The 97,392-nt window shown below is 72.9% G+C and carries 98 protein-coding genes and 1 riboswitch (1 of these 99 running past the window's edge); of the genes, 40 read left to right on the plus strand and 58 right to left on the minus strand.

The window, feature by feature from the left end:
• The 4 genes in view from CELGI_RS15670 to CELGI_RS15685 are tightly spaced (each overlapping or abutting the next) and all read right to left on the minus strand, a layout consistent with a single transcriptional unit that may run on beyond the window.
• Window positions 1-562 carry the 5' portion of a sulfate/molybdate ABC transporter ATP-binding protein gene (locus tag CELGI_RS15670; protein ID WP_013885119.1) on the minus strand. It extends 458 nt beyond the left edge of the window, so 562 of the gene's 1,020 nt are visible here — the first part of the coding sequence; the start codon lies at window positions 560-562; its stop codon lies off the left edge, out of view.
• Window positions 559-1,467 carry a sulfate ABC transporter permease gene (locus tag CELGI_RS15675; RefSeq protein ID WP_013885120.1) on the minus strand — a complete coding sequence of 303 codons (909 nt, stop codon included), beginning with the start codon at window positions 1,465-1,467 and terminating at the stop codon, window positions 559-561. Before CELGI_RS15675 ends, CELGI_RS15670 begins: the two co-directional genes overlap by 4 nt.
• Complete coding sequence (cysT, locus tag CELGI_RS15680) at window positions 1,460-2,308, minus strand: sulfate ABC transporter permease subunit CysT (RefSeq protein WP_013885121.1); 849 nt, start codon at window positions 2,306-2,308, stop codon at window positions 1,460-1,462. Before cysT ends, CELGI_RS15675 begins: the two co-directional genes overlap by 8 nt.
• Entirely contained in the window at window positions 2,308-3,363 is a 1,056-nt protein-coding gene (locus CELGI_RS15685) for a sulfate ABC transporter substrate-binding protein (RefSeq protein WP_013885122.1), read from the minus strand. Before CELGI_RS15685 ends, cysT begins: the two co-directional genes overlap by 1 nt.
• A 255-nt stretch (window positions 3,364-3,618) precedes the next feature.
• On the opposite strand from CELGI_RS15685, the gene CELGI_RS15695 reads away from it, so the two are divergent.
• Genes CELGI_RS15695 through CELGI_RS15710 form a run of 4 tightly spaced genes read left to right on the plus strand, consistent with a single transcriptional unit; the run spans window position 3,619 to window position 8,754 of the window.
• Window positions 3,619-5,622, plus strand: coding sequence for an acyltransferase family protein (locus CELGI_RS15695; protein WP_041574238.1), 2,004 nt, complete (start codon window positions 3,619-3,621; stop codon window positions 5,620-5,622).
• 44 nt (window positions 5,623-5,666) lie between these two features.
• Window positions 5,667-5,984: a metal-sensitive transcriptional regulator gene (locus CELGI_RS15700; protein ID WP_081465402.1), complete on the plus strand. Its 318-nt coding sequence runs from the start codon at window positions 5,667-5,669 to the stop codon at window positions 5,982-5,984.
• A gap of 26 nt (window positions 5,985-6,010) precedes the next feature.
• Window positions 6,011-6,244 (plus strand): heavy-metal-associated domain-containing protein, encoded by a 234-nt coding sequence (locus tag CELGI_RS15705; protein ID WP_013885125.1) that lies wholly within the window; start codon window positions 6,011-6,013, stop codon window positions 6,242-6,244.
• Between the two features lie 56 nt (window positions 6,245-6,300).
• Window positions 6,301-8,754, plus strand: coding sequence for a heavy metal translocating P-type ATPase (locus CELGI_RS15710; protein ID WP_013885126.1), 2,454 nt, complete (start codon window positions 6,301-6,303; stop codon window positions 8,752-8,754).
• Between the two features lie 33 nt (window positions 8,755-8,787).
• Here CELGI_RS15710 and CELGI_RS15715 read toward each other — a convergent pair whose 3' ends face one another.
• Both CELGI_RS15715 and CELGI_RS15720 read right to left on the minus strand, forming a co-directional pair.
• The gene (locus CELGI_RS15715; RefSeq protein WP_013885127.1) at window positions 8,788-9,591 is read right to left on the minus strand and encodes an ABC transporter permease; all 804 of its coding nucleotides are present in this window, start codon (window positions 9,589-9,591) and stop codon (window positions 8,788-8,790) included.
• Window positions 9,588-10,550 carry an ABC transporter ATP-binding protein gene (locus tag CELGI_RS15720; RefSeq protein ID WP_013885128.1) on the minus strand — a complete coding sequence of 321 codons (963 nt, stop codon included), beginning with the start codon at window positions 10,548-10,550 and terminating at the stop codon, window positions 9,588-9,590. The genes CELGI_RS15715 and CELGI_RS15720 overlap by 4 nt, the downstream gene beginning before the upstream one ends.
• Window positions 10,551-10,668: 118 nt before the next feature.
• Here CELGI_RS15720 and CELGI_RS15725 point away from each other — a divergent pair, with 118 nt between their 5' ends.
• Window positions 10,669-11,475: a CPBP family intramembrane glutamic endopeptidase gene (locus CELGI_RS15725; protein WP_013885129.1), complete on the plus strand. Its 807-nt coding sequence runs from the start codon at window positions 10,669-10,671 to the stop codon at window positions 11,473-11,475.
• 48 nt (window positions 11,476-11,523) lie between these two features.
• On the plus strand, window positions 11,524-14,112 hold the full coding sequence (locus CELGI_RS15730; RefSeq protein ID WP_013885130.1) for a lysylphosphatidylglycerol synthase transmembrane domain-containing protein: 2,589 nt from the start codon (window positions 11,524-11,526) through the stop codon (window positions 14,110-14,112).
• 149 nt (window positions 14,113-14,261) lie between these two features.
• On the opposite strand, the gene CELGI_RS17425 is transcribed toward CELGI_RS15730, so the two are convergent.
• The 4 genes from CELGI_RS17425 to CELGI_RS15745 form a co-directional block, all read right to left on the minus strand.
• Window positions 14,262-14,417 carry a hypothetical protein gene (locus CELGI_RS17425; protein WP_013885131.1) on the minus strand — a complete coding sequence of 52 codons (156 nt, stop codon included), beginning with the start codon at window positions 14,415-14,417 and terminating at the stop codon, window positions 14,262-14,264.
• Window positions 14,418-14,432: 15 nt separating this feature from the next.
• A riboswitch (cyclic di-GMP riboswitch) is annotated at window positions 14,433-14,508 on the minus strand.
• Between the two features lie 191 nt (window positions 14,509-14,699).
• A complete protein-coding gene (locus CELGI_RS15735; protein ID WP_013885132.1) occupies window positions 14,700-15,557 on the minus strand; it encodes an NAD-dependent epimerase/dehydratase family protein in 858 nt (285 codons plus the stop codon).
• 45 nt (window positions 15,558-15,602) lie between these two features.
• On the minus strand, window positions 15,603-16,574 hold the full coding sequence (locus tag CELGI_RS15740) for an aldo/keto reductase (RefSeq protein ID WP_013885133.1): 972 nt from the start codon (window positions 16,572-16,574) through the stop codon (window positions 15,603-15,605).
• A gap of 41 nt (window positions 16,575-16,615) precedes the next feature.
• Entirely contained in the window at window positions 16,616-18,580 is a 1,965-nt protein-coding gene (locus tag CELGI_RS15745) for a penicillin-binding transpeptidase domain-containing protein (protein ID WP_041574239.1), read from the minus strand.
• Between the two features lie 324 nt (window positions 18,581-18,904).
• Between CELGI_RS15745 and CELGI_RS15750 the strand changes: the two genes are divergently transcribed.
• Both CELGI_RS15750 and CELGI_RS15755 read left to right on the plus strand, forming a co-directional pair.
• On the plus strand, window positions 18,905-19,345 hold the full coding sequence (locus tag CELGI_RS15750) for a YciI family protein (protein WP_013885135.1): 441 nt from the start codon (window positions 18,905-18,907) through the stop codon (window positions 19,343-19,345).
• A 54-nt stretch (window positions 19,346-19,399) separates the two neighbouring features.
• A complete protein-coding gene (locus CELGI_RS15755) occupies window positions 19,400-20,071 on the plus strand; it encodes a DUF5701 family protein (RefSeq protein ID WP_013885136.1) in 672 nt (223 codons plus the stop codon).
• On the opposite strand, the gene CELGI_RS15760 is transcribed toward CELGI_RS15755, so the two are convergent.
• Genes CELGI_RS15760 through CELGI_RS15770 form a run of 3 tightly spaced genes read right to left on the minus strand, consistent with a single transcriptional unit; the run spans window position 20,051 to window position 22,110 of the window.
• Complete coding sequence (locus tag CELGI_RS15760; protein WP_013885137.1) at window positions 20,051-20,830, minus strand: VOC family protein; 780 nt, start codon at window positions 20,828-20,830, stop codon at window positions 20,051-20,053. The genes CELGI_RS15755 and CELGI_RS15760 overlap by 21 nt on opposite strands.
• Before the next feature lie 10 nt (window positions 20,831-20,840).
• The gene (locus CELGI_RS15765; protein ID WP_041574859.1) at window positions 20,841-21,143 is read right to left on the minus strand and encodes a DUF1905 domain-containing protein; all 303 of its coding nucleotides are present in this window, start codon (window positions 21,141-21,143) and stop codon (window positions 20,841-20,843) included.
• A gap of 43 nt (window positions 21,144-21,186) precedes the next feature.
• Entirely contained in the window at window positions 21,187-22,110 is a 924-nt protein-coding gene (locus CELGI_RS15770) for an NADP-dependent oxidoreductase (RefSeq protein WP_013885139.1), read from the minus strand.
• A 107-nt stretch (window positions 22,111-22,217) separates the two neighbouring features.
• Between CELGI_RS15770 and CELGI_RS15775 the strand changes: the two genes are divergently transcribed.
• The 7 genes from CELGI_RS15775 (at window position 22,218) to CELGI_RS15805 (ending at window position 29,564) form a co-directional block, all read left to right on the plus strand.
• A complete protein-coding gene (locus tag CELGI_RS15775) occupies window positions 22,218-22,943 on the plus strand; it encodes a M50 family metallopeptidase (protein ID WP_013885140.1) in 726 nt (241 codons plus the stop codon).
• A gap of 46 nt (window positions 22,944-22,989) precedes the next feature.
• A complete protein-coding gene (locus CELGI_RS15780) occupies window positions 22,990-23,535 on the plus strand; it encodes a YqgE/AlgH family protein (protein WP_013885141.1) in 546 nt (181 codons plus the stop codon).
• Between the two features lie 147 nt (window positions 23,536-23,682).
• Window positions 23,683-26,445, plus strand: a complete 2,763-nt coding sequence (locus CELGI_RS15785; RefSeq protein WP_013885142.1) for a cellulose binding domain-containing protein — start codon at window positions 23,683-23,685, stop codon at window positions 26,443-26,445.
• Window positions 26,446-26,690: 245 nt separating this feature from the next.
• Window positions 26,691-27,524: a DUF4397 domain-containing protein gene (locus CELGI_RS15790; protein ID WP_013885143.1), complete on the plus strand. Its 834-nt coding sequence runs from the start codon at window positions 26,691-26,693 to the stop codon at window positions 27,522-27,524.
• A gap of 39 nt (window positions 27,525-27,563) precedes the next feature.
• Window positions 27,564-28,211 carry a class F sortase gene (locus CELGI_RS15795; RefSeq protein ID WP_013885144.1) on the plus strand — a complete coding sequence of 216 codons (648 nt, stop codon included), beginning with the start codon at window positions 27,564-27,566 and terminating at the stop codon, window positions 28,209-28,211.
• Window positions 28,208-28,834 carry an RNA polymerase sigma factor gene (locus tag CELGI_RS15800; RefSeq protein WP_013885145.1) on the plus strand — a complete coding sequence of 209 codons (627 nt, stop codon included), beginning with the start codon at window positions 28,208-28,210 and terminating at the stop codon, window positions 28,832-28,834. The genes CELGI_RS15795 and CELGI_RS15800 overlap by 4 nt, the downstream gene beginning before the upstream one ends.
• The gene (locus CELGI_RS15805) at window positions 28,821-29,564 is read left to right on the plus strand and encodes an anti-sigma factor (protein WP_013885146.1); all 744 of its coding nucleotides are present in this window, start codon (window positions 28,821-28,823) and stop codon (window positions 29,562-29,564) included. The genes CELGI_RS15800 and CELGI_RS15805 overlap by 14 nt, the downstream gene beginning before the upstream one ends.
• Window positions 29,565-29,583: 19 nt before the next feature.
• Here the strand turns inward: CELGI_RS15805 and CELGI_RS15810 are convergent, their stop codons facing one another.
• Window positions 29,584-30,258, minus strand: a complete 675-nt coding sequence (locus CELGI_RS15810) for a DUF4386 domain-containing protein (RefSeq protein WP_013885147.1) — start codon at window positions 30,256-30,258, stop codon at window positions 29,584-29,586.
• An 85-nt stretch (window positions 30,259-30,343) separates the two neighbouring features.
• On the opposite strand from CELGI_RS15810, the gene CELGI_RS15815 reads away from it, so the two are divergent.
• Window positions 30,344-31,009: a TetR/AcrR family transcriptional regulator gene (locus CELGI_RS15815; protein ID WP_013885148.1), complete on the plus strand. Its 666-nt coding sequence runs from the start codon at window positions 30,344-30,346 to the stop codon at window positions 31,007-31,009.
• Window positions 31,010-31,046: 37 nt separating this feature from the next.
• Window positions 31,047-31,358 carry a hypothetical protein gene (locus CELGI_RS15820; protein WP_013885149.1) on the plus strand — a complete coding sequence of 104 codons (312 nt, stop codon included), beginning with the start codon at window positions 31,047-31,049 and terminating at the stop codon, window positions 31,356-31,358.
• Here CELGI_RS15820 and CELGI_RS15825 read toward each other — a convergent pair.
• From CELGI_RS15825 to CELGI_RS17800, 6 genes are all read right to left on the minus strand, one after another.
• Complete coding sequence (locus CELGI_RS15825; RefSeq protein WP_013885150.1) at window positions 31,355-31,699, minus strand: hypothetical protein; 345 nt, start codon at window positions 31,697-31,699, stop codon at window positions 31,355-31,357. The genes CELGI_RS15820 and CELGI_RS15825 overlap by 4 nt on opposite strands.
• Window positions 31,696-32,415 carry a WXG100 family type VII secretion target gene (locus CELGI_RS15830; RefSeq protein WP_013885151.1) on the minus strand — a complete coding sequence of 240 codons (720 nt, stop codon included), beginning with the start codon at window positions 32,413-32,415 and terminating at the stop codon, window positions 31,696-31,698. Before CELGI_RS15830 ends, CELGI_RS15825 begins: the two co-directional genes overlap by 4 nt.
• Complete coding sequence (locus CELGI_RS15835; RefSeq protein WP_013885152.1) at window positions 32,412-32,753, minus strand: hypothetical protein; 342 nt, start codon at window positions 32,751-32,753, stop codon at window positions 32,412-32,414. The genes CELGI_RS15830 and CELGI_RS15835 overlap by 4 nt, the downstream gene beginning before the upstream one ends.
• Window positions 32,754-32,818: 65 nt before the next feature.
• On the minus strand, window positions 32,819-33,991 hold the full coding sequence (locus CELGI_RS15840; RefSeq protein WP_013885153.1) for a hypothetical protein: 1,173 nt from the start codon (window positions 33,989-33,991) through the stop codon (window positions 32,819-32,821).
• 5 nt (window positions 33,992-33,996) lie between these two features.
• The gene (locus CELGI_RS15845) at window positions 33,997-35,130 is read right to left on the minus strand and encodes an SPFH domain-containing protein (RefSeq protein ID WP_013885154.1); all 1,134 of its coding nucleotides are present in this window, start codon (window positions 35,128-35,130) and stop codon (window positions 33,997-33,999) included.
• Window positions 35,131-35,214: 84 nt separating this feature from the next.
• Window positions 35,215-36,381 carry a nucleoside/nucleotide kinase family protein gene (locus CELGI_RS17800; RefSeq protein ID WP_013885155.1) on the minus strand — a complete coding sequence of 389 codons (1,167 nt, stop codon included), beginning with the start codon at window positions 36,379-36,381 and terminating at the stop codon, window positions 35,215-35,217.
• A gap of 96 nt (window positions 36,382-36,477) precedes the next feature.
• Here CELGI_RS17800 and CELGI_RS15860 point away from each other — a divergent pair, with 96 nt between their 5' ends.
• Window positions 36,478-36,960, plus strand: a complete 483-nt coding sequence (locus CELGI_RS15860) for a heme-degrading domain-containing protein (RefSeq protein WP_013885156.1) — start codon at window positions 36,478-36,480, stop codon at window positions 36,958-36,960.
• An 80-nt stretch (window positions 36,961-37,040) separates the two neighbouring features.
• On the opposite strand, the gene CELGI_RS15865 is transcribed toward CELGI_RS15860, so the two are convergent.
• Window positions 37,041-38,450 carry an endo-1,4-beta-xylanase gene (locus CELGI_RS15865; protein ID WP_013885157.1) on the minus strand — a complete coding sequence of 470 codons (1,410 nt, stop codon included), beginning with the start codon at window positions 38,448-38,450 and terminating at the stop codon, window positions 37,041-37,043.
• A 224-nt stretch (window positions 38,451-38,674) separates the two neighbouring features.
• Entirely contained in the window at window positions 38,675-39,127 is a 453-nt protein-coding gene (locus CELGI_RS15870) for a DUF3237 domain-containing protein (RefSeq protein WP_013885158.1), read from the minus strand.
• Window positions 39,128-39,253: 126 nt separating this feature from the next.
• Here CELGI_RS15870 and CELGI_RS15875 point away from each other — a divergent pair, with 126 nt between their 5' ends.
• Window positions 39,254-40,453: a cytochrome P450 gene (locus CELGI_RS15875; protein ID WP_013885159.1), complete on the plus strand. Its 1,200-nt coding sequence runs from the start codon at window positions 39,254-39,256 to the stop codon at window positions 40,451-40,453.
• 16 nt (window positions 40,454-40,469) lie between these two features.
• Here the strand turns inward: CELGI_RS15875 and CELGI_RS15880 are convergent, their stop codons facing one another.
• From CELGI_RS15880 to CELGI_RS15890, 3 genes are all read right to left on the minus strand, one after another.
• Window positions 40,470-41,078 carry a DUF305 domain-containing protein gene (locus CELGI_RS15880; protein WP_013885160.1) on the minus strand — a complete coding sequence of 203 codons (609 nt, stop codon included), beginning with the start codon at window positions 41,076-41,078 and terminating at the stop codon, window positions 40,470-40,472.
• Between the two features lie 72 nt (window positions 41,079-41,150).
• Window positions 41,151-41,732, minus strand: coding sequence for a M15 family metallopeptidase (locus tag CELGI_RS15885; RefSeq protein WP_169315197.1), 582 nt, complete (start codon window positions 41,730-41,732; stop codon window positions 41,151-41,153).
• Between the two features lie 121 nt (window positions 41,733-41,853).
• Complete coding sequence (locus tag CELGI_RS15890) at window positions 41,854-42,258, minus strand: SRPBCC family protein (RefSeq protein WP_013885162.1); 405 nt, start codon at window positions 42,256-42,258, stop codon at window positions 41,854-41,856.
• A 123-nt stretch (window positions 42,259-42,381) separates the two neighbouring features.
• Between CELGI_RS15890 and CELGI_RS15895 the strand changes: the two genes are divergently transcribed.
• Together CELGI_RS15895 and CELGI_RS15900 are read left to right on the plus strand one after the other, a co-directional pair.
• The gene (locus CELGI_RS15895; protein WP_013885163.1) at window positions 42,382-42,801 is read left to right on the plus strand and encodes an OsmC family protein; all 420 of its coding nucleotides are present in this window, start codon (window positions 42,382-42,384) and stop codon (window positions 42,799-42,801) included.
• A gap of 53 nt (window positions 42,802-42,854) precedes the next feature.
• Window positions 42,855-43,838, plus strand: a complete 984-nt coding sequence (locus CELGI_RS15900; RefSeq protein ID WP_013885164.1) for a phosphotransferase family protein — start codon at window positions 42,855-42,857, stop codon at window positions 43,836-43,838.
• 18 nt (window positions 43,839-43,856) lie between these two features.
• On the opposite strand, the gene CELGI_RS15905 is transcribed toward CELGI_RS15900, so the two are convergent.
• The 3 genes from CELGI_RS15905 to CELGI_RS15915 all read right to left on the minus strand — a co-directional run bounded on the left by CELGI_RS15905 (window position 43,857) and on the right by CELGI_RS15915 (window position 45,810).
• Window positions 43,857-44,150, minus strand: coding sequence for a putative quinol monooxygenase (locus CELGI_RS15905; protein ID WP_013885165.1), 294 nt, complete (start codon window positions 44,148-44,150; stop codon window positions 43,857-43,859).
• A 20-nt stretch (window positions 44,151-44,170) separates the two neighbouring features.
• Complete coding sequence (locus CELGI_RS17430; protein WP_169315166.1) at window positions 44,171-44,719, minus strand: septum formation family protein; 549 nt, start codon at window positions 44,717-44,719, stop codon at window positions 44,171-44,173.
• 593 nt (window positions 44,720-45,312) lie between these two features.
• The gene (locus tag CELGI_RS15915; protein ID WP_013885167.1) at window positions 45,313-45,810 is read right to left on the minus strand and encodes a DUF427 domain-containing protein; all 498 of its coding nucleotides are present in this window, start codon (window positions 45,808-45,810) and stop codon (window positions 45,313-45,315) included.
• Between the two features lie 85 nt (window positions 45,811-45,895).
• Here CELGI_RS15915 and CELGI_RS15920 point away from each other — a divergent pair, with 85 nt between their 5' ends.
• Window positions 45,896-46,348, plus strand: coding sequence for a hypothetical protein (locus CELGI_RS15920; protein WP_013885168.1), 453 nt, complete (start codon window positions 45,896-45,898; stop codon window positions 46,346-46,348).
• Window positions 46,349-46,566: 218 nt separating this feature from the next.
• Here CELGI_RS15920 and CELGI_RS15925 read toward each other — a convergent pair whose 3' ends face one another.
• A complete protein-coding gene (locus CELGI_RS15925; protein ID WP_013885169.1) occupies window positions 46,567-46,947 on the minus strand; it encodes a hypothetical protein in 381 nt (126 codons plus the stop codon).
• A 34-nt stretch (window positions 46,948-46,981) separates the two neighbouring features.
• On the minus strand, window positions 46,982-47,905 hold the full coding sequence (locus tag CELGI_RS17845; RefSeq protein ID WP_407636807.1) for a DUF427 domain-containing protein: 924 nt from the start codon (window positions 47,903-47,905) through the stop codon (window positions 46,982-46,984).
• An 85-nt stretch (window positions 47,906-47,990) separates the two neighbouring features.
• On the opposite strand from CELGI_RS17845, the gene CELGI_RS15935 reads away from it, so the two are divergent.
• Complete coding sequence (locus CELGI_RS15935; RefSeq protein WP_013885171.1) at window positions 47,991-48,443, plus strand: GatB/YqeY domain-containing protein; 453 nt, start codon at window positions 47,991-47,993, stop codon at window positions 48,441-48,443.
• Between the two features lie 18 nt (window positions 48,444-48,461).
• Here CELGI_RS15935 and CELGI_RS15940 read toward each other — a convergent pair whose 3' ends face one another.
• On the minus strand, window positions 48,462-48,677 hold the full coding sequence (locus tag CELGI_RS15940) for a hypothetical protein (RefSeq protein ID WP_013885172.1): 216 nt from the start codon (window positions 48,675-48,677) through the stop codon (window positions 48,462-48,464).
• Between the two features lie 64 nt (window positions 48,678-48,741).
• Here CELGI_RS15940 and CELGI_RS15945 point away from each other — a divergent pair, with 64 nt between their 5' ends.
• Window positions 48,742-49,380: a hypothetical protein gene (locus CELGI_RS15945; RefSeq protein WP_041574241.1), complete on the plus strand. Its 639-nt coding sequence runs from the start codon at window positions 48,742-48,744 to the stop codon at window positions 49,378-49,380.
• A 331-nt stretch (window positions 49,381-49,711) separates the two neighbouring features.
• On the opposite strand, the gene CELGI_RS15955 is transcribed toward CELGI_RS15945, so the two are convergent.
• The 8 genes from CELGI_RS15955 to CELGI_RS17725 all read right to left on the minus strand — a co-directional run bounded on the left by CELGI_RS15955 (window position 49,712) and on the right by CELGI_RS17725 (window position 55,280).
• Window positions 49,712-50,200, minus strand: a complete 489-nt coding sequence (locus tag CELGI_RS15955; protein ID WP_169315167.1) for a hypothetical protein — start codon at window positions 50,198-50,200, stop codon at window positions 49,712-49,714.
• Window positions 50,201-50,832: 632 nt separating this feature from the next.
• Entirely contained in the window at window positions 50,833-51,708 is an 876-nt protein-coding gene (locus CELGI_RS15960; protein WP_013882309.1) for an IS3 family transposase, read from the minus strand.
• Window positions 51,705-51,992: an IS3 family transposase gene (locus CELGI_RS15965; RefSeq protein ID WP_013882308.1), complete on the minus strand. Its 288-nt coding sequence runs from the start codon at window positions 51,990-51,992 to the stop codon at window positions 51,705-51,707. Before CELGI_RS15965 ends, CELGI_RS15960 begins: the two co-directional genes overlap by 4 nt.
• Before the next feature lie 129 nt (window positions 51,993-52,121).
• Window positions 52,122-52,721, minus strand: coding sequence for a hypothetical protein (locus tag CELGI_RS15970; RefSeq protein WP_013885175.1), 600 nt, complete (start codon window positions 52,719-52,721; stop codon window positions 52,122-52,124).
• On the minus strand, window positions 52,718-53,134 hold the full coding sequence (locus tag CELGI_RS15975; protein WP_041574244.1) for a hypothetical protein: 417 nt from the start codon (window positions 53,132-53,134) through the stop codon (window positions 52,718-52,720). Before CELGI_RS15975 ends, CELGI_RS15970 begins: the two co-directional genes overlap by 4 nt.
• A gap of 601 nt (window positions 53,135-53,735) precedes the next feature.
• Window positions 53,736-54,338, minus strand: coding sequence for a hypothetical protein (locus CELGI_RS15980; protein ID WP_041574245.1), 603 nt, complete (start codon window positions 54,336-54,338; stop codon window positions 53,736-53,738).
• Window positions 54,339-54,488: 150 nt separating this feature from the next.
• Window positions 54,489-55,037: a hypothetical protein gene (locus CELGI_RS15985; RefSeq protein ID WP_041574246.1), complete on the minus strand. Its 549-nt coding sequence runs from the start codon at window positions 55,035-55,037 to the stop codon at window positions 54,489-54,491.
• A 3-nt stretch (window positions 55,038-55,040) separates the two neighbouring features.
• Complete coding sequence (locus CELGI_RS17725; protein WP_265338693.1) at window positions 55,041-55,280, minus strand: hypothetical protein; 240 nt, start codon at window positions 55,278-55,280, stop codon at window positions 55,041-55,043.
• Window positions 55,281-55,306: 26 nt separating this feature from the next.
• Here CELGI_RS17725 and CELGI_RS15990 point away from each other — a divergent pair, with 26 nt between their 5' ends.
• Entirely contained in the window at window positions 55,307-56,314 is a 1,008-nt protein-coding gene (locus tag CELGI_RS15990) for an IS481 family transposase (protein WP_013882223.1), read from the plus strand.
• On the opposite strand, the gene CELGI_RS15995 is transcribed toward CELGI_RS15990, so the two are convergent.
• From CELGI_RS15995 to CELGI_RS16015, 5 genes are all read right to left on the minus strand, one after another.
• Window positions 56,267-56,800, minus strand: coding sequence for a calcium-binding protein (locus CELGI_RS15995; RefSeq protein WP_013885179.1), 534 nt, complete (start codon window positions 56,798-56,800; stop codon window positions 56,267-56,269). The two genes, CELGI_RS15990 and CELGI_RS15995, sit on opposite strands and share 48 nt — an antisense overlap.
• Window positions 56,801-56,852: 52 nt before the next feature.
• Complete coding sequence (locus CELGI_RS16000) at window positions 56,853-58,868, minus strand: hypothetical protein (RefSeq protein ID WP_150104774.1); 2,016 nt, start codon at window positions 58,866-58,868, stop codon at window positions 56,853-56,855.
• A 65-nt stretch (window positions 58,869-58,933) separates the two neighbouring features.
• Window positions 58,934-59,617, minus strand: a complete 684-nt coding sequence (locus tag CELGI_RS16005) for an ABC transporter ATP-binding protein (protein ID WP_013885181.1) — start codon at window positions 59,615-59,617, stop codon at window positions 58,934-58,936.
• 3 nt (window positions 59,618-59,620) lie between these two features.
• Window positions 59,621-60,058: a hypothetical protein gene (locus tag CELGI_RS17210; protein WP_013885182.1), complete on the minus strand. Its 438-nt coding sequence runs from the start codon at window positions 60,056-60,058 to the stop codon at window positions 59,621-59,623.
• A gap of 257 nt (window positions 60,059-60,315) precedes the next feature.
• On the minus strand, window positions 60,316-62,964 hold the full coding sequence (locus tag CELGI_RS16015; protein ID WP_013885183.1) for a replicative DNA helicase: 2,649 nt from the start codon (window positions 62,962-62,964) through the stop codon (window positions 60,316-60,318).
• A 289-nt stretch (window positions 62,965-63,253) separates the two neighbouring features.
• Between CELGI_RS16015 and CELGI_RS16020 the strand changes: the two genes are divergently transcribed.
• Complete coding sequence (locus CELGI_RS16020; RefSeq protein ID WP_013885184.1) at window positions 63,254-64,612, plus strand: MATE family efflux transporter; 1,359 nt, start codon at window positions 63,254-63,256, stop codon at window positions 64,610-64,612.
• A 60-nt stretch (window positions 64,613-64,672) separates the two neighbouring features.
• Here the strand turns inward: CELGI_RS16020 and rplI are convergent, their stop codons facing one another.
• The 5 genes from rplI to CELGI_RS16045 form a co-directional block, all read right to left on the minus strand.
• Window positions 64,673-65,122 carry a 50S ribosomal protein L9 gene (rplI, locus tag CELGI_RS16025; RefSeq protein ID WP_013885185.1) on the minus strand — a complete coding sequence of 150 codons (450 nt, stop codon included), beginning with the start codon at window positions 65,120-65,122 and terminating at the stop codon, window positions 64,673-64,675.
• 15 nt (window positions 65,123-65,137) lie between these two features.
• Entirely contained in the window at window positions 65,138-65,374 is a 237-nt protein-coding gene (gene rpsR / locus CELGI_RS16030; RefSeq protein WP_013885186.1) for a 30S ribosomal protein S18, read from the minus strand.
• A 73-nt stretch (window positions 65,375-65,447) separates the two neighbouring features.
• Window positions 65,448-65,966, minus strand: a complete 519-nt coding sequence (locus CELGI_RS16035) for a single-stranded DNA-binding protein (RefSeq protein ID WP_013885187.1) — start codon at window positions 65,964-65,966, stop codon at window positions 65,448-65,450.
• Window positions 65,967-66,038: 72 nt separating this feature from the next.
• Window positions 66,039-66,332 (minus strand): 30S ribosomal protein S6, encoded by a 294-nt coding sequence (gene rpsF, locus CELGI_RS16040; protein ID WP_013885188.1) that lies wholly within the window; start codon window positions 66,330-66,332, stop codon window positions 66,039-66,041.
• Window positions 66,333-66,569: 237 nt separating this feature from the next.
• Complete coding sequence (locus CELGI_RS16045) at window positions 66,570-69,008, minus strand: transglycosylase domain-containing protein (protein ID WP_013885189.1); 2,439 nt, start codon at window positions 69,006-69,008, stop codon at window positions 66,570-66,572.
• 315 nt (window positions 69,009-69,323) lie between these two features.
• Between CELGI_RS16045 and CELGI_RS16050 the strand changes: the two genes are divergently transcribed.
• From CELGI_RS16050 to CELGI_RS16065, 4 genes are all read left to right on the plus strand, one after another.
• Window positions 69,324-69,974, plus strand: a complete 651-nt coding sequence (locus tag CELGI_RS16050; RefSeq protein WP_013885190.1) for a PadR family transcriptional regulator — start codon at window positions 69,324-69,326, stop codon at window positions 69,972-69,974.
• Entirely contained in the window at window positions 69,971-71,065 is a 1,095-nt protein-coding gene (locus CELGI_RS16055; RefSeq protein WP_013885191.1) for an inositol-3-phosphate synthase, read from the plus strand. Before CELGI_RS16050 ends, CELGI_RS16055 begins: the two co-directional genes overlap by 4 nt.
• Before the next feature lie 175 nt (window positions 71,066-71,240).
• On the plus strand, window positions 71,241-72,329 hold the full coding sequence (locus CELGI_RS16060) for a type IV toxin-antitoxin system AbiEi family antitoxin domain-containing protein (RefSeq protein WP_150104775.1): 1,089 nt from the start codon (window positions 71,241-71,243) through the stop codon (window positions 72,327-72,329).
• A 628-nt stretch (window positions 72,330-72,957) separates the two neighbouring features.
• The gene (locus CELGI_RS16065) at window positions 72,958-74,253 is read left to right on the plus strand and encodes an MFS transporter (RefSeq protein ID WP_013885193.1); all 1,296 of its coding nucleotides are present in this window, start codon (window positions 72,958-72,960) and stop codon (window positions 74,251-74,253) included.
• Window positions 74,254-74,256: 3 nt separating this feature from the next.
• Here CELGI_RS16065 and CELGI_RS16070 read toward each other — a convergent pair whose 3' ends face one another.
• Entirely contained in the window at window positions 74,257-75,729 is a 1,473-nt protein-coding gene (locus CELGI_RS16070; RefSeq protein ID WP_041574249.1) for a CCA tRNA nucleotidyltransferase, read from the minus strand.
• Between the two features lie 114 nt (window positions 75,730-75,843).
• Between CELGI_RS16070 and CELGI_RS16075 the strand changes: the two genes are divergently transcribed.
• The 8 genes from CELGI_RS16075 to CELGI_RS16110 all read left to right on the plus strand — a co-directional run bounded on the left by CELGI_RS16075 (window position 75,844) and on the right by CELGI_RS16110 (window position 86,669).
• The gene (locus CELGI_RS16075; RefSeq protein WP_013885195.1) at window positions 75,844-76,395 is read left to right on the plus strand and encodes an NUDIX hydrolase; all 552 of its coding nucleotides are present in this window, start codon (window positions 75,844-75,846) and stop codon (window positions 76,393-76,395) included.
• Complete coding sequence (locus tag CELGI_RS16080; RefSeq protein ID WP_013885196.1) at window positions 76,392-78,686, plus strand: DUF6049 family protein; 2,295 nt, start codon at window positions 76,392-76,394, stop codon at window positions 78,684-78,686. Before CELGI_RS16075 ends, CELGI_RS16080 begins: the two co-directional genes overlap by 4 nt.
• Complete coding sequence (gene murJ / locus CELGI_RS16085) at window positions 78,683-80,803, plus strand: murein biosynthesis integral membrane protein MurJ (RefSeq protein WP_013885197.1); 2,121 nt, start codon at window positions 78,683-78,685, stop codon at window positions 80,801-80,803. Before CELGI_RS16080 ends, murJ begins: the two co-directional genes overlap by 4 nt.
• A 51-nt stretch (window positions 80,804-80,854) precedes the next feature.
• Entirely contained in the window at window positions 80,855-82,753 is a 1,899-nt protein-coding gene (locus tag CELGI_RS16655) for a protein kinase family protein (protein ID WP_013885198.1), read from the plus strand.
• A gap of 162 nt (window positions 82,754-82,915) precedes the next feature.
• Window positions 82,916-83,923 carry a thioredoxin-disulfide reductase gene (trxB, locus tag CELGI_RS16095; protein WP_013885199.1) on the plus strand — a complete coding sequence of 336 codons (1,008 nt, stop codon included), beginning with the start codon at window positions 82,916-82,918 and terminating at the stop codon, window positions 83,921-83,923.
• On the plus strand, window positions 83,920-84,240 hold the full coding sequence (trxA, locus tag CELGI_RS16100) for a thioredoxin (RefSeq protein ID WP_013885200.1): 321 nt from the start codon (window positions 83,920-83,922) through the stop codon (window positions 84,238-84,240). Before trxB ends, trxA begins: the two co-directional genes overlap by 4 nt.
• Window positions 84,241-84,280: 40 nt before the next feature.
• Window positions 84,281-85,621 (plus strand): aminotransferase-like domain-containing protein, encoded by a 1,341-nt coding sequence (locus CELGI_RS16105; RefSeq protein WP_013885201.1) that lies wholly within the window; start codon window positions 84,281-84,283, stop codon window positions 85,619-85,621.
• 37 nt (window positions 85,622-85,658) lie between these two features.
• Window positions 85,659-86,669, plus strand: coding sequence for a D-alanine--D-alanine ligase family protein (locus CELGI_RS16110; RefSeq protein ID WP_169315169.1), 1,011 nt, complete (start codon window positions 85,659-85,661; stop codon window positions 86,667-86,669).
• A 73-nt stretch (window positions 86,670-86,742) separates the two neighbouring features.
• Here CELGI_RS16110 and CELGI_RS16115 read toward each other — a convergent pair whose 3' ends face one another.
• The 3 genes from CELGI_RS16115 to rsmG all read right to left on the minus strand — a co-directional run bounded on the left by CELGI_RS16115 (window position 86,743) and on the right by rsmG (window position 90,771).
• The gene (locus CELGI_RS16115) at window positions 86,743-87,879 is read right to left on the minus strand and encodes a ParB/RepB/Spo0J family partition protein (RefSeq protein ID WP_013885203.1); all 1,137 of its coding nucleotides are present in this window, start codon (window positions 87,877-87,879) and stop codon (window positions 86,743-86,745) included.
• Window positions 87,876-88,871: a ParA family protein gene (locus tag CELGI_RS17215; protein ID WP_081465404.1), complete on the minus strand. Its 996-nt coding sequence runs from the start codon at window positions 88,869-88,871 to the stop codon at window positions 87,876-87,878. The genes CELGI_RS16115 and CELGI_RS17215 overlap by 4 nt, the downstream gene beginning before the upstream one ends.
• A 1,231-nt stretch (window positions 88,872-90,102) precedes the next feature.
• Window positions 90,103-90,771, minus strand: coding sequence for a 16S rRNA (guanine(527)-N(7))-methyltransferase RsmG (gene rsmG, locus CELGI_RS16125; RefSeq protein WP_013885205.1), 669 nt, complete (start codon window positions 90,769-90,771; stop codon window positions 90,103-90,105).
• 1,513 nt (window positions 90,772-92,284) lie between these two features.
• Here rsmG and CELGI_RS16130 point away from each other — a divergent pair.
• Window positions 92,285-92,764 carry a 2'-5' RNA ligase family protein gene (locus CELGI_RS16130; protein WP_013885206.1) on the plus strand — a complete coding sequence of 160 codons (480 nt, stop codon included), beginning with the start codon at window positions 92,285-92,287 and terminating at the stop codon, window positions 92,762-92,764.
• Between the two features lie 568 nt (window positions 92,765-93,332).
• Window positions 93,333-93,641 (plus strand): hypothetical protein, encoded by a 309-nt coding sequence (locus tag CELGI_RS16135; protein ID WP_013885207.1) that lies wholly within the window; start codon window positions 93,333-93,335, stop codon window positions 93,639-93,641.
• A gap of 747 nt (window positions 93,642-94,388) precedes the next feature.
• On the opposite strand, the gene CELGI_RS16140 is transcribed toward CELGI_RS16135, so the two are convergent.
• From CELGI_RS16140 to rpmH, 5 genes are read right to left on the minus strand one after another with little or no spacing between them, the layout of a single operon-like run.
• Entirely contained in the window at window positions 94,389-94,895 is a 507-nt protein-coding gene (locus CELGI_RS16140; RefSeq protein WP_013885208.1) for a Jag family protein, read from the minus strand.
• A gap of 45 nt (window positions 94,896-94,940) precedes the next feature.
• Entirely contained in the window at window positions 94,941-96,041 is a 1,101-nt protein-coding gene (gene yidC / locus CELGI_RS16145; protein ID WP_013885209.1) for a membrane protein insertase YidC, read from the minus strand.
• 24 nt (window positions 96,042-96,065) lie between these two features.
• Window positions 96,066-96,362 carry a membrane protein insertion efficiency factor YidD gene (gene yidD, locus CELGI_RS16150; RefSeq protein WP_013885210.1) on the minus strand — a complete coding sequence of 99 codons (297 nt, stop codon included), beginning with the start codon at window positions 96,360-96,362 and terminating at the stop codon, window positions 96,066-96,068.
• On the minus strand, window positions 96,359-96,718 hold the full coding sequence (gene rnpA / locus CELGI_RS16155; RefSeq protein WP_041574250.1) for a ribonuclease P protein component: 360 nt from the start codon (window positions 96,716-96,718) through the stop codon (window positions 96,359-96,361). The genes yidD and rnpA overlap by 4 nt, the downstream gene beginning before the upstream one ends.
• A 12-nt stretch (window positions 96,719-96,730) precedes the next feature.
• Window positions 96,731-96,868 carry a 50S ribosomal protein L34 gene (gene rpmH / locus CELGI_RS16160; RefSeq protein WP_013885212.1) on the minus strand — a complete coding sequence of 46 codons (138 nt, stop codon included), beginning with the start codon at window positions 96,866-96,868 and terminating at the stop codon, window positions 96,731-96,733.
• Between the last annotated feature and the right edge of the window lie 524 nt (window positions 96,869-97,392).

Raw genomic sequence — 97,392 nt, forward strand, 5'->3', positions numbered from 1 at the left:
GGCGCAACCAGTCCCGCAGCTCCTTGCGGACCTTGGCGTCGAGCGCGCCGAACGGCTCGTCGAGCAGCAGCACCTCGGGCTGGACCGCGAGCGCACGCGCCAGGGCCATGCGCTGGCGCTGCCCGCCGGACAGCTGGGACGGCAGGCGGTCCGCGAACTGCTCGAGGTGCACCAGCTCGAGCAGCTCACGCACGCGGTCGCGGATCTCGGCCTTCGGCCGCTTGCGGATCTCGAGGCCGAACGCGACGTTGCGCGCCGTGGTCAGGTGCTTGAACGCCGCGTAGTGCTGGAACACGAAGCCGACCGAGCGCCGCTGCGGGGGCAGGTACGTGGCGTCGCGGCCCGCGATCCGCACCGTGCCGCGGTCCGGGTAGTCCAGCCCGGCGATGATCCGCAGCAGCGTGGACTTCCCGCCGCCGGACGGCCCGAGCAGCGCGGTCAGCCCCCCGGGCTTCACGTCGAGGTCGATGTCCTGCAGCGCGACGAAGTCGCCGAACGCCCGGTGCACGCCCCGCACGACGATGCCGGACGCGTCCGCCCCATGGGCAGCCGTGTGGCTCATGACCTGTCCTCCTTCGGCCGCAGCGCGGCGATGACGACGATCAGCGCGACGGCGATCGCCATGAGCACGAACGCGGCGGCGAACGCCTGCCGCTGCGCGTCCGCACCGAACTCCTGGTACGAGTCGTTGACGTAGAGGGTGAGCGTCTGGGACTCCCCGGCGACCGAGCCGGAGACCACACGCACGGCGCCGAACTCGCCGAGCGACCGCGCGAGGCTGAGCGCGACGCCGTACGCCAGCGCCCACTTGATGGTCGGGAGCGTGATGCGCCAGAACCGCTGCCACGCGTTGGCGCCGAGCGACTGCGCGGCCTGCTCCTGCTCGATGCCGGCCTCCTCGAGCGTCGGCACCACCTCGCGCAGCACCAGCGGCAACGAGACCAGCACGGTGGCCAGCACCATGCCCGGGACCGCGAAGATCACGCGGAACCCGGCGCTCTCCAGCTGCTCGCCGAACCACCCGTAGGTCCCGAAGACCAGGATCAGCGCGACGCCGACGACGATCGGCGAGATCGAGACCGGCAGGTCGATCACGGCCGACAGGAACCGGCGCCCCCAGAACCGGTACCGCACCAGCAGGTAGCCCATACCGACGCCGAACACGGTGTTGAGCACCACCGCGATGCCGGCGACCAGCGCGGTCAGCCGCAGCGCCGCCAGGAAGTCCTCGGACCGCAGCACGTCCCACACCGGGCCGAGGCCGTCGGCGAACGTGTGCTGCACCACCGAGACGACGGGCAGCGCCACGAGCGCGAGCACGTAGCCGATGGCGATCAGGCGCAGCACCCACGCGGTGCGGGTGGTGCGCCGGCGCAGGCGGCGGACGTGCGGCGACGGCGGGAGCGCCCCACCCGGACGCGTCCCGGCACGCGCAGGCTGGTCCGCGACCAGCGTCACGTCAGCCACGGCGCGCCGTCCGGCGCTGGAGCACGTCGAGCAGCACCAGCACGACCACCGCGACGCCCAGCAGCAGCGTCGCGACGGCCGCGGCCTGCTCGACCTCCTGCGACTCGATCATCTTGAGGATGTACGACGAGGACACCTGCGTCTTCCCGATCAGGTTGGCGGAGATGAGGATCACGGAGCCGAACTCGCCGAGCGCACGCGCGAAGCTCAGCGCGGCGCCGGACACCACGGCGGGCGTGACGGTCGGCAGGATGACGCGGCGGAAGATGGTGGGGCCGGACGCCCCGAGCGAGGCGGCGGCCTGCTCGACCTCGCGGTCGGCGTCGATGAGCACGGGCTGCACCGAACGCACCACGAACGGGAGCGTGACGAACAGCAGCGCGAGCACCACGCCCGCCTGGGTCCCGACCAGGTTGATCCCGAACGGCCCGCTGGGCCCGTAGAGCGTGATGAGCACCAGGCCCGCGACGATGGTCGGCAGTGCGAACGGGATGTCGATGACGACCTCGAGCACGCGCTTGCCCGGGAACGAGTCCCGCACCAGGACCCACGCGATGAGCGTGCCGACCACGGCGTTGACCACCGTGACGAACGCCGCGGCGCCCACCGTGAACCGGATGGCGGCCAGCGCCTCGTCGTCGGTGACCGCGGCCCAGAAGCCCGCGATCCCGTCGTCGAACGCGGTCGAGACGATCGCCGCGATCGGCAGCAGCACCAGCAGGCTCAGCCACAGCACGCCCACGCCCAGGCCGAGGCCCGCGCCACCGGTCAGCTCGCCGGGGCGACGCCCCCGCCCGGAGGCGGGGGGCGTCGCCCGGTCGACGTGGGTGAGCAGGGACATCAGCCGCGCAGCTTCGTGACGAGGCCGTTCTCCTTGTCGAACAGCTCGTCGTTGACCGCGCTCCAGCCGCCCAGGTCCTCGACCGTGATGATGTCGACGTCCGGGAACGGGTTGGCCGGGTCGTTGGCGCCCTCGACGTCGCCCGTGGGCGCCACGCCGCTCACCGAGCGGAAGCCGTGCGCCACCAGGATCTGCTGACCCTCGTCGCTGCGCACGTACTCCAGGAAGTCCTTGGCCGCCTGCGACGCGGTCGTCGTGACGGCCGCGGGGTTCTCGATGAGGAACGTCGTCTCGGGGACGACGTAGTCGAGCTCGACGCCCGCCGCGCGCGCCGCGATCGCCTCGTTCTCGTAGGAGATCAGCACGTCACCCGTGCCCTTGACGAACGCGTCCGTCGCGGTGCGGCCCGAGTCGTTCCAGCTCACGACGTTCTCGACGAACTTGCCCAGGTAGGCCTCGGCCGCCGCGGTGTCGTCGTTCTCCCCCAGCGCCTGCGAGTACGCGCCGAGCAGGTTCCACTTGGCCGAGCCGGACGTGCCCGGGTCCGCGGTCACGATGCCCACGCCCGGCTTCACGATGTCGTCCCAGCCCTGGATGCCCTTCGGGTTGCCCTTGCGGACCGCGAGGACCACCACCGAGTCGGAGACGATGCCGTGGTGCTCGTCGTCCGCCCAGGTCGGGTCGACCAGGCCCGCCTCGACGATGTTGGTCACGTCGGGCGTCAACGACAGCGCGACGAGGTCGGCGTCCTGTCCGGCGATCACGGCGCGGCTCTGGGCGCCCGAGGCCCCGAACGAGCCCTTGACGGACGTGCCCTTGCCCGCGTCGGTCGCGGCGAACCCGGTCGCGAGGTCGTCGTAGGCGGCCTGGATCACGGCGAACCCGACGAGGTCGATCGCCTTGTCACCGCCGCCGGCGCCGGCGGTCCCGTCGGCGGTCGTCTCGGGCTCGTCGGACGAGCCGCACCCGGCCACGGCCAGGAGCGACGCGGCGACGAGCACCGCGGCGAGGCGTGACGACGTGCGGGCGCGCGGCCCGCGGAGGGTGGACATCATGTCGGTGAGCTCCCTGAGAGGACGGCGGGGCTCGGGCCAATCCCGAGTTACCCGATCAGAACGATCGGCATACTAGGGGAAACCGACCCGCCCGTGTCCAGCCCTGCCCACGAAATCCACCCGACGACGCCGAACCGTGGCAATCCGTCCTGCTGATCCGGCAAGATGCCCCGGGTGACCACCGCGCCGGCCCTGACGACCGTCGCCCCGCCGTCGAGACCGGCGGCACCCGCCCGCCGTGGTGACATCCAGGGGATGCGGGCGCTCGCCATCATCGCCGTGGTGCTCTACCACGCCGGGGTCCCCGGGCTGACGGGTGGGTTCGTCGGCGTCGACCTGTTCTTCGTCGTCTCCGGGTTCCTCATCACCGGCCTGCTGCTGCGTGAGGTCGCCGGTCGCGGCCAGGTTGACCTGTCGCGGTTCTGGGCCCGCCGGGTGCGCCGTCTGCTGCCCGCGTCCACGCTCGCCCTGCTGGCCACCGGCATCGGGATCGTGACGCTCCTCCCGCTGCTCGAGCGCAGCGCTGCGCTGGTGGACCTGCAGTGGGCGACGCTGTTCTCGGCGAACTGGCGGTTCGCGCTGCAGGAGACCGACTACCTCGCCGGCGGACGCGCCACGAGCCCCGTCCTGCACTTCTGGTCGCTGGGCGTCGAGGAGCAGTTCTACGTCGTCTGGCCCTTGCTGATCGCCCTCGTCGTGGTCGCGGTCCGTGCCCTGCACCGTCGCACCGGGGCCACCCCGTCCGGCGTGCCGACGCGCACCCTGACCGTCGTCATCGCGGCCGTGGCGGTCGCGTCGTTCGTCGAGTGCGTGCGCCTGACCACCACCAACCAGCCGTTCGCGTTCTTCGGCACCCCTGCGCGAGCGTGGCAGCTCGCCGCGGGCGCGCTGCTCGCGCTAGGTGCGCGGCAGGTGGGCAAGCTGCCCGCGGCGGTACGTCAGGCACTGGCCGTGGCAGGGCTCATCGGCCTGGGAGTCGCGGTGGCGGCGCTCTCCGAGGGCGGACGCGGCGGCCTCGCCTACCCCGGCTGGGCCTCGCTGCTGCCGACCCTCTCGGCGGTCGCGCTGCTGGCCGCGGGGACCGGGGGCGACACGCTCGTCGGCCGAGCCCTGTCGGTCCAACCGCTGCAGTGGATCGGCGACGTCTCGTACTCCTGGTACCTCTGGCACTGGCCGTTCCTGGTGATCGGCGGAGCCGCGCTCGGCGGCGCGGGCCCGCGGGGCCGGATCGCGCTCGCGCTCGCGTCGCTCGTCGTCGCCGCTGTCGCCTACCGGTTCGTCGAGAATCCTCTGCGCAGCGCACCCCGGCTGGCTCGCTCGAACCGTCTGTCGATGGCGTTCGGTGCCGTCATGGTCCTCGTCACCCTCGGGGCCACCCAGCTGCTGGCGGCCCGCACGCAGGACACGGTCGAGAAGGGCATCCCGATCACCGTGCCCGGCCCCGACGGCGAGCTGGTGGAGCGCGTGCTGCGGCCCGACCCCGCCGTCGCCGCCCAGGACTACCGGGCGATGACACCTCTCGGATGCGCGCTCTCGTACGAGGACACGGTCCCCAACGAGTGCCTGTTCGGCGACCCGGAGGGCGGCCGCTCCGCCGTCCTCCTGGGCGACTCGCACTCCTCGGTGATGCTCCCCGGCCTCGACCTGGCGGGGCAGGCCCAGGGCTGGCGCGTCAACCTCTGGGGGAAGAACGCGTGCCCGATCGCGGACGTGACCAAGTGGGACGACCAGCGCAAGGCGGTCTTCACGGAGTGCGACGAGTACCGCACCGCGGTGCTGGAGCGCACGATCGCGGCTCAGCCGGACGTCGTCTTCCTTGTCTCGGCGTACAACTCGACCACCACGCTCATCGACCGCACCGGCGGTGCGGAGATCACCGGTGCGGCGATGCACGCCGAGATGACCGCGGGGCTGCGCTCGGTCGCGCAGCGGCTGACGGCCGCGGGGATCCACGTCGTCCTGATCGACGAACCGCCCCAGGCACCCTTCGACCCGCCGGACTGCCTCGTGGAGCAGGGCTCCGCGGAGGCCTGCGCCTTCCCTGCACCCGAGGGCTGGCGGATGTCCCCCGAGTCCGACGCGGCTGACGGGCTCGCCGACGTCGAGGTGCTCGACCTCTCGACCGCCACGTGCCCCGGCGAGACGTGCCACGTGGTCGCGGAGGACATGGTCGTGTACCGCGACCAGTCGCACCTGACCAAGACGTACGTCGAGTCGCTGACCCCTTCCTTCGAGGCGCTGCTCGCGCGTCTGGGCTGAGCCCAGCGCGGCGCCAGGCGGGGTCGGGAATACCCACCGGGGGTATGTTGCTGAGGTCGGCGACACCACCGGGAGGACCCGTGCACGGCTACACGAGCGACAAGGACGACTACCTCAAGCGCCTGCGCCGCATCGAGGGGCAGGTGCGGGGCATCGCCCGCATGGTCGACGAGGACACCTACTGCATCGACGTCCTCACCCAGATCGCGGCGGTCACGAAGGCGCTGCAGGCCGTGAGCATCGGCCTGGTCGAGGACCACCTGGGCCACTGCGTCGTCGACGCGGCCCGCCGCTCGCCCGAGGAGGGCGACGCCAAGGTCCGCGAGGCAGCCGACGCGATCGCCCGCCTGGTCCGCAGCTGATCCACCCACCCACCGAGGAGACACCCATGAGCCAGACCACAACCTTCGGCGTCGACGGCATGACGTGCGGCAACTGCGTCAAGCACGTCACCAGCGAGCTCGAGGCGCTGCCGGGCGTCACCGACGTGCAGGTCGACCTCGTCGTCGGCGGCTCGTCACGCGTGACCGTCACGTCGCAGGACCCGCTGTCCGACGAGGCCGTCGCCGGCGCCGTCGACGAGGCGGGCTACGCGGTCACGCCGCGCCGCTCGCTCCTGTAACCGCTCCTCCCACCCGCTCCCCCACCCGCGCCGCACCGGCCAAGGAGGCCCGCAGCATGAGCACCGACCAGCGCACCCCGCTCGTCGTCGACCTCGCGGTCGAGGGCATGACGTGCGCGTCATGCGTCGCCCGCGTGGAGAAGCGCCTGCAGCGCCTGCCCGGGGTGACAGCCACCGTCAACCTGCCGCTCGAGTCCGCGCACGTCGAGTCGACCGACCCGTCGGTGACGCCCGCGGACCTCGTCGCCGCGATCGAGGCCGCGGGCTACTCGGCCCGCCTCCCACAGGTCGCACCCGCGGCCGCGCACGACGAGCACGCGACGGCGCACCACGACGGGCACCCGGCGGCCGACGACGTCGAGCACGCGCTGAGCGGGCACTCGATGGCCGAGGGGCACCACATGGACCCCGACGAGGACACGTCGGCGCCCGTCGACGCGCGCGGGTCGGACCTGCGCCGCCGCCTGCGGGTCGCCGCGGTCCTCACCGTTCCGGTGGTGGTCCTCTCGATGGTCCCGGCGACGCAGTTCCGCGGCTGGCAGTGGCTGGTCACGGCGCTCGCGCTGCCGGTCGCGACGTGGGCGGCGTGGCCGTTCCACCGCGCGGCCGTGCGGGCCGCCCGGCACGGCGCGTCCACCATGGACACGCTCGTGAGCATCGGGATCGTCGCCGCGACCGGGTGGTCGCTGTGGGCCCTGCTGCTGGGCGGTGCGGGCGAGCCGGGCATGACGATGACCCCCACCCTGTGGCCGCGTGACGCGCACATGGGCGCGATGCCGGAGCTCTACTTCGAGGTCGCCGCCGTCGTGACCACGTTCCTGCTGGCCGGGCGCTACGCCGAGCACCGCTCGCGCCGACGCGCGGGCGACGCGCTGCGCGCCCTGCTCGACCTCGGCGCCAAGGACGTCGCGCTGCTGGTCACGGGCCCGGGCGGGGTGCGGACCGAGGAGCGCGTCCCGGTGGACCGGCTGCGCGTCGACGACGAGTTCGTGGTGCGCCCCGGGGAGAAGGTCGCGACCGACGGCGTGGTCGTCTCCGGCACGTCGGCGCTCGACACGTCGCTGCTCACGGGTGAGCCCGTGCCGGTCGAGGTGGGTCCGGGCGACGAGGTCACCGGCGCCACCATCAACGCCTCGGGCTCGCTCGTGGTCCGCGCGACGCGCGTGGGCGCGGACACCCGCCTGGCGCAGATCGGCCGGCTCGTGGCGCGCGCGCAGACCGGCAAGGCGCCCGTGCAGCGCCTCGCCGACCGGATCTCCGCGGTGTTCGTGCCGGTGGTGCTCGTGCTCGCGGTCGGCACGCTCGCGGTGTGGCTCGCGACCGGCGCAGGCGCGCAGGCGGCGTTCACCGCCGCGGTCGCGGTGCTGATCATCGCGTGCCCGTGCGCGCTCGGGCTGGCCACGCCCACCGCGCTGCTGGTCGGCACGGGCCGCGGCGCGCAGCTCGGCATCCTCATCAAGGGACCGGAGATCCTCGAGCGCACGCGCGTGGTGGACACCGTGGTGCTCGACAAGACGGGCACCGTCACGCAGGGCCGCATGGCCCTGACCGACGTGCTGCTGCCCGCCGGCACACCGGACAGCGCGGCCGCCCGCGCCGAGGCGCTGCGGCTGGCCGCAGCCGTCGAGGCACGCTCCGAGCACCCGATCGCCCAGGCCGTCGTCGCCGCGTGGGCGCAGGAGGCGGGCCCCGGGCCCGAGGAGCCCGCGGCCGGGCAGGACGGCGTGCAGATCGGCTGGGACGAGGTCTACGACTTCGCGGCGACCCCCGGCCGCGGCGTGCTCGGCGTGGTGCGCACCGCGCACGCGGGAGTCGGGATGGGCCACCGCGTGCTCGTCGGACGCCCGTCGTGGCTCGCGGAGCACGGCGTCCAGACCGTCGCGCTGCACACCGCGTTCACCGAGGCCGAGCAGGCGGGTGCCACGGCCGTCATGGTCGCGTGGGGCGGCACCGCACGCGCGGTGCTCGTGGTCCGTGACCCCCTGAAGCCGACGTCGCGCGCGGCCGTCGACGAGCTGCGCGCCCTGGGCCTGCGCCCGCTGCTCCTCACGGGCGACAACGAGGGCGCCGCACGGGCGGTCGCCCGCGAGGTCGGCATCGAGGAGGTCGTCGCGCAGGTCCTGCCCGAGGACAAGCTCGCGTGGGTGGAGCGGCTGCAGCGCGACGGCCGGCGCGTGGCGATGGTCGGCGACGGCGTCAACGACGCGGCCGCGCTCGCAGCGGCCGACCTGGGCCTGGCCATGGGCACGGGCACCGACGTCGCGATCGAGGCGGCCGACATCACGCTGGTGCGCGGAGACCTGCGTGCCGCCGCACAGGCCATCGCGCTGTCCCGCCGGACGCTGCGGATCATCCGGCAGAACCTGTTCTGGGCGTTCGCGTACAACGTGGCGGCCATCCCGCTCGCGGCGCTCGGACTGCTCAACCCGATGATCGCCGGCGCGGCCATGGCGCTGTCGTCCGTGCTCGTCGTGAGCAACTCGTTGCGCCTGCGCCGGTTCGCCCGCTGACCGCGCCGACGACGGGCCGCCGCGCCGCCGGGATCACCGGAAGCGGCGGCCCTCGTCGGCCCGGTACGCCAGCACCGCGAGCGTCGCGAACAGCGCGGTCCATCCCAGCAGCACGGGCAGCGCGAGCGCGTACGCCTCGGTGCCCGTGGTCATCTGCACCACCAGGTCGCGCACCGCGCGCGACGGCAGGCCCTGCGACAGCACGTCCAGCCAGCGCGGGAACGCCTCGGGCGGCATGAACAGGCCACCCGCGAACGCGAGCGGGAACAGCACGGCCTGCACCACGGGGATGGCCGCCTTGGACGTGAGCCGGTACCCGATCGCCAGGCCCAGCAGCAGGAACGGCACCGCGGCGGCCACCACGAGCACCAGCGACCACAGCGCCTGCGCGGGCGTGAGGCGCGCCGCGGTGAGGAGCCAGCCGACCAGCACCACGGGCACGAGGGCCAGGTAGCACCACAGCAGCCCGTTGAGCACACGGCCGGTCAGCCGCGGGCCCGGACCCGCGGGCAGCGTGCGCAGGTACGGGTCGAACGGCCGCTGCCGGTCCTCGGACACGCCCGCACCGAACGAGAACAGGCACGTGGACATGACCGCGAACGTGCCGAGCTGGGCCACCGCGGCCGTCGCCGCCACGGGGTCGGAGGCGACCTGCGGCAACGGGACGACGAAGAACAGCAGCGCGAGCGCCGGGAACAGCAGGTTGCCGATCACCGCGATGGGGATGCGCACCGTCTCGACGAAGCCCAGCCGTCCGTGCAGCCACGCGAGCCGCCAGAACGGCTGCGGGCGGGCCGCGCCGTCATCCTGCACGACGGCGTCGCCGGTCGCGGTCATCGTCCCGCCCCCGCCGGGGATCCGGCATGGTCGTCGGCGAGCTCGTCGGCGCCCGCGGTCAGCGTCAGGAACGCCTCCTCGAGCGAGGCGCCGCGCACCTCCAGGTCCCGGAAGGGCACCTGCTGCGCGACGAGCGTGCGCACCACCTGGTCCGCGTCGGCCGCGAGCAGCGTGAGCCGCTCGTCGTCGCCGTGCGGCTGCGACTGCACGCCCTCGACGCCCGGGACCGCCTCGACCACGCCGCGCGCCGAGGGCGGGACCGTGAGCAGGATCCGTCGCCGGGAGACGAGGGCGAGCACCGCCCCGAGGTCCCCGTCGGCGAGCACGCGGCCCTGCCCGACGACCACGACGCGCTGCGCGAGCTCCTCGATCTCCTGCAGGTAGTGGCTGGTCAGCAGCACGGTCGCACCGTCGGCGTGGTAGTCGCGCAGCGCCTGCCAGAGCACGTGCCGCGCCTCGACGTCCAGCCCCGTGGTCGGCTCGTCGAGCAGCACCAGGCGCGGCCGCCCGACGAGCGCGAGCGCGACCGCGAGCCGACGCTTCTGGCCGCCCGACAGGCCGCCCGTCTGCCGGCGCGCCAGGTCGGTGAGCCCGAACCGCGTCAGCACCTCCTCGAGCGGCATGGGGTCGCGGTAGTGCCCCGCGACCAGCTGGACCACCTCGGCGACGCGCAGCGTGTCCGGCAGGCCCGTCTCCTGCGGGGTCGTGCCCAGGCCCAGCCGCGAGGACGCCGAGCGCGGGTCGCCGCCGAACAGCCGGACCGTGCCCGCGTCGGGCTTGCGGAGCCCGCTGACCAGGCTGAGCAACGTCGTCTTGCCCGCGCCGTTGGGCCCGAGCAGGCCCACCAGCTCGCCGGGTCGCACCGTGAGCGACACGTCGTCGAGCGCGACCACCGCTCCGAACCGGCGCGTGACACCGGTCAGCTCGACCACCGGCTCGTCCGTCGTCCTGCTCACCATGCGCGGCCCCCTCGGCACCGGCGTCCGGGCTGCTCCGCCCGACCGTCCACGGTGGAGTCTGCCCAGGCCCGCGGTCCGGGGCAACGACCGCACGGCATACGGACCTACAGTTCGTCGCATGACCGGCGAGGCCATCGCGCAGACCACGGCTCCCCCGCCGTCGGAGCGCGCCGTGCGCCGCCGGCTCACGGTCGAGATCTGGATCGTGCTAGGCCTGTCGCTCGGGCGCTCGGGCGTGTACGCGATCGTGAACATGCTGGACCGGCTCACCGCGGGCCCGGCGCTCGCGGACCAGTCGACCACCATCAACCAGACGCTCAACGCGCGGCCGTGGCTCGACGTGATCTACCAGGTCCTCGCGATCGGCTTCGCGCTGGTCCCCGTGGCGCTCGCGCTGTACCTGCTGTCCGCGGACGGCCGCTCGGCGGTCCGCCGGATCGGGCTGACGTTCGCGCGCCCGTGGCGTGACCTGGGCATCGGGGTGGGTCTGGCCGCGGCGATCGGCGTGCCGGGGCTGGGCCTGTACGCGATCGGCCGGGTGCTGGGCATCACCGTCCAGGTGCAGCCGACGACGATCGACGACCACTGGTGGACCATCCCGCTCCTGATCGTCCTGGCGCTCAAGAACGCGCTGCTCGAGGAGGTCGTCGCGGTCGGCTACCTGATGGAGCGCCTGCGCACGCTGCGCTGGTCGACGCCCGCGATCATCGCCGCGAGCGCGCTGCTGCGCGGCTCCTACCACCTGTACCAGGGCTGGGGCGCGTTCGTCGGCAACGTCGTGATGGGCGTCGTGTTCGCCTGGTACTACCGCCGCACGCGGCGCGTGATGCCGCTCGTGGTGGCGCACACCGTCATGGACATCACCGTGTTCGTCGGCTACGCCCTGATCCCCCCGGGGTGGCTGGCCGCCGTCGGCCTCGACTGACAGCCGGACGGGGCACCCCGGCGCGTCGCGCTGCCTAGACTCGCCCCTATGTCTGTGCGCCGGCCGAAGGTTGCCGCGTCGGCCGACCCCACCACCGCGGGTGCCGACGTGCCGCGCGCCGACCTCGAGACCGCACAGAGCATGCTGGCCGGCGTCCTGACGGGCGGTCCGGCCCCCGAGCAGACCCGGCCGGACGCCGAGGCGGAGGCCGCGCGCATCGTGGTCGACGACGCGCCCGCGGTCCGCGTGCACCACCCGAGCGACGTGATCGCCGCGAGCATCGCCGGTCTCGGCATCGCGCTCGTCATGGTCCTCGCCACGTACGCGCAGCACACCACCACGGGCGTCGCGGAGGACGTGCAGGGCTTCGCCACGCTGCTGCGCCGCATCCTGTTCGTGCCCGTGCAGGTCCTCGAGGGGTTCGTGACCCTCGTCGTCCCCATCGCGGTGGGCATGGAGCTCGCGTTCCGCCGGCTCGGGCGCCAGCTCATCGAGGCGCTCGCCGCCGCGGTGCTCGCCGTCGGGCTGACGGCCACCACGGTGCTGCTGGTCGAGCGGCTCGGGTCCGACGAGCTGGTCCGCGGGCTCTCGGTCCTCGAGCGCGGGGCCTGGACCCTCACCGTGCCGGGCTACGTCGCGATGCTCGCGGGCCTCCTCACGGTCAGCGGGCCGCGGTCCCGGCGACGCACGGTCGCGTGGGGCTGGAACCTGCTGTGGGTCGCGATCGCGGTCCTGCTGGTCACCGCGCAGGTCTCGCTGCCCGGCCTCGCGGTCGCGCTGCTGCTGGGTCGGGTGGCCGGCCTGGTGGTGCGGTACGGCTCGGGTGTGCGCAGCGAGCGCGCGTACGGCGAGAGCCTCGTCGCGGGGGTCCGCCGTGCGGGGTTCGAACCGGTGCGGCTGCGCCGCATCGACGCGTCCGACGACCCGCTGGGCGACGAGACCGCGCACGACGCGGCCGCGCGCGCGCTGGTCCGCTCCACCGGCTACCGCACCTACGAGCTGACCACCGACGCCGACGAGCGCCTCGACCTGGTCGTCGTCGACGGCGACCGGCAGGTGGCCGGAATGGTCTCGCGCGTGTGGCGCTCGTTGCGCCTGCGCGGGCTCGAGGGGCGCTCGGTCCAGTCGCTGCGCCAGACCACGGAGCGCACCGCGCTGCTGTCCTACGCCGCGCGCGCGGCGGGCGTGCGCACCCCCGAGCTGCTGCGCGTCGCTGAGGCGCGCGACTCGATGCTCCTGGTCCAGGCGCAGCCGGGGCGCGCCGTGCCGCTCACCGACCTGCCGGACGACCTCCTGACCGACGAGCTGCTCACGGAGGTCTGGGCGCAGCTGCGCACCGCGCACGACGCGGGCATGGCGCACCGCGCCATCACGTCGGACGTCGTGCTGGTCGACGACGTCGTCGGACGGCCCATGGTGTGGCTCGTCGGCTGGGAGACCGGCTACGTGGCCGCCGCCGACCTGGCGCGGCGCATGGACCTCACGCAGCTGCTGGCGATGCTCGCGCTGCGCGTGGGCGTCGACCGCGCCATGCAGTCGGCCATCCGCGCACTGACCGACGACGACATCGCGGCGATCGGCCCGCTCCTGCAGGGCATCACGCTGCCCGAGCTGACCCGCAGCCAGCTGCGCGGTCAGCGCGGCGTGCTCGACGCGCTGCGCGCCGCGATCGTCGCGCGCCTGCCCGAGGCGGACGTCGAGCCCCAGCAGCTGGTGCGGTTCGGTGCGCGCACGGTGCTGACGATCATCGTGCCGATCGTCGCGATCCTGTTCGTCGTCACGCGCGTCAACATCGACGAGATCACCGACGCGCTGCGCGCGTCCGACTGGCGCTGGACCGCGCTCGCGTTCGTGCTCGGCCTGCTGCCCGTGGTCGGCGCGAGCATGACGCTCATCGCGTTCTCGCCCGCACGCCTGCCCGTGTGGCGCACGCACGTGGTGCAGGCCGCCGCGAGCTTCGTCGCGCTCGCCGCTCCCGCGGGGATCGGTCCGGCCGCGCTGAACCTGCGCATGCTCACGCGCCGCGGGGTCAGCACGTCGCTCGCGGCCGCGACGGTCGCGATGGTCCAGGTCAGCCAGCTCGTCGTGACGCTCGCGCTGCTCGTGGTGCTGTCCGTGACGTCAGGCGGCAGCGAGTCGCAGCTGCCCATCTCCCCGACCGTGCTGATCGCGGTCGCGATCATGGCCGCGCTGGTCGGCGCCGCGCTGCTGGTGCCGTGGGTGCGGCAGTGGGCGCTGGCCAAGATCGTCCCCACGCTGCGCCAGATCTGGCCCCGCCTGATCGACGTGCTCGGCCGCCCGTGGCGCCTGGCCGTCGCGGTGACCGGCAACCTGGTGATGACGCTCGGCTTCGTGCTCGCGTTCGACGCGTGCCTCGCGGCGTTCGGCCAGGAGGCCAGCCTGATCCAGGTGGCGATCGTCTACCTCGCCGGGAACACCGCCGGTGCGCTCGTGCCGACCCCCGGCGGCATGGGTGCGATCGAGGTCGCGCTGGCCGCGTCGCTCGCCACCGTCACGGGCATCAACCCCGGTATCGCGACCTCGGTCGCGGTGCTGTTCCGGCTGGTCACGTTCTGGATCCGGATCCCCCTGGGCTGGGTGGCCATGCGGTACCTGCAGCGCACGGGCGAGCTCTGAGGCCGCTGACGTCCGCACGCGTCGCCTGCGCACCCGGTCGGACCCGTCCGCTCGAGGTCGGGTCCGGATCCTGGTCTGCGAACGACGAACGCCGATGCGGTGTCCGCATCGGCGTTCGGGTGGCACCGGGGTGCCGGGTCGTGTGGCCGTCAGGCCGCCGCGGGCTCGCGCTGCGAGGGGATGCGGTCCAGGACGCTCCGGCTCGCGGCCAGCACGGCCCACGCCTGAGCGCGGGCGAGCGGCGACGATGCGGGGCTGAGGGAGGGGGACTGAGACGGCTCGAGGGGGAACCCGGTCTGGTCCATGAAACTTCCTGTCTCTTCGGTAGCCCGGCTGACCGTCGTGGGTCCCGTGGCTTTGCGTCCCCTCCTCGCGGAGGGTTTGCCGTTTCGCTGACAGGTCTGACAGTAGACCACCGCACTTTCCTGGGCCAAGGGCGCGAAACCCCCCAAATACTCCAGGACAGCGTTTTCACCCGTTCGGCCCAGTGTCCGTTACGTCCGGGCGGGACGAACGTCCTACGGTCGGTCGGTCCGTCCGCCGCGTGCGCGACCGGACGGGTGTCACCGCAGGTCACAGGCGTCGTTTCACCGCTCGACGTGGTACCGCCACGACCGCCTCGGCGCCCAGCCGAGCAGGCGGCGGGCCTTGTCGATGCCCAGCAGCGTCTCGTGGCCCTCGAGCGGCCGGCGCACCGGCACGTCCGGCAGGTAGGTGGCCGCGAGCTCCGCGCTGGGGGTCTCGAGGACCGTGTCCGGGGACGCGATGACGAACGCCTCGAAGCCGCGCAGGTCGCTCTCGAGCGCGAGGCGGACCGCCTCGGCACCGTCCACCGCGTCGATGTAGCTCCACAGGTTCCAGTCGCGGTCCTCGGGCCGGAAGGAGGCGAACTGCGCGTAGTCCTCCTCGACCATGACGTTGGAGAACCGCAGGGCCAGGATCTTGAGCTCGGGGTCCCAGCGAGCGAAGTGGCGCGCCATCTCCTCCTCCACCGCCTTGCCGAGCGAGTACGTGGACTCCGGGCGGACGGCGTACTCCTCGTCGACCGGCACGTACGGGGGCGGCGTCTCGAACGGCAGCCCGAGCACGGTCTCCGACGACGCCCACACCACGTTCCTGATGCCCGCCTGCCGTGCGGCCAGGAACACGTGGTGGGTCGCGACGACGTTGTTGGCGAACGTGGCGCCGCTCGGCCGCAGGCCCGGTGCGGGGATCGCCGCGAGGTGCACCACCGCGTCGATGCCGCGGTAGCGGTCGTCGACCCCGTGCATCACCTCGACCACCTGGCCCAGGTCGGTGAGGTCGACACGCGTGAACCGGGCCGGCTGGCCGGGCGGCGGTGCGGCGGTGTCGACGTTGACCACGTCGTACCCGTGCTCGGCGAGGTGCGTCACCACCGCGCGCCCCAGCTTGCCGCTCCCACCCGTCACCAGCACCGCAGTCATGGCTCGACGCTACCCGCGGGACGCTCGTGACGTCCGGGCGGCCGCTCAGTCCGCGTCGAGCCAGACGTGCGCGGGCGGCAGGAGCGCCTCGAGCTCGGGCCACAGGGCATCCGGGAGCGCGCGTCCGGCGGCCTCGACCGTGGCCTGCACGCGCGCGGGCCTGCTCATCCCGACGACGGTCGACGCGATCTGCTCGTCGCGCAGCGAGAACTGCAGCGCCGCGGTCGCGATGTCCGTCCCGTGCGCCGCGCACACCTCGCGCATCCGCGCGGCGGCGTCCAGCACCTCACGCGGGGCGGGCCGGTAGCCGTACGTCGTCGGGCCCCCCTGCTGCGCCGCGAGGATGCCTCCGCCGTACACGGCCGCGTTGAGCACGCCCATGCCGCGACGACGCGCCTCCGCGATCAGCGGGCCCGCGCTGCGGTCCAGCAACGTCCAGCGGTTGTGCACCAGCAGCACGTCGAACACGCCGAGGTCCAGGTACCGCGCCATGTCCTGCACGCGCCCGCCCGCGAGCCCGATCCGGCCGACGACGCCCGCCTCGCGGAGCTCGACGAGCGTGTGCACGGCGCCGCCGGGAGCCGTCATCGCCGCGAAGTCGTGGAACTCCGGGTCGTGCAGGTGGACCAGCGGGAGCTCGTCGAGCCCCAGTCGCGCCTTGCTCTCCGCGACCGACGCGCGCACCCGGTCTCCCGAGTAGTCCACGCCGCGCGGGTCCACCTTGGTGGCGACGACGACGTCGGCGGGCTTGCCGTCCGCGAGCGCGAGCGCGGCCCCGATGCGCCGTTCCGACTCACCGTCCGAGTACCCGTTGGACGTGTCGAGGAAGCGGATCGGCGAGTCCAGCGCGGCCAGCACGGTCGCCACGCCCTCGTCGGCCGGGACGTCGCGTCCGAACAGGTCCGGCATGCTGCCGAGCGGGCCGCCGCCCAGCGCGACCGCCGAGACCGTGAGGTCCGTGCCGGGCAGCGTGCGCAGCCAGGCGGGGCGCCCGGGTGCGTGGTCGGGCTGGGTCACGGCGGTCCTCCAGGGTGGGCGCGGGGTCGGTCCAGGGTCGGTCAGCGGGCCGCGGCCAGGAACTCCGCGAGCAGGGGCCCCGCGGTGGTCGAGCCGTACTCACCCTCGTCGACGAACACCGCGACCGCCAGATCACCCTGGATCGCGATCATCCAGACGTGGTTGCGCAGGTCGTCCTCGGGGCCGAACTGGGCGGTGCCGGTCTTGGCGGCGACGGGCTCACCCGGCACGTCCTGGAGGAACGCGGCCCCGCCGTCCGTCACCACGCCGCGCATGAGCTCGCGCAGCTGGGCGGCCTCCTGCTGCGTGAGGTCGACCAGCGGGCGGACCGGCCCGGCGTCGTCGGTGGGCTGCGGCGTCCCGGGCGTGGCCTGCTCGCGGTCGCGTGCCTGCGCGTCGTCGTCGACGACCAGCTGCGGCAGCACCGTGCGTCCGGCCGCGACCGAGGCCGCGACCGTCGCCATGCCCAACGGTGAGGCCAGCACGCGGCCCTGCCCGATCATCGTCGCCGCGTGGTCCGTGCCGTCGGAGTCGGACGGCACGGCGCCCAGGAAGGACGCGTAGCCGAGCGCCGCCTGCGGCAGCAGACCCAGCGAACCCGCGGCGTCCACGACCGCGTCCTGCGGCGCCGCGTCCCGCTGACCGATGAACGCCGTGTTGCACGAGTTCGCGAACGCGGTGCGCAGCGGGATCTGCCCGAGCGCGTCGGCCGGGTAGTCCGGGAAGTTGTCGAACCGGCGCCCGTCCACCACGACGCTCGGCTCGCACCGCACGTCGGACTCGGGCGACATGCCCGACCGCAGCAGCGCGAGCGCGCTGACCACCTTGAAGGTCGAGCCCGGCGCGTACTGGCCCAGCGTCGCGGTGGACATGCCCTCACCGCCCGCACCGCTCGCCGCCGCGAGCACGGCCCCGGTGGAGGGCCGGATCGCGACGACCGCGGACGCGGGCACCACGTCCCGCAGCACGTCCTCGGCCGTCTGCTGCAGGTCGAGGTCGAGCGTGAGGCGCAGCGGCTCGCCGGCCACCGGGGCGATCTCGAACAGCTCGCGCGTCGCCGAGGTCTCCTGGTCCACCGCCTCGATGGTCAGGCCCGCGACACCGCGCAGCTGCTCGTCGAACTGGCGCTGCAGGCCGGACAGCCCCGTCAGGTCGCCCGCGGCGATCGCACCCTCGGACTTCTCGATGACCTCGGCGGTCGCGGGACCGACCGTGCCCAGCACGGGCCGCGCGAACTCGCGCGTGGGGGCGAGCGGCAGCTCGCCGGGCGACGCGAGCACGCCGTCCAGCGCGGTGAGCTTCTCGACGTCGTAGGACCGGTCGCCCGTGCGCACGACGATGGCCTCGACGAACGCCTTCTCGCCCGCGGCCGCCACGCGCTCGGCGTACGCGTCGGCGTCGATCTCGAGCGCGTCCGCGAGCGCGCGCGCCGCGGCGGGCGTGCGCTCGGGCGTGATGCGCGTCTTGTCGATGCCGATGCGGAGCACCGGGCGCGCCTCGACCAGCACCTCGTCGTCCGCCCCCAGGACGTCCGCGCGCTCGGCGCTCCGGCGGACCACCGCGAGGTCCTCGCCCTCGGTCAGGTCCGGCACCAGGATCGTGCGGTCCCACGCGGTGGCCCAGACGTCCTCGTCGTCACGCGTCATCCGCGCGGTCGTCGTGTACGTCCAGTCCTCGGTCCGGCCCGTCACCCAGGTCCACGCGAGCTCGACGACCGCGCTCGCGTCGTCGTCCTCGGCCGGCTCGGCCGACTCGACCTCGACGCGCAGCGCGTCGTCGCCCAGCGCGTCCAGCACCGCGTCGAACGCGGCGGTGCGCTGCTCGGCCGCCTGGGCCGGCGTGGTCCCCGCAGCGAGCGCGACGTCGGACAGGTCACCGTCCTGCAGCGCGGCCGCGAGCGCCGCGGCGGCGTCCTGAGGACCCGGCGGGTCGTCGTCGCACGCCGTGAGCGACACGGTCGCCACCAGCGCCAGCGCCATGAGTCCGCCTGCCGTGCGCGCGTTCATCCAGCCCCCTGCTCCCGGTCGGCCCGCCGCTGGTCTCGCGGACGCCCGGCGCGCCTCGAGGCACGCGGGACGCTCGGTGCGTCGCTGCTCGGACGCGGCGTCGTCGTGACGCGCGCCGTCGCGGGGACGCGGCCGGCGGGCGGTCCCTGCGGTGCCACGCGGTCCGGTGACCGCCCGTCGGGACGCTCGTCCCGCACAGCGGGACGGTGGCACTCTACCCGGGCAACTACCCGCGACCAGGGATTTCTCCCGCCCGGAGTCGATCCTGCGCGCGCTCGCTCGTCATGCTGGTGACCGCATCCCGTACTCGCGAAGGAGCGCGCCATGCCCCGTTACCTGCTCGCCGTGGACTTCCAGCCCGGCGCCGACCCCACCCCGATGGACCGGTGGACGCCCGCTGAGGTGGACGCCCACCTCGCGTACTACGGCCGCCTCAACGACGAGCTCGCGGCACGCGGCGAGTTGGTGGGCGGGGAGGTGCTCGCCGGTCCCGACGTGGCGCGCGTGGTCCGCTCGCAGGGCCCGGGCGCGACCACCGTGACCGAAGGTCCGTTCGCGGAGTACAGCGAGTGGCTCGCGGGCTTCCAGGTGGTCGAGGTGGCGTCGCTCGAGCGCGCGCTCGAGATCGCCGCGCTCGTCTCGGCCGTCCCCGGCCGGGGCGGGGTCCCCCTGGGGCAGCCGATCCAGGTGCGGGAGATCGTGACCGTGGGACCCGCGGACGCCGAGCAGATGCGGGAGTGGCTGCGCGACGCCGACGGGACGTGAGGCTTCACCCCGGCTGCCGGGAACGCGGCCCACGCGGCGGCCGTTGCTGCGTCCGTGACGACGACGCCCTCGCCCGCGCCCCCGGTCCTGCCCGCCCTGCCCGCGCAGGCGGACCGGCTGATCCACCTCGGCGTCCACACGACCGCCGGCCTCACGGCCGACGCGCTCCGGCGTGCCGCGGCCGACGGGCCGGCCGACGGGCTCCTCGTCGTCTCCCCCACGTGCGCACCGGTGTCCGCGCTCGCGCCGCTGCTGTCGCTCGGCGGGCGGTCCGGCTTCGTGGTCCAGGACATGACGGACGTCGACGACTTCATGCCGCTGCCGGACCTGGACGTGCCCACCACCCCGGTCTACGTGATCGAGCCGCCGGACCGGGGCGACGACCTCGCCAACTGGTCCCCCGACGAGGCGCTGGTCGAGCTGACCGCCCGCGGTCGCTCACCGCTCACGCTCGCCGAGGGTGTGCACTGGGCGCTCCAGGTGCCGGGCGTGCTCGAGCGGAACCGCTGCTTCATGACGATCGGATCGCGGCGGGTCGGCGCCCGCGGCCGGCTCGACGCACGCACGCCCGCGCTGTGGATCTCCGGTGGTACGGGCCGGGACGGCCGGGAGCGGCGCGGCGCGCCCAAGGTCGGGTGGTGCTGGGCGGGCAACCGGCACACGTGGCTCGGCTTCGCGTCCACGACCGCGCGGCACGCGGTCGCCTCAGGTGGGCAGGAGGCCTGAGGTGGGGTCGCGGTCGGTGAGGCAGTAGGGCAGGCCCGCGGGGTCGACGAGCGTCGTCCACCGGGGCCCGTGGCCCCGCACGCGCGCGCCGGCGGCCACGTGCGCGCGCTCCACCGCGTGCCGCGCGGTGCAGGCCACGTCCAGGTGCGCGGTCACGGTGCGGCGCGGGTCGTCAGCGCCCAGGCGTTGCAGCATGAGGCGCAGCGGCATCCCCGCGGGTCGCTCGAGCGGCACGAGCTCACCCACGCTCCCGCGGCGTGGCGCCCAGCCCGTGAGCTCCGACCAGAACGCCACCTCGGCGTCGAACCGTCGTGCGGGCACGTCCAGGCACAGCTGGTCCACGAGCGCGGTGGGGTGCTCGTCCGGCCGTCCCGGCGCGGGGACGGGGACGGGTGCCTGCCGCCGGGTCGCGCCCGTGTCCCGCACCAGGCAGAACACGTACCCGCCGGGTGAGGACAGCACCGCGTGCGTGCCCGCGTCGTGCTCGAGCGCCGCGCCCAGCGCGAGCGCGCGGACCAGCGCGGCGCGCACCGCGGCCGGATCACCCACGTGCAGGTCCAGGTGCACGCGCGGGCCGTCGGCGAAGCGCTGCACGCGCAGGTGGTCGTCCGCGTCCGGCGGGAGCAGGGTCGCGTACTCGTCGGCGTCCCCGCGCCACGGGGACAGCGTGCTCGCGGTCGCCGCGAGCCAGAAGTCCAGCGCCGCGTCCACGGTGCCCGGGGGGAGGTCGAGCATCGCGGTGGTCCAGCGGATGGGCATGCCGGTCACGCTAGCGGCGCGGGCGCGGACCCTCGACCGTCAGGTGGACCTCGACGGTGTCCCCCACCTCGATCCCCTCGCGCACGCGCACCGCGTCCTTCACGGGGAGGACGAAGCCGCCGTCCTTGGCGAACAGCGACGTCGTGAACGGGGTGCCGCCGATCCGCGCGGCGACGGGGATCATCCCCCACCCGTACGTGACGAGCCGCTTGACCGCCTCGAGCTCGGCGGCGTGCGGCGGCGGGACGGTCACGAAGTGGTACGGCGACGGGCCGCGCCAGTGCCAGACCTCACCGGAGAACTCGAGCTCCATGGGGCCCAGCATGGCGCGGCCCGCCGGCACGCGCTGCTCGTCGTCAGACGCGCACGACGACCTTGCCGCGGACGTGACCCGTCTGGCTCGCCTCGTGCGCGGCGGCCGCGTCCGCGAGGTCGAAGACCTGCGCGACGTCGACCCGCAGCCGGCCCTCGTCCGCGAGCGCCGAGAGCGCGTCGAGGTCCGCGGAGCTGGGGCGCACCCACACGTACTGACCGCCGAGCTCGTCGCGCGCCGCCGCCTCGACGATCGACGCGACCGTGCCGCCCTCGGCGAGCACCGCACGCGTGGTGGCCACCAGGTCGTCGGAGCCGAAGTCCAGGACCACGTCGACGCCGCCGGGGGCGAGCGCGCGCACGCGGTCGGCCAGGCCCTCGCCGTACGTCACGGGCTCGGCGCCCAGCGAGCGCAGGTGCTCGTGGTTCTTCTCGGACGCGGTCCCGATGACGCGTGCGCCACGCGCCGCCGCGATCTGCACCGCGAACTGCCCGACGCCACCGGCCGCGGCGTGCACCAGCACGGTCTGCCCGGCACGCACACCCGTGCGCTCGATGCTCTGGTAGGCGGTGAGACCCGCGAGCGGCACGGCGGCGGCCTCCTCGAACGTGAGCGACGCGGGCTTGCGCGCGAGCGTGCGCACGGGCGCCGCGACCAGCTCAGCGAACGTGCCGCCCTGCATCCAGTCCTTGCGCACGTAGCCGTACACCTCGTCACCCACGCTGAGCTCGGGCGTGTCCAGCCCGACGCGCTCGACGACGCCCGCGACGTCCCAGCCCGGGACCACGGGGAACACGGTGTCCATGAGCGGGTCCAGGTAGCCCGCGCGGACCTTCCAGTCCACGGGGTTGACCGACGCGGCCTTGACCCGGACCAGCACCGAGTCGGGCCCGACCTTGGGCGTGGGCTGCTCGGTGAGCTCGAGGACGTCGCTGCCGCCGTAGCGGCTGTAGGTGATTGCTCGCATACCGAGGGCCAACCGCGCCCGGACCGCGCGTCTTCCCCGCGGCGGCCGATCCGTGCGTCACATCCGCCGGCCCGGGTGCGGGTCGTCGGCACGTAGGGTCGGCGCTCGTGGACTGGGTGCGCGAGTGGTGGCAGGACGTGACGACGCCGTCGGCGGTGCCGTCCGTGACCGTGGTGGTGCTGACCGGCGTCGCCGTGCTCGTCGTGCTGGCGGTGCCGCTCGCGTGGCGGGTGGCGCGGCACGCGCTGACGATCGTGCACGAGGCGGGGCACGCGGTGGTCGCGCTGCTGGTCGGACGCCAGGTCTCCGGGATCAGGGTGCACTCGGACACGTCGGGGCTCACGCTCTCGCGCGGGCGGCCGCGCGGGCCCGGGATGGTCGCGACCGCGTTCGCGGGGTATCCCGCCCCGGCGGTGGTCGGCGTGGGCGCAGCCGCGCTGCTCGCGCGCGGCTACGACGTCGCGCTGCTGTGGGCGCTGCTGGCACTGGTGGCGGGCGTGCTCGTCGCGATCCGCAACTGGTACGGCCTGTGGGCGGTGCTCGTGAGTCTCGCGGTGCTCGTCGCGGTGACGGGGTGGGGCACGCCCGCGGTGCAGGCGGCGTTCGCGTACGTGGTCACGTGGTTCTTCCTGCTCGGCGCGCCGCGCGCGGTCCTCGAGATGCAGTCGGGACGACGATCCGCGCGCCGCCGCGGGGCCCGTGACACGTCCGACGCGGGGCTGCTGGGCGGCCTGACGCACACGCCGGGCGCGCTGTGGGTGGGGGTGCTCGGGCTGGTCACGCTCGCGGCGCTCGGGCTGGGCGGCGCGTGGCTGGTCGGTCTGCAGGTGTGACGCGCGCCCGGGTGGCAGGCACCCGTCGGGCGCCGATGATGGGGGGATGAGCCTGAGCGGACGCCTGCTGGTGGCGACCCCGCGCCTGCTCGACCCCCATTTCCACCGCACGGTCGTGCTGCTGCTGGACCACACCGACGAGGGTGCGTTCGGCGTGGTGCTCAACCGCCCGCTGCCGGTCGAGGTGGAGGCCGTGCTACCCGGGTGGCAGACGGTCGTCTCCTGGCCGGGCGGCCTGTTCCAGGGCGGGCCGGTGGGCCTGGACGGAGCGATCGGCGTGGCCGTCGCGAGCGACGACGACCCGACCGTGGTCGACCGGTTCACCGGCTCGTTCGGGCTCGTGGACCTGGACGCGGACCCCGGGAGCCTCGCGGGGCGGTTCGCCGGGCTCCGGATCTTCGCGGGGCACTCGGGCTGGGGAGCCGGACAGCTGGAGGCCGAGGTCGACGAGGGAGCGTGGTTCGTCGTGCCGGCCGAGCCGACCGACGCGTTCACGGCCGAGCCGACGAGCCTGTGGTCGCGTGTGCTGCTGCGCCAGGGCGGCGACCTCGCGATGCTCGCGCACTATCCGGCGGACGTGCACCTCAACTGACCGCTCGCAGCACGTAAACGATTCGTGCCCTTCGACCGTCGAAGCGCTTCGATTACCGTCACGCGTGCCGTGCCCCTCCCTTCCGGGACCGGCGCCCCCTGCGGCGGGCCGCAGCGGGCCAGCACCACGCCACAAAGGAGTGAGCGGATGCGTGTTCTCCCCGAGACGTCCACCCGCCTGGTGCGGCGCACCGCGGCGTGCGTCGCCGCGGCCGCGCTCGTCGCCACGGGCGCCGTCGCCGTGACCACCGCGCAGGCGGCGGACGCCGCGCCCGGCGACGCCGGCTACACGTGGGGCAACGTCGAGATCGTCGGCGGCGGCTTCGTGCCCGGCATCATCTACAACCAGGGCGAGAAGGACCTCGTCTACGCGCGCACCGACATCGGCGGTGCGTACCGCATGGACAAGGCGACCAGGCGGTGGGTCCCGCTGCTGGACCACATCGGCTGGGACGAGTGGTCGCACACGGGCGTCCTCTCGCTCGCGACCGACGCCCGCGAGCCGGACCGCGTGTACGCCGCGGTCGGCACGTACACCAACGACTGGGACCCGCAGAACGGCGCGATCCTGCGCTCCACGGACCGGGGCGAGACGTGGCAGCAGTCCGACCTGCCGTTCAAGGTCGGCGGCAACATGCCGGGTCGCGGCATGGGCGAACGCCTGCAGATCGACCCGAACGACAGCCGCGTGCTGTACCTGGGCACCGAGAACGGCAACGGGCTGTGGCGATCGACCGACTACGGCGCGACCTGGGCCAAGGTCACCACGTTCCCGAACGTGGGCAGCTACGCGCAGGACCCCACGTCGGACAACTCCTACCTCACGCAGAACCAGGGCGTCGTGTGGGTCACGTTCGACCCGACCAGCGGCACACCCGGCAGCCGCAGCACGACGATCTACGTGGGCGTCGCGGACAAGGAGAACAACGTCTACCGGTCCACCGACGGCGGCACCACGTGGTCGCGCGTGCCCGGCCAGCCCACCGGCTTCCTGCCGCACAAGGGCGTGTTCGACGCGGTCGGCAAGCAGCTCTACATCGCGACGAGCGACACGGGCGGCCCGTACGACGGCGGCAAGGGTGACGTGTGGCGGCTGGACACGACCACCGGCACGTGGACCCGCATCTCCCCGGTCCCGTCCACCAGCAGCGACCTGTACTACGGCTACTCGGGCCTGACGATCGACCGGCAGGACCCGGACACGATCATGGTCGCGACGCAGGTGTCCTGGTGGCCGGACATCATCATCTACCGCTCGACGGACCGCGGGGCCACGTGGTCACCCATCTGGGAGTGGGCCGGCTACCCGAACCGGACGCTGCGCTACACGCAGGACATCTCCGCGGCACCGTGGCTCGGCTTCGGCGCGACCAACCCGCAGCCGCCCGAGCCCGCGGTCAAGCTCGGCTGGATGACCGAGTCGCTCGAGATCGACCCGTTCGACTCGGACAAGATGATGTACGGCACCGGCGCCACGATCTACGGCACCGACAACCTCACCGACTGGGACACCGGCGGGACCGTGGACCTCACGGTCAAGGCGCAGGGCATCGAGGAGACCGCGGTGCTGGACCTGGCCGCTCCCCCGGGAGCCGTCGAGCTCGTGTCCGGCCTCGGCGACCTGGGCGGGTTCGTGCACACCGACATCACCCGGGTCCCCGCCAAGCAGTTCACGCAGCCGTTCCACGGCAGCGTCACGTCGGTGGACTTCGCGGGGACCAAGCCGGCGACGATGGTGCGCGTCGGCTACGGCGTCTCGGGCTCGGTCGAATCGCACATCGGGGTCTCGACGTCGTCGGGCTCGTCCTGGTGGGCGGGTCAGGAGCCCGCCGGGGTGACCAAGCCGGGCACGGTCGCGGTCTCGGCCGACGGTGGTGCCGTGGTCTGGTCGCCCGAGGGCACCGGCGTGCACCGCTCGACCACGCTCGGCTCGAGCTGGACCGCGTCCACGGGCGTGCCCGCGCAGGCGCAGGTCGAGTCCGACCGGGTGGACGCGAAGGCGTTCTACGCCGTCAAGTCCGGCGCGTTCTACGTCTCGCGGGACGGCGGCGCGACGTTCACCAAGTCGGCCGCGAGCGGGTTCGCGGGCGAGGGCAACGTGCGGTTCGGCGCGGTCCCCGGGTTCGCGGGCCACGTGTGGCTCGCGGCGGAGAACGGCATGTTCCGGTCCACCGACTACGGCACGACGTTCACCAAGGTCGCGGGCTTCACCGACGGCGGCGCGGTCGGGTTCGGCAAGGCCGCACCGGGCGCGACGTACCCGGCCATCTACTCGACGTCGGAGTACGACGGGGTCCGCGGCTTCTTCCGCTCCGTGGACGGCGGCACCACGTGGACGCGCATCAACGACGACGAGCACCAGTTCGCGTGGACGGGTGCCGCCATCACCGGTGACCCGGACGTGTTCGGACGCGTGTACGTGGGGACCAACGGGCGCGGCATCGTCGTGGGGAGCACGGGCACGACGCCCACCGTCCCGCCGACGCCCACGGCCACCCCGACGCCGACGCCCACCCCGACGCCCACGCCGACGCCCACCCCGACGCCGACGCCCACGCCCACGCCAACGACCTCGCCCACCACGTCGCCCACGGGCACGTGCGCGGTGCGGTACGCGACCAACGACTGGCCCACCGGGTTCACCGCGTCGGTGAAGATCACCAACACCGGCACGACGCCGATCAGCGCGTGGTCGCTCGCGTTCACGTTCCCGGGCAACCAGCAGGTCTCCAACGGCTGGTCGGGCACGTTCAGCCAGACGGGCCAGGCGGTCACCATCACGAACGCGCCGTGGAACGGGACCATCGCACCGGGCGGCTCGGCCGAGCTCGGGTTCAACGCCGGCTTCACGGGCAGCAACCCCCGGCCGACCGGCTTCACCCTCAACGGGACCACCTGCACCGCTTCATGAGGTGAGCCCCCCGTGGCGCGCGGAGCGACCTGGCTCCCGCGCCACGGCGACGGCCGGCGTCACGCCGGCCGGACGGGGGTGCGAGGGATGCGGACACCCCTCGCACCCCCGTCGTCGTGCCGCCGGAGCTCGTGGGCAGCGGCGCGAAGAAAGTCGTCCGCAGGTGCGTCCACCGGGGCCGCTCGTCCGGAAGTACGGACGACACCAGCTCGCCACCCGGGCGAGCGTCCCGGAAGGAGACCCCGATGCGCGCACGAACGATCGCCTGCGGCACCGCTGCCGTGGCCACCCTCGGACTCGCTCTCGTCGCCACGCCCGCGAGCGCGGCGGACGACGCCCAGCTCTCCGTGCTGCACGGCGTGCCGGACCTGACCGTCGACGTGTGGGTCGACGGCAAGCTCACGCTCGACGACTTCGCGCCCGGCGACCTGGCCGGCCCGCTCGACCTGCCCGCGGGCACCTACACGGTCGCGATCACCGCGTCCGACGCCGAGGACGACAGCGACCCGGCCATCGGCCCGGTGGACCTCGAGCTCGCGGCGGGCGGCAGCTACACCGCCGCGGCGCACCTGGACGCGGACGGCCAGCCGACCGCGACGCTGTTCACCAACGACATCTCGACGACGGCGGCGGGCGAGGGCCGGCTGACCGTGCGGCACATCGCGGCGGCCCCGGCGGTCGACGTGCTGGCGGGCGGCGACGCGGTGGTCTCGGGCCTGGAGAACCCCGACGAGGCCGTGCTCGACCTCCCGGCGGGCACCGTCTCGGCGTCGGTCGTCGCGGCGGGCACCACCGAGCCGACGCTCCTGGGCCCGGCCGACGTGGACGTCGCCGAGGGCTCCAACGTGATCGTCTACGCGTGGGGCGACGCGAGCGCCGACCCGTCGAGCCTCGCGCTGGCGACCCAGGTGATCGACGGCCTGCACAGCGACCCGACGGCCGTCCAGGCCGGTGAGCTGGGCCTCGCCGCCGCACAGGACCAGGGTCCGGCGGCGTGGCTGTGGGCGGTCGGCGCGCTCGTCGTGGCAGCCGGCATCGGCACGGGCCTGGCTGCCCGGCGCTCCACGGTCCGGGGCTGACCGGTGGCCCGCCGACCTGCCGGCCGGTGGGCGCTCGCCGTGGCACTGACCGTGGCGCTCGGCGCGGCGTCCGCCTGCACCCCCCCGGGTCAGGCCGACGCCGCGCCGGGCGGCGCACCGTCCCCCACCGTCGTGCCGGCCACCCCTGCACCGGCCGGCACGACGCCCCGGGCGGACCTGCTCCCGGACATACCGGTGCGCCGCGCCACCCCGCCCCCGGCGGTGGACCGGCCCGCCCCGGAACGGCTCACGATCGGGACGGGCGACGAGGCGATCGTCATGCCCGTCGATCCGGTCGGGGTCGCCGACGACGGCTCGATGGAGCTGCCGCCCGATGCGGACCGGGCCGGGTGGTACCGGTACGGCCGGACCCCGGGCGATCCCGCCGGGCACACGGTGCTGGCGGCGCACGTCGACTCGCGCCTGACCGGCATCGGACCGCTCGCGGACCTCGACGAGGTCGAGCCCGGCACCGTGGTCACGGTCCGCACCGCGGACGGCACGCAGCACCGCTACCGCACCACCGACGTGGTCCGGCTCGCCAAGGACGACGCCCCCGTGTCCGCCTGGTTCGCACGTGAGGGGCCCGCGCGGCTCGTCGTGATCACGTGCGGGGGGGCGTGGGACGCCGCGATAGGGCACTATGCCGACAACGTCGTGCTCACCGCCGAGCCTGTCGCGCCATGAGCGTGGGCACGGCCACGGCACCCCCGTCCCGTCAGGAGCAGCACGTGACCTCAGGCCTCGACGATCGCGCCGCGTCGCGCGACGGCGACGGGGTCGAGGCGCTGGGTGCGGCGTTCGCCGCAGGCGACGAGCAGGCGTTCCGCGAGGCCTACCGGCGCTGGTCCACGCTCGTGCACACCGTGGCGCTGCGCTCGCTCGGTTCGGCGAGCGACGCCGAGGAGGTGACGCAGACCGTGTTCGTGGACGCGTGGCGGGCGCACGCGCGGTTCGACCCGGCGCGCTCGCGGCTGCCGGCGTGGCTCGTCGGGATCACGCGGCACGCGGTCGCGGACGCGCACGAGCGGCGCGCGCGGGACCGGCGGCTGACCGAGGCCGTCGAGCCGCCCGCCGAGCAGGTGGCCGCGGCCGACGAGCGCGTGGTGCAGCAGATCGTGGTGCGCGACGAGCTGGACCGCCTGGGCGACCCGCAGCGCGAGATCCTGCGGCTCGCGTTCTACGAGGACCTGACGCACCACCAGATCGCCAGCAAGATGGACCTGCCGCTCGGCACCGTGAAGAGTCACCTGCGGCGCAGCCTGGCGCGGCTCCGAGACCGATGGGAGGTGGAAGGTGTCGCCGGATGACCAGCACGTGGACGACGACCTGCTGACCCTCCTCGCGCTCGGGGAGCAGGTCGGCACGTCGGACGACCTCGCCCACCTCGCGGCGTGCGAACGGTGCGCGGCCGAGGTCGCGTCGCTCGCCGACGTCGCGGTCGCGGCACGGCACGCCGCCGCACCCACACCCCCGCCCGATCGGGTGTGGGCGGCCGTGGCCGCCGAGCTGGACCTCACCGACCGGACGCCCCCGGTCACGACGAGCGCCGAGCCCGAGCGTGACGCCGCCGAGCAGGCGGGCGCCGTGGTGCTCCCGCTGGCCCGGCCGCGGCGCAGCTGGGGCTGGGTGGCCGCCGCGGCCGCCGCGGGCGTCCTGATCGGCGGGGTCGGCACGTGGGCGGCCGTGGACCGGCAGCCGTCGTGGGACGTGCTCGCGACCGCCGTGCTCGACCCGCTGCCCGGTTGGGAGGCGCTCGGGTCGGCGCAGGTCGAGACCGACTCCTCGGGCCACCGCGTGCTCGTCGTGGACCTCGACGACCAGCAGGACGACCAGGGCTTCCGTGAGGTCTGGCTGCTCAAGCCCGACGTGTCCGGCCTCGTGAGCGTCGGCACGCTCGAGGGCACCTCGGGCCGGTTCGACCTGCCCGCGGGGCTGGACCTCGACGAGTTCTCGGTGGTCGACGTCTCGCTCGAGCAGTTCGACGGCGACCCGGCGCACTCGGGCGACTCGATCGTCCGCGGCGCGCTCGACGCCTGACCGCCGGCCGCTCGCACGCTCACGCGGGCCGGCGCAGACCCCGCGCCACGAGCCACACGCCGAGCGACAGCTCCCACGCGAAGATCGGCAGGACCGCGACCGCGGACAGCGCCGAGAGCTGGCTGTTGTGCCCGAGCGCGGTCAGCAGCACCGACACGATCTGCAGCGGCGCACCCACCACGCCCAGCAGCGGGATGGCGCGCGGCACGCGCCGGTGCTGCAGCAGCACCGAGCCGAGCAGCGCCGCGTTCACGGCCGAGACCAGGCCCGGGCCCAGCAGGAACGTCCAGTCGCGCAGCGCGACCAGCGCGTGCGCGGTCACCAGCGCGGCGCCCTCGTCGGGCACCGCCCCGGCCGCGACGTCCTGCCGCAGCGTCAGCACCGCGAGCAGGCTCAGCACGCCGACCGCGATGATCGCGGCCTCGAGCACGCGTGACGTCACGAAGCCGAGCGCGCGGGCGGGCGCGTCGGCCCGCAGCAGGCGGTGCAGCACCACCGCGGTCCCCACGCATGCGGCCGCGTTGACCAGGTCCAGCAGCAGCCCCGCCGTGACGCGTGCGTCCGCGCCCGGACCCAGCACGTAGCGCGCGTCGTCGAGCACCGGGCTCAGCAGCAGCAGCGCCGGGATCGAGGAGGCGAACGTCAGCAGGTAGAGCGCACCCGCGAGGCGCGCGGTGCGGCGATCGGTGTCCACGGGAGTCCTTCCGGTTCAGGTGTACGGCGTACACCAGTCGTGCCGGACCGTAAGGTGGACGCCGTACACCTGTCAAGGAGGGGACATGACCGAGACCCGGCGCGAGCGCCTCAACCGCGAGCGCGTGCTGCAGGCCGCGGTCGAGCTCGCGGACCGCGAGGGGCTCGAGGCGGTGAGCATGCGCGCTCTCGCGGACGCGCTCGACGTGGTGCCCATGGCGCTCTACAAGCACGTCGCGGGCAAGGAGCAGCTGCTCGACGGCATGGTGGACCGCGTGATCGCGGAGATCGACGCCCCCGCACCGGGCGTCGGCTGGCGCACGGCGCTGCGGGCCCGCGTGCTGTCCGCGCGCGCCATGCTCACGCGCCACCCCTGGGCGCGCCGCGCGCTCGAGACCCGCACCACGCGCACCCCTGCGGTGCTGCACCACCTCGACACGACCATCGGCATCCTGCGCTCGGGCGGCTTCCCGGACCCCCTCACGCACGACCTGATGCACGCGTTCGGCAGCCGCATGTGGGGCTTCACGCAGGAGCTGTTCGAGGCCGCGCCCGCTCCCCCGCCCGACCCGGCGGCGCTCGCCGCGCTCGCCGCCCGCTACCCGAACGTCGCGGCCGTGGCGGGCGTCGCCTCGCACGACGAGGGCACGGTCGTCGGCCCCGGGTGCGACGACCAGCGCGAGTTCGAGTTCGCGCTGGACCTCATGCTCGACGCGTTCGCCCGGCTCGCCCCCGGCGCCTCACACACCTAGCGGCACACCGCACGGGCACGATGGGTAGGGTGCCGACGTGGCCGACGAGTTGCTCCTGAGCCCCGGGCAGGTGCGGATCGCACGCATCGCGACGGGCCTCGTGCTCGCGATGCTCACCCTGGGTACCGTGGTCGCGCTGGTGACGTACCCGAGCTGGCAGCTGGGGCTCGCCCTCGTCTGCGTGCTCGCCGCCGCTCCCCTGGCCCTCCTGCTGCCGGGCCGCATGCGCGCACCGCTGCAGCCCGGAGTACCGGCGCGCGCCTACCTCGCGTCGGCCGGCCTGGCGGTGGGGGCGGTCGCGCTCATCGCGGCCGCCGGCGTGCTCTTCTCGCAGGCACCGATCCGCTAGTCGGCGGTGCGGGCCTCGCGCTCCTGGAACGCCGCGGCGCGGGACTCCTCGAGCTGCGCCTTGCCCTGCGCCACCAGGGTGTCGCGCTCCTCGGGGCTCAGCGCGGCCCACTGCTGCGTGGCCTTCTGCGCCGCCGGGGCGACCGCGGCGTCGAACTCGGGCGTGCGCGCGACGTCGCGCAGCGAGCGTCGGCCCGCGAGCACGTCGTCGAGCAGGTCGCCCAGGGGCGTGCCCGCGTTCTGGTCACGCAGCTCGGTCAGCGAGCGCCGGAGCATGCGATCCATGCCGGCGTCCTGCGCGGTGATGCCGAGCAACGGCTCGGGCTGGTTCGGCTCGCTCATGGCACCCGGGGGTTGTCGTAGGCACCCGCGGGCAGCGGGTGCGTGCTGAATCCGTGGATCGAGCCCAGGTAGCCGGCAGCGAGCCCGACCAGGCCGTCGACCGCGGTGATCGCGTAGCCGTGCACCTGGATCACCTGCATCCACGTGCGCGCCGCCTGCGCGATGGAGAAAGCGGTGGCACCGCCGCCGACGATGCCGCCGACCACGGTCCACGAGCTCGCAGCGGCAGCGGCCGCGGAGATGGCCGCCGCGATCGCGTAGTCGACGAGCGTCTGCAGGAGCCCGACCAGCATGTCCTGGAACGACTTCATGCCCTGCGCGACGTTGTCGACCTCCTTGGCGATGTCCCGCAGCGGCTCGGCCTGGGCGGCGACCGCGGTCTCGAGGCCCTCGAAGTACCGGGACGCCGCGTTCGCCGCGTTGCCGGTCCACCCCGCCTCGAACGTGCCGCGCGCGGACGTGACCTCGGCCGCGTAGCGCTCGTGGAAGACGGCCAGGTGCTCGAGCGCGGTCGCGGCCTTGGACATCGCCTCCCAGTCGCCGGCGAAGTGCTCGGTCACCCAGTCCATCGGGTTGACCCCGCTGACCTGCTCGATCACCCACATCAGCCAGTAGCTGGGGCTGACCAGGTCCGGGAAGTGCAGACCCATGTCGACGAAGTCGGGGATGGGGGCGGACGGCGTGGGCGGGACCAGCGCGTCGGCGGGCGTGCTCATCGCGGCCCCCCGCCCGGGACCCACGGCGCCGGGATCTGGAGGGCGTCCAGGCGCGTGTCCGTCGCGTCGTCCGTCTCGCGGTACGTGGTGGCGGTCGCGCGCAGCTCCGCGGCCGACGCGTCCGTCAGCTCGCGCAGGCGCGCGAGCGAGGAGTCCACCGCCTCCCGGACGGTGTCGAGCACGGAGATCGCGTTGACGAAGATCCCGCTGTCCCCGAGCCCGCCGTGCAGCTTCACGTGCGTGTCGGTGTACGCGGTCGCCCGCGTCTGGTCGCGCGCGACCGTCGTCAGCTGTGTCGCTGCCGACTCGAGCGTCGACTCGTCGACGTGGAATGCCATGGCCTCCCCCTGTCCGGTTCCGGGGCAGGGTACTCAGTACGCGCGCACCGCTCCACCCGGGCGCGTCAGGGTTTGTTGTAGAGCCACCACACGACGCCGGCCACCACCAGGCCGAGCACCACCGCCGCGACGATCTTGGGGATGCTGTAGGGGCGCTCGCCCACCACCTCGCCCGTGTTGGCGTTGACCATCACCTGCCACTGCTTGCCCGCGTACATGAACGTCGCGATCCAGATCGGCAGGAGCACCAGCTTGAACAGGACGTCCGCGTACCGCGTCTCCAGGTGGCTGATCCGCTGCTCGTCGCCGCCGATCGCACGCTTGACGTCGCTCCGGATCTCCGCGTCCATGCGCTCCTTCGCCTCGGCGTAGCCGCGCTGCGGGTCCACGTCGTACCGCACCGCGGAGTGCCCGACGAGGTAGTCGGGCTTGTACGGCTTGACCGCACCCAGCGCCCACGGGCCCAGCGCGTCGACCCGGTTGGTCGGCAGCGTGGTGGACGCGGGGACCAGCAGGTCGTCGAACGAGTTGCGCACGTGGCCGCTGCGGTGGCTCCACCGGGTGCGGCGCACCTCGTGGTCGCCCTGCCGCTCGGTGTAGTGGTCGCCACGCTGTCCCGCGTACTCGGTGAAGGTCTGCGCGTCGAACGTCCAGTGCGGCAGATAGGTGCCGCGGATCGACTCGGTGTCCCCGACCTTCTTGAGCGCGCCCGGCGCGAACCACCGCGAGCGCACCCACGTCCGGAACGAGTCCCGGGCCGCGCGGCTGTCCACCGTGAACGGCAGCACGCCCTCCGGTGCGATCACACCGTCGGGGTTCGTGACGGCGACCAGGTTGCCGCCGCAGAACTGACAGCGCCCGGCGACGTCCTTGGTCTCGGTGCGGGCACCGCAGCCGTCGCAGGCGAGCACCTGCCCGCCGATCGAGGCGACCTGGTAGCCGCGGTTGCCCGCGAGCCACTGCTCGTACGAGTGCTCGGAGACGGCCTCGTGCGCGTCGTGCTCGATCTCCTGGCGGTACCCGCAGGACCCGCAGACGAGCGCGCCCTCGGCGGCACCGTAGGCGAGCGCCGCACCGCACACCGGGCAGCGGCCGTCCGCGACGGGTGCAGTGGCCTCGTCCCACCCCGGGGCGCCGAGGTCGTCGGACGGGGTCGCGGCCGGCGCGTCCGACGCGGTGGGCAGGGGCGGCGGCTCCGGTGCGCCGGGCAACGGCGGGGGGACGTGCGACTCGGACACCGGCGTCAGGCTCCCGTCGGCGGGACGGGCGGCAGCGGCGGAGGCGTCGCGGCGAACAGGGCGCCGAGCTGCGGGACGTCACCCGCGGGCGTCCAGGCGGCCAGGCCCTGCTTCCACACCAGCGTCTCGCGCGTGACCTGCCCCGCACGCACCTGGGCACCGAGGTCCTCGGGCGTGACCGGACCGGCCTGCGTGCCGGCGACGGCGTAGAACCACATCTCGTCGGTCACCGGCAGCGGCGGCGGACCGCCGGCCGCGGGTGCCGCGGCGGTCCGGGGCGCGTTGGCGGCCTGGATGGACTGGGCCATCTGCGTGCCCATCGCCATCCCGACGCCTAGGCCCAGGCCCTCGCCGGCACCGCCCGGGTTGTTCGCGGCGTCGCCGATCGCGTTCGCGGTCTGGAACCGCGTGTACTGGTCCAGGTCGCCCAGCACGCCCATCTGGGTGCGCTTGTCGAGCGCGGCCTCCACCTCGGGCGGCAACGACACGTTCTCGATGACGAACCGGGGGATCTTGACGCCGTACTCGGCGAGCTCGGCGGTCAGGGCGGGCGCGAGCTTGGCGGACAGCGACTGCTGGTTCGCGGCCAGGTCCAGCATGGCGATCCCGGAGCTCGCGATCGCGGGCGCCAGGTGGCCGATGATGTTCTGGCGGAAGAACTCGCCGATCTCGTCGGTGCGGAAGTTGGAGTCCGTGCCCACCAGCTGGCGCAGCAGCGCGGACGGGTCCGCGACCTGCAGCGCGTACGTGCCGAACGCGCGCAGCCGGACCATCCCGAACTCGGGGTCGCGCAGCGTGATCGGGTGCTGCGTCCCCCACTTGAAGTCCGTGAACTGACGCGTCGCGACGAAGTACACCTCGGCCTTGAACGGCGAGTTGAAACCGTACTTCCAGCCCTTGAGCGTGGTGAGGATGGGCAGGTTCTTGGTCTCGAGCACGTAGCGGCCCGGGCCGAACACGTCGGCGATCTGGCCCTCGTTCTCGAAGACGGCCACCTGGCCCTCGCGGACGATCAGCTGGGCCTCGTTCTTGATCTCGTTCCCCTGCCGGGGGAACCGCCACACGATCGTGTCCCTGCTGTCGTCCAGGAACTCGATGATGTCGATCAGCTGCCCGCGCAGCTTGTCAGCGAAGCCCATGTCCCCACTCCTTCGTCCGGTGCACGACGACCTTAGGGCCTGCCGCAGCCCCGAGGGAGGAGTCGGCGCAGATCGGTGGACGACTCACCCGGCCGCGCACGCACGCTGCATGAGCACCACGCGGAACCCGGGACGTTCGGACTCCCCGACGGCCTCGAACCCCCAGGACCGGTAGAGCGCGTCGAGGTGCGGGTTGCTCGCGCGGTGGTCGAGCCGCAGCCACACGGCACCTGCCCGCTGCGCGCGCGCATGGGCCCACTCGACGAGCGCGCGGCCCAGCCCTCGCCCGCCGGCACGCCGCGCCACCATCAGGCCGTGCACGTACAGCGCGGGGGTCGTGTCCTCGCCCCAGTACTCGGGGTCGGCCGGGACCACGCGCACCGTGGCGAGCACGCCCTCGTCGTCCTCCACCACCCACCACTGCCCGGCGGCGACCTGTGCGGCGACCCGCTCGCGCGGCAGCGAGCCCACGGGCCACTGGTCGATGCCGCGCTCGGCCATCCACTCCTCGAGGTCGCGCCGCAGCGCGTGGACCGCCGCGACGTCGCCGGGCCCCGCGGGCCGGGGCGTCATGCCGGCCGTCCGCCCGGCCGCGAGCGCGGCCTCGTCGTCGCGCCCGCCGACGACGACGAGGTCCGCACGCGACGCCGTCGCCTCCACCAGCGCGGCGTTGCGGCCGTCGACGTCCCGCGCCCACGCCAGCGCGGCGTGCTCGGTGCGCCCGTGCCGGACGTGCCGCTCCACCAGGCGCCGCTCGCGCTCGTCGGACGGCGTCGCGACGAACCACGCCTCGTCCAGGAGGTCCCGCACGCGACCCCACGGCTCGTCGGCCACCAGCAGGTAGTTGCCCTCCACGACGACGACCTCGTGCCCGGGCTCGACGGCGACCTCGGCGGCCACCGGCTCGTCGACCTCGCGACGGAACCCCGGTGCGTACACGGTGTGCGCCGTCTCGTCGCGGACGCGGCGCAGCAGGGCGACGAAGCCCCAGGCGTCGAACGTGTCGGGCGCGCCCTTGCGGTCGCGCCGCCCCAGCGCGTCGAGCGTCGCGTTGGCGAGGTGGAAGCCGTCCATCGGCACGTGCGCGGCGCGCCCACCCAGCGCGCGCACGAGCGACTCGGCGAGCGTCGTCTTGCCCGCGCCAGGACTGCCCGCGATGCCGACGACCACGCGCCGGCCCGCCGCCCCGTGCAGAGCTCGCACGCGCGCGGCGAGCAGGTCCAGGTCCGCGACGTCCGCGCGGTCGGGCATGTCCACCCCCGGAGCGTGCCACCACCGGGGCCGCGGTGCCGCGTGCCGGCGGGTGGCGCGGCAGGATGGGGGTCCGGACCGGAGGGCGGAGGCCAGATGACGGACGACGACGAGGGCCGGCTGCGCGCGCTGGTCGCGGAGCTGGAGGCGCAGCGCGGCGAGCTGGTGCTGGACCGGTTCACGCACGACGACGCGTGGGAGCTCGGCAGCTGGCTGTGGCGCACGGCCGTCGAGCGGGACCTGCCCGTCGCGATCAGCATCCGGCACGGCGAGCAGCGCGTGTTCGCGGCCGCGCGGCCGGGCACGTCGGCCGACAACGACGCGTGGATCGAGCGCAAGGAGCGGCTGGTCCGCCGCTGCGCGACCGCGTCGTTCCTGGTCGGCCGGCGGCTCGCGCTGTCCGGCGGACGGCTCGAGGACGCGGGGATGGACCCGCTGCTGCACGCCGCGGCCGGCGGGTGCGTCCCGGTGGTGGTGCGGGACGTGGGGATGGTCGGCACCGTCACGGTCTCCGGGCTGCCGCAGGCCGACGACCACGCGCTCGTCGTCGAGGCCTTGCGCGCGCTGCACGCGCGCTGACCCCGACCCCTCCCACTGACGTACCGGACGGACGCGGCACCGTGCGCGCGCCGCGTCCGTCCGGGTCCGTGCTCAGCAGGTCACGAGGCCACGCACGTGACGCTGGGCCACGTCCAGGTGCCGTTGTGCTGGACCGTGAAGCCGAACGAGGTCGTCTGACCCGAGGCGAGCGCCCCGTTCCCGCTGGGGCGGACCGTCATGACGTTGCCGGACCAGTCCCAGGACGGCGAGCCGTTCCAGGTGGCGATCACCTTCTGCGGCGACCTGACGGTCACCACCGACGTCCAGCTCGAGATGTTCCCGTTGGCGCGGATGGTCACCGTGCCGTTGAAGCGGTCACCCCACTTCTGGCCCTCCGAGTACGTCGCGGTGCACGAGCCGCCCGTCGTGGGCGGCGGCGTCGTGGGGTTGGTGGTGGGGTTCGTCGGACCCGGCGTGGGGTTCGTCGGACCGGGCGTGACGGACGTGCCGCCCGCGTTCAGCGCGTTGAGGACGCTCGTGTACGCGGCCTTCTTGTTGCCGGACCCGTCGAACAGCAGCGGCGTGCCGGACGCGCGCCACGAGTCCGTGTCGCGCACGCCCCAGACCGTGATGCCGGTGCACCGCGCCTCGGACAGGCACGCCTGGACCACGCCCTGGTACTGCTGGGCCTGCGACGTCCCGGAGCCCTCGATGTCCAGCTCGGTGATCTGGACGTCCACGCCCAGCGCCGCGAAGTTCTGCAGCGTCGTGTGGTAGTTCGAGGGCACCGGGTTGCCCGAGTTGAAGTGCGCCTGGAACCCGACGCAGTCGATCGGAACGCCGCGCGACTTGAAGTCGCGGACCATCGAGTAGACGGCCTGCGTCTTGGCGTGCGACCAGTTGTCGGTGTTGTAGTCGTTGTAGCAGAGCTTGGCGTTCGGGTCCGCGGCGCGTGCGGCGCGGAACGCCGCCTCGATCCAGTCGTTGCCCGTGCGCTGCAGGTTGGAGTCGCGACGGGCGCCCGACGAGCCGTCGGCGAACGCCTCGTTGACCACGTCCCACGCGTAGACCTGGCCGCGGTAGTGCGTGGCCACCTGCGTGACGTGGTCGAGCATGGCCTGCCGCAGCGCGCTGCCGGACATGTTCTGCATCCAGCCGGGCTGCTGCGAGTGCCACGCGAGCGCGTGACCGCGCACCTTCTTGCCGTTCTGCCGGGCCCAGCTGACGATCTGGTCGCCGCTGCTGAAGTTGAACTGGCCGCGCTGCGGCTCGGTGGCGTCCATCTTCATCTCGTTCTCCGCGGTGATCATGTTGAACTCGCGGTTCGCGATGCTGCTGTACGTGCCGTCGTTGAGCCTGCTCGCGGCGATGGCGGTGCCGAAGTACCGGCCGCTCTCGGCGGCGGCGGCCTGCAGCGTGCTCCCGGCCGCGGTGGCCGGGACGGCGAGTGCCACGGCGAGCGCGGCGGCGACCAGCCCGCCGGCTGCGGCGGCGAGACGGCCGGGATGGCCCCTGCGTGGGATCGTCATCGAACCCCTCCTTGGTGTGGACGTGCCCGGCGCGAGTGCCGGCACGTCACCCTCCCGACGTTCGCAGAGATCGGTCCAGACATCGATAGTTTCGGCCGCTCATCCGAAGCGTTTCATCACCCGATGGGGTGACATCGCCCGCTGTGTGCGTGCTCCAGCACCATCAGTTCCGCGTGAGGTGCACCCTCTCGGACCCGGCGGGTATCGGGATGTCGTCCGATGGATCAGACCGCGGTCAGGCGGTGCACCTCGATGCGGACGCGGCCCTCGTCGAGCCGCGGCTCCAGCAGACCCACGTACGCGCCCGTCCGCAGCGCGACGGGACCGTCATCACCCACGTCGAACCGGGGGCTGGTGAGGATCGGCACCGACGGCTCGGGCTCGTGCAGCGCGGTGTTGAGCACCGAGACCACGGCACCGTCGGCCAGGCGCAGCTCGTAGCGCGCCCACAGCTCGACCGAGCCGTCGGGGTGCTCGAGGTTCCAGTCGGCGCCGCCGGGCAGCACCACGCCCTCGATGCTGCCGTTCACCGTCCCGCCGACCACCGGGATGACCCTGCGCCGACCCGTGGGCGTCATCCCCACGTCCACGACCTCGCCCAGCAGCGCGTCGATCGTGAACAGCCACTGCGCCCCCACGCGACCCGGCCCGCTCGCGTCCCGTGGGATCGTCGGCACGGTGGCCCCCTTCCTCGTCGGGTCGGCGACGCGGGCGGCGTGGCCAGCGGCAATCTACCGAGTGCGGCGCGCCACCCGTGACCGCCCGGGCTGCCTCCTGGCGCGCCCGGGGCCAGGATGGGCGGCGTGAGCGAGCACGAGCCGGCCGACGAGCTCAGCCCCGACGCCCCCGCACACGGCCACGGCGGCCCGCACGCCGACTGGAACCCGCGCGGCCCCCGTGTACGGCGTGATCCCGTGGCCGCCTACGACGCGTTGCGTGCCCAGTGCCCCGTGGCGCGCGGGCCCGACGGCGCGTGGACAGTGTTCTCGCACGCCGACGTCATGCGCGTCGCCTTGGACCACGAGACGTTCTCCAATGCCGTCTCGCGCCACCTCCAGGTGCCGAACGGACTCGACGGTCCCGAGCACACCGCGTTCCGTGCGCTGGTCGAGCGCTTCTTCACACCCGAGCGCATAGCCGAGCTGGCGCCCGCGGTCACGCGCGTGGCCGACGAGCTCGCGGCCACCCTCGTCGTCCCCGGGACGGTCGACGCGGTGGCGCTCGGTGCACGGTTCGCGGTGCGGGCCCAGAGCGTCTGGCTGGGGTGGCCCGCGTCGCTCGAGGAGGAGCTGCTCGACTGGGTCGCCGCCAACCGGGACGCGACGCGTTCGCGCGACCAGGTGCGCACGCGCGACGTGGCGCTGCGCTTCGACGCGATCATCCGCGCCCTGACCGACGCGCGCCGGGCCACGCCGCGCGCGGACGTCACCACGGAGCTGCTGCGCACCCGCGTCGGCGGGCGGACGCTGACCGACGACGAGGTCGTCTCCGTCCTGCGCAACTGGACCGGCGGGGACCTCGGCTCGATCGCGCTGTGCACCGGCGTGGTGCTGGCGCACCTGGCCGACGACCCGCGCCTGCAGGACCGCGTGCGCGACGGCGTCAGCGACCGGGAGCTCGACGCGATCGTCGACGAGACGCTCCGCCTCGACGACCCGTTCGTGAGCAACCGACGCGTCGCCACGCGCCCGGTCGAGCTCGGCGGGCGGCGCATCGCCGCGGGTGACCGCGTCGTGATGAGCTGGACCGCGGCCAACCGCGACGAGCGCGTGTTCGGCCCGCCCGAGCGCTTCGACCCCGTAGGCCACGCGCCGTACAACCTGGTCTACGGCATCGGCAAGCACGTGTGCCCCGGCCGGCCGCTGGCCACGCTCGAGCTGCGGGTCCTGGTCCGCGCGCTCCTGCGCGTCACCACCGCGATCCGGTCCGCACCCGACGCCGCGCGCACGCGCGAGCTGCCACCCGCGGGCGGCTACCAGCACGTGCCGCTCGCGCTGACCTGAACTCAGGTCCGGCGCGTCACAGCGCAGCCAGGAGGTTGGCCATCTCGGCGATCTCCGCGGTCTGCGCGTCGATGACCGTGCGCGCGAGCGCCAGGGCGTCGGGGTTGGCCCCGTGCTCGATCTCGCTCTCCGCCATCTCGATCGCGCCCTCGTGGTGCGCGGTCATCAGCTCGAGGAAGCGCCGGTCGAACTCCTGCCCGGACAGCTGCTCGAGCGCGCCCATCGCGCCCGCCTGGTCCATGCCGTCCATGTCCATGCCGCCGTGATCCATCCCGCCGTGCCCCATGGCGTCCGGGCCGGGCTCACCCCATGCCTCGAGCCACCCGGTCATCAGGTCGATCTCCGGCCCCTGCGCGGCCGAGATCCGCTCGGCCAGCGCGACGACGTCGGGGCTCTGCGCCGCGCTCTGAGCCAGCTCCGCCATCTCGAGTGCACCCTCGTGGTGGACGATCATCATCTGAGCGAACGCGGCGTCCGCGTCGTTGTGGGTCGCGGTCGCCTCCGCGGTGGCCGACGAGGACGCGACGGCCGGGCCGGAGGTCTGGTCGTTCGCGCAGCCCGCGAGCGTCAGCGTGAGTGCGGCCGCGAGCGCGGCGGCGGCGAGCCGGTGCCGAGTGGTGGTCATCCATCCACCCTCACCCACGATCAGCGCGCGGTCACTGATCGTTCGATCAAGGTTCCGTGAAGGCTGCGCCCGTCAGCGCTTGTAGACCCAGTGCCACGGCTCGCGCGGTGTGTCCTCCTCGAAGCCGAACTGCCCGGCGTGGGACCGCATCCAGGCTTGGGCGCGGTCGCCCAGCCCGAGGTCGAGCGCGAGTCCCCAGCCGTGCGGGCTGGTCCCGGGCACGGCCGCGAGGCCGCCCTGCGAGTACAAGCCCTTGCGCGCCGCGACATCCACCTGCGCCTCGTAGGACCGGTAGGAGTCGGTGATGCCGATCTGGACCCCGTCGCGCCGCGCCGCGGCCAGGAGCTGCTCGAACGCCTGCGCCGCCGGCGCCCACAGCCGGTGCCCGGTCGAGCCGACCGTGGCGAGTGCGTCCGCCGGGATCCGGCCGTTGCCGTAGCGGGCCAGGTCAGCCGGGACGCCGTCGGCGTTGCGGACGCTCGTCGGCACGCTCGTCTGCGTTGTCGGCGGTGCCGTCGCGACCTCGCGCGTCACGGCCGACGCCAGCGCGTCGGCGAACGTCCGGGCGCTCGCCGACGGTGCCGCGGCGGGCGCCGGGCTCATGGTCGCCAGGTTGCTGCGGATGTCGGCGATGCGCTGGGTGATACCGGTCATCGAGTCCACGCGGACCTCCTCACGCCATGCCCATCGGCGGGCGGTGCGCACTGTTGACCGGACGGGCGCTCCTTCGCAGGACCCTCACACGGCCCGCGCCCACTCCGCGGCGCGGTGCCGGTCAGGCCGGGCCCGCCTCCATGATCTGCTTGAGCCGCGCGAGGTCGGCGGTGACCAGCTGCTCGTCGCGGTCGAGCTCGTCGTCGGTCATGCCCGCGCCGCGGCGCAGCGTGAACACGACCTCGCTCTGGTCGCCGACGGCGAGCACCCGCAGCGGCACGTCGACGACCTCACCGGTCGGGGTCACCACCCGGTGGTCGAGCACGCCCAGGTCGTTGTGGGGGGCGAACGTCACCTGCACGCGCCCGTGCGGGGTCTCGACGAACCACGCGTCGTCGACGCGGTGCACCTCGGTGCCCAGCCCGGGCGCCCAGCGCGGCAGGTTCGCGGGGTCCGCCACGAACGCGTAGACCTCCTGCTGCGGGCGGGCGACGAACACGCTCAGGTGCCGCGACTCGTGGGTCATCGGCCCAGGCTGCCACGCCTCGCACGTCGGCACGCGGCGACTCTGGCGCGCAGGGCCACCGCCGCTCAGACTGGGCACATCCCGGCGGCGCCCTCCGGCCCGCCCGTGGGAAGGAGCGCCCGCGTGGAGTACACGGCCTCGGTCCGCACCGGCGCGGACGGTCACGACGTCACCGTCGGAGTCGGCGGGCAGGACCGCACGCTCACGCTGCCCGCGCGCGAGGGCAGCTCGGGCTCGGCCGTCAGCGGCGGTGAGCTGCTGTTCCTCGCGCTCGCCACCTGCTGCGCCAACGACGTGTTCCGGGAGGCCGCCAGCCGGTCCCTGCCCGTCGAGTCCGTCGCGGTCGAGGTCACGGGCCAGTTCGACGCACCCGGCGCCCGGGCGCGGGACGTGACGTACCGCGTCAGCGTCGTCTCCCCCGCGCCCGAGGACCAGGTGCGCGCGCTCGTCGCGCACGTCGACGCGATCGCCGAGGTGCACGGCTCATTGCGCCACGGGACGCCGGTGACGCTCACGGACGTCGACGTCCGTGGCACCGCGTAGCGGCGCCCGGTATTCGGGAGACCGCCCGCGCGGCGGCCCGCTAGCGTGCCGGGATGCACGACGAGACGACGCCCAGCCCGCGCGCCGCGGTCCCGCACCGGGGCACGGCCTCCCGCCCGCGCTGGCACGCCCTGCCCGACGCGGTGCGCGCGGCGGTCGAGTCCCGCGCGGGCGCCGCGGTGCTCGACGCCGCGTCGCAGGACGGCGGCTTCACCGAGGGCTTCGCGAGCCGCCTGCGGCTCGGCGACGGCCGCCGCCTCTTCGTGAAGGCCGCATCCGCGTCCCGCGGGGAGCACGCCCACCACGCGTATCGACACGAGGCGGTCGTGGCCGCGGTCCTGCCGACGAGCGTCCCGGCTCCGCGCCTGCTGTGGAGCCTCGACGTGGGCGACTGGGTCGTGCTGGCGTTCGAGGACGTCGAGGCCACGGCGCCGCACCGCCCGTGGCGTCCCGACGAGCTGGCCGCGGTGCTCGCCGCGCTCGGCGACCTGGCGGAGGTGCTGACCCCGGCCCCCGGGGCGCTGCTCCCGCTCGGCACGACGGCCGACCTGGACCCCGAGCTCAGCTTCTGGCGCCGGTGCGCGGCGGGCGACGCCGACGCCGCGCTGGTGCCCGCTCCCTGGCGCGCACGGATCGACGAGCTCGCCGCGCTCGAGGGCCGGTGGGCGCAGGCCGCCGCGGGCGACTCCGCGGTGCACTTCGACCTGCGCGACGACAACATCCTGCTCGCCGACGACGGGCGGGTGCTGGTGTGCGACTGGAACTGGGTCCAGCTCGCGGCGCCGTGGGTGGACCTGATCGGCCTGCTCATCAGCGTGCACGGCGACGGCCTGGACGCCGAGCACGTCGTCGCGACGCACGCGCTCACGCGTGACGTCCCGCACGCCTCGATCGACGCGTTCCTCGTCGCGCTCGCCGGGTACTTCGTCGGCGCGGCGGCCAGCCCTCCTGTGCCCACGTCGCCGTGGCTGCGCGTGCACCAGGCGTGGGCGCGTGACGCCGGCCTCGACTGGCTCGCCGCACGGCTGGCCCGCTGAACCCGGCCGGGCTCGGCCTCAGCCGGGCCCGGCGGGCAGGCCGTCGACGACGTACCGGCGCTCGATCCCCGCAGTCGCGCGGCCCCAGTCGCTGGCCGCGACGCGGGCCTGGTGCGCACGGAACGCGGCCTCGTCGGTGAACCGCTCCTGCACGGCCCAGACCAGCGGGTCGCCGGTGCGCTCCACCGTGAAGGCGAGGCAGCCCGGCTCGTCGTGCGTCAGGGCGACGTGCGCGGGCAGGTGCTCGGCGACGACGCGGGCCTCGTCGTGATCCGCGCACACCAGGTGCCCGGACAGACGCACCTCAGCCATGCGGGTGAGGCTACCGACCGTCAGCTCGCGGCCCCCCGCAGCGTCCCGGTGACGTCGACGGGCGAGATCACCAGGCAGACGACCTCGTGGTCACCCGCCCGCCAGCCGACCCCCCGCGGGTAGAGGTAGTAGTAGGTCAGCTCCGACTGCTCGATCGGCAGGCCCACGAAGCGCTCGAACTCGGTCGCGCAGAACGCGTCGGCGGTCGTCTCGAGCTCCTCCACACCGGGATAGGAGTCACCGGGCAGGTCCTTCACCGCGTACACCTCGCCCCCGTGCGACGTCGAGCACGCCACCTCGGGCAACGTGGGCGCGGTGCCGTCGTCGAGCTCGCCGTCCGCGCTGATCCTGACGCAGTCGCCGACCGCATACGTGGACGCCGCTCCGGCCTTCAGCGCGTAGACGGCCCCGACGATCTGCAGGACGAGCCAGATGGGGCCGATCACGACCGCCGCGATCGCCATGCCCCGACCCTTGGCCCGGCCGTCCCGCGTCCGCCTGATGCCCATGATCCCGAAGATGATGGCCAGCACCGAGCCGCCGAGGAGGCTCAGGATGAAACCCGCCACGGCGAACCCGTCCTGCTTCGGCGGTGCGGCGTACCCGGGGCCGTAGCCACCCGGACCGTAGCCGGGCGGGCCGTACGGTCCGTATCCCGGAGGCGGCGTCGCGCCGTACGGCGGCACCTGCGGGTAGGCGGTCGTCGGCTGGCCGGGGTAGGGCTGCGGGTGGCCGGAGGGGTAAGGCCGCGGGGGGCCCGAGGGGTAGGGCTGTGGGTGGCCGGGCGGCGGTGACGCCACGCCCGCGGTCGGCGCGGCGGCGGAGTACGACGGCAGCGAAGGCTGCGCCGGCGCAGACCCGGCGGGTGCCCACGGTCCGGGCTGGTCCGGCGGCGCACCCGGTCCGGCGGCGGGCGGCACCGGCTGGCCCCCGTTCGTCGGTGCTGGCTGGTCTGTGGACACGGCTGAACCCCCTGCGGTGGTGGGCGCGACACCCGCGCCGCGCGGATCATGGCAGAGCCGCGGCGGTCCGCGCGGGGACTTCGCGCCGGCGCCGGCGAGCATCACCCGCCTGCGCGGCATCCCGCGACGGTGGCCGTCCCGGTCGCTCCCGCGGACGGGGGCCGGACCACCAGCAGGGCCGCGTCACCAGCAGGGCCGGCTCACCAGCCGAGCGTGCCCGGTCCGCCCTTGAACGGTCCGACCACGGACGACGTGATCCACCCGCCGTAGAAGCCGCCGTCCTGCGGCCGCACCACCTCGCCGTCCACCGTGCACCGGTCCATGGCACCGGGCATCACCGCGACCGCACCTGCGAGCACCTCGAACCCGGCCGAAGGTGCGGGGTACGACCACGCGGCGCCACGCGCCACGGTCTGCCCGCCGATCACGTCGAGGTACGCCGCCGCGCCCTTCCACTCGCACCACGAGACGCCCTCGGCCGCGCGCAGCGACCCCGGCACGAACGCCGCACGGGGCAGGTAGTAGGTCGGCGGGTGGCTCGTCTCGAGCACACGCCACGCCGACGAAGTCCGCGCGACCGCCTCACCGCCGAGGACGATCTCCAGCTTGGACGTGCAGGCCTCGACGCGCGGGGGCCGCGGGTAGTCCCACACGGACTCCTGCCCGGGCGCGGGGCGGATCGGCACGGGGCGGTTCACGGGCCGACGGTACGTCCGCCCGCGCTCCCCCGCAGCCGCACCCGTCTCCCGCGCGGCCTTCGGGCACGCGCGCGACGATGGGGCGATGACCTCACCGCACGACGGCCCCGACGAGGCCCACACCGTCCCCGACGGCGTCTCCGACGAGCTGGTCGCAGCCGTCGGAGGCGTGACCGCGTCCTTCGAGGTGATCGAGCACGCCCGCGGGATGCTCTACGCCTTCCACCGGCTGATCGGCCGCGCCGACAAGGAGCTCGCCGAGGCCCTGGACCAGCTCGAGGCGGCCGGACGCCCCGACCTCGCCGACGCACTCCGGACGGACATCGTCGGGCGCAACGTCCTCGACGGCCGCTGGACGTTTCAGGTGATCGAGGAGTTCGACTCCGGCTACTACGCGGCGTTCGCCGACGCCGAGCGGTCCGTCCGCGAAGCCACCATGGGCGGGCGCAGGCACGTCTTCGAGGCCCAGCTGAAGGAGCGCGAACGGACCCCCGGCCGCCCCGGCCACGAGGCCCGCCCAGCGGCCACGCACGAGTGACCGTGTCGCCGCGCTACACACATCTGCGATGACCGCGCTGATCGCCTTGATCAGCCACGGCGTCCCGGCCGCGCTGCGCGAGGTCGTCGCACTCGGCCGCGCGGTTTCGATCCGGGTCGACGCCGATCGCGTGGTCGACGAGATCTGCCAGTGTCGTGCGCTACTCCCCTTCGATACCCGATCTGCGGACTGGGAGCCTGACCGGGTCAGGCTCCCAACTAAGCCAACCAGCGTTCCAGTTCGCTCGCACTCATTCCGCGAAAGACGGGAGGGACGAGCGCCACGGGATGCCCCGTATAGCGGCAGACGACCCACACGAGCGCCGTGACCGCCATGGGCGCGAGCGCGACCGCCGCGATCAGTCGCGCGGTGGCTTCCGAGTCCGCGCTGTCAAGGAGCGGGTAGATGGTCGCGGCGAAGGAGACGGCAATGGTGAACAGATGTCCCGGAACAACCGAACGCACGAACGCCTTGGTCGAGCCGCCCATAGACTGACGGAATCGCCGCACATACTCTCGATGCGCTGAAGCGTTGTATATGCAGCGCGCCGATATCGACATACCGAAGATGCCAGTCATTCCCGCGATGATAAAGAGCACCGGCTTCCTCCTGTTGCGCGTCTTCCCAAAATTATCACAAGAAGCGATTCAAGATCGAGCTGGTTAGCCAGGTAGCCCCTACACTGACGGCGCCGCCGACGACGAAGCCTGCCGCCGTGCCTAATCCAGGGACTGGAATGGCAGTGCCGACCGCCGAGCCGACCGCCGATCCCGCCCACCATGCTGCAGCGAGGCCCGCGCCTGACGACGCGACCGCAACCGCCCCCCGGCCAACCGCTTCGTCCGTCTCAAGGCCCTCATCGATAGCCGAATCGTATGCAAGGTACCCGCTCGCCCCTACCCCGACAATACCGAGCGCCTTGCCAGCAAACTGAGTTGCGGGGTGCTTGCCGAACAACTGCCAGTTTCGAATTGCGCCGGGCCGGCGGTAGAGGTTGAGAGTCCGACCGGCGCGAGATCCGCGCGGCGTGCCCCAGTTCTCCCGTGCCTGAAGCGCCCTGGCCGCATATGTGGCGGAGTCCTTCTGCGCGACCGCTGCCGACGCGACAGCGTCACCGCCAAACCCATACACGTCCAACTGGCTAAACGGGCCAAAAGAAGCGTCGCCAACTATGCAGGTCGGCGGCTCGGTCGCTGGGGTCGGGATTGCCGACAGCACCTCGAAGCCAGCCGACGGATCGGGGTACGACCACGCGGCGCCACGCGCCACGGTCTGCCCGCCGATCACGTCGAGGTACACGGCCGCGCCCTTCCACTCGCACCACGACGCGCCCTCGGCCGCGCGCAGCGACCCCGGCACGAACGCCGCACGGGGCAGGTAGTACGTCGGCGGGTGGCTCGTCTCGAGCACACGCCACGCCGACGAAGTCCGCGCGACCGCCTCACCGCCGAGGACGATCTCCAGCTCGGACGGGCAGGCCTCGACGCGCGGGGGCCGCGGGTAGTCCCACACGGACTCCTGCCCGGGCGCGGGGCGGATCGGCACCGGACGGCTCACGGCCCGACGCTACGTCCGTCCACGCTCCCCCGCAGCCGCACCCGTCTCCCGCGCGGCCTTCGGGCACGCGCGCGACGATGGGGCGATGACCTCACCGCACGACGGCCCCGACGAGGCCCACACCGTCCCCGACGGCGTCTCCGACGAGCTGGTCGCAGCCGTCGGAGGCGTGACCGCCGCCTTCGAGGTGATCGAGCACGCGCGCGGGATGCTCTACGCGTTCCACCGCCTGGTCGGACGCGCCGACAAGGAGCTCGCCGAGGCCCTGGACCAGCTCGAGGCGGCCGGACGCCCCGACCTCGCCGACGCGCTCCGGACCGAGATCGTCGGGCGCAACGTCCTCGACGGACGCTGGACGTTCCAGGTGATCGAGGAGTTCGACTCCGGCTACTACGCGGCGTTCGCCGACGCCGAGCGTTCCGTGCGCGACGCGACCATGGGCGGGCGCCGGCACGTCTTCGAGGCCCAGCTCAAAGAACGCGAACGCACCCCCGGCCGCCCCGGCCACGAGGCCCGCCCGGCGGCCACGCACGAGTGACCGCGTCGCCGCCGCGGCTCACATGCCGGGTGGCTCAAGCTCCGGGTCGTCCGGAACCGGACGGGGGACGAAGCGCGTGTACTGCTCCCACCCCTCGGGGAGGTTCATCGAGGCGAGCTCCTCGGCGGTGAGCAGCTCAAGGCCCGCCGATAGGTTTCCGTCCGTCACTGTCGGGAGCTCGTAGGTCGGATCCAGCTCGATGAAGCCGTACACGTCCTCGCCGTGCGAGTCCACCGGAGGACGCGGCGCGCCGGATCTACGCGGATTATCCAGAAATTCTACGAGCACTGGGGATGTAATGGCGGATTTCGCGCAACTGTACTTTAAGCGCCAGCGTGGCTGGCCGTGGCCTTCTGAGAGCTTCGGCATGACGCCGATGTTCGGCGAGGACGGCTGGTGCCGAGTGTGCGGTGTGCCGCTGCGTAAACAAGCGGGATCAATGGTCTTGGAACGCCGGAATATTACGGTAGAGGGCGGATGGGTGCCCTACTTGTTCGGCGACACGATCTGCCTGGAGTCCTCGTTGGCGTTGGCCGCAGCGGAGAAGTTCAACCTCGACCTGAGGCCGATCGCTTGGCATGGCGTTTCACCGGGTGACGCGCTGCAAATCGTCATCCCTGTCGTGGGTGATGCGTGGTTCGACCACGGCGAGTTGCGCGCGAAGGCAATTGGAAAGCACGGCTCCGCCGGTGCCCGGTGTGCCGAGTGCGGCACTTGGCGCTGGCTCCCGCTGGGTTTTGCGCCGATGCCTCCCCCGTTCGGCACGCTACCTCCTCTGCGGGTCCGGCCGTCTCTGGGCGCCGTGGATGTCGCTGCGAGTCCGGAGGTGTTCGGGGATGGGCTCATGGCGTTCAGACAGATGCTGTTCCGCCGCGAACTGGCCGAGTTCATCGCAGCAGCGAGTCCACGCGACTTCGAGGCTCGGACGGTCCGGTAGCGCGCCGGCGGAGACCTTTCCTTCCGTGTCGCCTCTCTGAACTGCACAGATATGGCGCAATGGAACGCCTGTTTCGTCGGCGGGCCGCGCACCGACGACTAGGGCGTGTGCGCCAGCGCGTGACGGCGCGCCGCGTCGCGGACATGTTCGCGGGCCGGTCGCGGCCAGGGGCCCTTGACCTGCGTCCCGGCCCGGGCGCGGGCCTGGTGGCGGCGCCAGGTCCGCTCGGGCACGCCGATCAGCTCACAGAACCTCGTGGTCGGCATGCCCGCACCGGTGCGGATCACCTCGAGGTCCTCGAAGGGCCCAGGCGACCCTCGGCGGGCTCATCTCAGTCGCGAGCCGGTGACGAAGGCGTAGATTGGTGGCGCCCCCGTTTCGCGTGGTCTTCGCCATACGAGACCTCCACGAGAGCGTCATCCACCCCCTCAGAGGTGAGGTACTGGTGACCCGACCGTACCGCGAACGGTTCGAGCATCAGGCTCATTGTTCGCCACTCATCGGATGTGCAACTCCAGGCAAATACGCCGGTGGCCTCGAGCACGAGGCGCTTCGTGGGTTCGTTCGCGGCCTTGGACAACACGAGGTTCCTCAACCCTCCCGTTGCGCGAACCTGCGGTAGCTCCGCCAAGTCGATGACCGTGCCGACAGGAGCGGCCGAGATGCTCTCGAAGATCATCCGGAGCCAGGCAATCGACTCCTTGCCGGTGAGGATGAGCAAGATGCTCGGCCCGTAGGCCCCATCGTAGTAGTCGATCTCCGCGAGCGGTTCACCACCACCTGGATCGGACATCAGCCCTCGGGGTACAGGTGTTGCCATGACGTGTTCCACTCCTCCCACGGATTGACATCCCAGTGCGGGTCGTGCCACCGGTCCTCAGGATGGAAACGCCACTCTACGCCATTAGGGTCCCACCAGGAGCGCGGAACGTTCGCTCGCGAACCCTCTCGCCACTCCCAGGTTGCGGGATTCCAGCCGGGGGGCTTCGGCGACTCGCGCGCGGCCCTCGGCAGGCTGGCGAGGGCCCTCTCGGCAGCTGTGGCCCCCGCAGCAGCGGTGTTTTCGGCAACGCCAGCAGCGCCCGCTCCTCCTGTTACAGCGGCGAGGGCGCTTCTAGACGCCGCGCTGAGCCCTGCCTCCGCGACCTCGCCCGCATAAGCAACGCCCTTCGCTGCGCCGCCTATCTCACCTCCGATTAGGATCTGCGGCCCGACCAAGGCTCCGATGTCGTCTGAGTAGCGGTAGATGCTGTCGTGGTCGGGGTTGCCGAAGCGGGGCAGAGTGCCGGGCAAGGCGAGGTCGGCGGTTCCGATCATTGAGTCAGCAGCGCCCGCCGCGTAGGACTCCATCGTGTTGACGAGGATGGACTCACCGTTGGAGTCTTCAAACCAGTCTCGGCAGAAGCGCCCGAGGAGCCTGACCCGCTTTCGCGGGCACCTGTGGTTGGTTGATCATGCCGCCGCGGTCGCGGCGGTGTGAAGGTTCTCGAACTCGGTCGGGGATAGGTTCCCGAGGCTGGTGTGCCGGCGTCGGGGGTTGTACCAGGCCTCGATCCACTCGAAGATCGCGGTCGCGAGTTCGGCTTTCGAGGTCCAGTGCTGCTGGTCGAGCAGCTCGCGCTGCATGGTCGACCAGAAGCTCTCGATCATCGTGTTGTCCACGCTCGAGGCGACCCGGCCCATCGAGCCGAGCAGCCCGGCCTCGCGCAGCCGGTGCCCGAAGACCCAGGACGTGTACTGCGGGCCCCTGTCCGCGTGGACGATCGCGCCGGGCTCGGGTCGGCGTCGCCAGGTCGCCATCTGCAGGGCGTCGACGACGAGTTCGGCGCGAATGTGGTCCGCGATGGACCACCCCACGACCTGCCGGGAGAACACGTCCAGCACCGCGGCGCAGTACACGCGGCCCTCGCTCGTGGGGTGCTCCGTGATGTCGGTGCACCACAACCGGTTCGGCTCCTCGGCGACGAACCTGCGACGCACCAGGTCCTCGTGCGGCGCGGGCGCGGGTCGGTGGCGGCCGCGTTTGCGCTGGTGGCAGATCCCACCGATGCCCGCGGCGCGCATCAGCCGCGCCACCCGTTTGCGACCGCAACGGATTCCGAGCCCCAGGCGCAGCTCGGCATGAACGCGCGGGGCGCCGTAGGAGCGGCGCGACATCTCGTGCACCGCCACGATCGTCGCCGACAGCTGCGCGTCGGCCACGGACCGCGCCGAGGGCGGCCGCGTCGACCAGGCGTGGAACCCCGAACGTGAGACGCCCAGGACCCGGCAGGCCACCGCGACCGGCACACCGGCCGCGGCGAGGTCTCGGACCAGCCGGAACATCATTTTGGGAGGACGTTCTCCCGGGCGAAGTACGCGCTGGCGCGCTTGAGGATCTCGTTCTCCATCTCCAGCACCCGGATCCGCCGGCGCGACTCGACCAGCTCCTTGCGCTCCTCGCTGGTCAACCCCTCGCGGCGGCCGGCATCGACGTCGTCCTGAGCCATCCACCGACGCAGACACGACTCGCTGATCCCCAGATCGGCCGCGATACTCGCGACCGGCTGCTGACCCGAACGGGCCAACTCAACGGCTCGCCGGCGGAACTCCGGCGGCTTGGCTGCAGGCATCCAGGACTCCTCTCCGAGGCGATCATCACCTCAGCGAAGGTGTCCACGGAAACGGGTCAGGCTCCCCAGGCACCACAGGTCAGGTGTCACCTATCCGTGCAGCAGACCCGCCTCATCTGCGATGCACCACTACGTCCGGCGCGACAGCAACGCCCTAGCTTCCTTCCCGAACACCGGGTCGGACCGCAATGACATCACCAGCTGTCGTCCCCGGCCCCCACCAACGGCAAGGATCGGGCGGACGAAATAGATGCGCGACTGCCCGCGCTCCTCTAGCGACAAGAACCCGACAAGCTCATCCAGGTGGTGCGCTGTGGCGCTGGCGGCCAACGCCACAGCGGCGCCTTCCTGCTCACCCGCACCCCTCGGCGCCAGGTAGAGCGCCCTGAGCCGGTCCCAGAAGGCGACCGACGGCTTCACAGCCAGTGCCCGCCCCAGGCTCTCCATGACACGGTCCGGATAGCCTCCGCGCTCCATGTGCCCGATCAGCACCGGCAGTGCCGCCGGGTAGGGCTCTGAGGTGTTCACCAGATCCCACACCGAGTCAACCTGCACCCCGGCATGACGCAGGTCAGCGACGATCGGCTGCTCAGCGCGAGCGAGCTCGCGCACCTTCACCTGCCGCTCCTCCTCGGCTGTCCGCATCTTGCGCTGGTACTCCGGATCGTTCTGGAGCTGCGCCATCAGCTCGGTGGCGCTGATCGCCGACCGCCGATCCCGGCGGGTCACGGGATCGCCCTCAGTGCGATGTCGTCGCTCCGGACGGCTGCCGCCAGCGGCCCCGAGAACGTCGTGGGATTGACCCCACCTCGCACATGCAGGTCGAAGCGGAGCCCGTTCTGCTGGGCGTACGCGACGCTGTACCTCAGTTGCTGGGTGTACGCCTCCGCCGCCGTGGACGTCTCCACCCGAGTGAAGCCGTCCGGCGTCGCGAAGACGGTGCTCCACGGCGTCCGCTCAGAGGCGATCTCGACATCGATCCCGCACGACGACGCGCGATCCGCGGCACTCATCGGGTCATCCATGACCCCGCTGCCACCCGTAGCCGAAGCGGATGAGATGACCCCCGACAGCACGGGCGCACCCGCGACAAGCGAGACGACAGACGGCACAAACCGAGAGAACACGCCCAGCATCGACACGCCTTAAGCCAGCGGAGACCCGCACCCCTGCTACCCCCTGGTAGCCGCCCGCTGTTCGCGAGCCGTAGCGGGCACGGTACTCCGCGGCCCCCCTTTCCGGACGAACGCCCAGCCAGGTGGGGCGGTGCACCTGTCCGGGCGTGTGGCCACGGCTGCGCACCTGCCGCGCAACGCTGCGACGCGCGCCTGGTCGACTCGAGAGCGGCGGCGAGCTGCCCGGCAATGCACGCCTGGAATCTCGGCAACACGGCGCTCGGCGAGGCCACGCGCTCGGGCCAACGGTTGGCGGGACCCGTCACGGCGCCCTCTCGAGTTCCCCGTCCACCACGGGCCCTGATCAGCCTTCTCAGGATCGCGCACCATTCCCCAAGACCGCTCACCGGCCGAGATGCAAGGCCAACTGACCGCCGCCCCGGCAGCCGCGCAGGCGAGGTGTACCGGCGGCCGTCGGTGCGCTGCGGCAGCGGGGACTCGCACGCGACGCCGACAACCACGACGCCCGGCGGTTCAACGGCGGAGCACCGCCGACGCTTCCGGGCGATCGAGGGACCGAGTGCCCCTGGTCTGAGAAGGCCGGAGGCTCGGCTTTGACGTACGTCCCTCAGCAGCCCGCAGGTGGGACCGATTCAGAACCGCACAGCGGCGGGTCGGCGGCCGGCGCCGTGTCACGGGGGCCCTGCTCGACGAGCGTCATACGGCCGGCCACCGCAGTGTTGTCCGGGTTCATCCAGCGCACCTCGAGGATGACGCCGGTCTCCTGGTCAACGACATACTGCCGGGCGCCGTACCGGGCCTCCGAGAAGTCGGCGATGACAAGCGCACCAGGCCGTCCGAGTGCGTCGGTCGTCGGGTCGCCGAGAGTCATCTCCGGCAAGGCCGACAAGACCTCCCACAGCGCACGTCGCAGCTGTGGCGGGGCCGGAGTCTCGGTGAGAAGCTCCGACGCCGCGCGGTACACGCGGTAGTCCGTCACGCCCGCGTGCTCCCGCACCTCCGCCTCGAGCACCGCGCGCAGCGCCTTCGAGTCCGTGGGGAGCGCGAGGAGCTCGTCCCAGGTGAAAGTCACCTCGTCACCGAGGGTCGTCGGGCCCAGGATCGGCTCGTGGCGCAGGTCGCCGCGGTCGAGGCGGCCGGTCAGAGCGTCGCCGATCGCAACGGCCATGCCGTCGGGGCGAATGCCACCGTCGCGGCCGCGGAAGCCCATCAGGAAGTAGCCACCTCGCTGCCGTGCTGTTGGCTTCGCGCGTTCATGCCTCGCATCGTCGGAGTCTGTCTACCGCCGAGTGGTCGTCCCGGTTCGACGGTGGGCCCGGCCGCGCGCGCCAAGGAGGACCTGTCAGTACTGGGTCTCTCGTCAGGACGTCGTCTCGACGACGTCGCGCCGACGCAGGCCGGACCACCCAAGCAGCACGCCACCCACGGCGCCGACCAGTGCCCCGACGAGGACGCAGACGCCCAACGACGGTGCGACCGAGTGCCGACTGACCCCGATGCTGGCCCTGGTCCCCCCGTCACGGTCGGGCGCGAGATGCACGCTCGTGGCCGTCCGACCGTCGACGGCCCGGACCGTCACGGTCGCGTTGACCTCCTCGGTGCCCGTGACGGTCCACCCCGCTGCGGCGAGCTCGTCCGCCACTCGGCCGGCGTCGAGCGGCGCCTCGGACGTGGCGTCCCAGTGCACCGAGGCGCGGGTCAGCGTCGGCGCGAACGACCCGCCGAGCCCGGGACCCGTCGAGCTCGTGTACCCGGTCAGCTCGATCCGCTGCGCCGCGTCCAGCAGTTCGCCGTCGCTGGGCTCGACGACGAACCAGTGGAACGCGGCGCCGAGTACCGCCCCGATGCCCGCCATCAGGAGGGCGACGAGGACGGTGACGACCGGACGCGGTCGGGATGCGGCGCTCACGGCTCAGGGTAGGTCTCGGATGGTGTTCCTCCCGGTGCCACCGTCGAACACGTCCGGGGCGGCACCGCCGTCCAGTACGTCGTCGCCACCGTTGCCGATCAGCACGTCCACGCCGTCCTCACCCCAGAACTGGTCGTTGCCCTCCCCTCCCTCTAGCTGTTGTGGCTCATGAGGTTGGTGACGCGGCTGGGGGTGTGAGGGAGGGGTAGGCCCCGGCGGCAGGATGGAAGTGCGACCAACCAACTGCTGCGCGAAGGACCTACCCCTCGATGAGCCACGCTAACGCCCCGTTCACCCCCGAAGGGCGGCTGCGGCTCGTGCGCCGCTGCGCCCACCGACCGATCGCTCACGTCGCTGCCGAGGCGGGCATCTCTCGGCAGTGCCTGTCGAAGTGGAAGGCCCGGTTCGACGAGTTGGGCGAGGTCGGGCTGGCCGACCGGGCGAGTGTCCCTCACGCGTCCCCGACCCAGCTCGAGCCCGACCTGGTCGCGTTGATCGAGACGTGGCGCCGGGAGCACAAGTGGTCGGCCCGGGCGATCCACCTCGAGCTGGTCCGCCGCGGGCACCAGGTCTCGGTCGCGACCGTCGGGCGGTGGCTGGTCCGCCTGGGCATCAGCCGGCGCCGCGACATCGACCCCGACGGGTCGATGAACCGCACCGCGGGCCGCATCACCGCCCGCTACCCCGGTCACATGGTCCATCTGGACGTCAAGAAGGTCGGGCGCATCCCCGATGGCGGCGGCTGGCGCGCTCACGGGCGCGGCTCAGCGGCGGACAAGGCCGCCCAGCGGGCCAAGACCAAGGGCGCCCGCGCCGGCTACGTCTACCTGCACTCCGCCGTCGACGGCTTCTCCCGACTGGCCTACACCGAGCACCTGCCCGACGAGAAGGCAGCGACCACGATCGGGTTCTTCTGCCGGGCACGGGCGTTCTTCGCCGCCCACGGCATCAACCGGCTGGTCCGGGTGGTCACCGACAACGGCGCGAACTACACCGCCAAGGCGTTCACCCGGACGGTGACCGCGTTCGCCTCGCGTCACCAGCGGATCCGTCCGCACACTCCCCGGCACAACGGCAAGGTCGAGAGATACAACCGGATCCTGGCCGAGGAACTCCTCTACGCCCGCATCTGGACCTCCGAGGCCGAGCGGGCCGCAGCGATCAAGATCTGGAACGTCCACTACAACTACCATCGCTGCCACACCGCCGCCGGCAACCAGCCCCCGGCCTCACGCCTCCACGCAGGCGTCACCAACCTCATGAGCCGGAACATCTAGCCGGTCGTCCCCCGTTCCGCCGTGCACCTTGTCGTGGCCGCCGCCGGCCAGGACGCGGTCGTCGCCCGAACCGGCGTCGACGACGTCGTCGCCCTCGCCGCTCACGATGGAGTCGTTGCCCGCACCACCCAGGATCGTGTCGCTCCCGTTGGCCGTCGTCACGGTGTCGTCGCCGTCACCCGCATCGACCGTGTCGTTGCCGTCGCCACCCTCGATGGTGTCGTTCCCGGCACCGCCGGTGATCGTGTCGTTCCCATTGGCGGCGAGGATCACGTCCGCTCCCGCCCCTCCGTCGAGCGTGTCGTCCCCGTCGCCGCCCTCGAGCCGGTCGTCGCCGTCGCCGCCACCGAGCGTGTCCGCACCGTTCGACCCGATCAGGACGTCGTTGCCGCCACCACCGCAGATCACGTCGTTGCCCGGTCCACCGTCAATCTGCTCGGCGGCCGCGGTACCGACGATGACGGCAAACCGCTCACGACTCTCCACCAACCACGGCCGTCGTTCGACCGACCAGGGCACGATCTGAGATGCGCCGAGGTCAAACCGCCCGTTCGGCGCTGCGCGTGAAACCGATGGCTGCGCCGGCACCCGCCAACGCCGTGACGCCGATGGCGACGGCGATCACGATCCACGCGGTCCCTACGTCGCTCACGGGTTCCGGGTTCAGGGAGAGGTACGTCGCTGCGACGGTAAGGGCTACGACAGCACCGATCGTGGAAGCGACTGCGGAACCGAAGACGGCGGCAGAGACGCCGATTGCCCGGCGGCTCCGCAGCGACGCACCCAATGCCCGGAGCTCGCGACTGTCTCCATCCCCGAACAGCAGCAGGCTCCCGGTGGCCGACGCCAGACCGAGAACGACCAGCGTCGCGACCAGATGACGCAGAGCGGGTAGCACGACGATGAGGCGGCTGTCACCCCCTGGGAACGTGAAGTCGGTGACCGGCGCGAACCGGAGGACTTCGGACTCCCAGCTATCCAGATCCACCACCACGCTGAACATGTAGACGTTCCACGTCCCGCGTGCGACGTGGGCCGTTGCCGGATCCTCGGTGACGACGGCGTCGGCGGGCTCGTCAATCGCGATGGGCACGGTCGGCCCATCGCCGTCCACCACGCCGATCTCCTCGGTGCGGTAACTCCGTCCGTCCTCGCACGGCACGCCGTCTGCCGTGACGATCGCGCCGTACACGGCGCTCAGCGCCGCGCAGGTACCGATCACCTGGCGTCGTCCATCATTCTGCAGCGCGAGGACGCCGTCCTTGCCCGCGACTCGGCCCAGCTCACCCGCGTCTTCGGCGTCGACATGGAACGAGGACGATGCCCACACCGCCCCGGACGAGGGCGGCGCGCCCTGGGCGAGAATTGCCGCAACCGCGCCGGCCACGGCGACGACGGTCAGCAGGACCGAGGTGGCCGCCACCCTGACCATCACGTTCGTGGGGCGGTGGGCGAGCCGACGAACCGGCAGCAGCACCTTCGGCTCGGCGTGCGAGGGCACGCGCGCGGACAGCCCGACGAGTACGCGGGCGGACAGAGCGGGGGCTCCGAGCAGGAGCATCACGGCGCCGACCACCAGCGCGAGCTGCCAGAAGGTGATCCATCCACTGTTCGCGGAGGCGATCGTCCTGGACACCTGGACACAGACGAGCAGCACGAGGCCCACGACCCCCACGGCGAGCATCCGCGGGCTGCGTCGGTCCGGCTGACGTATCGACAGGGCCGACGGCCGCGGGTCCGGACGCGTGGCCACCAGGGCTCCGCCCAGCAGTGCCGCCACGACGAGCGTGGCGATGCCTACCGTAGTCGCGATCGTCGCGGCAGTGGCCGGGCCGAAGAATGCGACTCCCCAGACCCCCGCCGGTCCACCCCAGGCGACTGCGAGGCCCGCTCCTGACGCACCGAGAACCGCTGGCGGGCCGGCCGCACGAGCAATGCTGCCGGCAACGACGCCGCGTATCACCGATGCAGGCGCACCGACGAGGGACAGGCGCGCCACCTGCGAGGCGACTCGCCTGGCCAGGGTGAGGCCCGCACCCACGAGGCCTCCGACTGCCGGAAGCAGAGCGAGCAGCGCCACCGTCACGAGTGTCGCGCCGTCCGAGATCGAGTCCGGACGGTCCGTCCCCGGCCGGCCCCAGCCTTTACCCATGTACGGAAGCGACGCGGACGCATCGACCGTGATGGCTTCCAAGCCTGTGGGAACCACGAGCGCGGAGTCCGGCAGGACCCCGACGATCACGCCCGGCACCCGCCCAGCCAGGCTCGGGTCTTTGGTGATCGCCCGCTGGAGTGACCTGGAGACGAGGCTCTCGCCGTCACCGAGCGTGACCGGGTCTCCGTGCGCGGTCGCCAGGTCGCTCCCCACGACCAACGACCGCACCGAGCGCCCGCTGTACGCGCTCCAGCTGATGCCCCAGGCGGTTCCCGTCGCGTCGAAGGTCACGCCGGGAACCATTCGATCATTACGGGCCTGTGCCTGACCCAGAGCTGACATGACCGCACACCCGATGCCGATCGCGACGGTGCAGATGAGCACCACCGCGGCGACCATCCAACGCTCACGTCGGCCGGCCGTCCCGCGCAGCCTCATGCCGAGCATGGCGGAGGTTCCGACCCTCACGGCCGCTCCGACGTCACCGCGGCGCGATGCACGAACATGATCGAGTCGAAGCCTCGAACCAGGTCGGCGTTGTGCGTCGCCATGACGAGCGTCGCACCGTTGCGGGCCGCCGCGTCGACAAGGAGCTTCCCGACGACCTGGGAGTTCTCCTCGTCAAGCGCGCCGGTCGGCTCGTCCGCGAAGATCACCTTGGGAGCGTTGATCAGCGCCCGAGCGACCGCAGCACGCTGCTCCTGCCCACCCGAGACCTCAGCTGGGCGCCGCGACCGCACGTCCCGCTCGATTCCCAGGTCGTCCAAGAGCGCCTCGGCCCGCCCGAGCGCGTCTGCGCTCCGCGCCCCGGCCAGTCGTGCCGGCAGCGCTACGTTCTCCACGAGCGACAACTCCTCGAGCAGACCGCTGCGCTGGAACACAAAGCCGAAATCGCGGAGGCGATGCTCCGCCAGCTCCGCAGGACGGAGCCTTCCGAGGTTCTTTCCATCGAACAGCACCTGGCCATGCGAACTTGCGAGCATGCCCGCCATTCCGGCGAGAATCGTCGATTTCCCGGAACCGCTGGGCCCGAGGAGCGCGAGAGAGCTCCCGCGCGCAACGGAGATGCTGACGTTCTTCAGAACGGGCTCCGAACCGTACCCGAAGCACGCGTTCTCGAGACGTATCAACTCAACCCGTCCCCGCACCGGCTATCGGTAGAGCGTCGGAGTGGTGACGCAGTTGTCGGGCAGGATCCCCTTGTCACGGCAGAGTTCGACCTTGCCCGACTGCGCAGGGTCGTACTTGTAGACGACTTTGTTGACCGAAACCGGTGAGTTCGTCGACTTGGCCGTTCCCAGCAGCGTGTAGCCGTAGCCGTCGATCTTTCCCTGGAGCTTGACGGAGTAGCCGTCGTCGGACGTGTCGTACAGGCTCGTGCTCACGACCATGCCCGAGTTCTGACCTCCGACGCAGTCCGACGTGCACGGCCACGGCTGAAAGCGATAGTAGATGGTCGACGTCTTCGCCCCGCTGGTCGAGAGTGCCGACGTCGTCCGCCAGGTGGCCGCCTCGGCCGCCGTCGCAGCAACGACGACGAGAGTGGTGACGGCAGCGCCGATGACGAATCTCCGCTTGAGAGCACGCAATGACTTTCCCCCCTGTTCAGCCGACTCGCACGTAAGGCGCTATCGCCGTCATCGATCGGCGGACCTCGGAAGGTCGGCTATGCCTGCCCCGGGTCGCCCTGCTGACGATCGCGCGGGCGCAATGGTTTCAGCGGGGCTGAGGTGTTGTCAATGCCTGGTCCGCCCGATGAATTCGAGGCCCAGTACAGATAAGAGTATCGGAGACCGATTCTCAAAGGATGTTGCATCTCGACGCCGTGGCTGGCACGCCAGCGACGTCAGGCCTGCATGTCGACGAAGCGGCTGAAGTGGCCCTGGAAGGCCACGGTGATGGTGTCGGTCGGGCCGTTTCGGTGCTTGGCGACGATCAGGTCGGCCTCCCCGGCGCGGGGCGACTCCTTCTCGTACGCGTCCTCGCGGTGGAGCAGGATCACCATGTCGGCGTCCTGCTCGATGCTGTTGTGGACGGCGATGCCGTTGGCGATGAAGTTGTGGGTGCCGACGACGGTCGCGTCGAAGACCTGCCGCTCGCCGACGGGCTCGATCGCCACGACGGTGTCCCACAGCAGGTCGTTGACGGCCATGATCTCGAGGTCGTCGTCCTGCAGGAGCTCGGCGATCCGCCCGAGGCGCTGCCGGGAGGGCGCGGGCTTCCCCATGGAGGACCCGCCGAGCTGCGTGCCCATCGCGGCAGCGAGCTCGCGGTGCGTCATGCCGCGCTCGACCAGGATCTGGCGGACGTCCTCCCAGACCTGGCGCGGCACGGTGTCCACATTCGGGTTGCCGCTCTTCGCCCTGACGATCTCGAGCAGCCGCTGTGCCTGGTCGCCGCGAGCGCCGTGGACGCCGATCTCCTGCAGGAAGCGGCGCTGGTCGTCGACGCCGGAGATGTCGAGCGTGTAGCCGTCGCGGTAGCCCGACTTGCGCACGGTTCGGATGCGCGTGGAGATGCCGAAGCGCAGGAGCAGCCGCGAGAGGCCGTCGATGAGCTCGCGGGACGTGGAGGCGTAGGAGATCCGGCCGCCCTGGCCACCCTTGGTGACCGTCACGGAGCCGTCGGTGGCCCACAGATGCCGGATGAACAGCGCGATCTGGCGCTTCGGGAGGTGGAACACGGTCGCTGGCACGAACTTCTCATGGCTGCGCGCCCCGAACAGGCCGAAGTCGTCGAGCCACGCGGCGATCGGGTTCCGCTTGCCGTGCGTGAGCCGGTACGGCGCGGGCAGACGCAGCGTGGTGACGCGCGCGGACGCGTACTCGTCGCGGACCGGCGTGATGCCGAAGGCGTCGGCCGCCTGCGCCACGGCCGACAGGTTCGCCTCGTCCACCGAGGCGTAGCGCACCGGCTGACGGCGGACGAACGAGCCGTCACCGAGCAGGTGCGCGAGCATCACGACCTTGCGGTCGTCCCACTCGACCGACATCTCGGGGCCCGGCACGTGCCGCGGGACACCGAGGCGGGAGCCGACCTGCAGCTCGGCGAGCGGCGTCCAGCCCTCGTACGTGAGGAACGGGTGGTTCGACGTCGCGGTGACCTCCTTGCCGGAGGCCAGGCGGAGCCGGAACGTGGGGCGGGTGCCCGTGGGGAACACGTGCGTCAGGTGGCGGCGGACGTACTGCAGCCGCTCGTCGAGCGCCCACACCGGCACGTCCGTCGCGCGCAGCGCGTACAGCTCACCGAGCGTCGTCTCCGCACCGGTGTCCGCCCGCAGGATGCGGGTGTCCTCGGTGAGGCAGCCCGACTCGCGCAGGTCGCTCATCTGCGGCTTCTTGTCCGTGCGCTGCTCCGGCCCACGGTTCAGCTGCGAGATGGCGATGACCGGGACCTCGAGCTCCTTGGCGAGCAGCTTGAGCGCACGGGAGAACTCGGAGACCTCCTGCTGACGCGACTCGACGCGCTTGCCGCTGGTCATGAGCTGCAGGTAGTCGATGACCACCAGCTTGAGGTCGTGCCGCTGCTTGAGCCGCCGGCACTTGGCGCGGATCTCCATGAGCGACATGTTGGGCGAGTCGTCGATGAACAGCGGGGCGCCGGAGATCTTGCCCATCGTCTGGGCGATCTTGGCCCAGTCGTCCTCCCCCATCTGACCGGTGCGCAGCTTCTGGAGGTGGACGCGCGCCTCGGCGGAGAGCAGACGCATGGTGATCTCGTTGCGGCTCATCTCGAGCGAGAAGACCACGGACGTCATGTTGTGCTTGATCGACGCCGACCTGACGATATCGATTCCCAAAGTCGACTTCCCGATGGCCGGACGCGCGGCGAGGACCACCATCTGGCCGGGGTGCAGGCCGTTGGTCAGCCGGTCCAGGTCCGAGAAGCCGGTGGGGACGCCGATCATGCCCTCGCCACGGTGGCCCGCGGCCTCGATCTCGTCGACCGTGCCGCCGATGATCTCGGCGAGCGGCAGGTAGTCCTCCGACGAGCGCCGCTCGGTGACCGCGTACACCTCGGCCTGCGCGTTGTTGACCAGCTCGTCGACGTCACCGCCCTCGGTCCCGTACCCGAGCTGGACGATGCGCGTGCCGGCCTCGACGAGCTTGCGCAGGATCGAGCGCTCCCGCACGATCCGCGCGTAGTACCCCGCGTTGGCCGCGGTGGGCACCGACGCGATGAGCGTGTGCAGGTACGGCGCGCCGCCGATGCGGCCGATCTCACCGCGCTTGGTCAGCTCGTCCGCGACCGTGATCGCGTCCGCCGGCTCGCCCCTGCCGTACAGGTCCAGGATCGAGTCGTAGATGACCTCGTGCGCCGGGCGGTAGAAGTCGGTGCCGCGGATCTGCTCGATGACGTCCGCGATGGCGTCCTTCGAGATCATCATGCCGCCGAGCACCGAACGCTCGGCCTCGAGGTCCTGCGGAGGCGTGCGGTCGAACTCGCGCCGTCCGGCCTCGGGCGGCATCCCGTACTCGAGCTCGTCGATCGACACTGCTCCCCCGACTGTCGGCGTTGGTGATCGTCGAACTGGTGTTCTACCGGACACCACCGACACGCGGCGTCCCGACGAGTGCGGACCGGCTGGTGACCCACGTCCAGGTCCGCGCACGCGAGGCTATGGCCATCGCGGCGCACCTCCAAACGGCCCTGTGGAGAAGCCTGTGGGCGGGCTGTGGACGCGCGCCCACGCGGGTGTGCACAGGCCGTGGACAGTCCTGTGGATACCGTGGACGACGAACCCGCCACGCCGGTCCGACCCGCACCAACACCGTGCACGGCCTGTGGATCACAGAAAGGTCAGCCCGATTTCATCTGACGGACACCGGATCTCGCCCCTCGATCGGCAGATCCTCGCGCTGGCCGTCCCGGCCCTGGGTGCGCTGGTCGCCGAACCCCTGTTCATCCTGGTGGACTCGGCCGTCGTCGGGCACCTGGGGACGCCCGCGCTGGCCGGGCTCGCGCTCGCCTCGAGCGTGCTGCTCACCGTCGTCGGGCTGTGCGTGTTCCTCGCCTACGCGACCACCGCAACCGTGTCACGACGCCTGGGGGCGGGTGACCGCGCGGGGGCCCTGCAGGTGGGTGTGGACGGCATGTGGCTCGCCGCCGGCCTGGGCGCGCTGCTCGCGGTCGCGCTCTGGACGTTCGCGCCGGCCGTGGTGCACGCACTGGGTGCCGACGACGAGATCGCGCGCCAGGCCGTCACCTACCTCCGCTGGTCCGCCCCGGGGCTCGTCGGGATGCTGCTGGTCCTGGCCGCGACGGGCGCGCTGCGCGGGCTCCAGGACACCCGCACGCCCCTGGGTGTCGCGGTCGCGGGCGCGCTGGTCAACTCGGTGCTCAACGTCGCGCTCGTCTACGGGCTCGACCTGGGGATCGCCGGGTCCGGGGGCGGCACGGCCCTCACGCAGCTGGGCATGGGTGCGGTGCTAGCCGCCGTGGTGGTGCGCGGGGCGCGCACGGCCGGCTCGTCGCTGCGGCCCGCCGCGGGCGGGATCTGGGCCAGCGCGCGTCAGGGTGCTCCGCTGCTGGCCCGCACGGCCACGCTGCGCGCCGCGATCCTGCTGACCACGTGGGTGGCCACCGGTCTGGGCGCGGTCACGCTCGCGGGCCACCAGGTGGTGAGCTCGGTCTGGGGTCTGGCGGCGTTCGCGCTCGACGCGCTCGCCATCGCGGCCCAGGCGCTCGTCGGTCACGCGCTCGGCGCAGGCGACGTCCCCCGCGCGCGCGCCGTGCTCCGCCGGACACTGCAGTGGGGCGTCCTGGGCGGCGTGGCGATCGGGGTGCTCCTCGGCGGCGCGGCCGCGCTGTACGCACCCCTGTTCACGTCCGACGAGCAGGTCCGCCGGGCCGTCGTCGTCGGCATGCTCGTGGCGGGGCTGTGCATGCCCGTCGCGGGCTGGGTGTTCGTCCTCGACGGCGTGCTCATCGGCGCCGGCGACGGCCGCTTCCTCGCACGGGCCGGCCTGGTGACCCTCGTCGTGTACGCGCCGTGCGCGCTCGCCGTGCGCGCGTGGGCGCCCGACGGCGCCGCGGGCCTGGCCTGGCTCACGCTCGCGTTCAGCGGCGTGTTCATGCTGGCGCGCGCCCTGACCACCGGCTACCGCGCGCGCGGCGACCGCTGGATGGTCACGGGCGCCTGAGCACGCAGAAGGCCCCACCCCCCGAGAGGGGCGGGGCCTTCCGGCTGGACGAGCGTGAGCTCAGGCAGCGACGACCTTGACGGTCACGGTCGCGGCGACCTCCGGGTGGAGGCGGACCGAGACCTTGTACTCGCCGAGGGCCTTGATCGGCTGTGCGATCTCGACCTTCCGCTTGTCGATCGCCGGGGCGCCCGACGCCTTGACCGCCTCGGCGATCTCGGCGGTCGTGACCGCACCGAACAGGCGACCGGCCTCGCCGGCCTTCGCCGAGACGACGACGGCCTTCGACTGCAGCGAGTCGCGGATCGCCTTCGCGTCGTCGAGCGTGGCGATCTCACGGGCCTTGCGGGCCCGGCGGATCGCCGTGATGTCCTTCTCGGCACCCTTGGTCCACGGGGCCGCGAGGCTGCGCGGGATGAGGTAGTTACGGGCGTACCCGTCCTTGACCTCGACCACGTCGCCCGGGGCGCCGAGGCCGGTGACCTCGTGCGTGAGGATGATCTTCGCCATCTTCAGGCCTCCTTCTCAGCGAGCCGACGACGAGTACGGCAGCAGGGCCATCTCGCGTGCGTTCTTGACGGCACGCGCGATCGCGCGCTGCTCCTGCACGGACACACCCGTCACGCGACGCGCGCGGATCTTCCCGCGGTCGGAGATGAACTTGCGCAGCAGCGCGGTGTCCTTGTAGTCGACAACCTCGATCTTGGCTGCCTTCAGGGGGTTCTGCTTCTTCTTGGGCTTACGAACAACGGCCTTGGCCATCGCGGTGCTCCTGTCTGTGGAGCCCCGGGCGTTGCCATGCCCGGGGATGTGATGTCTGGGGAGATCCGACCGATCAGAACGGAGGCTCGTCGGAGTAGCCGCCGCCACCGGCACCGCCGCCCGCGGGCGTGGCCCACGGGTCGTCGCCGCCGGAGGAGGACTGGCCACCGCCGCCGGAGTAGCCGCCACCGCCGCCGCCACCGAAACCACCGCCGCCGCCACCCGAGCGCTGGGCGCGGGTGACCTTGGCCGTGGCGTAGCGGAGCGAGGGGCCGACCTCGTCGACCTGCAGCTCGACCACGGTTCGCTTCTCACCCTCGCGGGTCTCGTACGAACGCTGGACGAGGCGGCCGGTCACGATGACGCGGGTGCCCTTGGTGAGCGACTCGGCGACCGACTCGGCCGCCTCCCGCCAGATCGAGCAGCGCATGAACAGCGTGTCGCCGTCCTTCCACTCGTTGCTCTGGCGGTCGAACGTGCGAGGGGTCGACGCGACGGTGAAGTTGGCCACGGCCGCACCCGACGGGGTGAAGCGCAGCTCGGGGTCACCGGTCAGGTTCCCGATCACCGTGATGACGGTCTCACCAGCCATGCCAGCTCCTCGCTCGATCTATCCGTGCTCGATCAGTCGGAAGGGTGCGCACCGTGGTGCGCACCGGACGGGTCACGCGTTGTTGCGCAGGACCTTGGTACGCAGGACGACCTCGTTGAGGCCGAGCTGGCGGTCGAGCTCCTTGGCCGTCGCCGGCTCCGCGGTGAAGTCGACCACCGCGTAGATGCCCTCGGACTTCTTCTTGATGTCGTACGACAGGCGACGACGTCCCCAGATGTCCACCTTGTCGACGGTGCCACCGTCGGTCTTGATGACCGACAGGTACTTGTCGAGCGACGGGGCGACGGTGCGCTCCTCGATCTCGGGGTCGAGGATGATCATGATCTCGTACTGACGCAGGCTCATACCCACCTCCTCTGGTCTTGGCGGTCACGGTCGTTCCGTGACAGGAGGGTTCTCATGCGTCGCTGCGCGGCGTCCGGCCCGTGGGCCGCACGCCGTTCCCCCTCCGACCACCGATGGCGATGGTCCGACGCGGGCACAGCAGTGTTCTAGCCTACCGGCCACCTCCGGGCCGGAAGAAATCGTCCGCTGTGGACGGGCGCGCGCGGCGGTGTGCCCCGCGTGCCTCGTCGTGCGGCGTCAGCCGTCCCCACCGTCGGGTTTGCCCGTCGGATCCGTCCCCGGGTCCTTCGTGGGCTTGGGGTCGGGCGTCTGGGTCGGCTCGGGGTCGGGCGGCGCCTCCGGGCCGGAGGAGATCACCAGCGTCACCGGCGATCCCACCGGGAGCGCGGTCCCCGCCCTCGGGTCGATGGAGATCACGCGACCCGCGGGCACCTCGTCGGACGGCTGCGAGACGATCACGGGCTCGAGGCCCACCGCGAGCAGCGCCGCGACGGCGTCCGCCTGGGTCCGCCCGACGAGGCGCCCGGGCACGCGCGCCTCGCTCGGCTCGGTCGGGTCCTGCGTCGGGTCCGTCGTCGGCTCGTTCGTCGGCGACTGCGTCGGCTTCGGCGTCCCCGTGGGCTTCGTGTCCTCCCCGACGTTCGCACGCTCCGGGAACTCCCGGACCTTGGCGAACTGGTCCATCGCGAGCACCGGCGTCATGTACGTCGCCCACAGGTTCGCGGGGATGGACGCACCGGTCACCTGCGTGAGCTCGCCGCCGTACGGGCTCGGGCCCACGGGCGTGATGGTCACCTGCGACGAGCCGTCGCTGCCCACCTGGCTGAGTGCGACCGACGTCGCGATCGTCGGGGTGTAGCCGACGAACCACGCGGACAGGTTGCCCGTCGAGGTACCCGTCTTGCCGGCGATGGGCACGCCGATCGGCTTGATGAACGGCTCGCCCGAGCCGCGCTCGACCACCTGCGTCATCGCGTACGTCGCGTCGGCCATCACGTCGGCGTCGAACACGCGGTCGGGGTTGCCGTCGGTCTCGAAGAACGTGGTGCCGTCGGGGTTGAGCACCTTCTCGACGATGTGCGCGTCGTGCCGCACGCCCTGGGCCGCGAACGTCGCGTACGCGTTCGCCATGTCGAGCGGGTGCACCGAGGTGGAGCCGAGCACGTTGGACGGGTACTCGTCGACCGGGGTCGTGACGCCTGCCTCGGTCGCGACGCGCGCGGTCTCCTTGGCCCCGACCTCGAGGTTGAGCTGCGCGTAGACCGTGTTGACGGACTTGGCCGTCGCGTCGACCAGGTCGATCGTGCCGAACGACTCGCCGTCGAAGTTGGTGACCTGGTCGTCGCCGCCGCTCGTGTCCCAGCCGTCCACGTCCATGGGCGAGTAGCCCTTGTACGTGGTGTCGAGCCCGATGCCCTGCTGCAGCGCCGCGACGAGCGTGAACGGCTTGAACGTCGAGCCGGCCTGCACACCGTCGCCGTAGGTGGCCCGGTTGACCTGGTCCTCGAGGAAGTCCGGCCCGCCGTACAGCGCGACGATCCCCCCGGTCGCCGGATCCACCGACGAGACCGCGACCTTCATGTTCTTGCTCGGCTTCTGGCCGTCCGTCAGCTCACCCTTGAGCAGCTTCGCGACCGACGCGTCGAGCTCGTCCTGCACCGGCTTCTGGATCGTCGTGTAGACCTTGAACCCGCCGCGGTCGAGCTTCTCCTTGCTCACGTTGATCCCGCGGTCGGCGCTGGCCATCTCGTCCTCGACCATCTTGAGCAGGTGGCCCTGGGGCCCCTCGTACTTGGTCGAGCGGACGTACTTCACCGTCTTGGGGAACGCCGCCTCGTCGTGCTGGGCCTGCGAGATCCACCCGTCCTCGAGCATGCGGTCGACGACGATCTTCCACCGCGCCTCGGCCTTGTCCGGCGCGACCGCCGGGTCCCAGGCGTTGGGCGCGGGGATGATCGCGGCGATCATCGCGGCCTCGGAGACCGTCATCTCCTTGGCGTCGTGGCCGAAGTACGCCTGCGACGCGGCCTGAATCCCGTACGTGTCCCGGCCGAAGTAGATGGTGTTGAGGTAGTTGCCCAGGATCTCGGGCTTCTCCTGCTGCTTGTTGACCTTGAGCGCGAGCAGCGCCTCCTTGGCCTTGCCCAGGTAGTCCGTCGTCGTGGAGTTGACGTAGTACCGCTCGACGTACTGCTGCGTGAGCGTCGAACCACCCTGCTTCTGACCGCCGCGGACGTTGTTGATGAACGCGCGCGCCATGCCGGTGACGGAGATCCCGGAGTTGTTCCAGAACGTGCGGTCCTCCGCGGCGACCACGGCGTTGCCGACGTAGTCGGGCAGATCGGCGAACTTGACCAGCTCACGCTTCTGCACCGCGTAGGTGCCCATCACGTCGCCATCGGCGTAGTAGACCGTGGTGGTCTGCGCGCTGATGTCCTCGCTCGGGTCCGGCAGCTCGATCGTGGCGTAGGCCGCGACGATCGCGCCGGCCACCAGGAACGCGAAGCCCAGGAACGAGCCGAGCAGGAACCGCCACGAGGGCAGCCACCGGTGCAGGCCGTGATACCCGCTGCGGGGGTAGTCCCAGAACTTGCGCTTGGCGGTGGAGCGGCCGCGGGTGCCACGAGGCGCGCTGCGGCGCGACCGCGAGGCGGACGCGCGAGTGGAGCCGGCCAACGTGCTGCCTTCCTGACGACGACGGGGTGCGTCGCCATGCCGGTCGCCTCGGGTCCGCTGCGGGACCTGTCGGCGGGCATGCGGCGGCCGCGTCGCCCAGTATGCGCGACCGGCCCGTGGTGCGGGCGGCGTCCGCGGGACCCGGCGCGAGCCTTCACATGATCGGCACCGCGAACGCACGACGAACACGGGGTGACTTGTGCGCGACGCCCTGACGTGCCTACTCTGACCGCGATGTATCGAGTTGATACATCGTCAGCAGATATCGAACCGACGAACCACGGTGCTCGTCGGAGAGCCTAGAGGAGGGTGACCGTGCGCGGACGTTCCGACGTGCTCGAGCCGGCCATCCTCGGGCTGCTCCACGAGTCCCCCATGCACGGGTACGAGCTGCGCAAGCGGCTCAACCTGGTGCTCGGCTCGTTCCGTGCGCTCTCCTACGGGTCGCTGTACCCGTGCCTGAAGTCGCTCGCGGAGCGTGGCTGGATCGTCGGTACCGAGTCCGTCGCCGACCCGCATGCGGTGGGCAGCAAGCGGGCCCGGATCGTCTACCAGATCACCGCGGACGGCAAGGAGCACCTGCAGTCCGTGCTCGCCACGTCGGGCCCCGCGGCCTGGGAGGACGAGAACTTCGACGTGCGGTTCGCGTTCTTCTCGCAGACCGACGCCGAGACCCGCCTGCGGATCCTCGAAGGTCGGCGCACGCGCCTGACCGAGCGTCTCGAGACCATCCGTCAGTCCGTCGCCCGCACCCGCGAGCGCATGGACGAGTACACGCTCGAGCTGCAGCGCCACGGCCTCGACCAGGCCGAGCGTGAGGTCCGTTGGCTCGACGGGCTCATCGACAACGAGCGCGGCATCCGCCGTGCGCGTCCTGCTGGCACCGGTCCTCGCACCGGTGCAGCGTCCATCGCCGACGGCGAGCACGCCGCTCCGGCAAGATCCACCGAGAAGGAGCGAGGATGACCTCCATCCGCGTCGCCATCGTCGGCGTCGGCAACTGCGCCGCGTCGCTCGTCCAGGGCGTCCACTACTACGCCGAGACCCCGGCGGACGGCAAGGTCCCCGGACTCATGCACGTGCAGTTCGGCGACTACCACGTCAAGGACATCGAGTTCGTCGCGGCGTTCGACGTCGACGCGAAGAAGGTCGGCTTCGACCTGTCCGAGGCGATCGTCGCGTCGGAGAACAACACGATCAAGATCACGGACGTCCCGCCGCTCGGCGTGACCGTGCAGCGTGGCCACACGCTCGACGGCCTGGGCAAGTACTACTCCCAGACCATCGAGGAGTCGGACGCCGAGCCGGTCGACATCGTGCAGACGCTCAAGGACGCCCGCGTCGACGTGCTCATCTGCTACCTGCCCGTCGGCTCCGAGGCCGCCGCGAAGTTCTACGCGCAGTGCGCGATCGACGCGAACGTGGCCTTCGTCAACGCGCTGCCGGTGTTCATCGCGTCCGACCCGGAGTGGGCCGCGAAGTTCGAGGCCGCCGGTGTCCCGATCGTCGGCGACGACATCAAGTCGCAGGTCGGCGCGACCATCACGCACCGCGTGCTCGCGCGTCTCTTCGAGGACCGCGGCGTCATCCTGGACCGCACGTACCAGCTGAACGTCGGCGGCAACATGGACTTCAAGAACATGCTCGAGCGTGAGCGCCTGGAGTCCAAGAAGCTCTCCAAGACGCAGGCCGTGACGTCCAACCTCCAGGACGGCCCGCTGGCCGGCAAGAAGGAGGACCGCAACGTCCACATCGGCCCGTCGGACTACGTCGCGTGGCTCGACGACCGCAAGTGGGCCTACGTCCGCCTCGAGGGCCGCGCTTTCGGCGAGGTCCCGCTGAGCCTCGAGTACAAGCTCGAGGTCTGGGACTCCCCGAACTCGGCCGGCATCATCATCGACGCGCTCCGCGCGGCGAAGATCGCCAAGGACCGCGGCATCGGCGGTCCGATCCTGTCGGCGTCGACGTACTTCATGAAGTCCCCGCCGGTCCAGATGGAGGACACGAAGGGCCGCGCCCAGCTCGAGTCGTTCATCCGCGGCGAGGTCGAGCGCTGACCCGCACCTGACGCACACCCGGAGGGGCCCCCGACGCACACCGCGTCGGGGGCCCCTCCGTCGTCGTGGGTGGACCTGGTCACGGTGGGCGTGACGTTCTCCACCCGCTCCGGACGCGACCGCGGGGTGTGGATGGCCTCGCGCGTGCGGGCGGCGGGTTCGGCAGGGTGTGCGCGTGGACCGAGGTCGGCGTGACGCAGGGGTGCGGGTCGCCGACCTGCCCGCCGTGCGCCGGCTCGGCCAGGCGGCGCGCGACGTCGTGGTCCGCCAGGACGGCGTCGTCACCACGGCGCAGCTCGGTCGCTGGGGTATCACCCGCGAGACCGTCCGGCGCCGGGTCGCCGCGGGTGACTGGCAGCGCGCGTTCCGCGGCGTCGTCACCCTGCAGTCGGGGCCGACGAGCTGGCGCCAGGACGCCCGCGCGGCGCTGCTGTACTGCGGCCCGGACTCGGCCCTGTCGCACGAGTCCGCGGCGTTCCACCACCGCGTGCTGCGCGAGCCGGGCCGCGCGATCGTCGTGATCGTGCCCCACCGTCGCACGATCACGCCGCAGCCCGGGCTGGTCGTGCACCGGACCCGCACCATGCCCTGGGCGGGCGGACGCCTGCGCGCGGTCGAGTCCGCCGAGGCCGTCCTGTCCCTCGTCGCGACGTGGGCCGCCCGACCCGTCCGCCCGCCGTCCGTGGACCGCGGCACAGCCCTGGGCGGACCGTCACGCGCGGCCGTCGTGGCCGACGACCGCACCCAACCCGGCGGGACCGACGCACTCGTGGGGCTCCTGTGCGACGCGATGCGGGCGGGGGTCCAGCCCGACGACCTGCTGCTCCGGGCCGCCCGGCGTGCTCGCCTGCCGGGGCGGAGCCTGCTCGTCGAGATGCTCGGCCAGGTGACCGACGGCGTGGAGTCACCGCTCGAGCACCGCTACGCGCGCGACGTCGAGCGGCGGCACCGGCTCCCGCCGGCGGTCGCGCAACGGTGGGAGCGGGTGGACGGCCGCTGGATCCGCGCGGATCGGGTGTACGTCGGTCACGGCGTGCGCGTGGAGCTCGACGGACGGCTCGCGCATCCCTTCGGCTCGACCGACGCCGACGTGTGGCGTGACAACGCCGTGCTCCTGGCGAGCGGCGACGTCACGCTCCGCTACCGCTGGCGACACGTGGCGGTGACGCCGTGCGCGACCGCCGCCCAGGTCGCCCGGGCGCTGCAGGACCGAGGGTGGCCAGGCGCCCTCCGCCCCTGCTCCCCCACCTGCCCCACCCCCTGACGCCCCGGCCGGCCCCGGCACCCCCGACCTCACCCCTGCTCCCCATCTCACCCCTGCCCCACCTGCCCCGGCCCACCTAGGCCGGCTTCCGCCGCACCGGAGCCCCCGCCCGGGCGTGGCTCCCCAACGGGTGGAGATGGTCACGCCAGGCGTGACCAAGTCCCCCCACAGCGCGCTGGCCGGGCCGGCGCCCCCGGTGACCCCCGTACCCAACCCCACCCCTGCTCACGCTCGCTGCCGCCCGCCCTGGAGCCCTCGCCTGGGCGAGGCGCCCCAACGGGTGGAGATGGTCATGCCAGGCGTGACCAGGTCCACCCGCAACGCACTCCGCTCACCGGCGCTCGACCCGGCTCCGCTCAGCGGCGCTTTGCCAACCCCACCCCGCTGCCAGCCCGCCAAGCGCGCTGTGGGTGGAGATGGTCACGCCTGGCGTGACGAAGTCCACCCGTTTCGGGAGCCACGCCGGGGCTCGAGGGCGGGCGGGTGGCGCGGAGAGCGGGTGGGGCGCGAGGCGGAGAGCGGGCGTGGTGGGGCGCGGAGCGGAGACCGGGCGGGCTGCGCGGCGAGCGGTCGGGCGGCGAGCGGGCGGGGCGGCGAGCGGGCGGGTGGGGGGTGGGAGGATGCGGGGGTGCAGGTGATCGCGGACCTCCGGGCGTTGTGGCCGCTGCGGGAGTTCCGCAAGCTGTTCGCCGTGCGGCTGGTGAGCCAGAGCGCGGACGGCATGTTCCAGGTGGGCCTGGCCACGCTGTTCTTCTTCTCCCCGGAGAACGCGAGCACGGCGGGCGGGGTCGCGGCCGCGTTCGCGGTGCTGCTGCTGCCGTTCACGGTGGTGGGCCCGTGGGCGGGTGTGCTGCTGGACCGGTGGCGCCGGCGGCAGGTGCTGCTCGTCGGGAACCTGGTGCGGGTCGGGCTCACGCTGACGATCGCGCTCCTCATGGTCACCGACGGCGTGGGGCCGGCCGTCTACGTGCTGGCGCTGGTGGCGCTGTCGGTGAACCGGTTCCTGCTCTCTGCGCTCTCAGCATCGCTTCCCCGCGTGGTCGACGGCCCGCTGCTGCTCACCGCGAACTCGCTGACCCCGACTCTCGGCACGGCCGCGGCGGGCGTGGGCGGCGGGATCGGGTTCGTGCTCGGCTGGGTGCTGCCCGCGGGGCGGGTGCGCGACGCGGCCGCGCTCGTCGTCGCGGCGGCCGTGATGGCCACGGCGTCGGCGCTCGCGGCGCGCATCGCGCCCGACCGGCTGGGTCCGTCGGACCGGTCCGACGCGGCGCAGCTGCGGGCCGCGCTCGGCACGCTCGCGCGGGGCCTGGTCGAGGGGGCGCGCTACCTGGTGGCGCGCGGCACCCCGGCGCGCGCGCTCGGCGTGATGGCCTACACACGGTTCCTGTACGGGGTCGTCTTCATCGCCTCGGTGCTGATCGCACGCAACCTGCTCGCGGACCCCGCGGACTCGCGCGCGGGGCTCGCGGCGTTCGCCGCGGTGCTCGGCGCGACGGCCGTCGGGTTCGCCGCCGCTGTGGTGCTCACCCCCACGCTCAGCCCGCGCACGGGCGTGCACGGCTGGATCGCGGGGTGCCTGGGGCTCGCCGCGGTGAGCCAGGGCGTCATCGCGGTCACGTACGAGCGCGTGCCGCTGCTGATCGCGGCCGCGGTGCTGGGCCTGGGCGCGCAGGGCACCAAGATCGCGGTCGACACGATCGTCCAGCGGGACACCGCCGACGCCTACCGCGGACGCGCGTTCGCGCTGTACGACGTGCTCTACAACGCGGCGTTCGTGGGCGCGGCCGCGCTCGCCGCCGCCGTGCTCCCGGACACCGGCTGGTCCCGGCCGCTGTTCGCGGTGCTCACGGTCGGGTACGTGCTCGGCGCGCTCGGGTACGGGTTCGCGGCCAGGCGCGCGCCGGAGGCCGTGCCGGTGGGCTGAGGCTCAACCCCGTGCGGCCCACCACGCCCGCAGCTCGGCCTCGGCGCGTTCGGCACCGAGCGGTCCGTGCTCCATGCGCTGCGCCAGGAGGAACCTGTACGCCTCGCCCACCTCGCGGCCCGGACCCAGGCCCAGGATCGCCATGATCTGCGTGCCGTCGAGGTCGGGGCGGATGGAGTCGAGCTCCTCCTGCTCCTGCAGGCGCGCGATGCGGAGCTCGAGGTCGTCGTACGCCGCCGACAGGCGCTGCGCCTTGCGCACGTTGCGCGTGGTGCAGTCCGAGCGCGTGAGGCGGTGCAGCCGCTCGAGCAGCGGACCCGCGTCGGTCACGTAGCGGCGCACCGCAGAGTCGGTCCAGCCACCCTCGCCGTAGCCGTGGAAGCGCAGGTGGAGCTCGGTGAGCCGCGCGACGGCCTGCACGGTCGCCTTGTCGAACCGCAGCTCCTTGAGCCGCTTGGCGACGAGCTTGGCGCCCACCATCTCGTGGTGGTGGAACGAGACGCCCCCGCCCTCCTCGAACCGACGTGTGCGCGGCTTGCCGATGTCGTGCAGCAGCGCGGCCAGGCGCAGCACCAGGTCGGGGCCCGGCACGGGTCCGTCCGGCCCGGTCTCGAGCGCGATGGCCTTCTCCAGCACCGTCAGCGAGTGCTCGTAGACGTCCTTGTGCCGGTGGTGCTCGTCGATCTCCAGCCGCAGCGCGGGCAGCTCGGGCAGCACGCGGTCCGCGAGCCCGGTCTCCACCAGCACCTGCAGCCCGAGCCGCGGCTGCGCGGACAGCAGCAGCTTGGACAGCTCGTCGCGCACGCGCTCGGCGGACACGATCGTGATGCGGTCCACCTGCTCGACGAGGGCGTCACGAGCCGCTGAGTCGACCGTGAACCCGAGCTGCGCGGCGAACCGTGCCGCGCGCATCATCCGCAGCGGGTCGTCGTCGAACGACTGCCGCGGGTCGACCGGTGTGCGCAGCACGCCGCGCGCCAGGTCGGTCAGCCCGTCGAACGGGTCGACGAACGTCAGCTCGGGCACGCGGACGGCCATCGCGTTGACCGTGAAGTCGCGGCGCGAGAGGTCGCCCTCGAGCGTGTCGCCGAACGCGACCTCGGGCTTGCGCGACGACGGGTCGTACGCGTCGGTCCGGTACGTCGTGACCTCGACGACGACGTCGTCGGCACGTCCGCGGCGCGCGCCGAACCGCCGCGCGCCGATGGTGCCGAACTCCTTGCCGATGTCCCAGTGCGCATCGCCCCAGCGCGCCAGGATCGCCTGCGTCTGGTCCGGGGTCGCGGACGTCGCGAAGTCGAGGTCGGTGGCCACGCGGCCCAGGAACGCGTCCCGGACGGGGCCGCCGACGAGCGCGAGCTCGTGGCCCGCGGCCCGGAACGCCTCACCCAGCTCGAGCGCGTCGGACGGCAGCCCGGCGAGGACGCCGAGCGCGCGCTTCTGCAGCGCGATCACAGACAGGGGCTCGTCGGACACCCGGCCGATTCTAGGTGCGGCCCGCCGCACGCCGGCTCGCACCCGCGGATCCTGTGCTCTGGACCTGCCGCGCGGAATCGGGCCGGACGGGGTCGAGTCGTTACAGTGGCAGTCATGTCCGGCGCCGCGCACCCGTCCCCCCCGCGGGGTGTGCCGGCTCCCCCGGGCGGTCATCGGCTCCGCGCACCGCGCCCGGTCGTCGCGCGTCCGGTCCCCGCTCCCCTGCCCGTCGTCGACGAGACGTCCGCCGGCGGACTCGTCGTGCAGCTCCGGGACGGCACCTACCAGGCGGCCGTGATCGCGCGGCGCAACCGCGCGGGACGGCTCGAGTGGTGCCTGCCGAAGGGCCACCTCGAGGGCGACGAGACGCCCGAGGAGGCCGCGGTCCGCGAGATCGCCGAGGAGACGGGCATCCGCGGCCAGGTCCTGCGGCGCCTGGGCGTCATCGACTACTGGTTCTCGGGCGACGACCGCCGCGTCCACAAGGTGGTGCACCACTTCCTGCTGGGTGCCGTCGGCGGGACGCTGAGCGTCGAGGGCGACCCTGACGGCGAGGCCGAGGACGCGGCCTGGGTGGCCGTGTCGGCGCTGCCCGACCGGCTGGCGTACCCGAACGAGCGGCGTCTGGCCGAGGCCGCGCTCGTGGTGCTCGTCGGCGAGGCATGACCGCGCGCGGCCCGCGCCGGGTGCTGAGCGCGACCCTCACTGCCCTGGCCCTCGCGGGCGCGACCCTCGTGGCCACACTGGTCCCGGCCGCCGTGGGACCGGTCGCGTCCGCGTCCGCTGTCGACGCGCCGCTCACGAGCGCCACCGACGACCCCGTCTCGATCCGCATCACGTCGATCTCGCCGCAGGTGCTCGAACCCGGGCAGGACCTCGTCGTGACCGCGGTGCTGACCAACCGCAGCGGCCGCGCGATCGAGGACGCCGAGGCCGTGCTGCGGCTCAACCGGTTCCGGATGACCTCGCGGGCCGAGGTCGCGGCGTGGTCCGCGCTCGGCACGGCCGACGAGGCGGGCGCTCGTGCCGCGGTCGAGCCGGTCGGGAAGCGGCTCGCGGCCGGCGCGTCGCGCACCGTGACGCTGACCGTGCCGGCCGCCGAGGTCGGGCTGCTCGACCTGCCCGGCCTGTGGGGTCCGCGCGGCATGGCGGTCGAGGTCGCCACCGTGGAGGGCCGCCTGGGCCTGGCCCGGTCCTACGCGCTGTGGAACCCCGACGACACGCTCCCCCGGGTCCCCGTCGCGGTGGTCCTCCCGCTCGTCGGGCCCGCGACCACGGGCACCACGCCGCAGGACGACGAGCCGCAGGAGCCCGACGCGGAGCCGACGCCCGACCCCACGCCCACGCCCACCGGCGAGGACGCGCTCGCGAGCGCCGGCGCGGTGGCGCAGGCGCAGCGCACGGCGGACGACCAGCTCACGGGTCTGGTGTCACCGTCCGGACGGCTCGAGGCGAGCCTGCGAGCGGCGTCGGCCGACCCGAGCATCTCGTTGGCGATCGACCCCGCGCTGCTGAGGCTGGCCGAGTCAGGCGACGAGACCAGCAAGGCGTGGGCGGCGCGCGTGCGGCAGGCCGCCGCGCAGCGCGGCACGTTCGTGCTCCCGTGGTCGGACCCCGACGCAGCCGCGCTCGCGCACGCGTCGGACTCGGAGCTGCTGGGCCTGGCCGCGGCGCGCTCGACCGACGACACGTCGCTTGACGCCGACGGTCTGCTGCTGTGGGCCGCGGCCGACGAGCAGCCCGACGGCCCCACGCTGGCCGGCGCGGGCACCGCGGACGCGGACGGCATGGTGACGCCGCCCTCGGAGCCCGGAACGGCCGCCGCCGACGGGATCGACGCGACCCGCGACGCCGACGAGACCGACGGGGTCGTCGCGGAGCCGGCGACCGACGAGGCGGCATCCTCGGAGTCGCTGCGCAGCGTGCGCACCGCGACGGGCGAGGTCGCTGCCCTGGTGCCCGACGGCGTGCTCACGGACCTGGTCACGGACCGCCCCCGGACGACGACCCCCGCGGTCGCCGCGCAGCGCGCGCTGGCCGACCTGGCGCTCGTCGCGCGCGAGCCCGCGCTGCCGAGCGTCGTGCTCATCGCGCCCTCGCGCACCGACGTGCCCGACCGCGCCACGCTCGCCGCGATCCTGTCCGCGGTCCGCCAGGCGCCGTGGGCGCAGGTCACCACGCTCGCGCGCGCGCTCGACGCGGGCAGCGCACTGCCCCCCTCCGACCCGGCCCGGACCGCCGTGAGCCCCGACGAGCTCGCACCCGGCAAGGTGACCGAGCTCGCGGACGCGCGCGAGGCGGCCCGCTCGTTCGCCGAGGTCGTCGACGGCGGCGCCGAGCGGATGCAGGCGGTCGACGACGCGGTGCTGGCCCCGCTCGCGGTCTCCTGGCGGGACCGGCCCGCGCAGCGGTCTGGTCTGGTGCACCGCGTCGTCACCGAGGTCGCGGCCGGCACGCAGGGCCTGTCGATCGTCCCGACGAGCGACCTCAACGTGATCGCGACCGAGGGCGACGTCCGGCTGACCGTGCGCAACGACCTCGACGTCGCGGCGCGTGCGCAGCTCGTCGTGGACCCGCGCAAGGCGTGCCTGACCACGCAGCGGGTGGACGACGTCGAGCTGCCCCCGGGTTCGGAGACCGCGGTGACCGTGCCGCTGCAGGCGCACGCGAACTGTGACGTCGTCGTCAAGGTCCGGCTGGTCGGGCCGGCCGGTCAGGACGTCGCGGAGCCCATCGAGTTCACCGCACGCGTCTCACCCACCATCGAGAGCGTCGGGACGATCGTCGTCGCCGTCCTGCTCGCGCTCGGCCTGGTGCTCGGCATCGTCCGGACGGTCCGCCGCGGGCAGAGCGCGCGCCGCGGCGCACGTACCGTCGCCGAGGCCGACGCACCGCTCACGCTCCCGGTGCTGGGCGGCAGCCCCGAGACCAAGGACGACGACGAGGCCCGCACGTGAGCGACCAGGCGCTGCGGCGCGGCGCCGCGCTCATGGCGTCCGGCACCGCGGTCTCCCGGCTGCTCGGGCTGCTGCGGGCCGTGGTGCTCGTCGCCGCGATCGGGGCCACCGGTCAGGCGGCCGACGCGTTCGCCGTCGCGAACAAGCTCCCGAACGTGCTCTACATGCTGCTGGTCGGCGGCGTGCTCAACGCGGTGCTCGTGCCGCAGGTGGTCCGCGCCTACAAGCGGCAGGTGGGGCAGGAGTACGTCGACCGGCTGCTGACGTTCGGGTTCACGGTCCTGGCCGGGGTCAGCCTGGTGCTCACCGTCGCGGCCCCGCTGCTCGTCGCGCTGTACACCTCGCCCGGCAACGCGCCCCAGCGGGACCTGGCCGTGACGTTCGCGTACTGGTGCATCCCGCAGGTCTTCTTCTACGGCGCCTATGCGCTGCTGGGCCAGGTCCTCAACGCGCGGCACTCGTTCGGGCCGTACATGTGGGCACCGGTCGTCAACAACGTGGTGTCCATCGTCGGGTTCGTCGTCTTCATCGTCGCGTTCGACTCGGTCCCGGGCAGCGGGCTGACCCGCGCCGCGCAGTGGCACGGCGGCCACGTCGCGCTGCTCGCGGGTTCCGCGACGCTGGGCGTGATCGCGCAGGCGACGATCCTGTTCCCCGCGCTGCGGCGGGCGGGTGTGCGGTACCAGCCGCGGTGGGGCCTGCGGGACTCCGGGCTCGGCCGCGCCGGGGCGGTCGCCACGTGGACGCTCGTCGGGCTGGGCGTCGGACAGCTCGGGTACGTCGTCGTCTCGCGCGTCGCGTCCGAGGCGCCCGAGGCCGCGCGGGCCGCGGCACGTGCGGCGGGCGAGGGGCTGCGCGCGGTCGCGGGCAACGCCGCCTACGACTCGGCCTTCCTCATCTTCATGCTGCCCCACTCCCTGGTGACCGTGTCGCTGGCCACCGCGCTGTTCACGCGCCTGGCCGAGCGCGCGCACGACCGCGACACCGACGGTGTGCGCGCCTCGCTCTCGTCGGGCGTGCGGATCGTCGGCGTGTTCACCGTGCTGGCCACCGCGGTCATCGCGGTGCTCGCCGAGCCCGTGACGCGGCTGGTCATGCCGACCGAGCGCCCCGCGACGGTGTCCGCGGTCGCCTCCGTCGTCGTCGCGATGATCCTGGGGCTGCCCGCGTTCGGCGCATGGTCCATGGCGCAGCGCGTGTACTACGCGTACGAGGACACGCGCGGCATGGTGCCCGTGCAGGCCGTCATGGCCGCGGTGGTCGTCGCCGGCACCATGCTCTCGCGTGCGGTCCTGCCAGCGTCGCGCTGGGTGGTGGGCATCGGCGTCGCGATGAGCGTCTCGTACGTCGTCGGCGCAGTCGTCGCCATGCGGTCGCTCGGCCGCCGGCTCGACGGTGCCGACGGGCCGCGCATCGTCGCGCTGCACGTGCGCGCCGCCGTCGCCGCCGGCGTCGCGGCCGCCGCCGGTGCGCTGCTGCTCGCGGGCCTGCGCGCGCTGCTCGACGACGGCGTCCTGGCCTCGGTCCTGGCGTGCGTGCTCGTCGGCGTCGTCATGGTGGTCGCGTACGTGGCCGCGCTCCGCTTCCTGCGCGTCACCGAGCTCGACGAGCTGCTCACGCCGCTGCTGGTCCGCCTGTCCCGCATCGGCCCCCTGCGGGGCCTCGCGCGGTTCGCCCGTCCCGTGCCGGAGGACCCCGACATACCCGCGGGCCCGACCCCGCCGCGCCGTGCCCCGCGCTCCGTCACGTCACGCCCGGTCCACCCGGGCGGCGCGTACTACGTCCCCGAGCAGGACGAACCGCTCGACGACGGCACGTACCTCGCGCAGGAGGAGCCGGGCGTGGATGCGACGACCGCGTTCGGGCCGCCGCCCGAGCGCCGCTCCACGGGCGTGCGCCCGCACGACGAGGCGCCCCGGGCACCGCGCACGCACCGCTCCCGCCCGCACTACCCGCCGGGCGACCCGCGCTACCGCCCGTCCCCGATCGACGGGTTCCTGTCGGACGGCTTCCTGGCCGACGAGTTCCTGTCCCAGCAGGCCCACCAGGACCCTGACGAGCGGCGACGCCCCCCGCGGGGCGGCCGTCCCGACGACGGCACCAGCGCACCCGTCTAGCATGCAGGCAGGCCCGACGCCCGTCGCGGGCCGCAGTCGCGGGAGGTACGCGTGAGCGAGGTCGTGGGCCGGGGGACGCTGCTCTCCGGGCGCTACCGCGTGGTCGAGCATGGTGCGTCCGACGTGCCGGGCCTGGCCGCCTGGCAGGCGACGGACCAGATCCTCGACCGCCCCGTCCGGGCGCTCGTCGTGTCCTCCGCGGCGTCGTCGGCCGCGCTCGACGGAGCGCGCCGTGCGGCGCTCGTCGCGGACCAGCGGCTGAGCCGGATCCTCGACGTCGGCACGCACGAGGGCCTGGGCTACGTGGTGAGCGAGGCGGTCGACGGTCCGACGCTCACCGACCTCCTGACGCGTGGGCCGCTCACCGCGGACCAGGCGCGCGCCGTCGTCGGCGAGGCGGCCGCCGCGCTCGAGGCCGCGCGACGCCGCGGTCTGCACCACCTCGCGCTGCGCCCCGGGTGCGTGCACGTGTCCGACGCGGGCCACGTGGTGCTGACCGGGCTCGGCGTGGACGCGCCCGTGATGGGGGCCGTCGGCGGGGACGCGCGCTCGACCAGCCGCCGCGACGCCGTGGACCTGGTGCGCGTGCTGTATGCCGCGCTCACGGGCCACTGGCCCGCGCACCCGTCCGGTGAGCCGTTCGAGACCGGTCTGCCCGCCGCTCCCGTGGTCGGCGGCGCGCCCGTCCCGCCGGCGGAGCTGGCGCCCCAGGTCCCCAATGACCTCGACACGTTGTGCGTGGTCACGCTCGGTCCGCACGACGACGGGCCCCACACGCCCGGTGACCTGGTGCGCGAGCTCGAGCCGTGGGGCGACATCCGGGTGGGCGCCGCTGGCCCCTCCGGTGCGAGGGCTCCCGGCGGTGCTGCGGCCCCCGGCGGTGCCGCAGCCGCGGCCGCGGGGTCCACCGGCACGGGACGAGCCGCGACCCCCGCCGACGACATGCTCGACACCGCGCCCGTGCAGGTCGCCCGGCAGTCGGTGCGCTCGGCGTTCGCCGAGCAGATCGCGACCGGCAGCAACCGGCCCGGCACGCCACCGCCCGCGGCACCCCTGCGCACGTCGGCGTTCGGCACCGGCACGGTCGCCCCACCCGTCGGGTTCGCCGAGCACACGCCCCCCACGGCTCCCGCCGCCGTGCCGCCGCCCGCGTTCGCGCCGCAGCGCGCCGGCGGGCCCGTGCCCCCGCGCGGACCCGCCGGGCCTGCGCCCGCACCCGCGGGGCCTGCGCTCGCTGTCCCGCCTGTGCACGGCGACGACCCGTTCGACAGCGTGCTGGGCGACGTCGGTGACGAGCCGCCGCGTCGGCGTGCGTTCGACCCGACCGCACTGGTGCTGGGCGTCGTCGGGATCGCTCTGGTGATCGGCGTGGTGCTCGCGTTCAAGGCCCTGTTCTCCTCGCTCGAGGTCGGGACTCCCACGCCCGGGCCCGTCGCCAGCTCGTCGTCCGCGTCCCCGACGTCCACCGGCGCGTCGGGTGAGCCGACCGACGACTCCTCCCCGACCACGCCCGTCTCCTCCGACCCGCCCGTGATCGCGTCCGCGGTCTCCGTGGACCCGTCCGACGACGACGGCGAGCACGCCGAGGCGGTGGAGCGCGCGTTCGACGGCGACACGTCGACCTACTGGTACACGCTCACCTACCAGCAGGCGAACTTCTCGGGCTTCAAGGACGCGGTGGGCTACGTCATGACGCTCGAGAAGCCCGCCACGGTCAGCGAGGTCCGCCTGCGGACCTCCAGCACGGGCGGCAAGGTGGAGGTCCGTTCCAGCGATGCGAGCGATCCGGGCGGTGGCACGCTGCTGGCCTCGGGCGAGTTCGGGTCCGACGTGAGGCTCACGCTCGACGAGCCGACCGAGACGGCGACCATCACGTTGTGGATCACGGAGCTCCCCACCGCAGCCGACGGCTCGTTCCGGCTCGAGCTCAACGAGATCAGCCTCTCCTGAGCCCGCGGGCCCGATCTCGGGTCCGCCCTTCGATGCGCACGCGACCCGCTCGGCGGACCCGCGGACGGTGCGGGGACGGGGAACAGATGCGGCCTACCATCGGTTGACTGCGACAGCCCCGCCGGCACACCCGCCGGCCCCCGAACCCTGAGGAAGTCTTCCGTGACCGAGACGTCCAGCCACGAGTCCCTGCGCGAGCTCGTCATCGTCGGGTCTGGCCCCGCCGGGTACACCGCGGCGATCTATGCCGCGCGTGCGGGCCTGGCGCCGTTGGTGGTGGCCGGTTCGGTGACCGCGGGTGGTGCGTTGATGAACACCACCGAGGTGGAGAACTTCCCGGGCTTCCCGGACGGCATCCAGGGCCCCGAGCTCATGGAGAAGCTCCAGGAGCAGGCCGAGCGGTTCGGCGCCGAGGTGCTGTGGGACGACGCGACCGCGCTGTCGCTGACGGGTGACGTCAAGGAGATCACCGTCTCGGACGGCACGGTGTACCGGGCCAAGGCCGTGATCCTGGCGACCGGTTCGGCCTACCGCGAGCTGGGCCTGGACGACGAGCGCCGCCTGTCCGGCCGGGGCGTGTCCTGGTGCGCGACGTGCGACGGGTTCTTCTTCAAGGACCAGGACATCCTGGTGGTGGGCGGTGGTGACTCCGCGGTGGAGGAGGCCACGTTCCTGACGCGGTTCGGCCGGTCGGTGACGATCGTGCACCGCCGCGACCAGTTGCGCGCCTCCAAGATCATGGCCGACCGCGCCGCGGCCGACCCCAAGATCAGCTTCGCGTGGAACTCCGAGATCGTCGCGATCGCCGGCGACGCCAAGGTCACGGGCGTGACGCTGCGCGACACCGTCACGGGCGAGACGCGCGAGCAGGCCGCGGGTGCGGTGTTCGTCGCGATCGGGCACGTGCCGCGCACCGAGCTGCTGATCGGCCAGGTCGAGCTCGACGAGAACGGCTACATCGCGGTCGAGGGCCGCTCGACCCGCACCAGCCTGCCCGGTGTGTTCGCGTGCGGCGACGCGGTCGACCACACCTACCGCCAGGCCATCACCGCCGCCGGCTCCGGCTGCGCCGCAGCCCTCGACGCGCAGCACCACCTCGCCGCGCTCGGCGACGTCGTCGACCCCATGATCCCCACCTCGGTGCCCGTTCTCGTGGAGGAGTCGCTGTGAAGGACGTGACCGACGAGACCTTCGCGACGGAGGTCCTGCAGTCCGAGATCCCCGTCGTCGTCGACTTCTGGGCGCCGTGGTGCGGACCGTGCCGGATGGTCGCACCCGTGCTCGCCGAGCTCGCGACCCAGTACGAGGGTCGCGTGAAGATCGTCAAGATCAACTCCGACGAGAACCCCGGTGTCGTCGCGGACTACGGCATCGTCTCCATCCCCACGCTGAACGTGTACTCGGGCGGCGAGCTGGTCAAGAGCGTCATCGGTGCGCGGCCGAAGGCGGCGTACGCGCGTGAGATCGAGGAGCTGCTGAGCGTCTGACCTGGGCCGGCCGCTCCGCCGCCTGTGCGACACTGCCAGGATGACCGAGCAGCCCCTGCCCCACGGAACGACGTCGGGCACCCCCACGTCCTCCGCAGCAGGTACGCGCCTCGACCCGTGGCTCGGCGCGTACGCCGACCGCACGCACGGCATGCGCTCGTCCGAGATCCGCGCACTGTTCGCCGTCGCGAGCCGGCCCGAGGTGGTCTCGCTCGCCGGCGGCATGCCGTTCCTGGACGGCCTGCCGCTCGAGGTGCTGTCCGACGTCGCCTCGCGCGTGGTCGCGCAGCGCGGGCTCCAGGCGCTGCAGTACGGCTCGGGCCAGGGCGACGAGACGCTGCGCGAGCAGATCCTCGACGTCATGGCCCTCGAGGGCATCACCGCGCACCCGGACGACATCGTGGTCACCACCGGCTCGCAGCAGGCGCTGGACCTGGTGACGCGCGTGTTCATCAACCCCGGAGACGTCGTCGTCGCGGAGGCCCCGTCGTACGTCGGCGCGCTCGGCGTGTTCCGCGCGTACCAGGCGGACGTCGTCCACGTGGAAATCGACGCGCACGGCCTGGTGCCCGAGGCCCTCGAGACGACCCTGGCCGGCCTCGCCGCCGCGGGCCGCCGGGTCAAGTTCCTCTACACCGTGCCCAACTTCCACAACCCGGCCGGCGTCTCGCTCTCGCTCGAGCGCAGGCCCCGGATCCTCGAGATCGCCCAGCGGTACGGCGTCCTGGTCCTCGAGGACAACCCGTACGGCCTGCTCGGGTTCGACCGGGAGCCCTGGCCCGCCCTGCGCTCGTACGACGAGGACGGGGTCATCTACCTCGGGTCGTTCTCGAAGACGTTCGCTCCCGGCTACCGCGTCGGATGGGCCGTCGCACCGCACGCCGTGCGCGAGAAGCTGGTCCTCGCGTCCGAGTCCGCGATCCTGTGCCCGTCGAACGCGTCGCAGATCGCCATCTCGACGTACCTGTCCACGTGCGACTGGCGCGGCCAGATCAAGGCGTACCGCGAGATGTACCGCGAGCGTCGAGACGCGATGATCGCCGCGCTCGGTGAGCACCTGCCCGACGCGACCTGGAACGTCCCCGACGGCGGCTTCTACACGTGGGTGCGCCTGCCGGACGGTCTCGACGCGCGTGACATGCTCCCCCGCGCCATCACCGCACGCGTCGCCTACGTCTCGGGCACCGCGTTCTACTACGACGGCTCGGGCGGCGATCACATGCGCCTGTCGTTCTGCTACCCCACGCCCGAACGGATCCGCGAAGGCGTCCGGCGCCTCGCCGGTGTCGTCGATGGCGAGCGTGAGCTCGTCGAGCTATTCGGGACCGCGCCCTCCGCGCCGGGCGACGCCGTGCAGGCGCCGTCCCCCGACGTCTTCTAGTCCAGGAGCTCCTGCGCTCGTGAGCAGCACACCGTCTGTGCCCGGTCCTTCTCTGTCCGAACCCCTCGTCGGCGACCGCCTCGGGCGTGCGCCGCGCGTCGCGCTGCTCGCCGGCGGGCTGTCGCACGAACGCGACGTGTCCATGAGGTCGGGGCGCCGCGTCGCCGAGGCGTTGCGCTCGGCGGGTGTCGAGGTCTCGGTCCATGACGTCGACGCCGACCTGCTCCCGGCACTGGCCGACCTGCAGCCCGACCTCGTGTGGCCCGTGCTGCACGGTGCGAGCGGCGAGGACGGATCGGTGCGCGACATCGTCCAGCTGTCCGGCCTGCGCCTGCTCGGCACCGGACCGCGTGCGAGCCGGGTCGCCTGGAGCAAGCCCATCGCCAAGACGGTGGCCGCACGCGCCGGTCTCGAGACGCCGGAGTTCGTGACACTCCCCCAGACCCTGTTCCGCGAGCTCGGCGCGAGCGCGGTCCTCCGCATGATCGTCGCGCGGCTCGGTCTGCCCGTCGTGGTCAAGCCCTCGCGCGGCGGCTCGGCGCTCGGTGTCTCGCTGGTCCGCGAGGCCGACGACCTCCCGCGCGCGATGGTCGAGTGCTTCTCCTACAGCGACACGGCACTCGTCGAGCGCGCCGTCACGGGAACCGAGCTCGCCGCTTCGGTGGTCGACCTGGGCGAGGGTCCCGTGGCGCTACCCCCGGTCGAGATCGTGGCCGACGGCCCGTACGACTACGACGCGCGGTACAACCCCGGGCGGGTCGAGTACTTCGCTCCCGCACGCCTGCGCCCTGAGCAGGTCGAGGCGGTGGGCGCGGCCGCCGTCACCGCGCACAGGTCGCTCGGGCTCATGGGCCTGTCGCGCACGGACCTCATCCTCGACGAGGACGGCGTGGTGCACTTCCTCGAGGTCAACGTCGCCCCGGGGATGACCGAGACGTCGCTGTTCCCCCAGGCTGCAGAGGCCGCGGGATACAACCTAGGAACCTTGTACCGATCCCTGGTGGCGGCTTCTCTCGCCGCCGAGCCCGCGGGTCTCCGCCCCGTCTGAGCCCTCCTGTGGGGCCAGAACCGGCCCCAAGACCCCGTTCGTGCCGTCCGTCGCACTCGGCCGCGGCCCGGCCTCAGCCCCGGAGGAGTCCGGGGTCCTCGGGTGCGAGCGTCTCGAGGATCCGGTTGAGGTCCTGGACCGACGCAAACTCAACGGTCAGGCGACCACGGGACTTGCCCAGCACCACCTTGACGCGCGTGTCGAGCCGGTCGGACAGCCGCGTCGCCAGCTCGTCCAGCGCCTCGTTCCGCGCGCCCGCGCGCGGCGCGACCCGTCGTGCCGGGGCCGCCTCGTCCCCGCCGAGCGCCACGATCTCCTCGACCGCGCGGACCGACAGGCCCTCGGCCACGATGCGCTGCGCCAGGCGCTCGATCGCCGCGCCGTCGCCCAGCCCGAGCAGCGCCCGGGCGTGACCCGCCGAGAGCACACCTGCAGCAACCCGACGCTGCACCAACGGCGGGAGCTTGAGCAGGCGCAGCGTGTTCGAGATCTGGGGACGCGACCTGTGGATGCGGGTCGCCAGCTCCTCGTGCGTGCACCCGAAGTCGTCGAGCAGCTGCTGGTAGGCCGCCGCTTCCTCGAGCGGGTTGAGCTGGGCGCGGTGCAAGTTCTCGAGCAGCGCGTCCCGCAGGAGGTCGCCGTCCTCGGTCTCGCGGACGATCGCCGGGATGGTCTCCAGGCCGGCGGCCTGCGTCGCGCGCCACCGGCGCTCGCCCATGATGAGCTCGTACCCGTCGGACACCTGCCGCACGACGACCGGCTGCAGCACACCGATCTCGCGGATGGACCCGACGAGCTCCTCGAGCGCGTCCTCGTCGAACACCGTCCGCGGCTGGCGGGGGTTCGGCCGGATGCTGCTGGTCGGGAGCTCCGCGAAGTGCGCGCCCGGAACGGGGAGCAAGCCGTCGGGGTCGGCCGCAGCCGGCCCCTGCGCCTGCGCGGTGGTGGACGACTCCGGGGCCTGGACCGTGCCGTCGGACGCGCCTGCGCCGGTGGCATCCGCCGCGTTCGCCGTCACTGCGCCGTCCGCAGCGGCGGTCGACGCCGCGCTCTCCGCGGCCTCTGCCTGCTCCGCCTGCTTGTCGGCGGACGGGAAGAACACGTCCACCGGTCGATCACCGGCCGGCCGGTCGGTGGGTCGCTGGCCATCCAGACCAGCGGGGATCAGGGCCCCGAGCCCACGTCCAAGACCGCGGCGCTTCTCGCTCATCGTGCCTCCTCCGCGTCCGTATCGGACGTGTTCGTGCTGGTCAGGGATGCGGCGCCGCGTTCGGCGAGCTCGCGTGCAGCCTCGAGGTAGGCGAGCGCACCCGAGGATCCCGCGTCGTACGTCATGACGGTCTGGCCGTAGCTCGGGGCCTCCGAGATCCGGACCGAGCGCGGGACCGTGGTGCGCAGCGTGCGCTCCGGGAAGTGCTCGCGCACCTCGGACGCGACCTGCTGCGCCAGATTGGTCCGGGCGTCGTACATCGTGAGAAGGATCGTCGAGACGTGCAGGTCGCGGTTGAGGTGCGCCTGGATCAGCTGGATGGTCTTCAGCAGCTGGCTCAGACCCTCCAGCGCGTAGTACTCGCACTGGATCGGGATCAGCACCTCACGCGCCACGACGAACGCGTTGACGGTGAGGAGTCCGAGGCTCGGCGGGCAGTCGACGAACACGTAGTCGATCCGCGAGAGCCCGTTGTCCAGCCGCCACTGGAGGTAGGTGTCGAGCGCACTCCGCAGCCGGGTCTCGCGCGCGACCATCGAGACGAGCTCGATCTCGGCACCCGAGAGGTCGATCGTCGCGGGAAGGCACCACAGGTTCGGGACGTCCGGGCTCTCCTGGACCGCGTCCGCGATCGGCGCACCCTCGACCAGCACCTCGTAGATCGACGGCGTCCCCGCACGGTGCTCGATGCCCAGCGCCGTGGACGCGTTGCCCTGCGGGTCGTTGTCGAGCACCAGGACGTTCAGCCCGGACTGCGCCAGGGCGGCCGCGATGTTGACCGTGGTCGTGGTCTTCCCGACGCCGCCCTTCTGGTTGGCCACCGTGATCACGCGTGTCTCGAGCGGCTCCGGGAACCGCCGGCCCCGCAGCTCGATGCGCCGGCGTGCGTCCACCTCGAGCTCCGCCATGAGGGGTGTCTCGTGCGTGGCGCGCGGGAGGCTCTCGACGAGCGCCGCGCGGCGCAGCTCGTCGGGGTCGAGGTCGTCCGTCATCTCTCCGTCACGCTCTTCGGCACCAGGGGCGGGCACCGTCGCGGTGCCCGATCCATTGTCCTGTGCCTCGCCGTGTGCCTCGGACCATGTGGCGTGGTCCGCACCGGACCCATCGGTCTGATGAACCGTCGTGGGGGTCGTTTCACGTGAAACGGAGGCGCGCTCGTCCCGCGTGTCCCCCATAGAGGTGCGTGCTGTTTCACGTGGAACATCCGTCGCCTCGCCAGCTGTGTCCTCGCGAGCGTCGGTCGGGACTCCCACTCCCCACGTTTCCGCCCACGCGGACACCCGCGCCGCGCCCTCCTCCCCCGCGCGGGGGTCGGATGCGTGGCGGGCGGGCGCGCCGTCCTGCCGGCCAGGGGCGGCCCCGACAGCTCCACGGTCGGCCGAGCCGATCTCGCTCGTCGTCGCGTGCTCGGCCAGGCTCACCGCGGCTGACGTCGCGCTCTCCGTGGGCGTGGCGGGGCTCGTCGAAGCGGAGGCCGTCGAGTCCGCCGTGACGCGCGTCCCCGCGCTAGCGGGGTCGGTCGAGGTGAGGTCCGTCGAGCCCTGCCCCGGGCTGGCCGCCGTCGCGCGGGCGTCGACCCCATCCGCAGCCGTGGGGCTCGTCGCGTCCGCTGACGGGCCCACAACCGGTGCGGAGGCTTCCGACCGCCACGAAGACTGCGCCGACCGATCACCGGTCGGCGCGTCGCCGCCCTGCTGCTCGCCGGCGTGCGCCCGGGCGGTCAGCGGGGTCAACCGGTGCGGCGAGGTGTTGGTCGCGTGCGCCGTATCGCTCATGGTGTGCGCCGTGGCGCTGCTCTCGTGCGCCATGGTGCTGCTCCGGTGGGCCGTGGCGCTGATCGGGTGGGGCGCGGCCTCAGACGCTAGATCCGACCTGGCTGGCTCCGCCGGGCCAGTGGTCTCAGCTGACGCTGCCGCAGGCCACGAGCGGGGCGCCTGCTCCTCGCCCGTAGGGCCGAACCCGACCACCGCAACGTCGCGTGCCTCATCAGAGCGACGCGGGTCTGCGGCGATGGCGGGATCCGCGCGTGACGCCGTTACCGTCAACGAGTCGGGGGCGACGCCCGAGGCTGCGACCGGCGACCCGGGCTCGCCGTCGGTCGCGCCTCCCGGGGCCCATGCCGCGCGCGGCGGTTCAGCAGGTGAAGCGTGCGCCGGTCCTTCGGCCGCAACGGAAGGGCGGGGCTCCGCCGGCCGGTCCTCGGACCGCTTCGACTGCTTGCGCCTACCGAACACCTCGACCCCCCGTCTGGGCCACCACGACGCGTGTCGGCTCGACGCCGTCGATCGTCCCGGTGACATGCAGCTCCACTGCGGTGACCTTGGCCCGCTGCGCGGCTCGCCGCGCCGCAGCGATCTCCTCCTGCGCCCGCTCCCCCTTCAGCGCCACGAGGCGACCCCCAGGTGCAAGAAGCGGGGTGGCCCAGGCGTAGAGCTTGTCGAGGGCTGCCACAGCACGAATCGTCACCGCATCGACCTGCAGGTCGAGCGCCTCCTGTGCTCGTCCGCGCCGCACCTCCGCATTGGACAGCCCGAGTTCGGCGACGACCTCGAGGAGCCAGTCGGTGCGGCGCTCCATCGGCTCGAGCAGCACCACGTGCGAGCCGGGCCGCATGGCGGCCACGACGACGCCCGGCAGCCCGGCGCCACTCCCGAGGTCAACGATCGTCCCTGCCGACGGCAGGTGGGGAACGGCCGCGGCGGAGTTCAGCAGGTGCCGCTCCCACAGCCGGCCCACCTCACGCGGCCCGATCAGGCCACGCAGGACGCCCTGCTGCGTCAAGAGCTCGTGGAAGCGGCTCACAGCCGCCCACGCGTCACCGAAGAACTGGGGCAGTCGCTCGTCGCCGGTGAGTGGATCGCGCTCCACCACCGCGTCGTCGCCTGAAGTCACGAGCTGCCCTTCGTTCCACGTGAAACATCGCTACTCATCGGGCCGGATACCCCGCCGTCCAATAGCGTCTGGACGCCGCGGACGGGCGCTGCCTGCACGAACGCCCCACCGTACCGGGTGACAAGCGTCGCCAGCGCGAGGGCCCCCAACTGTGCATGTGGTGTCCTGTCGCGGGACTCACACCGACCGACCACGTCGTGCCACCCCAACCACGCTCGTGAGCGCTGTCGGGCGCTCCGCCCGAAGAACCGCCCCATGCGGTCGCGGCTCGGGCGCACGCTCTGGTGGCAGCATGCCCTCCCGCTGTCCAGAGCGTGCAGCGCCCCATCAGCAGGCGCTTGTGGCTCCGAGCCCGTGGCTCCCGGGGGTGTCGCGGCGCGCTCCCGCTGGTGCGCGCTACCCCGACCGTGCTGGCGCCGTTGCGCCCCGCCTCCACACCACCAGCCATGCCGCGACCCGGCATGTCCGTTCCACGTGAAACGGTGCCGGGTCTGGTGACCGCACGCCACCGCAGGAATGAGGCCCAGCTGGCTCACCCCCGGGGGTCGGCGCCAGGGCGTCCACACCACCATCGACAGCCAGCGCGCCTCGCCACGCGCACACGCCCCTCGTGACTCTCCGCGCCTCACACGGCGCACACGCCCCTCGTGACTCTCCGCGCCTCGAGTCGCCGGTCGCGCTCGTCACACCGCTCGACCCTCGCGTCGAGGCCCAGGCGTCCGCGTGCGCAGACTCTGAGCGGCGTCTCGGCGCGTACGCGCCTCGGGCGGGTTCGCATCGACCATGCCACCTTGCCCGCAGTCGCCGCGCGCGCCCCCTGGCGGCCCGGTGTCCACGCCTGCGTCCTCGTGCGTAGGCCGGGTCCGCCGTGGCGGCTGACCATCTGTCACGCGATCTGCCCGAGGCGAGGCTGGGGCCGGAGAGTCAGCCACCGGCTGAGGAGCCGCCGCGGATCGACGCCTCGGCCGGGAGCGCCGGCACCAACTCCCACTGCCCGGCGTCCGGTTGGCGGGAGCAGGAGGGCAGCCCTGCCCGAGCGGTGAGACGGTCGCAGTGCCCGCAGGAACGCAGCCCCCACGGGCGCCGAACGCGCTGCCACGTCGCTCGACTGCTCGCGGCGATGACACGGGCCCGAGCTGAGTTCCGAGCCGACTGCAGCGACGGCGGCCCGCGTTTCACGTGAAACAGCATGCGCTGCCCGCGCACTCGTCAGGCGTCCGTCCTCTAAGGGACTTCCTCGGTGGCGGACTGCAGCTGCTCGACGACCGGCGCATCAGCACCCGGCGACCCGACCGCGATCCGGTCCAACCGCTCGGCCCCGCCGCCTCGAGACCGACACCGACACGCACGCCGACAACCGGTCGGGGTCGCCCCGCCAGAGCCCGGTCGCGGCGACTGCCGAGGCGTCCATGACGACCATGTCGGCGGGGTGGGCAGTGCGCGGTCGGTTGCCTCGTCCCTGGCCCGCGGGAATGTCTCCCAAGAGCAGCGTCGTGAGCGGCAGACTGATGGTGTGGGGCACACCGTGATTCAGGTTCCCGTACCGGCGATTGCGCCGATCGCTGCACGCCTCATGTCCGCACCCGTGTGCCCGCACGTCACCGTGCTCGGTCCATTCGTCGATCGGGACGACGTCGATGACGAACTCGTGGGCACCATCCGTGAGGTCCTGGATCCAGTTCGAGCCTTCGACTTCGAGCTGTCCGCGGTCGGTCACTTCAGCGGTGGGCTGACGTATCTGACGCCCACTCCCGCCAGGCCGTTCATCCAGCTCACGGTCCTGCTCGCGGACGCCTTCCCGGAGTGGCCGCCATACGGCGGCGCGTTCGACGAAGTCGTCCCGCACCTGTCGATCGGAGAGGCGCTTCCCCGTTCTGACGTCGCCGGGCTGAGGGAGTTGCTCCCTATCAGCGCGCGAGCGGACGAGGTGACCCTCACCTGGTGGTCGGAGCGCGCCGCCGACGTGCTCGTGCGCTTTCCGCTCCGGCCGTAGCAGCGACTTGCGCCGATGATGGCGAGGACCAGACCCCCGCGATCGGCGACAGCATGCTGTCGCACCTGGTGGTCAGCGCTCGTCACTGCCTGACAGGCAGCAGCGATTCGACGACCTCGCAGCACCGCCAGGGTTGGTCGTGTCAGTGATGGGGCGGCCGCTTGGTCAGCCGCGGCGTGCAGCGGCGCTGGCGGTCGCAGGTCTCGGGTGTGACCGAGAGACTCCGTGGTCAGGCACGAGTCGTGCATGAGGAGTGAGCCCAGTCCCCAGGACCCCACCAGAGCAGGTGCGCGACGTTCTGGCCAAGGCACGCCCGAAGGCGCCTCTGCGGGTCGACGTGCTTCGTCCCGGAGTTCCACGTGACCCAGCCCGACCTCACCCTCCCCGTAGCCACCGTCCTCACGCCGCTCGAGGTCGACGTGCCACCGCGTGACGATCAGCGACCGGCGCTTGTCGAGCGGAGGTACGCGGCGCCTTGCCCGCACCCGCACTTACACTCGCCCGGGCGACGCCGTCGTGGTCTGTCCGCGGACGGAAGCCGGTCCGCGAGCGTTGCACAGGAGGCGACATGGATCCCGATAAGCGTCCGGAGGTCGTGTGCCTCTGCGGGTCGATGCGCTTCGTCCAGGAGCTCCGCGTCATCCAGCGCGACCTCACCATCGCCGGCGCGATCGTGCTCGCGCCAGTCGAGCTCGACGTGCCGCTGAGTGAGCATCAGTGGCGTGCACTGGGTGCGCTGCACCTGCGGAGGATCGACATCGCTGACAGGGTCGTGGTCGTCAACCCGGGCGGCTACCTCGGCCCCTCCACCTCCCGCGAGATCGAGTACGCCAGCGCGGCAGGGAAGCCGATCACCTACACGCACGGTTCGACCTGACCCGTCGCTGATGCTGGAACGACCACCCGCCCGGTGCGGGTGGGACGCGGCTCGGCCGTGGGAGCCCGCTGCGCACCAACCCGGGCGACTCGCACCAACCGCCGTGGGCCAGGGACCGAGGCGGCCACTCACTGCCAGACCGTCGGCGGCGGCTGGGGTCGACCACGCCAGTGCACGGAGACCGACCACGGTCGGCTGCGTACCCCAGGGCCGTGGATGCGCGCGGAGGCCCGGCGGGCCGCTCGTCCCGGCGCCCCGCGGCACCACCGCCGCAGCAATCAACCGAACGGACCGAGCGTGCGTCGAGCGGGGTCGGCTGCGATCGACCGGCTCGCGAGCGTGCCTCCACACCACGCCGCGGCGGGCCGACCAAGACGCCACGTGGCGCGCGCGAGGTTCGACCATCACCCGAGGCGAAGGGCTGCCGCTCCCCCGGGTAGCGAAGGTGTCCCGACGTGCCCTCGTCGGAGGGGAGACGCGGCCTCCGCTGGCACGCGCGTTTCACGTGAAACGGCCCAGCGCGACCGCCTTCTCACCGACGTGCACGGCACTCCGAGCGCCCACGCGGCTGCTGAGAACGAGTTCCCCACACGCACGAGCGACGACCTCGCGGCCGCCGTGTAGCCCCGGCCCCGACGGCCGCGCCGCCGGTCGGCCCGCCCCGAGCTGCTGACAGCGGGCTGGGCCCTACACGCACAGAGCGGGCGACATCAGTGAAGATGTCGCCCGCTCGTGGTCCTTCACCGCTCAGGCGGGCCGGACCACCACGTGCCGCTGCGGCTCGACGCCGTCCGAGTCGCTCACCAGGCCGGCCTCGGCAACGGCGTCGTGCACCACCTTGCGCTCGAACGGGTTCATCGGCTCGAGCGCGACCGGCTCGCCGGTCTCCTTGACGCGGGCGACGGCATCGCGTGCCACGGCGGCGAGCGCGGTGCGACGATCGGCGCGATATCCGGCCACGTCGAGCATGAGACGGCTGCGCTCCCCCGTCTTGGCCTGCACGGCCAGGCGCGTGAGCTCCTGAAGGGCGTCCAGCACCTCACCGTCGCGGCCGGCGAGCCGACGCAGGGAGCGGTCGGCCGGGTCCTCGGACACGATCTCGACGGCGGCACGACCGTGATCGACGTCGATGTCGATGTCACCGTCGAGGTCGGCGATGTCGAGGAGCTCCTCGAGGTAGTCGGCCGCGATCTCGCCCTCCTCCTCGAGCCGGGAGGTGGAGTCGCGGGTCTCCGCGTCGGGCTGGGTCGTCATGGGTGATCTCCGATCTGGGATGCGGGTCGTCGCGTCAGGGCGACGTCAGCTCTGGGAGGGCCGGGGCTTCTTCTTCTTCCCGTTCGCCTTCGGTGTCGCGGGCGGCGTGGTCTGCGGGGTCGCGGTGTCGGCCGCGGGAGCGTCGGTGGCGTCGCTGGAGTCGTCGGCCGCACGAGCCGCGGGCGCACCGGGTGCCGAGGTCGGGCGCGGCTTGGCACGGTCCTTCCGCTTGGGCTGCTGGCGCTGCCCACGCGGACGATCGTCGATGACCTCGGACGGCACGTCGACGACGGGGCCACCCTTGCCCTTGCGGGCACGACGCTCGAGCATCGCCTTCTCCGCCTGGGAGCCGGGCGCCGGCATCCGACGGATCGTGTAGAACTGCTGGCCCATCGACCACAGGTTGGTGGTGGTCCAGTAGATGAGGACACCGATCGGGAAGTTCACGCCCGAGAACGCGAAGATCAGCGGCAGGACGTAGAGCAGCACCTTCTGCTGCTGCGCCATGGGGCCCTGCAGCGCGGCTGGCGGCATGTTCTTCATCGTCAGCTGACGCTGCGTGAGGAAGGTCGTGGCCGACATCGCGACGATCAGCAGGATCGTGACGAGCTGGATGTGGATGTTGCCGTCCGCGCGCATGAACGTTCCGGACAGCGGCGCACCGAAGATGGTCGCGTGCTCGGCGGAGTACGCCAGCGGCTGGTCGAGCGGACCGACCGCCTTCATGTCCCCGTTCGAGATCTTCTCGAGCGAAGACAGCACGCGGAACAGGGCGAAGAAGATGGGCGACTGCAGCAGGATCGGCAGGCACGAGGCGAACGGGTTAGTCCCGTGCTTGCGGTAGAGCTCCATGGTCTCGCGGCTCATGGCCTCACGGGACGCGGGGTCGGTCTTCCCCTTGTACTTCTTCTGGATCGCCTGCATCTCGGGTGCGAGCAGCTGCATCCCGCGCGAGGCCTTGATCTGCTTGAAGAACAGCGGGATGAGCAGGATCCGGATCACGATCACGAGGCCGACGATCGACAGCGTCCAGGCCAGTCCCCCGTCCGGGTCCATGCCGAGCGCGCCGAACAGCGAGTGGAACTGGACCATGATCCAGGCCACCGCGATCATGATCGGCTGGAGCAGACTGTCGAACCAGTCCATGGGGCAGAGCTCCTGTCAGGGGTGTCAGTGGGCGGGGTGCGCCGCGTCGAACCGGCGGGAGGCACGTGCCGGGGGCACGTCGTCGACCCCGCCGGGAGTCCAGGGGTGGCAGCGCAGCAGCCGCCGGGCGGCGAGCCACGCCCCGCGAGCGGCTCCGTGGCGTCGGATCGCCACGACCGCGTACTGCGAGCATGAGGGGTAGTACCGGCAGGTCGGGGGCCGCATCGGTGAGACCAGGTGCTGGTACAGCCAGAGCAGACCCAGCAGCGCACGCCCGGGCAGCCGGGCGACGAACCGGCCGACGCGCCGCGCGACGATCACGACCGCTCCCGCACGCGCCGGGCCGCGGTCCGGAGCGCACCGTCCAGATCCGTCGCGAGACGATCGCTCGGCGCCCGCGCGGCCGGACCGAGCGCGCGGACCACGAGCGTGCTCCGCTCAGGGAGCTCGGTCAGGCGCGGTGCCATGAGCGCGCGGAGCCGGCGCTTGACGCGGTTGCGCACCACGGCGCCGCCGACGGCCTTGGACACGACGAAACCGACCACCGGGCCAGCAGGCCCGGGGTCGGTTCGTGTGCTGAGGTGGACCACCAGCGTCTCCCGTCCGGCTCGCGCACCGCGTCTGACCGCGAGCTCGAAGTCGGCGGACTCACGCATCCGGTGCGCTGCGGGCAGCACCGACGCAGGAGGTCAGGCCGAGAGCTCGCTGCGGCCCTTGCGCCGACGGGCGGCGAGGATCGCGCGGCCGGCACGCGTACGCATGCGCAGACGGAAGCCGTGGGTCTTGGCCCGGCGCCGGTTGTTCGGCTGGAACGTGCGCTTGCTCACGAGAGTTCTCCCACTTGGTCCATCGGAATGGGCGCGCGTTGCGCGCGACCAGGTCTGGATGCCCGGGCTCGACTGCTCCTCCGGACCACGCCGCGATCGACCGACCGCGCCGTGCTGGGCGTCTAGGCGCGCCAACAGGAGCCTTCAATGGGCTGGGTAACGGTACGCCGGGACCCCGCGATGGGTCAAACCCGAGCCGCACCACACCCATCGGGAGCGGCAAACGACCAACGCTCCCCTACGGCGGCCGCCGTCACCAGACGACACGCCGCACCGCGACGCGCGCACCATGCCGACCGTCACCCGGCCAGACCCTGCCCACGGGCGCTTCGTCCACACTACGATCGGTCCTCGTCCTGTGGATGGCGCCCTCGTCGACCACGGCACCGACGTCCGACGAACCCGGCTCCAGGGCCGTGGTCGCGCGTCACGGAACGGTCCTCACCCCGCACGGAGCCGTGGGCTCACAGGTGTGGACAAGTGTGTGGACAACTGGAGCCGTGCGAGACTCGCACCTCACTCGA

The sequence above is a fragment of the Cellulomonas gilvus ATCC 13127 genome, assembly GCF_000218545.1.
Taxonomy (GTDB): Bacteria; Actinomycetota; Actinomycetes; order Actinomycetales; family Cellulomonadaceae; genus Cellulomonas; species Cellulomonas gilvus.

What these genes read in the sequence shown, in the direction of transcription:
- cysT (WP_013885121.1), bottom strand. Translation starts at nt 2,308, where the DNA reads ATGTCCCTGCTCACCCACGTCGACCGGGCGACGCCCCCCGCCTCCGGG.
- CELGI_RS15685 (WP_013885122.1), bottom strand. Translation starts at nt 3,363, where the DNA reads ATGATGTCCACCCTCCGCGGGCCGCGCGCCCGCACGTCGTCACGCCTC.
- CELGI_RS15695 (WP_041574238.1), top strand. Translation starts at nt 3,619, where the DNA reads ATGCGGGCGCTCGCCATCATCGCCGTGGTGCTCTACCACGCCGGGGTC.
- CELGI_RS15700 (WP_081465402.1), top strand. Translation starts at nt 5,667, where the DNA reads ATGTTGCTGAGGTCGGCGACACCACCGGGAGGACCCGTGCACGGCTAC.
- CELGI_RS15705 (WP_013885125.1), top strand. Translation starts at nt 6,011, where the DNA reads ATGAGCCAGACCACAACCTTCGGCGTCGACGGCATGACGTGCGGCAAC.
- CELGI_RS15710 (WP_013885126.1), top strand. Translation starts at nt 6,301, where the DNA reads ATGAGCACCGACCAGCGCACCCCGCTCGTCGTCGACCTCGCGGTCGAG.
- CELGI_RS15715 (WP_013885127.1), bottom strand. Translation starts at nt 9,591, where the DNA reads ATGACCGCGACCGGCGACGCCGTCGTGCAGGATGACGGCGCGGCCCGC.
- CELGI_RS15720 (WP_013885128.1), bottom strand. Translation starts at nt 10,550, where the DNA reads ATGGTGAGCAGGACGACGGACGAGCCGGTGGTCGAGCTGACCGGTGTC.
- CELGI_RS15725 (WP_013885129.1), top strand. Translation starts at nt 10,669, where the DNA reads ATGACCGGCGAGGCCATCGCGCAGACCACGGCTCCCCCGCCGTCGGAG.
- CELGI_RS15730 (WP_013885130.1), top strand. Translation starts at nt 11,524, where the DNA reads ATGTCTGTGCGCCGGCCGAAGGTTGCCGCGTCGGCCGACCCCACCACC.
- CELGI_RS17425 (WP_013885131.1), bottom strand. Translation starts at nt 14,417, where the DNA reads ATGGACCAGACCGGGTTCCCCCTCGAGCCGTCTCAGTCCCCCTCCCTC.
- CELGI_RS15735 (WP_013885132.1), bottom strand. Translation starts at nt 15,557, where the DNA reads ATGACTGCGGTGCTGGTGACGGGTGGGAGCGGCAAGCTGGGGCGCGCG.
- CELGI_RS15745 (WP_041574239.1), bottom strand. Translation starts at nt 18,580, where the DNA reads ATGAACGCGCGCACGGCAGGCGGACTCATGGCGCTGGCGCTGGTGGCG.
- CELGI_RS15750 (WP_013885135.1), top strand. Translation starts at nt 18,905, where the DNA reads ATGCCCCGTTACCTGCTCGCCGTGGACTTCCAGCCCGGCGCCGACCCC.
- CELGI_RS15760 (WP_013885137.1), bottom strand. Translation starts at nt 20,830, where the DNA reads ATGCCCATCCGCTGGACCACCGCGATGCTCGACCTCCCCCCGGGCACC.
- CELGI_RS15765 (WP_041574859.1), bottom strand. Translation starts at nt 21,143, where the DNA reads ATGGAGCTCGAGTTCTCCGGTGAGGTCTGGCACTGGCGCGGCCCGTCG.
- CELGI_RS15770 (WP_013885139.1), bottom strand. Translation starts at nt 22,110, where the DNA reads ATGCGAGCAATCACCTACAGCCGCTACGGCGGCAGCGACGTCCTCGAG.
- CELGI_RS15780 (WP_013885141.1), top strand. Translation starts at nt 22,990, where the DNA reads ATGAGCCTGAGCGGACGCCTGCTGGTGGCGACCCCGCGCCTGCTCGAC.
- CELGI_RS15785 (WP_013885142.1), top strand. Translation starts at nt 23,683, where the DNA reads ATGCGTGTTCTCCCCGAGACGTCCACCCGCCTGGTGCGGCGCACCGCG.
- CELGI_RS15790 (WP_013885143.1), top strand. Translation starts at nt 26,691, where the DNA reads ATGCGCGCACGAACGATCGCCTGCGGCACCGCTGCCGTGGCCACCCTC.
- CELGI_RS15800 (WP_013885145.1), top strand. Translation starts at nt 28,208, where the DNA reads ATGAGCGTGGGCACGGCCACGGCACCCCCGTCCCGTCAGGAGCAGCAC.
- CELGI_RS15815 (WP_013885148.1), top strand. Translation starts at nt 30,344, where the DNA reads ATGACCGAGACCCGGCGCGAGCGCCTCAACCGCGAGCGCGTGCTGCAG.
- CELGI_RS15825 (WP_013885150.1), bottom strand. Translation starts at nt 31,699, where the DNA reads ATGAGCGAGCCGAACCAGCCCGAGCCGTTGCTCGGCATCACCGCGCAG.
- CELGI_RS15830 (WP_013885151.1), bottom strand. Translation starts at nt 32,415, where the DNA reads ATGAGCACGCCCGCCGACGCGCTGGTCCCGCCCACGCCGTCCGCCCCC.
- CELGI_RS15835 (WP_013885152.1), bottom strand. Translation starts at nt 32,753, where the DNA reads ATGGCATTCCACGTCGACGAGTCGACGCTCGAGTCGGCAGCGACACAG.
- CELGI_RS15845 (WP_013885154.1), bottom strand. Translation starts at nt 35,130, where the DNA reads ATGGGCTTCGCTGACAAGCTGCGCGGGCAGCTGATCGACATCATCGAG.
- CELGI_RS17800 (WP_013885155.1), bottom strand. Translation starts at nt 36,381, where the DNA reads ATGCCCGACCGCGCGGACGTCGCGGACCTGGACCTGCTCGCCGCGCGC.
- CELGI_RS15860 (WP_013885156.1), top strand. Translation starts at nt 36,478, where the DNA reads ATGACGGACGACGACGAGGGCCGGCTGCGCGCGCTGGTCGCGGAGCTG.
- CELGI_RS15865 (WP_013885157.1), bottom strand. Translation starts at nt 38,450, where the DNA reads ATGACGATCCCACGCAGGGGCCATCCCGGCCGTCTCGCCGCCGCAGCC.
- CELGI_RS15880 (WP_013885160.1), bottom strand. Translation starts at nt 41,078, where the DNA reads ATGACCACCACTCGGCACCGGCTCGCCGCCGCCGCGCTCGCGGCCGCA.
- CELGI_RS15885 (WP_169315197.1), bottom strand. Translation starts at nt 41,732, where the DNA reads ATGACCGGTATCACCCAGCGCATCGCCGACATCCGCAGCAACCTGGCG.
- CELGI_RS15890 (WP_013885162.1), bottom strand. Translation starts at nt 42,258, where the DNA reads ATGACCCACGAGTCGCGGCACCTGAGCGTGTTCGTCGCCCGCCCGCAG.
- CELGI_RS15900 (WP_013885164.1), top strand. Translation starts at nt 42,855, where the DNA reads ATGCACGACGAGACGACGCCCAGCCCGCGCGCCGCGGTCCCGCACCGG.
- CELGI_RS15905 (WP_013885165.1), bottom strand. Translation starts at nt 44,150, where the DNA reads ATGGCTGAGGTGCGTCTGTCCGGGCACCTGGTGTGCGCGGATCACGAC.
- CELGI_RS15920 (WP_013885168.1), top strand. Translation starts at nt 45,896, where the DNA reads ATGACCTCACCGCACGACGGCCCCGACGAGGCCCACACCGTCCCCGAC.
- CELGI_RS15935 (WP_013885171.1), top strand. Translation starts at nt 47,991, where the DNA reads ATGACCTCACCGCACGACGGCCCCGACGAGGCCCACACCGTCCCCGAC.
- CELGI_RS15945 (WP_041574241.1), top strand. Translation starts at nt 48,742, where the DNA reads ATGGCGGATTTCGCGCAACTGTACTTTAAGCGCCAGCGTGGCTGGCCG.
- CELGI_RS15955 (WP_169315167.1), bottom strand. Translation starts at nt 50,200, where the DNA reads ATGGCAACACCTGTACCCCGAGGGCTGATGTCCGATCCAGGTGGTGGT.
- CELGI_RS15960 (WP_013882309.1), bottom strand. Translation starts at nt 51,708, where the DNA reads ATGATGTTCCGGCTGGTCCGAGACCTCGCCGCGGCCGGTGTGCCGGTC.
- CELGI_RS15965 (WP_013882308.1), bottom strand. Translation starts at nt 51,992, where the DNA reads ATGCCTGCAGCCAAGCCGCCGGAGTTCCGCCGGCGAGCCGTTGAGTTG.
- CELGI_RS15980 (WP_041574245.1), bottom strand. Translation starts at nt 54,338, where the DNA reads ATGGGCTTCCGCGGCCGCGACGGTGGCATTCGCCCCGACGGCATGGCC.
- CELGI_RS15990 (WP_013882223.1), top strand. Translation starts at nt 55,307, where the DNA reads ATGAGCCACGCTAACGCCCCGTTCACCCCCGAAGGGCGGCTGCGGCTC.
- CELGI_RS16000 (WP_150104774.1), bottom strand. Translation starts at nt 58,868, where the DNA reads ATGGTCGCCGCGGTGGTGCTCATCTGCACCGTCGCGATCGGCATCGGG.
- rplI (WP_013885185.1), bottom strand. Translation starts at nt 65,122, where the DNA reads ATGGCGAAGATCATCCTCACGCACGAGGTCACCGGCCTCGGCGCCCCG.
- rpsR (WP_013885186.1), bottom strand. Translation starts at nt 65,374, where the DNA reads ATGGCCAAGGCCGTTGTTCGTAAGCCCAAGAAGAAGCAGAACCCCCTG.
- CELGI_RS16035 (WP_013885187.1), bottom strand. Translation starts at nt 65,966, where the DNA reads ATGGCTGGTGAGACCGTCATCACGGTGATCGGGAACCTGACCGGTGAC.
- rpsF (WP_013885188.1), bottom strand. Translation starts at nt 66,332, where the DNA reads ATGAGCCTGCGTCAGTACGAGATCATGATCATCCTCGACCCCGAGATC.
- CELGI_RS16055 (WP_013885191.1), top strand. Translation starts at nt 69,971, where the DNA reads ATGACCTCCATCCGCGTCGCCATCGTCGGCGTCGGCAACTGCGCCGCG.
- CELGI_RS16075 (WP_013885195.1), top strand. Translation starts at nt 75,844, where the DNA reads ATGTCCGGCGCCGCGCACCCGTCCCCCCCGCGGGGTGTGCCGGCTCCC.
- CELGI_RS16080 (WP_013885196.1), top strand. Translation starts at nt 76,392, where the DNA reads ATGACCGCGCGCGGCCCGCGCCGGGTGCTGAGCGCGACCCTCACTGCC.
- CELGI_RS16105 (WP_013885201.1), top strand. Translation starts at nt 84,281, where the DNA reads ATGACCGAGCAGCCCCTGCCCCACGGAACGACGTCGGGCACCCCCACG.
- CELGI_RS16115 (WP_013885203.1), bottom strand. Translation starts at nt 87,879, where the DNA reads ATGAGCGAGAAGCGCCGCGGTCTTGGACGTGGGCTCGGGGCCCTGATC.
- CELGI_RS17215 (WP_081465404.1), bottom strand. Translation starts at nt 88,871, where the DNA reads ATGACGGACGACCTCGACCCCGACGAGCTGCGCCGCGCGGCGCTCGTC.
- CELGI_RS16135 (WP_013885207.1), top strand. Translation starts at nt 93,333, where the DNA reads ATGGATCCCGATAAGCGTCCGGAGGTCGTGTGCCTCTGCGGGTCGATG.
- CELGI_RS16140 (WP_013885208.1), bottom strand. Translation starts at nt 94,895, where the DNA reads ATGACGACCCAGCCCGACGCGGAGACCCGCGACTCCACCTCCCGGCTC.
- yidC (WP_013885209.1), bottom strand. Translation starts at nt 96,041, where the DNA reads ATGGACTGGTTCGACAGTCTGCTCCAGCCGATCATGATCGCGGTGGCC.